General features: G+C 25.1%; 95 protein-coding genes and 13 tRNA genes (2 of these 108 only partly in view). 31 read left to right on the top strand and 77 right to left on the bottom strand.

All coding sequences use genetic code 4. From position 1 onward, the window contains the following. From MCAN360_RS02340 to MCAN360_RS02260, 17 genes are all read right to left on the bottom strand, one after another. Positions 1–973, bottom strand: partial view of an MSC_0619 family F1-like ATPase alpha subunit gene (locus MCAN360_RS02340; RefSeq protein ID WP_045434119.1) — the 5' portion only. The gene continues 569 nt to the left of window position 1, outside the view; only the first 973 of its 1,542 coding nucleotides appear in the window; the start codon lies at positions 971–973; the stop codon falls past the left edge of the window. Continuing rightward, positions 963–1,457, bottom strand: a complete 495-nt coding sequence (locus tag MCAN360_RS02335; protein ID WP_045434116.1) for an MSC_0623 family F1-like ATPase-associated protein — start codon at positions 1,455–1,457, stop codon at positions 963–965. The genes MCAN360_RS02340 and MCAN360_RS02335 overlap by 11 nt, the downstream gene beginning before the upstream one ends. Positions 1,458–1,571: 114 nt before the next feature. After that, entirely contained in the window at positions 1,572–1,832 is a 261-nt protein-coding gene (gene rpmA / locus MCAN360_RS02330) for a 50S ribosomal protein L27 (RefSeq protein ID WP_045434113.1), read from the bottom strand. Between the two features lie 3 nt (positions 1,833–1,835). Continuing rightward, on the bottom strand, positions 1,836–2,138 hold the full coding sequence (rplU, locus tag MCAN360_RS02325; RefSeq protein ID WP_045434111.1) for a 50S ribosomal protein L21: 303 nt from the start codon (positions 2,136–2,138) through the stop codon (positions 1,836–1,838). 172 nt (positions 2,139–2,310) lie between these two features. After that, positions 2,311–6,753, bottom strand: a complete 4,443-nt coding sequence (gene rpoC / locus MCAN360_RS02320) for a DNA-directed RNA polymerase subunit beta' (protein WP_045434109.1) — start codon at positions 6,751–6,753, stop codon at positions 2,311–2,313. A 1-nt stretch (position 6,754) separates the two neighbouring features. Then, entirely contained in the window at positions 6,755–10,348 is a 3,594-nt protein-coding gene (rpoB, locus tag MCAN360_RS02315) for a DNA-directed RNA polymerase subunit beta (RefSeq protein ID WP_045434106.1), read from the bottom strand. A gap of 115 nt (positions 10,349–10,463) precedes the next feature. Next, positions 10,464–10,835 carry a 50S ribosomal protein L7/L12 gene (gene rplL, locus MCAN360_RS02310; RefSeq protein WP_045434103.1) on the bottom strand — a complete coding sequence of 124 codons (372 nt, stop codon included), beginning with the start codon at positions 10,833–10,835 and terminating at the stop codon, positions 10,464–10,466. A 36-nt stretch (positions 10,836–10,871) separates the two neighbouring features. After that, complete coding sequence (gene rplJ / locus MCAN360_RS02305; protein ID WP_045434100.1) at positions 10,872–11,369, bottom strand: 50S ribosomal protein L10; 498 nt, start codon at positions 11,367–11,369, stop codon at positions 10,872–10,874. 494 nt (positions 11,370–11,863) lie between these two features. Further along, positions 11,864–14,662, bottom strand: coding sequence for an Ig-specific serine endopeptidase MIP (gene mip / locus MCAN360_RS02300; RefSeq protein ID WP_045434098.1), 2,799 nt, complete (start codon positions 14,660–14,662; stop codon positions 11,864–11,866). A 33-nt stretch (positions 14,663–14,695) separates the two neighbouring features. Further along, complete coding sequence (locus tag MCAN360_RS05645) at positions 14,696–16,999, bottom strand: putative immunoglobulin-blocking virulence protein (RefSeq protein ID WP_045434095.1); 2,304 nt, start codon at positions 16,997–16,999, stop codon at positions 14,696–14,698. Between the two features lie 224 nt (positions 17,000–17,223). Then, a complete protein-coding gene (gene fusA, locus MCAN360_RS02290; protein ID WP_045434092.1) occupies positions 17,224–19,317 on the bottom strand; it encodes an elongation factor G in 2,094 nt (697 codons plus the stop codon). A gap of 47 nt (positions 19,318–19,364) precedes the next feature. Beyond that, a complete protein-coding gene (gene rpsG / locus MCAN360_RS02285) occupies positions 19,365–19,835 on the bottom strand; it encodes a 30S ribosomal protein S7 (protein ID WP_045434090.1) in 471 nt (156 codons plus the stop codon). A gap of 27 nt (positions 19,836–19,862) precedes the next feature. After that, positions 19,863–20,279, bottom strand: coding sequence for a 30S ribosomal protein S12 (gene rpsL / locus MCAN360_RS02280; protein ID WP_045434087.1), 417 nt, complete (start codon positions 20,277–20,279; stop codon positions 19,863–19,865). A gap of 196 nt (positions 20,280–20,475) precedes the next feature. Further along, entirely contained in the window at positions 20,476–21,060 is a 585-nt protein-coding gene (locus MCAN360_RS05640) for a hypothetical protein (protein WP_045434085.1), read from the bottom strand. A 23-nt stretch (positions 21,061–21,083) separates the two neighbouring features. Then, the gene (locus MCAN360_RS02270; RefSeq protein ID WP_045434082.1) at positions 21,084–22,208 is read right to left on the bottom strand and encodes a hypothetical protein; all 1,125 of its coding nucleotides are present in this window, start codon (positions 22,206–22,208) and stop codon (positions 21,084–21,086) included. A 42-nt stretch (positions 22,209–22,250) separates the two neighbouring features. Continuing rightward, entirely contained in the window at positions 22,251–23,141 is an 891-nt protein-coding gene (locus tag MCAN360_RS05635; RefSeq protein ID WP_045434080.1) for a hypothetical protein, read from the bottom strand. Between the two features lie 96 nt (positions 23,142–23,237). Next, positions 23,238–24,134, bottom strand: a complete 897-nt coding sequence (locus MCAN360_RS02260) for an RluA family pseudouridine synthase (RefSeq protein ID WP_045434078.1) — start codon at positions 24,132–24,134, stop codon at positions 23,238–23,240. A gap of 35 nt (positions 24,135–24,169) precedes the next feature. Here MCAN360_RS02260 and MCAN360_RS02255 point away from each other — a divergent pair, with 35 nt between their 5' ends. Then, on the top strand, positions 24,170–24,511 hold the full coding sequence (locus tag MCAN360_RS02255) for a YigZ family protein (RefSeq protein ID WP_052461474.1): 342 nt from the start codon (positions 24,170–24,172) through the stop codon (positions 24,509–24,511). Between the two features lie 52 nt (positions 24,512–24,563). Here MCAN360_RS02255 and MCAN360_RS05630 read toward each other — a convergent pair whose 3' ends face one another. From MCAN360_RS05630 to MCAN360_RS02160, 19 genes are all read right to left on the bottom strand, one after another. Beyond that, positions 24,564–25,331, bottom strand: a complete 768-nt coding sequence (locus MCAN360_RS05630; RefSeq protein WP_045434074.1) for a SemiSWEET family transporter — start codon at positions 25,329–25,331, stop codon at positions 24,564–24,566. A gap of 92 nt (positions 25,332–25,423) precedes the next feature. Beyond that, a tRNA-Phe gene (locus MCAN360_RS02245) sits at positions 25,424–25,499 on the bottom strand. Position 25,500: 1 nt separating this feature from the next. Then, positions 25,501–25,577 (bottom strand) — tRNA-Asp (locus tag MCAN360_RS02240). Position 25,578: 1 nt separating this feature from the next. Beyond that, positions 25,579–25,654, bottom strand: a tRNA-Met gene (locus tag MCAN360_RS02235). A gap of 6 nt (positions 25,655–25,660) precedes the next feature. Continuing rightward, positions 25,661–25,751, bottom strand: a tRNA-Ser gene (locus tag MCAN360_RS02230). 2 nt (positions 25,752–25,753) lie between these two features. Beyond that, positions 25,754–25,829, bottom strand: a tRNA-Ile gene (locus MCAN360_RS02225). 32 nt (positions 25,830–25,861) lie between these two features. Next, positions 25,862–25,938: transfer RNA gene (locus MCAN360_RS02220), tRNA-Met, on the bottom strand. Positions 25,939–25,942: 4 nt separating this feature from the next. Further along, positions 25,943–26,019 (bottom strand) — tRNA-Ala (locus MCAN360_RS02215). A 5-nt stretch (positions 26,020–26,024) separates the two neighbouring features. Next, positions 26,025–26,101 (bottom strand) — tRNA-Pro (locus tag MCAN360_RS02210). A 73-nt stretch (positions 26,102–26,174) separates the two neighbouring features. After that, positions 26,175–27,446, bottom strand: a complete 1,272-nt coding sequence (gene obgE / locus MCAN360_RS02205) for a GTPase ObgE (RefSeq protein ID WP_045434071.1) — start codon at positions 27,444–27,446, stop codon at positions 26,175–26,177. A gap of 109 nt (positions 27,447–27,555) precedes the next feature. Then, positions 27,556–29,496, bottom strand: a complete 1,941-nt coding sequence (locus tag MCAN360_RS05625; RefSeq protein WP_045434069.1) for an MIP family Ig-specific serine endopeptidase — start codon at positions 29,494–29,496, stop codon at positions 27,556–27,558. Between the two features lie 33 nt (positions 29,497–29,529). Beyond that, positions 29,530–31,095, bottom strand: a complete 1,566-nt coding sequence (gene metG, locus MCAN360_RS02195; protein ID WP_045434066.1) for a methionine--tRNA ligase — start codon at positions 31,093–31,095, stop codon at positions 29,530–29,532. Positions 31,096–31,097: 2 nt separating this feature from the next. Further along, positions 31,098–31,886 (bottom strand): tRNA1(Val) (adenine(37)-N6)-methyltransferase, encoded by a 789-nt coding sequence (locus MCAN360_RS02190; RefSeq protein WP_045434063.1) that lies wholly within the window; start codon positions 31,884–31,886, stop codon positions 31,098–31,100. Between the two features lie 286 nt (positions 31,887–32,172). Next, complete coding sequence (locus MCAN360_RS05620) at positions 32,173–35,361, bottom strand: coiled-coil domain-containing protein (protein ID WP_045434061.1); 3,189 nt, start codon at positions 35,359–35,361, stop codon at positions 32,173–32,175. Between the two features lie 302 nt (positions 35,362–35,663). After that, positions 35,664–36,749, bottom strand: a complete 1,086-nt coding sequence (locus MCAN360_RS02180) for a M42 family metallopeptidase (RefSeq protein ID WP_045434058.1) — start codon at positions 36,747–36,749, stop codon at positions 35,664–35,666. A 171-nt stretch (positions 36,750–36,920) separates the two neighbouring features. Then, on the bottom strand, positions 36,921–38,294 hold the full coding sequence (locus MCAN360_RS02175; RefSeq protein WP_045434056.1) for a dihydrolipoyl dehydrogenase: 1,374 nt from the start codon (positions 38,292–38,294) through the stop codon (positions 36,921–36,923). Positions 38,295–38,429: 135 nt separating this feature from the next. Next, on the bottom strand, positions 38,430–39,623 hold the full coding sequence (tuf, locus tag MCAN360_RS02170; RefSeq protein ID WP_045434054.1) for an elongation factor Tu: 1,194 nt from the start codon (positions 39,621–39,623) through the stop codon (positions 38,430–38,432). A 297-nt stretch (positions 39,624–39,920) separates the two neighbouring features. Beyond that, positions 39,921–40,499 (bottom strand): diadenylate cyclase, encoded by a 579-nt coding sequence (locus MCAN360_RS02165; protein ID WP_045434051.1) that lies wholly within the window; start codon positions 40,497–40,499, stop codon positions 39,921–39,923. 9 nt (positions 40,500–40,508) lie between these two features. Beyond that, positions 40,509–40,919: a hypothetical protein gene (locus MCAN360_RS02160; protein ID WP_045434048.1), complete on the bottom strand. Its 411-nt coding sequence runs from the start codon at positions 40,917–40,919 to the stop codon at positions 40,509–40,511. Positions 40,920–41,037: 118 nt separating this feature from the next. On the opposite strand from MCAN360_RS02160, the gene MCAN360_RS02155 reads away from it, so the two are divergent. The 4 genes from MCAN360_RS02155 (at position 41,038) to MCAN360_RS02140 (ending at position 44,768) form a co-directional block, all read left to right on the top strand. Continuing rightward, positions 41,038–42,234, top strand: coding sequence for a phosphoglycerate kinase (locus MCAN360_RS02155; RefSeq protein WP_045434046.1), 1,197 nt, complete (start codon positions 41,038–41,040; stop codon positions 42,232–42,234). An 82-nt stretch (positions 42,235–42,316) separates the two neighbouring features. After that, positions 42,317–43,297 (top strand): aspartate--ammonia ligase, encoded by a 981-nt coding sequence (asnA, locus tag MCAN360_RS05615; RefSeq protein WP_045434043.1) that lies wholly within the window; start codon positions 42,317–42,319, stop codon positions 43,295–43,297. A gap of 228 nt (positions 43,298–43,525) precedes the next feature. Beyond that, entirely contained in the window at positions 43,526–44,665 is a 1,140-nt protein-coding gene (gene metK, locus MCAN360_RS02145; RefSeq protein WP_045434040.1) for a methionine adenosyltransferase, read from the top strand. 29 nt (positions 44,666–44,694) lie between these two features. Next, a tRNA-Trp gene (locus MCAN360_RS02140) sits at positions 44,695–44,768 on the top strand. 51 nt (positions 44,769–44,819) lie between these two features. Here MCAN360_RS02140 and ychF read toward each other — a convergent pair. The 13 genes from ychF to MCAN360_RS05610 form a co-directional block, all read right to left on the bottom strand. Further along, a complete protein-coding gene (gene ychF, locus MCAN360_RS02135; protein ID WP_045434037.1) occupies positions 44,820–45,923 on the bottom strand; it encodes a redox-regulated ATPase YchF in 1,104 nt (367 codons plus the stop codon). Between the two features lie 116 nt (positions 45,924–46,039). Next, positions 46,040–46,115: transfer RNA gene (locus MCAN360_RS02130), tRNA-His, on the bottom strand. Between the two features lie 116 nt (positions 46,116–46,231). Next, positions 46,232–46,693 (bottom strand): hypothetical protein, encoded by a 462-nt coding sequence (locus MCAN360_RS02125; protein WP_045434034.1) that lies wholly within the window; start codon positions 46,691–46,693, stop codon positions 46,232–46,234. A 105-nt stretch (positions 46,694–46,798) separates the two neighbouring features. Continuing rightward, positions 46,799–47,317 (bottom strand): peptide-methionine (S)-S-oxide reductase MsrA, encoded by a 519-nt coding sequence (gene msrA, locus MCAN360_RS02120; RefSeq protein WP_045434032.1) that lies wholly within the window; start codon positions 47,315–47,317, stop codon positions 46,799–46,801. 65 nt (positions 47,318–47,382) lie between these two features. Further along, on the bottom strand, positions 47,383–47,748 hold the full coding sequence (locus tag MCAN360_RS02115; RefSeq protein ID WP_045434030.1) for an ATP synthase subunit epsilon: 366 nt from the start codon (positions 47,746–47,748) through the stop codon (positions 47,383–47,385). Positions 47,749–47,750: 2 nt separating this feature from the next. Next, entirely contained in the window at positions 47,751–49,184 is a 1,434-nt protein-coding gene (atpD, locus tag MCAN360_RS02110; protein ID WP_045434028.1) for a F0F1 ATP synthase subunit beta, read from the bottom strand. Between the two features lie 11 nt (positions 49,185–49,195). Beyond that, on the bottom strand, positions 49,196–50,077 hold the full coding sequence (gene atpG, locus MCAN360_RS02105) for an ATP synthase F1 subunit gamma (RefSeq protein ID WP_045434025.1): 882 nt from the start codon (positions 50,075–50,077) through the stop codon (positions 49,196–49,198). Then, the gene (gene atpA, locus MCAN360_RS02100; RefSeq protein ID WP_045434022.1) at positions 50,056–51,639 is read right to left on the bottom strand and encodes a F0F1 ATP synthase subunit alpha; all 1,584 of its coding nucleotides are present in this window, start codon (positions 51,637–51,639) and stop codon (positions 50,056–50,058) included. The genes atpG and atpA overlap by 22 nt, the downstream gene beginning before the upstream one ends. 13 nt (positions 51,640–51,652) lie before the next feature. Beyond that, positions 51,653–52,183 carry a F0F1 ATP synthase subunit delta gene (locus MCAN360_RS02095; RefSeq protein ID WP_045434020.1) on the bottom strand — a complete coding sequence of 177 codons (531 nt, stop codon included), beginning with the start codon at positions 52,181–52,183 and terminating at the stop codon, positions 51,653–51,655. 2 nt (positions 52,184–52,185) lie between these two features. After that, entirely contained in the window at positions 52,186–52,737 is a 552-nt protein-coding gene (locus MCAN360_RS02090; RefSeq protein WP_045434017.1) for a F0F1 ATP synthase subunit B, read from the bottom strand. 11 nt (positions 52,738–52,748) lie between these two features. Beyond that, on the bottom strand, positions 52,749–53,057 hold the full coding sequence (gene atpE / locus MCAN360_RS02085; RefSeq protein ID WP_102032222.1) for an ATP synthase F0 subunit C: 309 nt from the start codon (positions 53,055–53,057) through the stop codon (positions 52,749–52,751). A gap of 25 nt (positions 53,058–53,082) precedes the next feature. After that, entirely contained in the window at positions 53,083–53,889 is an 807-nt protein-coding gene (locus MCAN360_RS02080) for a F0F1 ATP synthase subunit A (protein WP_045434015.1), read from the bottom strand. Then, positions 53,882–54,340, bottom strand: coding sequence for a hypothetical protein (locus MCAN360_RS05610; RefSeq protein ID WP_045434013.1), 459 nt, complete (start codon positions 54,338–54,340; stop codon positions 53,882–53,884). The genes MCAN360_RS02080 and MCAN360_RS05610 overlap by 8 nt, the downstream gene beginning before the upstream one ends. A 211-nt stretch (positions 54,341–54,551) precedes the next feature. Between MCAN360_RS05610 and MCAN360_RS02070 the strand changes: the two genes are divergently transcribed. The 3 genes from MCAN360_RS02070 (at position 54,552) to MCAN360_RS05600 (ending at position 59,580) form a co-directional block, all read left to right on the top strand. Continuing rightward, positions 54,552–56,705, top strand: coding sequence for an ATP-dependent Clp protease ATP-binding subunit (locus tag MCAN360_RS02070; RefSeq protein WP_052461473.1), 2,154 nt, complete (start codon positions 54,552–54,554; stop codon positions 56,703–56,705). A gap of 216 nt (positions 56,706–56,921) precedes the next feature. Further along, complete coding sequence (locus MCAN360_RS05605; protein ID WP_045434009.1) at positions 56,922–58,178, top strand: hypothetical protein; 1,257 nt, start codon at positions 56,922–56,924, stop codon at positions 58,176–58,178. A gap of 940 nt (positions 58,179–59,118) precedes the next feature. Then, a complete protein-coding gene (locus tag MCAN360_RS05600) occupies positions 59,119–59,580 on the top strand; it encodes a hypothetical protein (RefSeq protein ID WP_045434007.1) in 462 nt (153 codons plus the stop codon). A gap of 354 nt (positions 59,581–59,934) precedes the next feature. On the opposite strand, the gene MCAN360_RS02055 is transcribed toward MCAN360_RS05600, so the two are convergent. Continuing rightward, positions 59,935–60,010 (bottom strand) — tRNA-Lys (locus MCAN360_RS02055). 92 nt (positions 60,011–60,102) lie between these two features. Here MCAN360_RS02055 and MCAN360_RS02050 point away from each other — a divergent pair. After that, positions 60,103–61,716, top strand: coding sequence for an ABC-F family ATP-binding cassette domain-containing protein (locus MCAN360_RS02050; RefSeq protein WP_045434005.1), 1,614 nt, complete (start codon positions 60,103–60,105; stop codon positions 61,714–61,716). Positions 61,717–62,198: 482 nt separating this feature from the next. On the opposite strand, the gene MCAN360_RS05815 is transcribed toward MCAN360_RS02050, so the two are convergent. Both MCAN360_RS05815 and MCAN360_RS02045 read right to left on the bottom strand, forming a co-directional pair. Then, entirely contained in the window at positions 62,199–62,321 is a 123-nt protein-coding gene (locus MCAN360_RS05815; RefSeq protein WP_280938732.1) for a hypothetical protein, read from the bottom strand. Between the two features lie 205 nt (positions 62,322–62,526). Further along, on the bottom strand, positions 62,527–63,804 hold the full coding sequence (locus MCAN360_RS02045) for a hemolysin family protein (RefSeq protein WP_045434002.1): 1,278 nt from the start codon (positions 63,802–63,804) through the stop codon (positions 62,527–62,529). Positions 63,805–63,908: 104 nt separating this feature from the next. Between MCAN360_RS02045 and def the strand changes: the two genes are divergently transcribed. After that, positions 63,909–64,466: a peptide deformylase gene (gene def / locus MCAN360_RS02040; protein ID WP_045433999.1), complete on the top strand. Its 558-nt coding sequence runs from the start codon at positions 63,909–63,911 to the stop codon at positions 64,464–64,466. Between the two features lie 105 nt (positions 64,467–64,571). Here def and MCAN360_RS05595 read toward each other — a convergent pair whose 3' ends face one another. Genes MCAN360_RS05595 through MCAN360_RS05585 form a run of 3 tightly spaced genes read right to left on the bottom strand, consistent with a single transcriptional unit; the run spans position 64,572 to position 70,163 of the window. Then, positions 64,572–65,687, bottom strand: a complete 1,116-nt coding sequence (locus MCAN360_RS05595) for a hypothetical protein (protein ID WP_045433996.1) — start codon at positions 65,685–65,687, stop codon at positions 64,572–64,574. A 2-nt stretch (positions 65,688–65,689) separates the two neighbouring features. Beyond that, entirely contained in the window at positions 65,690–69,814 is a 4,125-nt protein-coding gene (locus tag MCAN360_RS05590; RefSeq protein ID WP_231852589.1) for a DEAD/DEAH box helicase, read from the bottom strand. Beyond that, the gene (locus MCAN360_RS05585; protein WP_045433994.1) at positions 69,801–70,163 is read right to left on the bottom strand and encodes a PTS sugar transporter subunit IIB; all 363 of its coding nucleotides are present in this window, start codon (positions 70,161–70,163) and stop codon (positions 69,801–69,803) included. Before MCAN360_RS05585 ends, MCAN360_RS05590 begins: the two co-directional genes overlap by 14 nt. Before the next feature lie 297 nt (positions 70,164–70,460). Between MCAN360_RS05585 and trpS the strand changes: the two genes are divergently transcribed. Both trpS and thrS read left to right on the top strand, forming a co-directional pair. After that, positions 70,461–71,453, top strand: coding sequence for a tryptophan--tRNA ligase (trpS, locus tag MCAN360_RS02020; protein WP_102032221.1), 993 nt, complete (start codon positions 70,461–70,463; stop codon positions 71,451–71,453). Next, positions 71,453–73,192 carry a threonine--tRNA ligase gene (gene thrS, locus MCAN360_RS02015; RefSeq protein ID WP_045433989.1) on the top strand — a complete coding sequence of 580 codons (1,740 nt, stop codon included), beginning with the start codon at positions 71,453–71,455 and terminating at the stop codon, positions 73,190–73,192. Before trpS ends, thrS begins: the two co-directional genes overlap by 1 nt. Positions 73,193–73,246: 54 nt before the next feature. Here the strand turns inward: thrS and MCAN360_RS05580 are convergent, their stop codons facing one another. From MCAN360_RS05580 to MCAN360_RS02000, 3 genes are all read right to left on the bottom strand, one after another. Continuing rightward, positions 73,247–73,969, bottom strand: coding sequence for a hypothetical protein (locus MCAN360_RS05580; protein WP_045433986.1), 723 nt, complete (start codon positions 73,967–73,969; stop codon positions 73,247–73,249). A 185-nt stretch (positions 73,970–74,154) separates the two neighbouring features. Further along, on the bottom strand, positions 74,155–74,808 hold the full coding sequence (locus MCAN360_RS05575; RefSeq protein WP_045433984.1) for a hypothetical protein: 654 nt from the start codon (positions 74,806–74,808) through the stop codon (positions 74,155–74,157). A gap of 10 nt (positions 74,809–74,818) precedes the next feature. Further along, complete coding sequence (locus MCAN360_RS02000) at positions 74,819–75,529, bottom strand: M48 family metallopeptidase (RefSeq protein WP_045433981.1); 711 nt, start codon at positions 75,527–75,529, stop codon at positions 74,819–74,821. 147 nt (positions 75,530–75,676) lie between these two features. Between MCAN360_RS02000 and rpsT the strand changes: the two genes are divergently transcribed. Further along, on the top strand, positions 75,677–75,940 hold the full coding sequence (gene rpsT, locus MCAN360_RS01995) for a 30S ribosomal protein S20 (RefSeq protein ID WP_045433979.1): 264 nt from the start codon (positions 75,677–75,679) through the stop codon (positions 75,938–75,940). A gap of 34 nt (positions 75,941–75,974) precedes the next feature. Here rpsT and rsmI read toward each other — a convergent pair whose 3' ends face one another. From rsmI to dnaX, 6 genes are read right to left on the bottom strand one after another with little or no spacing between them, the layout of a single operon-like run. Continuing rightward, positions 75,975–76,691 carry a 16S rRNA (cytidine(1402)-2'-O)-methyltransferase gene (rsmI, locus tag MCAN360_RS01990; RefSeq protein ID WP_045433977.1) on the bottom strand — a complete coding sequence of 239 codons (717 nt, stop codon included), beginning with the start codon at positions 76,689–76,691 and terminating at the stop codon, positions 75,975–75,977. Then, positions 76,681–77,556: a DNA polymerase III subunit gene (locus tag MCAN360_RS01985; protein ID WP_045433975.1), complete on the bottom strand. Its 876-nt coding sequence runs from the start codon at positions 77,554–77,556 to the stop codon at positions 76,681–76,683. The genes rsmI and MCAN360_RS01985 overlap by 11 nt, the downstream gene beginning before the upstream one ends. Then, positions 77,556–78,200, bottom strand: coding sequence for a dTMP kinase (gene tmk / locus MCAN360_RS01980; protein WP_045433972.1), 645 nt, complete (start codon positions 78,198–78,200; stop codon positions 77,556–77,558). Before tmk ends, MCAN360_RS01985 begins: the two co-directional genes overlap by 1 nt. 29 nt (positions 78,201–78,229) lie before the next feature. Then, positions 78,230–78,823 (bottom strand): toprim domain-containing protein, encoded by a 594-nt coding sequence (locus MCAN360_RS01975; protein WP_045433970.1) that lies wholly within the window; start codon positions 78,821–78,823, stop codon positions 78,230–78,232. Further along, entirely contained in the window at positions 78,823–79,116 is a 294-nt protein-coding gene (locus tag MCAN360_RS01970; RefSeq protein ID WP_045433968.1) for a YbaB/EbfC family nucleoid-associated protein, read from the bottom strand. The genes MCAN360_RS01975 and MCAN360_RS01970 overlap by 1 nt, the downstream gene beginning before the upstream one ends. 12 nt (positions 79,117–79,128) lie before the next feature. After that, positions 79,129–81,114: a DNA polymerase III subunit gamma/tau gene (gene dnaX / locus MCAN360_RS05570; protein WP_045433965.1), complete on the bottom strand. Its 1,986-nt coding sequence runs from the start codon at positions 81,112–81,114 to the stop codon at positions 79,129–79,131. A 129-nt stretch (positions 81,115–81,243) separates the two neighbouring features. On the opposite strand from dnaX, the gene MCAN360_RS01960 reads away from it, so the two are divergent. After that, the gene (locus tag MCAN360_RS01960) at positions 81,244–81,753 is read left to right on the top strand and encodes a hypothetical protein (protein WP_045433963.1); all 510 of its coding nucleotides are present in this window, start codon (positions 81,244–81,246) and stop codon (positions 81,751–81,753) included. A gap of 2 nt (positions 81,754–81,755) precedes the next feature. Further along, on the top strand, positions 81,756–82,184 hold the full coding sequence (locus MCAN360_RS05565; protein ID WP_045433961.1) for a bis(5'-nucleosyl)-tetraphosphatase: 429 nt from the start codon (positions 81,756–81,758) through the stop codon (positions 82,182–82,184). Between the two features lie 30 nt (positions 82,185–82,214). On the opposite strand, the gene secA is transcribed toward MCAN360_RS05565, so the two are convergent. The 9 genes from secA to MCAN360_RS01910 form a co-directional block, all read right to left on the bottom strand. Next, the gene (gene secA / locus MCAN360_RS01950; RefSeq protein ID WP_045433958.1) at positions 82,215–84,797 is read right to left on the bottom strand and encodes a preprotein translocase subunit SecA; all 2,583 of its coding nucleotides are present in this window, start codon (positions 84,795–84,797) and stop codon (positions 82,215–82,217) included. Positions 84,798–84,894: 97 nt separating this feature from the next. Further along, positions 84,895–85,086: a hypothetical protein gene (locus MCAN360_RS01945; RefSeq protein ID WP_045433956.1), complete on the bottom strand. Its 192-nt coding sequence runs from the start codon at positions 85,084–85,086 to the stop codon at positions 84,895–84,897. Between the two features lie 4 nt (positions 85,087–85,090). After that, positions 85,091–86,125, bottom strand: a complete 1,035-nt coding sequence (locus MCAN360_RS05560; protein WP_045433953.1) for a carbohydrate ABC transporter permease — start codon at positions 86,123–86,125, stop codon at positions 85,091–85,093. After that, positions 86,067–87,083 carry a carbohydrate ABC transporter permease gene (locus MCAN360_RS05555; protein ID WP_045433951.1) on the bottom strand — a complete coding sequence of 339 codons (1,017 nt, stop codon included), beginning with the start codon at positions 87,081–87,083 and terminating at the stop codon, positions 86,067–86,069. Before MCAN360_RS05555 ends, MCAN360_RS05560 begins: the two co-directional genes overlap by 59 nt. Next, a complete protein-coding gene (locus MCAN360_RS05550; RefSeq protein ID WP_045433948.1) occupies positions 87,083–89,035 on the bottom strand; it encodes an ATP-binding cassette domain-containing protein in 1,953 nt (650 codons plus the stop codon). Before MCAN360_RS05550 ends, MCAN360_RS05555 begins: the two co-directional genes overlap by 1 nt. Before the next feature lie 13 nt (positions 89,036–89,048). Then, positions 89,049–90,014 carry a thermonuclease family protein gene (locus MCAN360_RS05545; RefSeq protein ID WP_045433946.1) on the bottom strand — a complete coding sequence of 322 codons (966 nt, stop codon included), beginning with the start codon at positions 90,012–90,014 and terminating at the stop codon, positions 89,049–89,051. A 63-nt stretch (positions 90,015–90,077) separates the two neighbouring features. After that, the gene (locus MCAN360_RS01920) at positions 90,078–92,189 is read right to left on the bottom strand and encodes a P68 family surface lipoprotein (protein WP_045433943.1); all 2,112 of its coding nucleotides are present in this window, start codon (positions 92,187–92,189) and stop codon (positions 90,078–90,080) included. A 301-nt stretch (positions 92,190–92,490) separates the two neighbouring features. Next, on the bottom strand, positions 92,491–93,321 hold the full coding sequence (locus MCAN360_RS05540) for a hypothetical protein (protein WP_045433940.1): 831 nt from the start codon (positions 93,319–93,321) through the stop codon (positions 92,491–92,493). A 241-nt stretch (positions 93,322–93,562) separates the two neighbouring features. Beyond that, a tRNA-Leu gene (locus tag MCAN360_RS01910) sits at positions 93,563–93,647 on the bottom strand. A 95-nt stretch (positions 93,648–93,742) separates the two neighbouring features. Here MCAN360_RS01910 and MCAN360_RS05535 point away from each other — a divergent pair. Both MCAN360_RS05535 and MCAN360_RS01900 read left to right on the top strand, forming a co-directional pair. Beyond that, a complete protein-coding gene (locus MCAN360_RS05535; protein WP_231852588.1) occupies positions 93,743–94,264 on the top strand; it encodes a dUTP diphosphatase in 522 nt (173 codons plus the stop codon). Positions 94,265–94,484: 220 nt separating this feature from the next. Further along, positions 94,485–95,495 (top strand): IS30 family transposase, encoded by a 1,011-nt coding sequence (locus tag MCAN360_RS01900; protein ID WP_045433372.1) that lies wholly within the window; start codon positions 94,485–94,487, stop codon positions 95,493–95,495. A gap of 265 nt (positions 95,496–95,760) precedes the next feature. Here MCAN360_RS01900 and tsf read toward each other — a convergent pair whose 3' ends face one another. From tsf to arcA, 3 genes are all read right to left on the bottom strand, one after another. Beyond that, positions 95,761–96,639, bottom strand: coding sequence for a translation elongation factor Ts (gene tsf, locus MCAN360_RS01895; RefSeq protein ID WP_045433937.1), 879 nt, complete (start codon positions 96,637–96,639; stop codon positions 95,761–95,763). A gap of 44 nt (positions 96,640–96,683) precedes the next feature. Further along, positions 96,684–97,538, bottom strand: a complete 855-nt coding sequence (gene rpsB / locus MCAN360_RS01890; RefSeq protein WP_045433936.1) for a 30S ribosomal protein S2 — start codon at positions 97,536–97,538, stop codon at positions 96,684–96,686. A gap of 1,084 nt (positions 97,539–98,622) precedes the next feature. Next, complete coding sequence (arcA, locus tag MCAN360_RS01885; RefSeq protein WP_045433934.1) at positions 98,623–99,855, bottom strand: arginine deiminase; 1,233 nt, start codon at positions 99,853–99,855, stop codon at positions 98,623–98,625. Positions 99,856–100,243: 388 nt separating this feature from the next. On the opposite strand from arcA, the gene rpoE reads away from it, so the two are divergent. From rpoE to pip, 8 genes are all read left to right on the top strand, one after another. After that, on the top strand, positions 100,244–100,510 hold the full coding sequence (gene rpoE, locus MCAN360_RS05530) for a DNA-directed RNA polymerase subunit delta (protein WP_045433933.1): 267 nt from the start codon (positions 100,244–100,246) through the stop codon (positions 100,508–100,510). Between the two features lie 31 nt (positions 100,511–100,541). After that, on the top strand, positions 100,542–101,384 hold the full coding sequence (locus MCAN360_RS01875; RefSeq protein ID WP_045433931.1) for a class II fructose-bisphosphate aldolase: 843 nt from the start codon (positions 100,542–100,544) through the stop codon (positions 101,382–101,384). Positions 101,385–101,387: 3 nt separating this feature from the next. Next, the gene (locus MCAN360_RS05525; protein WP_052461472.1) at positions 101,388–102,149 is read left to right on the top strand and encodes a thermonuclease family protein; all 762 of its coding nucleotides are present in this window, start codon (positions 101,388–101,390) and stop codon (positions 102,147–102,149) included. Between the two features lie 75 nt (positions 102,150–102,224). Continuing rightward, positions 102,225–102,318 (top strand) — tRNA-Ser (locus tag MCAN360_RS01865). Positions 102,319–102,715: 397 nt separating this feature from the next. Then, positions 102,716–103,594: a DnaD domain protein gene (locus MCAN360_RS05520; RefSeq protein WP_045433929.1), complete on the top strand. Its 879-nt coding sequence runs from the start codon at positions 102,716–102,718 to the stop codon at positions 103,592–103,594. A gap of 18 nt (positions 103,595–103,612) precedes the next feature. Beyond that, on the top strand, positions 103,613–104,524 hold the full coding sequence (locus MCAN360_RS05515) for a hypothetical protein (RefSeq protein WP_045433927.1): 912 nt from the start codon (positions 103,613–103,615) through the stop codon (positions 104,522–104,524). 102 nt (positions 104,525–104,626) lie between these two features. Next, entirely contained in the window at positions 104,627–105,691 is a 1,065-nt protein-coding gene (locus MCAN360_RS01850) for a S66 family peptidase (RefSeq protein ID WP_045433925.1), read from the top strand. 19 nt (positions 105,692–105,710) lie between these two features. Further along, positions 105,711–106,646 (top strand): prolyl aminopeptidase, encoded by a 936-nt coding sequence (pip, locus tag MCAN360_RS05510; protein WP_045433922.1) that lies wholly within the window; start codon positions 105,711–105,713, stop codon positions 106,644–106,646. A 21-nt stretch (positions 106,647–106,667) separates the two neighbouring features. Here pip and MCAN360_RS01840 read toward each other — a convergent pair whose 3' ends face one another. Further along, positions 106,668–107,567: a nucleotidyltransferase gene (locus MCAN360_RS01840; protein WP_173402251.1), complete on the bottom strand. Its 900-nt coding sequence runs from the start codon at positions 107,565–107,567 to the stop codon at positions 106,668–106,670. A gap of 162 nt (positions 107,568–107,729) precedes the next feature. On the opposite strand from MCAN360_RS01840, the gene MCAN360_RS01835 reads away from it, so the two are divergent. The 6 genes from MCAN360_RS01835 to mnmG form a co-directional block, all read left to right on the top strand. Next, the gene (locus MCAN360_RS01835; protein ID WP_045433920.1) at positions 107,730–109,886 is read left to right on the top strand and encodes a helix-hairpin-helix domain-containing protein; all 2,157 of its coding nucleotides are present in this window, start codon (positions 107,730–107,732) and stop codon (positions 109,884–109,886) included. Between the two features lie 153 nt (positions 109,887–110,039). Further along, complete coding sequence (gene nusA / locus MCAN360_RS01830) at positions 110,040–111,641, top strand: transcription termination factor NusA (protein WP_045433917.1); 1,602 nt, start codon at positions 110,040–110,042, stop codon at positions 111,639–111,641. After that, positions 111,628–111,924, top strand: a complete 297-nt coding sequence (locus MCAN360_RS01825; protein ID WP_045433915.1) for a YlxR family protein — start codon at positions 111,628–111,630, stop codon at positions 111,922–111,924. Before nusA ends, MCAN360_RS01825 begins: the two co-directional genes overlap by 14 nt. Continuing rightward, positions 111,885–113,690: a translation initiation factor IF-2 gene (infB, locus tag MCAN360_RS01820; RefSeq protein ID WP_045433914.1), complete on the top strand. Its 1,806-nt coding sequence runs from the start codon at positions 111,885–111,887 to the stop codon at positions 113,688–113,690. Before MCAN360_RS01825 ends, infB begins: the two co-directional genes overlap by 40 nt. 1 nt (position 113,691) lies before the next feature. Further along, positions 113,692–114,018: a 30S ribosome-binding factor RbfA gene (rbfA, locus tag MCAN360_RS01815; RefSeq protein ID WP_045433912.1), complete on the top strand. Its 327-nt coding sequence runs from the start codon at positions 113,692–113,694 to the stop codon at positions 114,016–114,018. Between the two features lie 6 nt (positions 114,019–114,024). Beyond that, positions 114,025–115,343, top strand: the 5' portion of a protein-coding gene (mnmG, locus tag MCAN360_RS01810; protein WP_173402250.1) for a tRNA uridine-5-carboxymethylaminomethyl(34) synthesis enzyme MnmG. 508 nt of this gene lie beyond the right edge of the window; 1,319 of the gene's 1,827 nt are visible here — the first part of the coding sequence; it begins with the start codon at positions 114,025–114,027; its stop codon lies off the right edge, out of view.

Here is a 115,343-nt window from a genome sequence, read left to right as displayed (position 1 = left end):
CAATTTGACCGTCAGTTATTGAAATAACATTAGATGAAATTAAAGAAGTAATATCACCATCAATTGTTTGTAAAATAGGTAAACATGTTATTGTTTTTCTTCCTACGAATGAACCTGCTCTTTCAAGGAGTTGAGAGTGAGCAAAGAAAATATCACCAGGCATTGCTTCTTTTCCAACTGGTTTATCAGTTAATAATGCTATTTCACGGATAATATTTGCATGCTTAGTTAAATCATCAAAAATAACAATAACATCGTTAGTCAATGAAATATTTTCCGCATGAGCCATACCAACATATGGCGCTAAATATTGTTCATATGCACTAGTTGCTGGAGCATCAACAATAATTGTATTTTTTAATGCGTTGTGTTCTTTTAAAATGTTATATATTTTTGAAATACTTTCTTTTTTTTGTCCGATAGCAACATAAACACATTTTGTATTTGTTTTTGCTTGATTTAAAATAACATTAATTGCAATATGCGTTTTACCTGTTTGTCTATCACCTATTATTAATTCACGTTGTCCTTTACCAATTGGAATTAACAAATCAATTGATGTAAAACCAGTATAAAGTTGTTCATTTAAAGTTTTTACACTCATTAATTTATGAGCTAATTTAAACATTGCGCTTTCTGGATCATGTGCATTCTGCTTAATATTAATTTTTTCAGGTAAAACAACATTTCCAAAAATATCAATAACTTTTCCAAAATGTTCATTTGAAGTAAAAACATTATATTTTTCTACAGCAACAATAGTGTCATTAATTTTTAACTCTTTATTTTCATTATTCGATAGTAAGAAAGCTCTATCTTTTGTTGCACTAATTAAAATTAATTTAATATCATTATTTTGCTCACAGACGAATTGTTGACCTTGTTCATAGGCAAACTCACCCGATACTTCAACAATGTACCCAAAAATCGAAATGATTTTAGGATTATTAATATTTATTTTTTTACTTTCCATTATTTTCTCCTTCTGAAATATTTAAATTTAAAAAGTATTCTGGTTTAATATAAATTTTTAAAGTTTGTGAATTTTGAGAAAAATATAAAATTACATTTGGAATTATTTCAATATAACATTCAGCCTCAATTAATCTTAAAATTTCTTCATTAAATGCATGTTTAAAAAAATTATCAACTTTAAAATCTTGTTTATTTTCTAAAATATATGGAATTTTTTTATCTAAACTAAATTTATAATTAAATTCATAATCTAAAACAAAATTTTTAAAAATTATTGTTTTATTTTCACTTAAAGATATTCGTATTTCATTTAAAAATTCTTTAAATATTACATCATCTTTTTTAAAATTATTTTTAAATAAAACCGTTGAAACTAATTTATTAAATTCAATTAGTTTATTTTGTTTTATCAGTTCTTTAGTATTCATTCAAAACAAAATTTGATCTTTTTTTGATTCGAAACTCATTGTTTTATTTTTCATTCTACTCCTTGTGTTTTATATAAAAATAATCATTAAAAATTATAATATATCATTTTTTTATTTTTTTGAAAATTAAAATATGTAATAAAAAATTAAAAATAATGGAACGATCCATTATTTTTCTTCAATTGCATATACAGATGCAAATTTTCTATTAATTCTGTTTTCGAATTTAACTATCCCATCAATTAAAGCATATAGAGTATCATCTTTTCCTCTGCCTACATTGTTGCCTGGGAAAATTTTTGTTCCTCTTTGTCTATAGATAATGCTTCCTGCAGTTACAAATTGACCATCAGTAGCTTTAACACCTAATCTTCTACCAGCCGAATCTCTACTATTAGAAGTCGTTCCACCAGATTTCGTATGTGCCATGTGCTATTTCTCCTTAATCTCTGTAATTTTTACTCTTGTATAAGGTTGACGGTGACCTAACTTACGTTTATGTGTTGATTTGGCATTATGTCTATAAACTACGATTTTTTTTGCTTTACCTTGTTTTTCAATTAATCCTAAAACAGAAGCTTTTTCTAAATAAGGTTGACCAATTTTACCTTCAACAGCTAAAACTCTATCAAAAGAAACTGTATCACCTTCATTGCCATCGATTTTTTCAATGTAAACAACATCGCCTTTTTTAACGATTAATTGTTTTCCACCGGTTTCGATAATCGCAAACATTTTATAAAGCCTCCTTATATTTTGTCGCATCTTTAAGGTACTTAAAAATAAGTTTAGACCTTTTTAGAATGGTTACTCTATAAGTAACTTACACATTATATCAAATTTTTTTGTTAATTTCAATTTTAATATAATAAAAAGCAAGGAATTAAACCTTACTTTTAAATTTAAATTATTCTAAGTCTTCTTCGTTTTCTTCTTCATTATCATCAAATGTTGAATCATCAAAGAAGTCATCATTTTCTTCATCTTCAAATGATGGCATATTTTTATCATCTTCAACATACTCTTGTGTTAAAGCATCAATATCTACTATATTTTCGCCATCTAATTCATTAGTAGAATACTCTTCTTCGTCAGTATAACTTGTAAAATATTTTATTGATGGTTTAATATCATATTTTGAATGTTCTTCAAATGAATAAAGAGCTGTTCCAGATGGAATTTTTTTACCAACAATAATATTTTCTTTTAAACCAGTTAAATTATCAGTTCTTGATGAAATAGCAGCATTAACTAAAATTTTTGAAGTTTCTTGATATGAAGCAGCCGCTAAGAATGAATCTGACAATAAAGGAACTTGTTTAGCACCTTTAATTACAACATTACCATAAGCTGGCTTTTTATTTTCACTTAATAATAAAGCATTTTCTTCTTGATAGTCAAATATATCAACTATTGCTCCTGCAAAGAATTTAGAATCACCAGGTTCGCTAATAACAACTTTTGACATCATTTGTCTAATAATAATTTCAATATACTTATCACTAATTGCAATACCTTGAATACGATAAATTCTTTGAATTTCTTTTAATAAATAATTTTGAACAGTAATAACATCAGTTAAAGCTAATAATTCTTTTAAAATAATTGGACCTTCAGAAAGTTTTTGACCAACTTTTATTTCATCATTTATTGATACTCTTAATTTTTCATTTGTATTAACTAAAATTTCTTTAAATTCAACTTCTTTATTAGAATTTAGAATTTCAATAGTTACAATGTAATCATTTTCAGTTTTTTCATTCTTTTTAATATCAATAACTCTACCTTGATATGGTGAAATTATTGCTGGTCTACCTCATGGTTGTTCGTGTGCGTCTATTAATTCAATCAAGCGAGTAAAACCACCGGTAATATCCTCAACCCCAGCAACACCACCGGTATGGAATGTACGCATTGTTAATTGTGTTCCAGGTTCACCTATTGATTGAGCAGCTATAATTCCAACAGCTTCTCCAATATTTACAACACGGTTTGTTGCTAAATCCTTACCAAAACACATCTTACATACACCATTACGAGTGTTACATCCTAAAATTGATCTAATTTCAACTTGTTCAATACCAGAATCGATTATTTTTTGAGCTATTTTATTAGTAATTAAAACATTTCTTCCACAAATTAAATCATTATTTTTATCATAAATTGGTTTATTTGAAAAACGACCAACAATTCTTTCTTTTAATGAAACAATAATTTGTTTAGTTTTAGTATCAACAATATTTTTTGCTAAAAAACCATATTCTGAACCACAATTTTCTTGTCTTACAACAATATTTTGAGCCACATCAACTAAACGTCTAGTTAAATAACCAGATTTTGCGGTATTTAAAGCAGTATCGGTTAAACCTTTTCTTGCCCCGTGTGTTGATGAATAAAATTCAAAAGCAGTTAGACCTTCAATAAATGATGATTTAACTGGAACTTCAACAGTTGATCTAACAACTCTATCATTTTTTGCATCCGCCTTAGTAGTTTTGGTGTTATTTGCCATAAGACCACGCATCCCAGCTAATTGAACGTAGTTAGAAATATTTCCACGAGCACCTGAGTTTATCATTGTAATAACTGGGTTTTTAGGATTATTTTTAATAATTGTTTGCAATTCATTTTGAATATTATCTTTAATTTCGGCTCATTTTTTAATTGTTAATGAATATCTATCATCATCTGTTATTAAACCTAAATTATAATATTGTTTTAATTTAGAAATATATTCATCACCTTCAGCAATATATTGTGATTTTTTTTCAGTTTCTAAAATATCTGAGAAAGAAATAGAAATTCCAGAAGTAGTTGAATAATCAAAACCTAATTGTTTAATTTTATCCAAAATTGATGCAACTATGTTTGTATATTTAAACCAAACAATATCAAGCATTTTTGCTTTTTCTTTTGCAGAAATAGGGACATTATTAACACCTTGATATTTTTGCTCAATTTCTCGTAATATTTTTTGTTTTTCAATTAAAACAAATTCCGTTAATAAGTCAGCATGTTCTTTTTCAAGATTTTGACCTTTATATGTTTTTAATTTTAAAAATTCTAAAACAATATCCGATTCGTCTAAATCATTAATTTTATCAATAACACTTGCTACGTTAGAAATACTAATAGTTGATACATAATTATCGAACATGTAACGAATTATTTTTGCAATGTTCTTTTTATTAAAAGCCTCTTGTAAAGGTAATTCTTTAATATAATTAGCAATATTAGTTCCAGATTCAACAACATACAATTTATTAAATTCATTTTTATATTCTTCTAAATTAATAGCCTTAGTTACTTTGTTATCAAAAATAAATGGGAAATCTTTTGGAAAGACATTATTAAAAATGAATTTACCAACTGTTGAAATAACATAAAGTTGAGAATTAATATTAAAACCAGTAAATAATTTTGAATTTTTAACTTCTTCAGCAGGTAAAGCAACTCTTGCATGCAATGAAACTTTTTTAGCTTCTAAGCTTCTTAAAATATGATCTAAATTATCAAAAACTCTTCCTTCTCCTAATGCATCTTTTTCTTCGATTGTTAAATAGTAAAGACCTAAAATCATATCTTGTGAAGGATTTATAATTGGTTCACCATCTTTAGGACCTAAGATATTTTTATTAGCCAACATTAATTCACGGCTTTCTAATAATGCTTGTTCAGAAATAGGAACGTGAACAGCCATTTGATCACCGTCAAAGTCAGCATTAAAAGGAGTACATACTAATGGATGCAATCTAATAGCTTTTCCTCTTACTAATACTGGCTCAAAGGCTTGAATTGATAAACGGTGTAAGGTTGGAGCACGGTTTAATAAAACAAGTCTTCCTTTAATAGCTTCAGCCACGTGTGGTCAAATAATTGGATTTTGATCCTCAATGATTTTTTTTGCGTTTTTAACAGTTGTTGCAACTTGTTTTTCGATTAATCGAGCGATAATTCATGGCTCAAATAATTTTGCAGCCATTTCACGAGGAATACCACATTGATGCATTTTTAAATTAGGACCAACAACAATAACTGAACGGCCTGAATAATCAACACGTTTACCAAGTAAATTTTGTCTAAAACGACCTTTTTTACCAGTTAAGGCATCTGATATTGATTTAAAAGGTCTATTATCTTTTGATAAAACAGGGTTAGGAGTTCTTCTTTGGTTATCTATTAAAGCATCAACAGCTTCTTGAATCATACGCAATTCATTTTGAATAACTAATGTAGGAGCATCTTTTTCTTGTCATTGTTGTAAACGGTTATTTCTGATAATAACTCTACGGTACAATTCATTAATATCAGATGTTGAATGTCTCCCACCATCTAATTGAATTAAAGGTCTTAAATCCGCAGGAATAACTGGCAAATTATATATTAACATATTAGTTGGTGATTGTTTCGATTCTATAAATGCATTAATAACTTGTAGCCTTTTATAAAGTTTTTCTCTTGTTTGTTTTGTTGTTGTTGCAAACTTGCTTTGGTTTTTAGCTTCTTGTAAATTTAATTCATTAATTTGTTTAGTTACATAAGCTTTTTCAGCTGCTAAATCTAACTTTTGCAATAAATATTCAATTGCTTTTGCACCAGTCATAATTTTTGCATCTGAATAGTGTTCAATAACCTCATTTAATTCATAAAAATCTATACCATATTCTTGACCAATTTTCGATGTTGCTTTTTCAACTAATTGTTCAATGGTTTCAGTAATATCCTCATATGCTTCTTGATGATCAGGATTTTTAGGATCAAAACGTGTTAAAAGTTCATCAAGCGCTTCTTTATAAATAACAGCAGCGTCATTGATTTCAATAATTAAATTTTTAGGTAATGATTTAAGCCCGCCATCTTCAACAACAATATGATTTTTGTAATAAATTAGATTTTCTAATTCTTCTCTTCTAACTGTTTCTTGCGAGTTATCACTTGAGATTTTTAAACCTAATAATTTATATAAAATCGAATGATCAACTTTGAAATATCAAAAATGAACAACAGGGCTATTTAATTTAATATGCCCCATATGATTTCTACGTGAAATCTTTGGGAGAATTTGAACATTTTCTTGTTTACATAACTCTGTTCTTGTACAGTATGATCCTTCGTTTATTTTTTTATATTTATAACCACAAACTGGACAACGATAATCAATCATTGGACCAAAAATAATTTCATCAAATAAACCACCTCTTTCAGGTTTATATGATTTATAGTTAATAGTTTCTGGTTTTGTTACTTCTCCATGAGATCAACTTTCTACATCTTCAGGTGTAGCTAAAGACAGAGAAATTTTTGTAATTTTTGATTCATCTAATAAGTCATATTTTGAATTATTTTTCATATTATTCAGTTCCTCCATCTCAATCTTGTTGATATTTAGTATCAACTCTTTCTAATTCGAAGTCATTTTCATCACTGCTATTATCGTGAGCTTCTAGTTTAATTCCTAAACCTCTTAATTCGTATGCTAAAACATTAAATGATTCTGGCATACCTGGTTTTGGTAATTTAGTCTTTCTAGCTAATGAGTTATACAATTGATTACGTCCATTAATATTATCTGATTTATAAGTTAGTAATTCTTGCAATAAATTAGCTGCTCCATATGATTCAATTGCCCATGTTTCCATTTCACCAAATCTTTGGCCACCATTTTGTGATTTACCACCAAGTGGTTGTTGCGTAATCAATGAGTATGGTCCAACTGAACGAGCATGCATCTTATCATCAACCATGTGATAAAGTTTTAAATAATACATAATACCAACAGAGATTGGTTGATCAAATGGCTCGCCTGTACGACCGTCATAAACAACTGATTTACCTGATGAATTAATCTTAGCTTCTTCTAAAATTTCCTTAATTTGATTATGGGTTATACCATCAAAAATAGGAGTAACAAATTTTGTATTTAGTTTTTTAGCAGCTAAACCTAAATGAAGTTCAAGAACTTGGCCAATGTTCATACGCGATGGAACACCTTGTGGATTTAAAACAATATCTAATGGTGTTCCGTCTTCTAAGTATGGCATTTCCTCAACTGGTAAAACAATTGAAACAACCCCTTTATTTCCATGACGTCCAGCCATCTTATCGCCAACTTTAATTTTTCTTTTTTGAGCTATTGAAACTTTAACTATTTTTTCAATTCCATCTTCTAGTGTATCACCTAATTCACGGCTTAAAACATCAACTGCAACAACAGTTCCATTATGCCCGTATTTAACTTTTAAAGAAGTATCTTTTCTTGAAGCAGTTTTTTGACCAAAAATTGCTGCCATTAATTTTTCTTCAGGTGTTGGATTTTCTTCACCTTTTGGAGATGTTCTACCTACTAAAATGTCACCAGTTGAAACTTCTGAACCAACTCTAACGATACCATTTTCGTCTAAGAAACGTTTTGAATGATTTGAAACATTAGGAATATCTGCAGTTAAAATATCTTCACCTGCTTTTGAATGTCTAAATTGAATTGTTTGCTCTTCAATATGAATAGATGTATAAACATCATCTTTTACTAATCTTTCAGATAAAACAACAGCATCTTCATAGTTAAATCCATGTCATGTTGTAAAACCGACTAAAACATTTTTACCTAAAGCCATTTCTCCATTTTTCATTGATGGACCATCAACTAATAAATCACCCGCTTTAATTTCTTGATTTAATTTAACAAGCGGCACTTGATGGATTAATGTCCCTTGGTTTGATCTTTCAAATGTTCTTAAATAATATGAATCTGTTTTTTTGCTTCCTTCTCTTGATATCTTTATCACATTAGCGTCAACATAACTAACAACACCATCGTATTTAGCAATAATATTTGTTGATGAATATTTAGCAATATCAGCCTCAACGCCAGTTGCAACTAATGGAGCTTCAGGGAATAAAACAGGAACTGCTTGACGTTGCATGTTAGACCCCATAAGTGCACGGTTAGCATCATCATTTTCCAAAAATGGAATTGCAGAAGCAGCGATAGATGTCATTTGGCGATTTGAAACACCAACAAAATCTACTTCATTAGCAGGAACTTGTAAATATTCATTATCACGACGCACCATTACTAAATCGTCAATTATTTCATCATTTTCAATTCTAACTGTTGATTGTGCAAATGAATATCCTGCTTCTTCAATAGCTGTTAAATAATAAGGTTTACTAAAATCAACTTTTTTATCTTTAACTCTAAAATACGGTGACTTAATAAATCCATATTTATCAATATCAGCAAATGAAGCTAAATTAAGGATAAGTCCGATATTTGGTCCTTCAGGAGTTTCGATAGGACAAATTCTACCATAATGAGTAGGGTGAACGTCACGAACCTCAAATTGTGCTGTATCACGATTTAGACCTCTTGGTCCTAATGATGTGATACGACGTTTATTTGATATCTCGGCTAGTGGGTTACATTGATCCATAAATTGAGATAATTTTGATGTATTAAAAAATGATTTAAATTGATTAAAAATAGGTTTATTATTTGTAACATTCTTAGGAGTAATTTTTGAAGTTTCTTTTGTCGAAATTCTTTCACGAGTATTTTTTTCTAATTTTATTAAACCTATTCTAAATTGATTTTGTAATAACTCTCCAATTGTAACAATTCTTTTATTTACTAATGAATCAGGATCATCATCAACCCCAATGTTTGATAATAAATTGAAGTAATAAGAAATTGTTGCAATTAGGTCTGGAATTAATAAGAAATTCTCCGTTGAATTTGGATCATTTCCTAAAACTTGAATTTTATTTATATCATTCAATAAATCATTTTCGGTTGGATAAACTCAAACTCGTGGAACCATTAGCCGTTCTGAAAGTTTTTCATTACCCAAAATTTCTAATTGGTTACCATAAACTGAACCATTAATATCTGGTAATCTTCACAGTGGTAAAATACCTAATCTAAATTCTTCAGCAATTTTTCTTGCAATTTCTCAGGTTATTAATAATCCTTTTTGATATTTAACGTCACCGTTTTTTGTAACAATATCTTCAGCTAAATATGTATTTACAAGCCTTTCAGCTATATTTAACTTACGATTTAATGTAAAACGACCAGTTTCAGTTAAACTATATCTTTTTTCGTTAAATAAAGTTGAAGGAATTAAATTACGTGCTGATTCAGCAGTCATTCTATCGCCTTTTCTAATTAAACGATAAATAGTTTCTTGCGCATCTCTTGTAATTTCTTCTTGAGTATCACCAGCAGTTTTATCCCTTCTTAAAGTTTCATTTAATTCAGGGATATCACCGAACATATTTAAAATACCATTTTCACTAAATCCTAATGCTTTTAGGAATGTAGTTAATAAAAATGATTTATTTTTATCAATATGAACTTTTATTGTATCAGGGTTAGATGAAGTTGTCTTGTGATATATTTCAACTCATGAACCAACTTGTGGAATTATTTCTACTTTATTAAACAAGTCATTTGCTTGCTTATTTCTAACATTTACACCAAAATAAGCTCCTGTTGAACGAATAAGTTGAGAAACAATAACTTTCTCTGAACCATTTATTACAAATGATCCTCCATAGGTCATGATTGGAATTTCTGCAAAAACCACTTCAGCAGAAATAACTTCACCAGTTTCTTCGTTTATTTGTTTTAATTTTGCTTTAAGCTTACCATGATATGATGAACCTTTTTGTTTTGCTTCTTTAATGCTTTCAAATTCAGTTTTTTTTGGATATTCAAAAGTAGCCGAATTTTCAATATATTCAATTTTAACTTTTCCTCTAGCTTCAATTGGATAAATATTTCTTAATTCTTCTTCTACTCCAGAAGTTAGAAATTTTTCAACAGAATCTCTTTGCATTTTTAAAAAGTCTGGTGTATCGAATTTATTTTGACTAATTGAATAGTCACGACGTTCGGTAATAGGTCCAAATTTTCTTAAAACATATTGTGGTTTATTACTCATATCTAACCTCATTATTTAAATTTGTTTAAATTTATTTATAATTTTAAAATATTGTATATTAAAATAAAAAACACAAAAACGGCTTATACTAAGCCCGTTTTTAATGTTTAATCAATTAATCTAAAACTACTTCAGCTTTAACTTCAGCTAGTTTAGCTTTTAATTCTTCTGCTTCTTCTTTCTTAACATTTTCTTTTAATAGTGCAGGTGCAGATTCAACTAATTTCTTAGCATCCATTAAACCTAAACCTAATAAGTCTTTAACTGCCTTAATAACAGCTAATTTATTTCCACCATCTGATTTTAGTGTTACATTGAATAATGTTTTTTCTTCAACAGCTTCAGCAGCAGCTGGAGCAGCAGCAGCTACAACAGCAGTAGGATCAATTCCAAATTCTTCTTTTAATCCTTCTACTAATTCCATAACTTCTTTAATGTTCATTTCTTTTAATGCTGAAACAAATTCTTCTTTTGTTAATTTAGCCATAATTTTTCTCCTTAAATTTAATTTATTTCTTTTATATTATTCTGATAAATTTCCTTGTTTTACTAATTCATTTAAACCAATTGCAAGATTTTTAATTGGTGCAAGTAATGAATTTCCAAGAATCATAAGTGATTCTTCGTATGAAGGAAGTTTTGATATTTCGTCTAAGTTTTTTGCATCAACAACTTTATTTTCATAAATTCCAGCAACTAATTCTAAAGCAGGGAATTCTTTTTTAAATTTTACTAAAGCTTTTAAAGTTGTTAAATCGTCTTGCTTAGCAAAAACAAAAAGATTCTGTCCAAGCAATAAATCATTTAACGATTCTTGTTCGGTTGACTTTAAAGCTTGTTTTACTAAACGGTTTTTATAAACTTTTACTAAAACGCCGTATTTAGCTAATTCTCTACGAATAACTTGTAATGAGGCTACATCTAATGTTTTATATGAAGCTACATATAAAGCTTTTGACTCATTTAAGTTTTTAGAGATTTCATCAACAACTAAAACTTTAGCATCTCTTAATGCACTCATTTTTCCTCCTAAATTTATAATTATGTAAAGATTGCAATATTTAAAAACTTTTACATACTCGGTAACTTTATTAAGCATTTGCCGTTACTGTCTTCATATATTGCGTAAGCATTATAACATAAATTTTTTAAAATTTAAAATATATAGAAAAAATAATTACTAATTTTTTATAAAAATTATTTTTGACTGATTTTTCTATTTTGAATAAAAATTTTTAAAAAAATTTAACTTATTTTTAGATTTTTTTTGCAAATTTTTTTATAAAAAAACTACTAAATTTTATCTATTTTATTGATATATTTTAATTTTATTTTATGCATTTACTATATCTATTCAACGAAATAACTTAATTTTAATGTATTGAAATTATTAAAAAATTTTAATTTTATAGTATTTATTTTACATAATTGATTATAAACTAATATAGATTAAACAAGAAATTAACCATTTTTTATTAAAAAACGCAAGTTTTTTTAGACTTGCGTTTGAATAATTTATGAACTAAATTTAAATTCTTCAGGTATTTCATTAAGTCCATTTTTAAATAAATTAGTTTTTATATTTTTTTCTTTGTATATTTTTTGTAATGCTTCACGATATGAATTTTTTTGATTTTCTCCGCCACCATAAATTAAATCATATTGTGGTAAATTATATTTTCCATATAATCCTTCATAATTAAAGCCTTCAGATCTAAAAGCAACTGATAAACCTACTCTAGCATTATCATTAGTTGCATAATAAATTGAAACTAATTCATTATTTTGATTTCTAATTGATGAACCAGAAGCGCCTCCAATTGGAGCTCAACGTCTAGGAATATATCCAAGGCCCATATTTACATATCTTTTTCCATCTACATAGTAAAAATCATCGCCAATTTTAGGAGCTGCTATAAATGTATCAGTAACTCCAGGCTTAAAAGCAAATGAACGATATCCGATTTGATATGATAAAAAATTACCTCGATCTAATTTAGCTTTTGGAATTGAAGAAGGTCCACTTTCATCTTGGGTAATTTTAGCTTTATAATAATCTGAATCATTATTTGTTCATAAACTATGTGAATATCCAAATTTAACTCTATTTTTTTGATCATTATCAATATAATCTTCTAAATAATAATCGTGTGTTGAAGAAGGTCAACCTAGCGCATATAAATGATCAATATTTTTAGGTAATTCTCCTTTTATCGGGTATTCAATTTTATTAAAATCTTTTAAATATGAGTTTTTTATAAATTTAATATGTTTATCTTCATTATTTGCGTAATTATTTGTTATTTCTTTTGCTATTTCAGAAGAAAAATTAGGATCACTAACTTTTGGGTATTTATTTGCAACATCTTTATCATTTGAAACAGCTGTAAATTTATCTATTTTTGAAAAATCGATTTCAATAACTGCAAAATCAACAAATTCTTCCAAATCATCAAATTCTTTTTTTTGCTTCTCAGATAAAAATTCTTTAGGACTAGTTTTTAAATAATCAGTTCCATCAAATACTTTTCTAATAGCACTTGGGGTTTGAAAATTAAATGACGTTATGTTATCATCCATTTCTGAAATTCTTAATTTAGCTCCAACTTTTAAATCATTATCAATTTTTGTAATCGTAAAAGCTTGTAATTTATTAGTAATAGCCTTCGCAACATGTGAGTTTGTACCTAAATATCATTTTGTTGGATAGCCGTTAGTATCTAATTGATAATCTAAAATTCAAGCAGTACCTGTTTCGGATTTTGATTCTCTTTTTTCAGCTGCTTTTTTTCTATATTCTTCAATATCTTTTTTCAATCCTTCAATTTCTTCAGTTGTATTATGATTTTCTAATCTCTTAATTTCTTTGTCATAACCTTCTAAAGCATCATCTTTTTCTTTTTGAAATGCCTCAGTAAGATGAGGATCTTTATTATTGATTATTTTATTATTTAGTTCTTCTTCAACCTTTTCTCTATCTTTTTTTATCTTTTCTAGTTTTTCAGCGTTTAATTTTTTAAATTCATCTTCATTATTTGGATCTTGTCAATGTTTTATTGCATACTCGGCCTTTGCTATTTCATCACTATAATCGTTTAAATTAGTTAATCTTAAAGAAAATGTTTGTTTAGCAATATCCAAATATTTTTCATTAATTATACGGCGTGCTAAACCATTTGTTTTATAAATATCTTTCTTGCCAATTGTGTCAACTCATGAAGGTTGTTTTCCTAATTCATAAGATGTTAAATTAACGCCATCAATAGTGCCATCTTCATTATAAGAAGGTGTAGTAAAACCTTTATATGCTGAATTTTCAAAACTGTCTTGTCCTAATTGTTTAGCTTTTTTATCATGTTCTGCAATTTGTTTTTCAGTTGCTTTTACATTAGGTCATAAATCGCTTCATTTTTTAACACCAGCCTTAAATTCTAAATGACTTTTTAATCCTTCCAAATACTTTTTATTATCTTTTTCAAATCTTTGCATTTGATTTAAACTAACATATTCATTTATTTCTGAAGTGGTTGCATTTGGACCTAATTTATTATTTGGTTGTTTACCATTTGAATCATTATTATCTGGTGAAGTTCTCAAACCACTTAATGAATAAATATTATTTTTTCTTTTTAAAGTTGCCTTGTTTATGAATGAAACATTAATCTTAGCTTCTCCTGTTCGATTAGCATTATCTTCTAAAATAACGCTTTCAACTTTAAATATAATTTTTTTATTTAATTCTTCATCTTTAGACTTAATTTTCAAACTTGAAGCATTTTCTTGAAGTTCACTTGCAAAGATATTTTTTTTATCAGTTGCACCTAAAAAATTATCAAACATTAAAACTAATTTATCATCCAAATTATCAGAAATTAATGATGAAATATCTTTTGAAAAGTCTTCATCAGAATATTTTAAGGATTCATCTGGTTTTAAATTGTTTTCATTGTTTTTAATATTTTCTTTTATTCTTTTATCTTCATTTTTGATATTCGTAATGGCATTGTTAATCTTGTTTGTATACTTTCTAAGTTCAGTAATATTTTTATTTTCTTTTTTTAGAAATTCTTCAACTTCTTTAGCTAGTATGTCACCATCTGTATATTGTTTAGAATTAATGGATGTTTCATTTGAGTTTTTAAAATTTTCTAATTCTTTTTTTAATAAATCTAAATTTGATTTAAGTGTTTTTTCTTCTTTATCTTCTTTTTTTTCACAAGATATTAAGGGGATAGTTGGCACTAATACAAATGGCAAAAATGATAATAATGCATAATTTTTCTTAATATTTTTAAAATTTAATTTTTCTTTCATATTTTTTATATTTCCTAAAACTTAAAATAATTATTAGTTAAATGTTTCGTCTGATTCATATGAGACTTTATAACCATTGCTTTCTAATTGAGATTTTAATTCACTTGATGCGTCTTGTGGAATTTCAATTTGTCTTGAAATTCTAGACAAATTAATTAATAAATTTAAATTAGATAACGCAGAATCTGTTAATTTTTCTTTAGATGTAATTCTTATTCTATCAGTTTCTAATCCGTTACTAAATTCAATCTTTGTAGGTGGCATTCCTGGTTCACCTAAAGCCATAACTGTATCGAATTGTGCGTTATCTAGATCATAACCACTAATCGCGTATCAAGAATTATTATTATAAAATTTAACATTCTTTAATTTTCTTGGTTTCTTTCCAGAATTTGTAATTCAATCATAAAATTTTAGACCTTTTAATGATCTTATTGAAGGAGCTCTTGAAAAATCAAGCCGGGTTGGATAGCTATTATTCCCTTCGTCGTGATCGGGATCATTACCTGGTCCAAAATTACCTTGAAAGGCACCTTCGTTATTTCTAGAATAATAAACTAAACTTAATCCTTCATTTATTCTTTTGTATTTATCAGATTCAGTTTTTAAAATATCACTTTCTTCAAAAGCTAACGTGTTAAAAGTAATTCTTGTTGCAATATCAGCACCTGCTTTATTTTGTTTACTTACGTTATAATCAATTGTATTAATTCACTCAACTTTTCTAAACGATAGAGGATTAATGCTTCAATCATCTAAAAGTGAATTTCCTAATGTATATAATCCAAGTTCTTTGATACTTTTATTTTCAAGAGCAATCAATGAAGCAGTGTTAGTTGCTCGATGATCAAAAAATAATTCTAGTTGAGTTAATCTATCTGGTAGAGCTGATAAAATTTCTTTAAAAGTTTGATTAACATCTTTTTTACCCATATTTTTAATACGATATGAAGTAATTTCAATATTTTTTGCTTTTAAATCTTCAATTAATTTTTTAGTTTTTGCATAACCTTGGAAATTAGATGCGTCAATTTCAACAACAGTAGCTTTTTTCAAATCTCCTTCTTCAGGATTTTTATTCGTTAGCTCAGTAATTCTAATACCGTCAGATCCTCCGACTCCGAATTCTTTAAATTTTGTTTTCGTTACATCTTGTTTATCTCAACCTGGGTAATTTCCGCTACTAATTTGATCAGGAGTTCTTCCATAATATCCTTTTATTGGAATACCACGTCTTTTTTTGTTATCTCTTTCTAATCTAGATGTTACTTTATTATAACCAGGGGCAGGTGAATATGTATATGAATCAAGCTCACCGTTTTCATTAATATAAGCATTATCGGGTGAAGCTGTATAACCTTCTTTTAAATATTTTTCAGCACCTTTGCCTAATTTTGTAAATTTAGAATAATCTAATTTACTAATTAATCAAGCATATTTACGATTTAATGTTTTAAATTGTTTATTTTTATATTCTTCCGCTGCACCGGGAATTAAAAACTCAGTAACTCTTGGACTATCAAGTAATCTTTTAAATTTATCTAAAAACTTTAACCAAACTCCTTCGTTTTGTTTAATGTAATCATCTGGATTAAAATATTTTGATTCGGGAGTATCGACAATATCAGTAATATATGAAGGAAAATAGTTTTTAAGACCTTCTTTATCATTTTTCAAACTATTTACTGTCGCTTTTCTTAACTCATCAGTAACTTCAACATTTGTTATGGTGCCCACAATAACACTTCGATATGGTTTAGGGTTTGCAATATTAGCTTTAACGTACCTTGGATCCTGCACTCTTTCTTTTGGTGGCGTAACAGTAGCTTTAACCCTAACACCGTTTATTTCTAATATTTTCTCTGTTTCATCCTTTTTAATTTCAGGTTTGGGTTGCGGAATTGGTTTAGGAGTTGGTGATGGTTTTATTTCTTCTTTAGGTTGTTCGATAATAACAGGTGGCTTTGGAATAGGGATTGGTTTAGGTTTTAATTCTGGCTTAATTTCAGGTTTTATTTCTTCTTTTTTAGGTTCTGTTGGTGAAACTGGCGGGATTGGAACTAATTCAGGAATAGGTTCTGGAGCTTTTTCAATTAGAATTGGTTTTTCTATTTCTTTTAAACCGTGATCTGTAATTGAAGGTATAGCGTTAGTTGTATCTGGTGTTCCTTTGTGAAATAATTCACTTTTTGCTCCAAAATCATTATTATATTCAATTCCATTTCTATTTTTTTGATTTGCCATAAATATAACAGTTCCAAAACTTGAAGATGCAACAATTGTTGCTATTAAACTGAAAAATACAATTTTATTTTTTTTATTTTTTAGAAATGCCATATATGTCCTTTTTTATTTAAATATTTAAATAAAAACATTTAAATAATAAATCAATTTTTTGTTTTAATTATAATTAGTTTTTTTTTTTTTTATTTTTATTATGAAAAATAAAAATGGTTTTTATATAAAAAATGAAAAATATTACATTTTCTTTTTAATTTAAGCTATTTTAAAAAATATGGACTTTAAAAAAATCCATATTTTTACTTTTTATTTTTATTATTTTAATCTTCTTCAACTGAAGCTTTTCCACCACGTTTTTTGATAATTTCATCAGCTAAATTACGAGGTAGTTTTTCATAATGATCAAATCACATTTGATATGTTCCACGTCCTGTTGTCATTGATCTTAATTGTGTTGCGTAACCAAACATTTCGCTTAATGGGATATATGCTTTAATAACATGGGCACCATCATTTCTTGTTTCGTTATCACGAACTTGACCTCTTCTACGTGAAATATCACCCATAACATCACCAAAGAAATCTTCTGGAACAACAACAGCAACATCCATAATAGGTTCTAATAAAACTGTGCCTAGTTGTTCACGACCTTTAGTTAATGATTTAGAAGCAGCTATTTTATAAGCTAATTCAGAAGAATCGACTTCGTGGTATGAACCATCAAATAATGTTGCTTTAATATCGATCATTGGATAACCAGCAAGAATACCAATTTCCATTTTTTCTTTAAGACCTTTTTCAATAGACTTAATATATTCTTTTGGAATTTTACCACCAACAATTTTATCAATAAATTCAAAGCCACCATCTGGGTTTGGTTCATATTTAATTCATACGTGACCATATTGACCTTTACCACCTGATTGTTTTTTATGAATTCCTTCAACATCAGCTGATTTAGTAATTGTTTCACGGTATGAAACTTGAGGAGCACCAACACTTACTTCAACTTTAAATTCACGTTTTAATCTATCAACAATAATATCAAGATGTAATTCACCCATACCTGCAATAATTGTTTGACCTGTTTCTTCATCGGTGTAATATTTAAATGTTGGATCTTCAGCTCCTAAACGTTGTAAAGCTAAAGATAATTTTTCTGAAGCATCTTTAGTTTTTGGTTCAATAGCTTGAGAAATAACTGGTTCTGGGAAGTTCATATTTTCTAGAACAATATCTTTGTGTTTTTCATCAATTAATGTATCACCGGTTGTTGTATATTTTAAACCAACAGCAGCAGCAATATCACCTGCTCTAACTTCTTCAATATCAGTTCTTGAATTAGCGTGCATTAACAAAATACGGCTAAGTCTTTCTTTTTCACCCTTAGTTGAGTTAGAAACATATGATCCTTTTGTTATAACCCCACTATAAACTCTAAAGAATGTTAAATTTCCAACAAATGGGTCATTCATAACCTTAAATGCTAGTGATGAAAAGAATTCATCATCAGAAGCCGGAATAGTAATTTCTTGTTCACCCTTGTATGCTTTCATAGGTGGAATATCCAATGGACTTGGTAAGTAATCAACAACGGCATCTAGCATGAATTTAACACCTTTGTTTTTAAATGATGTACCACAAACAACTGGGAAGTATGTTGAAGTTAATGTTGCAGTTCTGATTGCTTTTTTCATTAATTCAGGGGAAATTTCTTCTTCCATCAATAGTAATTCCATTATTTCTTCATTAAAATCTGCTAATGATTCAGCTAATGAGCCTCTCATTAATTGTGCTTCATCTTTTAAATGAGCTGGAATTTCAATTTCCTTCATATTTTCATCTACACTACCATCAAATTCATATGCTTTCATGGTTACTAGATCGATAATACCAGTAAATTGAGCTTCTTCACCAATATTTAATTGAATAGCATGGGCATTAGCTCCTAATAGTTTTCTTAAAGATTCTACTGATGCTTTAAAATTAGCACCCATTTTATCCATTTTATTAACATAAACAATTCTTGGAACTCTATAGTTTGTAGCTTGTCTTCAAACTGTTTCTGTTTGTGGTTCAACACCTGATTGTGCATCCAAAACAGCTACAGCTCCATCTAAAACACGCAATGAACGTTCAACCTCAATGGTAAAGTCCACGTGTCCTGGAGTATCAATAATATTTAATCTTTTATTTTTTCAATATGCTGTAGTAGCAGCTGATGTAATAGTAATACCACGTTCTTGTTCTTGAACCATTCAATCCATTTGTGAAGCACCTTCATGTGTTTCACCAATTTTATGAATTTTACCGGTATGAAATAAAACTCTTTCTGTTGTGGTGGTCTTACCAGCATCAATATGAGCCATAATACCAATATTACGATAATCTTCTAATTTATATTCTCTTGACATATATTTCCTTAAAGTTTTAATATAAATAATTTAAATAAATTTTATAATTATCATCTAAAGTGAGCAAATGCTTTATTTGATTCAGCCATTTTATGAGTATCTTCACGTTTTTTAATAGCTCCACCCATTTTATTTGAAGCATCAATAATTTCATGCGCTAACTTTTCTTCCATGGTTTTATCATTTCTTAATCTTGCATATTGAATAATTCATCTTAATGCTAATGTTTGTTTTCTTTTAGCACTAACTTCACAAGGAACTTGGTAGTTAGATCCACCAACTCTTCTTGAACGAACTTCTAATTGAGGACTTACATTTTCTAATGCTATATTAAATACTTCTAATGGTTCTTTACCTGTTTTTTGTTTAATTATTTCAAATGAGTTATATAAAATGCTTTCAGCAACAGATTTTTTACCATCTAACATAATAGTGTTAATTAATTTGGTAATAATTTTTGAGTTAAAAACTGGATCTGCTAAAACATCTCTAACTGGTGCTTTGTGTTTTCTTGACATATTTTTCCTTTCTTTCTAACTTTTTAATTAATTACTTTTTGGTTTTTTTGTTCCATATACTGAACGAGCTTGTTTTCTATTATTAACTCCAGTAGCATCTTGTGTTCCACGAACGATTGTATATCTAACTCCAGGTAAATCATTAACCTTACCACCACGAATTAAAACAACTGAGTGTTCTTGTAAATTATGTCCTTCTCCTGGAATATATGCTGTAACTTCTTGACCATTTGATAATCTAACACGAGCATATTTACGAATAGCTGAGTTAGGTTTTTTAGGTGTCATTGTAGCCACACGAGTACATACACCACGTTTAAATGGCGCAGGAATGATTTTTTCTTTCTTTTGTAAAGAGTTATACATTTTTAATAAAGCAGGTGCTTTTGATTTAGATGTTTTATCTTTACGGCCTTGTTTAACTAATTGAGCAACTGTAGGCATATTTTTCCTTTCATATTTTTTATTATAATTTTTTTAATATCTTTAATATTTTTTATTTACCACTATAAAAATTTTAAAAATTTGATGAGTTTCACTAAAAAATACTAATAAATTATACAACAACTAAACCGGTGTTTTTTATTTTTTTTATTTTTTTTATTTATTGTTATTTTAAAAATTAAAAAAATGGCATCAATTAGCCATTTAATGTTTTATTGAAAGATTTATCAATTTCTTTTCTTTTTTTCTTAATGTCTAAAATAAAATTTTCAAATTTTTGAGTTTCAGATGTTATTTTATCATTTGTTCAATTAGTGTTAAATGTATTTTTGTTTAAATAATCTTTAATTTCAGCAACTAAACTAACATATTGAGGTTGATTTAATGTTTCTAACATTCATTTTGAAAAATCAATAAAAAGTTTTGAATATTTTTCAAATAAAGTTACTTTCTCAGTTTTTAATTCATAAAACTTAGTAAATAATTCCTTAAATCTATCTTTAACTTTTCTTGAAAATTCATCAATATTGTTTTTTTCATCAATTTGTTCATTTTTAACCATTTTTAAAAGATCACTAATATCTTGTTTTAATTTAATTACTTCAGGATCATTACTTTCGATAAAAAAATCATCGACATTTCCTAAAAAATCAACAATAGAATCTTTTCAAACATTTAAAATAGTATTTTTAATTTCGTCAATTTTAACACATGAAACAACAGTTGGCATAGCAATTATTGTTGGGCTTGAAGCAATAATAAGTTTAGTAATATTTTTCATTTTTACACCTTAAAAATTCTATTTTATATTGATTTAGTTAATAAAAATTTTGATATTAAAAATTCTTTATAATCTTTTAAAAATTCAAGAAGTTCTTTTTCATAAACAACTTCTAAATCATCAATTGTATAACTAATTAAAGAACTTGTATTGAAAAATAAGTCCTCAGTTTCTGAATCGCGATAAAACAGTCATGAATTTTTTGATGTAGATTGATAAATTGGATCATTAATCCTTGATTCATAAACATATTCTTCATATTTTTTATTAAATTCTTCTTTTGAAAGTTTACTTAAATCTTTTGTTTCATTTATTATTTTAGCTTTTTTGTCAACTTTATCCATTCATAAAATTTCTTTTTCAATCTTATCTAAATTCATTGATTCATCAATTGAAACGCTATCTGAAATTAATGTTTGAGCAGTTTTGAATTCATTATTTGAAATTTTATTTACAACTTCTTCAAAATAATTAATTTTAAATAATTGATTTAAAAATATATGATATTGTTTTTTAAATTCCTTTTCTTCTAATGAATTATAATTTGATATCCATTTAACCAATAAGTTTGCCAACAAAATATTTGAACCTTTTAAATTGTCATAATTTATGTTTATTTTTTTAGGAAAATTTAAATTTAAGGTTTTATTTTTAGATTCTTTAAGAGAAATTATTTCTGAAAATATTTCACTTTCACTTTTCTTGTTGTATTGTGGATAATTAAATTTAATCTTATAAAGAATTAATGTAAATATTAAAAATGAAAGTGCCAAAATTGATCCTGTTGTAAACCCGAGAGCAAAAAGTGTTTTAAAAGATGTTTCATTATTTTGTCTTACTTTTACAAACACAACTGCTGAAAAAACAATTTGTGTCATAATTAGTAAACTAATGATAATAATGTTAAAAAAGGCATTATTTTTAATATTAAAACCTTGAATATGTTTTTTAACTAAAAATTCACCTAAAATTTTTTTAGTTTTATCAATACTTCTTTTAAATCCAATAAAAAATTTAATTAAAAAATAAATATTTATAATAAATAAAATAGTTAAAATGAATGAATATGCAAAGTATGAAGTATTATTTTGTGTTTTTTGAACTACTTTTGAACTTTTTTCAGCCATTTCTAAAAATAATAAATTCATTTATAACTCCTTTGTTATTTTTTTAATAATAAAAATCAAATGTTAATCATCTGATTTTTTTTCTTCATTATTTTTTTTCGTTTCTTCTTTTTGATTTTTTTCTCGTTCTTCAAAAATAGAAGAAATTTTTTCAATTAATTCATGACGACTTAGTTCTTTTGCTCCAAAAATATTTAATTTTTCAGCCATTAAAATAAGTTTTTTGTCATCTAAAGTTTCTAATTTTGATTTATATAAAGAAGTAAAATCTTCTTTTGAATTACTTTTTTGAATGTCATTTGTATCTTCTGGATTCGAAATTTCTGGACTTTGAATATTTTCTTTAAATAACGAATCAAAAACATTCATTGGAGAACTTGTGATTTGTTTTAATTGAATATGCATCTTTAATGTTTTAAATAATCTTATAATTTTTGAACATGGTAAATAACAAACAAAATAACCAACAATAATAAAAATAGTTATAACAATATTTAAGATACTATAAACATTTCATGATTCTATTTTAAATCTATTAGATGAAAAAATTAAGTTAATAATATTAACTGTTATTACAATGCTATAAATAAGTGATAATCAATTTGAATATCTAGAATAATCTTTTTGTTTCATTGCTGAAATCAATGAAATTGAATGCCAAATTACCATTGCTAAAGAAATTAATAACGATGATATCGAAGTTATGAAATTTCTTGTATAAAATGTGTTTACTGCTCCTTCTGGATCTACAACCTTTTCAACCCCAATTAAAATTAAATATTGATTAATGTAAGAAACTTTGTTAATTGCATATTCAATAAATACAGCACAAAAAAACACAACAATAGAAATTAAAAATGTTGTGAATAAAATTCATCAAATTTTAAATCTTTTTTTATTTTTTTCATATAAATCTTGGGTACTATTATATAAATTTAAATCAATTCCTCTCATTTTTTTTACTCCTTAATAAAAAATTAAATTATGTTTTAATTTAAATAAATTAAATGAAAACATTAATTATATTAAATTATAGCCTATTAAATAAATTTATTTGCTAGCTTCAATTTCTTTTTTCATAATTTCAGGAATTGGCGCTTCAAAATGCATTTTTTTTCCTTTATTATCAATAAAATCTAGTTCAACTGCATGTAATCTTTGATTAAACTCATCTACTTTTTTGTTGTAAATTGGATCGCCATATACTGGATGATTAATATATTTTAAATGAACTCTTATTTGATGTGTTCTTCCTGTTTTTAAATTACATTTAACTAAAGTTTTATCTTTATTATTAATTTTTAAGTATTCTAAAACCTCAATCATTGTATAAGCATTTTTAGAATTTTGTTCAGTAACTGTGTATTTTTGTCGATTCTTAAAATCCCTTCCAATTGGTAGATCAATATGAATTTTTTTATTTGGTATTTTTCCATCAACAATTGCTAAATAAGTTCGATTAATTTTATGTTCTTTTAATAAAGAAGCAAAATAATTATGAGTTTCATTATTTTTAGCAATTATTAAAAGACCACTTGTATCTTTATCAATACGGTGAACAACACCTAAACGAAGTAAACCATTAATATTACTTAAATTATTCTTAAAATGATACATTAAACCATTAACTAATGTATTATCATGATGCCCTGGAGCAGGATGAACTACTAAATTTGAAGGCTTATTAATTATTATATAATCATCATTTTCATAAATAATATCAATTTCTATATTTTGTTCTTCAATATTTTGTTGCTTTTCAATTACCTTTATAATTTCTATTTCATCGTTTTCTTTAACGATAAATTTATTTTTATTAATTTTAATTTTATTTACAAAAACAGCGCCTTCTTGAATAAGTTGCTGTATATCGTTTCTTGTAATGGTTGAATTGTTTGTTACATATTTATCAATTCTATCCGGATAATTAACTACTAGCTTTAACATGATTTTAAAATTATAACAAATGTTATAATATTAAAGTGAAGTTTATTGAAATCAAGAAATCAAAATTTATTCCTTTTTTATTTGATATAGGTTCAAAAGAAGAGGTAAAAAATATTATTGAATCACTTTGGAAAGAACATAAAAAAGCAAGACATATCGTTTATGCTTTTACAATTAAAAATAATGATGTTACTATTAATGGATACAGTGATGATAAAGAACCTAAGGGTGTTGCTGGTATACCTTTATATTCTTTTTTAAAAAATAATAGCTTAGAAAATAAATTAATTGTTATAGTTCGATATTTTGGCGGTATTGAATTAGGAAAAAGCAATTTATTAAGAGCATATTTACAAGCTGCTAAGTTACTAATTTAATATAATAAAAATAACTAAAAGTTAGATAAAAAAATAAATCTAACTTTTAGCTTTATTTAATTTCGAGGGTTGGTTGAGTAGCTTGTTTTTTTATTTTAGTTTCGTAATTAATAATAAATGAAAATTGAATTGTATATACAATTGATGAAATTATTTGTCATACAAGAGCTCCAATTAAACCGTTCAAAGCTCCTTTTGAAGAAGTATTAGCTATACTTAAACTAAAGAAAATAATTCACCATGAATTATTAATTAAAAATATAAATGGCATTCAAGGAGTTAAACCCTTAAAGTTTTTGCTCTTTAATCCTTTAATTAATTGAGGCATAAATGCTAAGGTTGTACATATCGGTGTGATTAATCCGATAATTAATGATGTTGTTGAATCAAATGTTCTTATTTTGTTTGTATTTTCAGGATAAAATTTTCCAGTTTTTATTTTTTGATCAACTAATAATAAAAACACCACTAAAAATGCAATAACTAAAAATTCTGAAATAACAATTGCAATAGTAGCTCACATTTTTTGTTTTTTATTAATATTTTTATTGTAATAATATAGAAAAAACATTGTAAAAGCATAAATAAATGAACAAAATAAGTTAGCTAGAAAAATATATCATCCATCTTCATTAGGAGTAAAAACACCATAAATAATTCAAACAATTATTCCGATATGAAAAATTCAAAATGAAAAATAATTTATGTTTTCAGACTTTTTGGTTTTAATCAATCTTATTAATTGAGGCACACCTAATAAAATAGTTGTGATAGCTCCTAAAGCTCCAAATATTTGAATAAAAATATCTATTGGTTTCATAGGTTAAAATTATAACATTTTAAACTTATTTTAAAGCTATTTTTTAACATAAAAAATAAAAAACACCTTTCGGTGTTAAGTCATTTCTGAAATGGTGGCTCCGGCAGGAATCGAACCAGCGACACACGGAGCTTCAGTCCGTTGCTCTACCAACTGAGCTACAGAGCCATGGCGGTCCAGACGGGAATTGAACCCGCGATCTCTTCCGTGACAGGGAAGCGTATTAAACCACTTTACCACTGGACCGTGGTTGCGGAGATTGGAATCGAACCAATGACCTTTGGGTTATGAGCCCAACGAGCTGCCGCCTGCTCTACTCCGCTATATAATGGCGGGCAATGAGGGATTTGAACCCCCGCGGGCCGTGAAGCCCCTGGCAGTTTTCAAGACTGCTCCCTTCAGCCTCTTGGGTAATTGCCCACTGGTGGACCCAACAGGACTCGAACCTGTAACCGACCGGTTATGAGCCGGTTGCTCTAACCATTGAGCTATGGGTCCTTTGAAAATATCCCAATTGGGTATCTAACATATGGTAGCACCGAAGAGAGTCGAACTCTTGACCTTCCGGGTATGAACCGGACGCTCTAACCAACTGAGCTACAGTGCCATAATGGTGGAGAGGAAGGGACTCGAACCCTCTACCTCCTGCGTGCAAGGCAGGCGCTCTGGCCAGGTGAGCTACCCCCCCATAAATGGTGAAGAAGACAGGATTCGAACCTGCGACCGCTTGAGCCCAAGTCAAGTGCTCTACCAAGCTGAGCTACTTCTCCACGCAATTTTTTACATTCGCATTTGCAATGCTATATTATTATATATTATTTTTTTTAAATGTTAAAAACTTTTTTAAAAATCTTCACTATTTCAAATAAATTCATAATCTTTTATTTTTATAGTATCACCATCAGATACTTTTGAATTCTTAATTAATTCAAAAACTCCTAATGATTTTAATTTAGAATTAAATCTTCATAAATTATCCAATGATACAACAGGAATTTTTTCATATACTTTATAAATATCATCACCAATAATTTCATAAGTGTTATTAGAAAGTTTAATAATTTCAATTGGATTTTTATTTAATTTAATTACAACAACTTCTTCTGAGTTTTTTAAATTATCAATGATATTATTTTTTGAATTTTCTAAAGCTTGTCATAAATTCATCTTAATTTCATCTATATTAGAATCAACAAAAGCTGAATTCGTTACTAAATTAACATTCGGATACTTATTTTTAAATTGAGATAAATGATCTTCAAAAAACTGTAAGTCTGATTTATTAGCTACTACAACTTGAGGCAAATTTTCTAACTTTAGATTATAGCTTTTTAATTCGTTATTAATAACTTCATAATCTTCGATTGGATTTTTATTTTCTGAACCAAAATCAATTACATGACAAATAACTTTACATCTTTCAATATGTTTTAAAAATCTAAATCCTAGCCCTCGACCCTCGGAAGCTTTTTTAATTAATCCCGGTAAATCGGCAACAACAAAATTATTTTGAAAATATTTAACTAATCCTAGTTGGGGAACAAGAGTTGTAAAATCATAATCAGCAATTTTTGGTTTTGCATTTGAAATTAAAGAAAGAATTGTACTTTTTCCTGCACTAGGTTTTCCAACGAATCCAACATCAGCTAAAACTTTTAAAGTCAAATGTAAATTAAATTTTTCACCAAGATTACCATTTTCGCAAATTCGAGGAGCTGTATTTCTTGATGATTTAAATCTTAAATTACCTTTTCCACCTTTTCCACCTTTAGCAATTAAATATTTTTCTTCAGAAATAATATCAGCTATTAATTGACCTTCTTTATACACCATCGTGCCTAATGGGACTTTAACGATTAAATCTTCACCACCTCGACCGAAAGCATTTTTAGGTTTACCATTTTCTCCAGACTCAGCAGTAATTTTATTTTGATAATAAAAAGGTAGTAAAGTATTTTGACCAGAATCACCTTGAAAATAAACTGACCCACCGTCTCCTCCATCCCCGCCGTCTGGACCACCTTTATCAACATTTGCTTCACGACGAAAACTTATTATTCCATCTCCGCCTTTCCCAGCAATTACTAATATATCAACTTCATCAATAAATTTCATGTGTTTATTTTATCAAAAAATAATTAATAAATGTAAACTAATTAAATTTTGTTTTACATGATATAAATTAATAAAATTAAATAATTTAAAAAAGTAATAAAAATTTATGTTAGAATCCGTTCTCAAATAATTTTGTCTTATTATTTCCATCTTCAAAACCATTTGGATAAAGAATTCTTAAATTTTGCCTAAAAGAATTTTTTTGATTTTTAAATTTAGTTTGATCAGTTCCATCAATTAAATTATATGCATATAATGTATCACCGGTTGCACTTTCAATGTCATCTGATTGAATAAATGGGGCAATTCCAGATCATTGTAATAAATCTCCTGGAGTAACTGAACTTGTAACAGCATCATATATTCCAATCATTTGTCCAAATTCATTATAAGCTATTGAGCCAGAAGCACCGTAATATAATGATGAGAAGTTAATATTATAGTGATTTCCATATCATGAAGCCATAACTCTTCTTCAAACATTATCAGCAATTGATAAATTATTTCCAAACTCTAATTTACTTTCATAATTATTTAAAGGATAGGCAAAAGTTTTACTATTAACAGGATTACTATTATACGAGATTAAAGTTTCTGATTCTCTTTCGATTGGATTATTTGTCATTCAGTAAGAAGTTTTAGAACCATCAGAAGGATAACCACCAATAAAAATATTTTTTAGGTTGTATAAATTTTTTTCATTTCTATATTTTTTAAACGCAGATACATAATCAACTGTTAACATATATTTTGATATTTCTTTGTCTTGATTTGGTAATAAAGCAGTATTTTGTAATCGATTTATGTATGAATCAACGCCATTAATTGCATCTTCAACTCATTTTTTGAGCTCTGAATTAGCTTTTGTAAGATCAACATCAACTTCAAAAATAGCCATGTCTATTGAAATTGGAACATACATATCACTTTTTAATCAATGTTCATATGCAGGTTTAAGCACATCTTCTTCTAGCTTGTTTTGATTTTTTAATCAATCGTATCTAGATAATGCTTTTTCTTTTAAATCTTTTTGATATTTTTCTATGGCTTCTTTTCTCATAAAATCAAATGCAGCAAAAACAATTTTAGGAGCAGAAATTGCATCAGAAGTTTCAGTATCTAGTATTGATTCTTTTTTATCATAATTTTCTAATTCTTTTGAATTTGTATAATATTTTGGAATTCAGTTATTTTTAAAAGCTTCTTGTACACCGTTTTTATTAGCAATTGGTTCAAAATTAGTTGGTTTATTTTTGGATTTTCCTAACCCAATAGCAATAACTTTATCATTTACTGGATCATAATAATTTAATTCTTTATTTTTACTATCATCAAGTGAATTACTAAAATTACTTATAACATGTAAATTTGTAGCAATAAATAATTTATATTTGTTAGGAGCATTTGTATATTTATGATAATCAAGTAATCAACCAGTTCCCTTATCATTAGAAATTAAATTACCATTTGCGTGTTTTGTAGCAAATTTAATTGAAAATGTTCGATCATAAATTTCATTATATATTATATTAGCATCAATTTTTTTAAAGTTTTTGACATAGTCAGGATATTCATGCTTTTTATTATTTAAATTTTGTAAAAAGCTAGGAGGTAAAACTGGACTATTGATATTCAAATTATTATTGCCATTATCTTTATCTTTTTGTGTTACAATATCTTTTTTTAATAATGGTTCCGGATTATTTGTTGTTGATGTCATTTTGTTTTTTATTTTAAGCTGTTGAATTCCTTCTAATTTAAAATTTAAATCAGAAATTAATTTATTTAAAAAAATATTATTTTGTTCTTCTAAAGTAATATTTTCAAAACTTTTTAATAAATTATCAACTTCAGTATTAATTTCATTAAATGAAGAATCATTTAACTCTTGTTTAGCAATTAATAAATCGTTTTTCAATTTATTTACTTTTTCAATTAAATTAATTTTATATTTAGATGATTCTGATTCAACATTTTTACAGCTAGTAATAAAAAAAACGGGAACAAAAGACAAAGGAGATAATAATAGTATTTTTCTAATTTTTTTCATATTTATTTTCCTAAAATTACATTACTAAATAAATTATTTTTTTGCAATCCTTACAAATAAAATTTCATTAGCTTCAGGATTTAAATTATCAAACTTATTAAAGTTATTTATCATTGTTTTTGAATTAATTTTTTGTTTTAAAAATAAAAGAATTTTTGAGGTTTTTTTTGGCATAACATTCGATAACATTAAATTAATAACATAAATACCATTTAACAATGTATTTAAAACACAATTTAATCTTGTTAAATTTTCTTTTAATAATCAAGGTTTTGTTAAATCAATATATTCATTTAATTTTGATGATAAATTAATAGCTAATTTAAAGGCTTTATCTGCATGAAATTCATTAAATAAATTAATATATTCATCATAACTTTTTTGTAATGAATTCAAAATATCTCAATCAATTTGCTCTAAATTTTTCTTATCAAAAAATGTCCCATTACTAAAATTCTGATTAATCATTTTTATACTTCGATTAACTAAATTACCAAAATTATTAGATAAATCAGCGTTTAAAACATTAATTAAAAGTTCTTCACTAAATGAAAAATCAGAATCAATATTAACCTGTGAACTAAAAAAATATTTAATTTCCTCAGCACCATATTTCTCAATCAATGGAATCGGATCAATTACATTTCCTTTAGATTTTGACATCTTACCTTCAGGTGTTATTATTCATGAATGAATTACTTCTTTTGTTGGTAATTTAATTCCAAGTGATGAAAGAAAAATAGGTCAATATATCAAATGAAAACGAGATATTTCTTTTGCTAATAAATGAACTCTTTCATCACCATTTTCTCAAAACTTTAAGTAATTTTCATTATTATTTTGATTATATCCTAACGCAGTTATGTAACTAAAAAGTGCATCTAATCAAACGTAAATGACATGTTGTTTTTTATCTTTATATTGATCTTTTGGAATTTTAATACCTCAATCAAATGAAATTCTTGTTACTGATAGATTCTCTAAACCTTTTAGTAAAAAATTATTCTTTAATTCTTTTTCAATGGCTTTATTTGTTAAAAAATCAGGATTATTTTCAAAAAATGAAATTATTCACGGTTCAAATTTTTTCATATTAAAAAAATAACTTTCTTCCTCAATTTCTTGAAGTAAGTGACCTGAAGTTGGATGATAAAATTTTCCATCTTTTAAAATAGCTTGTGTCTTTGTAAAAAATTCTTCATCGCTAACTGAATAAAGTCCAGAATACTTATCTTTGAAAATAAACCCTTTTTCATACATCTTATTAAAAATTTCTAATATTGTTTTTTCATGATTTTTGTTTGTTGTTCTACTATAAAAGTCATAATCTATTTTTAAAAGATTTCATAAATCAGTAAATTTATTTGATTGAATATCAACAAAATCTTGAGGAGCTAAATTATTTTCTTCTGCTTTTTTTTGAATTTTTTGACCATGTTCATCAATACCTGTTGAAAAAAATGTTTCATAGCCTTCACTTCTTTTAAAATTTCTATAAACTCAAGCTAAGGTTGTTGTTAATAAATGCCCAATATGTAAATTTCCACTAGGATAATAAATTGGAGTTGTAATGTAAAATGTTTTATTTTTTTTATTCATAATTATTTTTCTCTTTCTTTTTTAGGATAATAAAGTTTTTGAGTTTCTAAAGAATATGAATGATCATTTTTATTTTCATTATGTAAATAAATATTCTTTTCAAAAAAAGTTCCTCAACCAGAATTAAAACGAGATTCAACTAAGCAAAATTTAGGTAATGAATTTATTCTTGTATAAACAATTTGAACTCTTTTTGGTTCAAAATTGTATTTTCTTAATAAACAAATTAAATCAATATACCTGGCCATTGGTAAAACTATTGTCAAATATCCTTTTTGTTCAATAATTTTAGATGATAAAGATACTAATTGTTCTAAGTTTAAATTAATTTCATGAGTTGCTAGTTTTTGCTCATGAGTTCCAGTTTTTCTTACTTGATTAAAGTTTTCATTATAATATGGTGGATTAGCCACAATTGATGAATATTTTTTAGCTAATTTATTTCCACATTTATAAGCATATTCTTTTGCGTATTCTTTAAAATCAGCTTCAATAATATTAATTTGATTTTGTAGATTATTTAGTTTAACATTTTCCTTTGCTAATTTTACAGCTTTAGGTTGGATTTCAATTGCATCAATATTAATTTTTTTAGACCTTGAAGCAATAAAAATAGATAATGCTGCGTTATTAGTTCCAACTTCTAAAATATTTGAAACATTGCGATTAATTGAAACAAAATTACCTAATAAAATTGTATCAACTGAATAATTAAACATCTCTTTGTCCTGATAAACAAAAAGATCATTTCCATAACCTAAATTATTTTTAAAAATACCTGTTTTTTTCATATTTATTTATCAATTATAAATTATTTATTTTTTAAAAAAATAAATTATCATTGCATTTTTAGTTTTAAAATATTTTTTAATTAAAAAATAGCTTACAAAAATTTATTTAAATATTCGAAATAAAATATTTAAGTATAAAAAGATTTTATCTTTAAACCCAATTTTATATAAAAGTTTTTTAATGTGGAAAAATATAAAAAAATATTAAAACCGCACAATTTTTTTAAATGGTTTTAATATTTAATTTAAATTTTTGATGCTAATATAAGCAAAAACTTAATTAGTTTTAAAAAAGTTTTCTTTTATTCATTTTTCTAAATACTAGATTTTTATCAGTAATATGAAATGATTTATTTTTTTCATTTTTTTGATATTCTTTCTTATTTGTTTTATATGTTTCTTCAGTAGGGACAGTTACTCTAAATCATGTTTTATAGTCTTCAAATTGAACTCTATACTCAATGCCATCACTATCGCCACTACTAAAGATTATAGCATCTTTCTTGTCTTCATTATTTGAAGATGTTTCATTACCTAGTCAAACATATCATTCATTAGGATTTTGAGACTTTTGTTGTGAATCTTTAACATAGAATTTTATTTTTAAATCACTATATGTTGATTTATTATCATCTCCATCTAAGGCGTGTATATCATTATACTTACCATTCGATGTTTTTTTATAAACATATGCATCATTAATTTTAAGATTAATATGATCTCTATCAATATCGTCTTTTATTGATCATTTTCCATTTCCTATTAGTCTAAGTATTTCATTTTTAAACACTATTTTTTTAACTTCATCAAATGTTTGTTGAAGCTTACCGTTAATTAGGCTAAATAAGTATGTATCATTTTTAATTTGTTGGTTAGCTATTTTATCTCTTATTTCAATAGTTTCTGTCTCATATTTTTCCCAAGCAATAGTTTTAATAGAATCATTTTTTGCTTTTTGTTCAATATAAGTTTTTATTTCATTTCAATGACGTACGTATTCATGAAGATTTCTAAATGCTATTTCAAATTCGGTTATTTTATCTGATAATTTTACATTTTTTTCAGCAATATCTTTTGCAATTTTTTCGTATTTTTGAACAATTAAATCATGATTTTTATCTATATTTTTATTCCATTTATCATGGCGATATTCTTTTAATAAATCAATTTCATTATTTAAATTAGTTTTTGAATCCTCATACTGATCATAAATTTGTTTATTATTCTTAATTTCTTTATTTATATCTTCTTCTAATTTAGCAAATTGAGAATTAAGATTTTTTTCATTTCTTCAATGTTTGTTAATTCTACTTAAAAGTTTTTCTTTAATATCTTCATTAATTTTTTTATCAATATGGACTTTATTTGCTAATTCTTTATACTTATTGGCTAATGATATTTTTTCTTCAATTCAATTTTTTATATTTGATATTTCTTGTTTAGTTTGGTCGTATCTAGATACGTCTCTAATTTTGTTTATATGATCTGAGTTTTGTTTAATATTGTCTAATTTATTAGAGTATTTATCTATTTCTAATTTTGTTTCTTCTAATGTTTTTTTATAATTATCATAAATATCAGGTTCAATATCGTATCCTACTTTTATAGCATTATTTTTAACCTTCAAAAAGAAGGATGACATATTTTCGTTAAAACTATTAAATTTTTGTACAATTTCTCTTTCGACAATTTGTTTTTTTGTAATTAATTGGTTTTTATTATTACCCTCAACTAAAGTATTATTATTTATAAACTGTACAAAATCCGCATAAATTTTCTTTAATTCATCATTATTATTATCATATTTAACAAACTCATTCATATCGTTTTTTATGTTATCTAAGATTTTTAGATTTTTTATATGTTCTAAACCATTTTGTCTTCAGCCTTCAATTTCTTGAGTTAATTCATTTAAATATTTTCTGTCATAATCGTTGTAATTTTTAATATTATTATCAATTTTGAAGTCCCTCGATTTTAATTGACTTAGCAACTGGTTTTTAACTCAATCCGGCAATTCTTTTGAAAGGGAATTTATACTTGTTTCTCTTTCTTTTTTTATTTTTTGAGCTTCTTTTAATGTATTATATCTTTTTTGAGCTTCACTAAAATCATTTACTTTTATGAATGTATTACTATTTAATTTCCATTCTGTACTCAATAATTCAAAGTTTGGTGACATTATATCGTTAATTCAACTCTGTTTTTGAGTATTTATTTCAATTGCAGATTTTATAATTTTATCTATTTCATCAAGATTATTTAATGAATTTAGCTGATATTCAATATTATTTTTTTCATCACGAGATAAATAATAATTTTGAATATTATTGATACCTTCAATTACTTTTTCAGCTAATTTTTTAGCATCTTCAATATCTTTTTTAATTTTATTAATTGTTACTTCATCGGCATCTTTTTTTAAATTATCTTTAGCTTTTTTAATAGCTGCATCTAATTTTTCTTTGACTTTTTTAAATTTAGGATCAGTTAATGTAGCTGAATACTTTTTGATTTCTGCAAGTGTTTTTTCATATTCTTTTCTTGCTTCAGATGCTTTTTTATTTTTTTCTTGCTCTTCTTCAGTTTTAACTACTTTTTTAGCATCAACTTCAATTTTTTTAACATCTTCTTTAGCTTTTTCAAAGGCTTTTTGAATTTGTTCTTTAGCTGCGTCTAATTTTTCTTTTACTTTATTTTCATTTGCTTCAACTGATTTTTTAGCTTCATTTAATGCTTTTTGTAATTCAGTTTTAACACTTTCATATTTTTTATCTGCTAAAGTTTGTGAAATATAATTTTCAACTTCAGTTTCCAATTGTTTTAAAGCTTCTTCAGCTTCTTTATTTTGAACATCAACTTCAATTTTTTTAACATCTTCTTCAGCTTTTTTAGCTATAAAAACTAAATTATCAATATATTCTTCAGAATTATTTGATTTTTCTTTTTCAATTTCATTTAATGTATTTTTCAACTTTTCAATAGCATTTTTTAAATCAGGAGATAATTTATTTTTTTCTATTTTTGTTACTTTATTTAATGTTTTAGTTGCATTTTTAATAACTTCAGCAACAAAATTTTTATTTTCAATTAATTTTTTTTCTGAATCTTCTATTTTAAATTTTAGATCTTGAATATTTTTTTTAAATATATATAAAATCTCTAAAATGCTTTTATATTTAAGAAATTCTTTATTATCAAAGTAAGAAAGCATTTTTCTACTTTCTTCTAAATTATTTTTTGCTTTATTAATAGCTTTTTCATATGTCCCAATAGAATTACTATTCAATTCAATAATTTCAACTTCTTTATTAATTTCTTGAATTTTTTTATTAATATCTGAAATTATTTTTTTAATTTCTTTTTGACTTAATTTATTTAAATTAGAAATCAAGCTAGCTGTGGTTAAAACAGTGGTCGCGGTTGCTAAAATAGCTAAAGATTTTATTATTTTTCTTTTAGTTGATTTTTTCATATACTACATTTTTCCTAAACATTTAATTTTTTAATTTTTTAAAAATTTATAACATTTAAAAAGAAATTTTTAAATTACTTATTTTCTATTAAAAATTAATTTAATAATTTTTTATTTTATGATTATTTTCAAAAAAAAAAAAAAAAGACTTTTTTTTACAAAAAAATGCCTTATTTTATATTAAAATTCAAGATTTTTTAATTTATTTTATTTAACCTTTGAGTTTAATTATATATTTAAAAAATTTAAGATAACGACTTTCTAAAGCCGTTATCTTAGGTGCAACAAAAATAAAATAAAATTTAGTTATATTTCATTTCTTCTCATTTTTCTTTATTAAAATTCTGAAGAAAATTAATTAATAAATCGCCTGCTGCCATTAAATCAGAAATTGCACAAACTCCAATTGGACTATGTAAATATCTTTGAGGTAATGAAATTGTTAAAGTTGCCGCGCCACCATGTGCAAATTGTAATTCATGAGCATCAGTACCGCCACCCATTGCTACAAATTTATAAGCAGGTATTTCATATTTTTTTGAAATATTTTGAAATTCCTTAACTAATTTCGGATCCATCATTGTACCACGATCTTTAATTCTTAGCGCAGCTCCTTTAAATAATGAAGTATTTCCAGAAATAGTATTTGGAGTATCATATGAAGCACAGGTATCTAAAGCAATAGCAATATTAGGTTTAATTAAAGAAACACTCGTTCTTGCTCCTCTTGTTCCAACTTCTTCTTGAACAGTTCCAACTAAATATAAATCAACATCTAATTCTTTATTTGAAATTTCTTTTGCAACGTATTCTAAGACAGTTACTCCTGCTCTATTATCCATTGCCTTACCACCAATTAAATTTGGATCATTGAAAAAAATTGTTTCTCCTGACATATAAACTAAATCGCCAACCCCAACACCTTGTTCAATTGCATCATTGTCTGATTTAAAACCAAAATCAGCGTATAAATCATTATTTGTAATTGCTTTACTAATTTCATTATCTTGCATTATATGAATACTTGTATGCCCAAATAATCCTAAAAATACTTTATTATCTTGTGTAACTAGTTTAGCCTTTGTACCTATAACAGTGGTTGGTCAAATTCCGCCAATTGGAGATAAAAATAGTTGACCTTTTTTGTCAATATTTCTAACCATAAATCCAACTTCATCCATATGAGCCGCTATCATTACTTTTGGAGCATTTGAATTTTTTGATTTTTTTCTAAAAATAACTGAACCTAAATTATCTCTTGAAACCTCAAAATTAAGCTCTTTAAATGATTCTTTTAATTCATTAACAACAGGTTCTTCATAACGAGACATTGCCTCAATTTCCATATATTTAATTAATCTTTGCTTAAATAATTCTTTTTTATCCATAAGGTTATTTTCCTTTTTTAAATTTTTTAATTGTTTACAAAATATCATAAAAATTTTACCAAAATTATTAGTTCAAAAATTTTATGTTTAAAATAAAAAAATTTTTAAAACTAATAACTTTATTTTTTTAAAAAAATAGCAGAGAATTTTAATACTCTGCTATTTATAAAGTTATTTTTTAAAACTATATCCTCTTGCTGCGTAATAAATTGCTTCAGCAACTGTTGGATGAGTAAAAGGATGATTTTGTAAATCTTTAAATGATATTTTATTTGCCATAGCCAAAGCTACTTCATTAATAATTAAATGAGCTCCTTCAACAAACATAAAAGATCCTAAAATTTGATCATCTTCTTTTGAAATTAAAAATTTAATAAAACCAAATTCCTTATCTAAATTATCAGCATGAACTCTTGGAAGAACTTTTGTGGGAATTTTAACAACATTGAACTCAATATTCGCTTCTTGAAGTTGTTGTTCATTGTAGCCAATACCTGCAAATTCAGGATTTAAATAAACTGATCAAGGAATTAACTTGGTATCTATAATTTCTTTATTTGAATTTTTTTCTAAAATTTCTTTAGCAATAATATCACCGCTTTTATAAGCAAAAGTTGAAAGCATCATTTTTCCAGTAACATCACCTAATGCATATACATCTTTTATACTAGTTTCCATTTTTTTGTTAACTTTAACACTATTATTTTTATTCAATTCTAAATTTAACGAAGTGAAAGATTCAATATTAGCGGTTCTACCAATTGCAAGCAAAACTTTTGAAGCTTCAATTTTAGTTTTAAGTCCTAGAACATCAATTAATAAATTTGAATCATTAAATTTCAAAATTTTAGCATTTTCAATAATTTTGATACCTTTTGCCTCTATATATTGTTTCACATTATTTTGTAAATCAATATCAAAATTACTCATAAATTTATTTGAATCAATTAGGATTACTTTTGAACCTAGAGTTGAAAAATAATAAGCAAATTCAAGACCAATAGGACCAGTACCAATAATAATTAATGATTCAGGAATTTTATCTAAATACAAGGCATCTTTTGAATTAATAGCAAATTTTTGTTCTTTTGCTTCATTATATCCTTGAACATCTAAATTACGACTTGAAGCACCAGTTGCAATTACCAATTTATTAGTTTTGATGGTTTTGTTATTAACAATTATTGTATTTTTATTTAAAACTTTACCTTCACCAAAAAATATTTCAACGCCTGAAGCATCTAACGATTTTTTAATTGCATTGTTTAAAAATTCTTTATTAATTTGTCTTCTTTTTTGAATTGAATTTATGTCAAAATTAATATCATTAGCACTAACTCCAAACTCATTTGCATTTTTTAAGGTTTCCAAAACCTTTACGCTCTTGATTAATGTTTTAGTAGAAATACATCCTTCATTAACACAAGTTCCACCTAAGTCGCCTTTTTCGATTAATGCAACTTTTTTACCATTTGAGGATAGTATATTAGCTAAACTATATCCACCAGGTCCAGCGCCTAAAATTACAACATCAAATTCTTTCATTTAATTACCTCTATTTATATTTTTTTAATGCTTAATTATACACATAAAAATATTTATTTTATGTAATTTTTATTTTAAAAAAACACAAGCAAAACCGCTCGTGTTTTTTAAAATATATAAAATATCTGTAAAAAATTATTTTGTAATTTTAGTTACAGTACCAGCACCAACGGTTCTACCACCTTCACGGATTGAGAATCTAGTACCTTCTTCAACAGCGATAGGAGCAATTAAAGTAACTTTTAATTCAACTGTATCACCTGGCATAACCATTTCACGTTGTCCAATAAATTGAATTCCACCTGTAACGTCTGTTGTACGGAAGTAGAATTGTGGTTTATAGTTTTGGAAAAATGGTGTGTGACGTCCACCTTCTTCTTTTTTAAGAACATAAACTGTAGCTTCAAATTCTGTGTGAGGAACGATTGTTTTAGGTTTTGCTAAAACTTGACCACGTTCGATTTCTGATCTATCAATACCACGTAATAATAAACCAGCGTTATCTCCAGCTTGGGCTTCTTTTAGATTCTTTCTAAACATTTCAATACCAGTAACAACTGTTTTCTTGGTTGGTTTTAGACCAACAATTTCAACTTCTTCGTTTAATGTTAGAACACCACGTTCAACTCTACCAGTTGCAACTGTTCCACGACCAGTAATTGTGAAAACATCTTCAATAGCCATTAAGAATGGTTTTTCTGTTTCACGTTTTGGTTCTTCAATATATGTATCAACAGCATCCATTAATTCCATAATTTTTTCTTCATAAACTGGATCACCTTGTAAAGCTTTTAAAGCTGAACCAGCAATAACTGGAGTGTTGTCACCATCAAATTTATATTCGTTTAGTAAGTCACGGATATCCATTTCTACTAAACCAATCATTTCTTCTCTTTCATCTTCTTTAAACATATCAATTTTGTTTAAGAAAACAACTATCTTAGGAACACCAACTTGTTTTGCTAAAAGAATGTGTTCACGAGTTTGAGGCATAGGACCATCTGTAGCAGCAACTACTAAGATAGCACCATCCATTTGTGCAGCACCTGTAATCATGTTTTTAACATAGTCAGCGTGTCCTGGACAGTCAACGTGTGCATAGTGACGTAATTCTGTTTGATATTCAATGTGTGATGTATTAATTGTAATACCACGTGCTTTTTCTTCTGGGGCGTTATCAATTGAAGCATAGTCTCTAGCTTCTGATAAACCTTTTTTAGATAAAACTGTAGCGATAGCAGCTGTTAATGTTGTTTTACCATGGTCAACGTGTCCAATTGTACCAACGTTAACGTGAGCTTTTGAACGGTCAAAATCTACTTTTGCCATTTTATATCCTTTCAAAATATTTAAATATTTTTTTATTGTATTGATTTTTAAATAATTAAAAAATCTTGATTAAACGCGTTTAACCTCCTAAGCATAGCCTTTCATCTATGTCCTGTCCAAAAAATCGTTTAATTTAATTTCTATTTTTGATAATTTTACAATTTTCAAATGATAATAAAAATAATTTTAACAAAAATAAATATTTTTATCCAAATAATTTTACCAAATTAAAAACTATTTTGAATTATCAAAAATATATTATTTATTATTTTTAAAAAAAATAAAAAACTCAGAAAATTAATCTGAATCTTTTAAAATTCTTCCTAGGACAATTTGTAAATTTTCAATTGGAACAGGTTGTAAAACACCATTTTCAGCCAGAGTTATTCCGCCATTTTCTTCACTAACAATCAATGTTGACGCATCACAAACTTCAGAAATACCCATTCCAGCACGATGACGAGCCCCATATTTATTATCAATTGATTTTTTAGTTATTTTATAATATGTTGCAACATAATAGATTTTATTATTTCTAATAATAACACCGCCATCATGTAAAGGACTATGTTTATTAAAAATTGAAAGTAGAATTGATGAAGAAATATTTGCGTCGAGAATAATTCCATCAGTTCTTAAAGAATCTAAATTATCCTTATTTTCAATTGTAATTATTGCACCTGTTTTTGTTTTTGATAGTTTTTCTAATGCTTCTTTAATTTGATAAATTATTCTAATTTTTGTTGAATTTCCAAGAGTTTTTTTATTTGATTTATTATTTTGTGTTGCTTTAATAATAACTATTATATAGTTAGTTAAAATAACTAGGGCAATTAAAATTACTATACCTAATATTACATATATAGCCGTTTCCATTTAACCCTCCTACCATCATTTATTTAGACCAATAATAACTAAAAGTAAACTTATAATTATAAGAATAAAAACACTAATAATTAAAATTCTTTTTGCTTTTGATAAAGGTCTAGTTTTATCTGCTAAAGGAGAATCAGACCATTTTTCATACTCAATAAAATTATTGTATTTTAATCTAATTTTATTTTGTCTTTTCTTTGATTCCTCGATTTGTTCAAAACTTTTTTCATCTTCAATTTTCATAAATCTTATTTTTTGAAACAATGAAAAAATTTCCATCTCTGAATAAGATTTATAAAATTTTGCATTTTTTTTATATGTTTGAAATTCAGTAATTATTCTTGAAATATTATCATTTTCAGGATCATATTTCAAAGTTCTAGTATCTTTTTGTTTTTGTGCTTTTAAAAGTTTTGCCATTTTATTTATCCTTTATAAAAATTTTCTAATCATTATTGATTAATATTTTAAATAATATAAATTTCTATATAATTTTAACTATATTGTAAAAATTTTATATTAATTTGGGAGATAAGTAATGAAAAAAACAATAAAGGACATAGATTTAAAAGGTAAAAAAATCGTCTTAAGAGTTGATTTTAATGTTCCGATATCAAATGGAAATGTTGTTGATACAAAAAGAATAGATTCTGCTATACCAACAATTAACTATATTTTAGAAAACGGTGGAGCATTAATTTTATTATCTCATCTTGGGCGTATAAAAACACAAGAAGATAAAAATACTAAATCATTAGAAGTTGTTGCTAAAAAATTTGCTGAAATTATTAAAAAACCAGTTAAATTTATTCCTCAAACTAAAGGAAAAGAAGTTGAAGAAGCAGCTAAGAATTTAAAAGAAGGTGAAATTATTTTCTTAGAAAATACTCGTTTTGAAGATCTAAATAATAAAGCTGAATCAGGCAATGATAATGAATTAGCTAAATATTGAGCAAGTCTAGGAGATGTTTTTGTTAATGACGCCTTTGGAGCTTCACACCGTGCACATGCTTCAACAGCTGGAATTGCAAAATATTCAAAAGAATCTGCATTAGGATTTTTAATGAACGATGAAGTTATGCATCTTCAAAAAATTTTAGAAGGTTTTGAAAGACCTTATGTTGCTATTATTGGTGGAGCAAAAGTTAGTGATAAAATTAAGGTTCTAGAAAAATTATTTAATGTCGCTGATAAGGTTTTAATTGTTGGTGGTATGGCATATACTTTTCAAAAAGCTTTGGGACACAAAATTGGTAATTCAATTTGCGAAGATGATAGAGTTGAAATGGCTAAAAAATATTTAAAACAGTATAAAGATAAAATTGTTTTACCAATCGATAATGCTTATACAGATGATTTTGCCGATAAAACTCCATTATTTACAGATAAAAATAATATCAACATTCCTGATGGATATCAAGGCTTGGACATTGGTCCTGAATCTGTTAAACTATTTAGTAAAATAATTTCAACAGCTAAAACTATTTTTTGAAATGGACCAGCAGGAGTTACTGAATTTAAAAATTTTGAAAATGGTACTAAAGGTATTGCAATAGCTATTGCAAACAATCAAAATGCATATTCAGTTGTTGGTGGTGGAGACTCTGTTACTGCAATAAATAAATTAGGATACCAATCAAAATTTAGCTTTATTTCAACTGGCGGTGGAGCTTCAATAGAATTTATTCAAGGAAACATAATGCCTGGTTTTGATTCGATTCAAGATAAAGAATAATATTTTAGTTAAAAATAGTAATTAGATTGACTTAAAAATTAAAAAGTCAATCTTTTATTTCCTTTTTGTTAAAATTTTACTTATGATAAAATCAAAATTAAATCTAAAAGAAACTCAATTTGCTATTGAAAAATTAAAAGATGTTTTTTCATCTAAATTAAGAAAAAATCTTGGTTTAACAAGAGTATCAGCTCCACTTTTTTTAAAAAAGAAAACTGGTTTAAATGATGGTTTAAATGGTGAACAAGCTGTTACATTTAAGCCTAAAAATATAGTTGAAAATGTTGAAATAGTTCACTCATTAGCAAAATGAAAAAGAGATGCTTTAAATCGTTATAATTTCTTTTTATACGAAGGTATTTACACCGATATGAATGCTATTAGACAAGAAGAAGATATTGATTTAACGCATTCATTTTATGTTGATCAATGAGATTGAGAAATGGTTATTGATAAAAATGATCGTAATATACCTTTTTTAAAAAAAATTGTTAAAAAAATATATAAAACTCTAAGAACCACTGAAAAAGAAATTAATAAAATATATACAAATTTAAATACTAAACTTCCAGAAAACATAACATTCATATCTTCAAAAGAACTTTATAAACTTTATCCTTTATTAACACCAGCAGAAAGAGAGTATGAAATAGTTAAAAAAAATAAAGCAGTTTTTATTTATCAAATAGGAAACAAACTGCCTGATGGAATCCCTCATTCAAAAAGAGCAAAAGATTATGATGATTGAAAATTAAATGGGGATTTAGTTGTCTATGATCAAGTAAATGACATTGCTCTTGAATTAAGTAGCATGGGAATTAGAGTTGATTCAACAGCACTTATAAAGCAATATAAATTAGACAAACAAAAAATTAGTGAAATTTCTCCATATCATAAATCTGTTTTAGAAAATAAATTACCTTTAACAATTGGCGGTGGCATTGGTCAATCAAGAATAGCAATGTTTCTTTTAGAAAAAGAACATATTGGTGAAGTTCAAGTTAGTGTTTGGGATGAAAAAACTATAAATTTTGCCAATGAAAACGATATTATTCTGCTTTAAAGTGTTATACTTTTTTAGTAATCATTAAATTAAATACATTAAGAGTTGTTTAGCTTGACAAGCAATGAAACATGCCAACCTGTTTTTTTTAAAAAATAAGGTGGAATAGTCAGAGATATTTTTTATCTAACATGTATCATTTAAGTTTTTGCATTTTAAAAAACAACTTAAATTAAGTTGTTTTTTTATTGTTTTAATTTAATTATTTAATAATAAAGAAAGGAAAATATGAAAAAATTACTTACTTCAGAAAGTGTAGGAGCAGGACATCCTGATAAAATTTGTGACCAAATTTCAGATTCAATTGTTGATGCTCTTTTGAAACAAGATAAATATTCACGCGTTGCCTGTGATGTTATAGCTAATGACGATCTAATTTATATTGGTGGACAAATTACTACAAAAGGATATATTGATACAATTAAAGAAGCCTGAAAAATATTAAAAAATTTAGGCTACAATGAAAATGATTTTAAAATAATTAACGCTATTACTGGACAAAGTCCGGATATAGCTCAAGGTGTAAATAAAAGCGATAATAAGGAATTAGGAGCTGGAGATCAAGGAATATTATTTGGATATGCAACAAATGAAAATGAATTTTATATGCCTTGAACTATTGTTTTAGCACACGAACTTGTAAAACGAGCTGAAAAATTAAGAAAAGAAAAGAAATTCCCTTTTGCAAAATCTGATATGAAAAGCCAAGTCACTATTGAATATGATGATAAAAAAAATACTTACGAAGTTAAAAAAGTTTTAATGTCTATTCAACATGAAGAAAATTTTAATGATTTAAAATTTAAAAAATTTATTAAGGAAAATATTATAGATTTTATACTTAAAAAATATAATTTTAATTTAAATTACGAACTTTTAATTAATCCTACAGGAAGATTTGTTGTTGGAGGCCCAATTGGTGATACAGGTTTAACCGGACGTAAAATAATAGTTGATACTTATGGCGGTTTTGCTCATCACGGCGGTGGTGCTTTTTCAGGAAAAGATGCTACTAAAATCGATAGAAGTGCTGCTTATATGGCAAGATATATTGCTAAAAATTTAGTAGCAGCTGGAATTGCTGAAAAAATTGAAATTCAACTTTCGTATGCAATCGGTCTACCAAATCCTCAATCAATATATGTTGACACCTTTAATTCAAGCATGTATAAGGAAGAATTAATAATAAAAGCTATTAATTCTATATTTGATTTAAGCGTTGAAGGGATAATTAATACCTTGGATTTATTAAGACCAATTTACTTACAAACTGCAACTTTTGGTCATTTTGGAAGAAATGATTTAGACCTAAGTTGAGAAAAATTAGACAAGATTGAAAAAATAAAAGATTTTTTTAAAAATTATTAAATTTCTTTAATTTATAATTTTATATGTTTAGGGGATTAGTTTAATGGTAGAACTATGGACTCCAAACCCATCTGTGCGGGTTCGATTCCTGCATCCCCTGCCATATCAAAATTAATTTGAATAAATAAAAAACTGGTTTAAAAAGTCCAGTTTTTTATTTCGCAATTTTAAAATAGCAAACATCACCGTCTTGCATTAAATAATTTCGACCTTCTAATGACATTTTGCCAGCTTCTTTTGCTAATTTTTCGCCTTTATATAAAATATAGTCATCATATTTAATAACTTCCGCTTTAACAAATTTTTTTTCAAAATCTGTGTGAATAATACCCGCACATTCAGCAGCATTCATACCATTTTTAAAAACTCATGCACGAGTTTCAGTTTCGCCGGCAGTAAAATAAGTAGATTGATTTAATAAATAAAAACTTTTTGAAATAATAGTATCAAGTCCAGATTGAGAAATATTATACTCATTTAAAAACATATTTTTTTCATCTTTAGAAAATTGTGATACTTCATATTCAATTTTTATACAAATTGGAATAATTATTTCTTTAGCTTTTTCAAGTTCATTTTTTAGTGCTAAGTAATATTTTGCTTCATTAATATTTTTATATGAATTAACATCTAAATTTGCAACATAAATAGTTGGTTTTAATGTTAAAAATTGATAGTTTTTAATAAAAGCTAATTGCTCTTGTGAAAAATCAATATTTTTAAGCATTTTTTCATCCATTAAATGTTTTTTAATTTCCAAAAGAAGATCATATTCTTTTTTTAATTCTTTATCATTTGAATTAAGCGCCCTTTTTCCGATACGATTTAAAATATTTTCAACTGTTTGCAAATCAGATAAAATAAGTTCTAAGTTAATTATTTTTAAGTCTTCAATAGGATTAATTTTATTGTTAACATGAACAATATTATCATTTTCAAAACATCTTACAACATGAACAATCGCATCAACTTCGCGAATATTTGCTAGAAATTTATTTCCTAATCCTTCTCCTTTTGAAGCGCCTTCAACTAAACCAGCAATATCCACAAACTGAAAAGTAGCTGGAGTTATTTTTTTAGCATTTACAATTTTAGCAAGATTATAAAGTCTTTCATCTTCTAAATTAACAATTGCAACATTTGGTTCAATCGTTGTAAAAGCATAATTTGCTGCTTCAACTTCATTTAATGTTAATGCAGAAAAAAGTGTTGACTTTCCAACATTAGGAAGTCCTACAATACCGGCTTTTAATGACATTTTTAACCTCCAACAATATTTATTTTTTATAATAATAATTTTAATAAAATATTAAAAATTACCTTAATTTTATAATGAAAAAATTATGCAATAAAATAAAAAAGAAATAAAAAAAATGGGGCGTTCGAAGGGGATCGAACCCTCGTATGCCGGAGCCACAACCCGGAGCGTTAACCACTTCGCCACGAACGCCATTTTTAAATTGCTTAATAATTTTAACATAAATTAAGCTTCTTTATAAAAAATAAAAATAAATCCAAATTATAATAGCTGGATTTATTTTAATAAACATTAATTAATAAAGATAACTAAGAATTTTTTTTGCTTAATTCTGAAATTTTAGCTTCAATTTCATTTTTTAATGATTCAAATTCAGTTTTAGTATTTGCTTTTTTATTTTTATTTATTTTTTCAATTTCACTTACAATTTCTTTTTTTGTTGATAATTCCTTTATTTTTGCAGAATATCATTCCTCATATTGTAATTTAGCAGTAAGATTTTCAATTTTTTCTTCTAATAATCTTAATTCTTGTTCTGTTGCTTTATCTTTTTCTAAAATATCGATTAGATTTTTATTTTGTTCTTCTAATGATGCCTTTAATTTTTCTAATTCTATTTTATTGCTTTTATATGTTTCTAATAATTCGTTTGTTTCTTTTAAATCTGAAGAAGGTTCATTTTTTTTAATAGAAACAGCTATAAACATAGTTGTTGTCGCAACGGTTGCTAAACAAGTAAGAGAAAGAATAAATTTTTTAACTTTTTTCATTTTTTTACCCGAGACTTTTCATTATTAATCTTATATAACTAATATATTAAATTTTATCATACTCATTTATTAAAATAAATAAATGGCAAATATTATAAGAATTTATTATTTTAATAAATCTAAGATTTCTTTTTCTTTATTAGTTAAATTAAAATCAACTAATAAATTAACATGGCAGTATCCAAGTGGATTTTTTACTAAATAATTTTGATGATATTCTTCTGCTAAACAAAAATTATCCAGTTTTTTAAGCTCGACATAGAACTCTTTATAATCTTTTTTTAAAATTTCAAATAATTTATTTATTTTTAAAAAATCAATTTCATCTAGGTAATAAACCCCAGTTCTATATTGAATCCCAGTGTCAACACCTTGTTTATTTAATGAATCAGGTTCAATAAATCTAAATAAATGTAAAATTATTTCTTCTAATGAAATTTGATCTGAATCATATTTTAGTTGCAAGGTTTCAGCATGTTGTGTAAATTTTATTTGTTGATATGTGGTTTTTTTAGTTAAACCATTAGCGTATCCAACTTTAGAATCTATGATTCCTTTAACATGTGAAAAATATGCTTGTACCCCTCAAAAGCATCCCCCGGCTAAATAAATAGTTTTAATCATTTTTTTCTCCTAACTAATAAAGTTTATTCTTATAAAAAATGCAGAATAATAAATCTGCATTAAAATTATTTTTTTTGTTCAGCCAATTTTTTTTTCAAAAATATTTCTTCAATAACAGTATATTTTGTTTGTTTTTGCTTATAAAATTTAGCATGTAAATCAAATGGTTTAATGTCAATATTATTCACTATTATCGATAATAAATTGTTTTTAAATTCAACAATTCCACGATCAATATAAAAAATTTCTATTATATTATCTTTATTTTTAACATATATTTGTGAAGGGATTAATGCTGCTAAAAAGGGGATGGCTTCCTTCATCAAACCAATTTGACCTTCAGTAGTTGTAAAAGTTACTATCGAAGCTTGAGATTGATAATAAACACCATCATGAGTTGTAATAACAACATCAATTAATTTATTATTCATAATTATTTTTCAAATTTATAACCTAAATTTTTAGCTTTTTCAATAACATCTTCAATTGTACCAACATATAAAAATGCTTCTTCTGGTAAGTCATCATATTTACCTGAAAGAATTTCTTTAAATGATCTAATAGTATCTTGTAATTGAATATATCTACCTTTGATACCACTAAACTTTTCAGCAACGAAAAAAGGTTGAGATAAAAAACTTCTTATTCTTCTTGCTCTTGTAACAACTTTTTTATCTTCTTCGCTTAATTCATGCATTCCAAGAATTGCAATAATATCTTGTAATTCTTTAAATCTTTGAAGAATATTTTGAACTTCCCTAGCAGTATTATAATGATCTAAACCTATAATATTTGGATCCATCATTCTTGAATTTGAACCAAGAGGATCAATCGCAGGATAGATACCTAATGCTGCTATATCACGATCTAAAACTGTTTTAGCATCCAAATGCGTAAATGTTGTTGCTGGAGCAGGATCTGTTAAATCATCAGCCGGAACATAAACAGCTTGAACTGATGTGATAGAACCTTTATTTGTAGAGGTTATTCTTTCTTGTAATTGACCCATTTCAACAGCTAATGTAGGTTGATATCCAACGGCAGATGGCATTCTTCCTAATAAGGCAGAAACTTCTGAACCGGCTTGAGTAAATCTAAAAATATTATCAATAAATAATAAAACATCTTGACCCATTTGATCTCTAAAGTATTCAGCCATTGTCAAGGCTGTAAATGGTGCTCTCATTCTTGCTCCGGGAGGTTCATTCATTTGGCCAAAAACTAAAGCTGTTTTATCTAATACTCCACTAGCTTTCATTTCGTGATATAAATCATTACCTTCACGTGTTCTTTCACCAACACCAGCAAAAACTGATAAACCACCGTGTTGCTTAGCAATATTATTAATTAACTCTTGAATTAAAACTGTTTTACCAACACCAGCACCACCGAATAAACCAATTTTTCCACCTTTGATATAAGGAATAAGTAAGTCAATAACTTTAATTCCGGTTTCAAAAATTTCTAGAGTTGATTTTTGCTCTTCAAAACTAGGTGCACTTCTATGTATTGGCATTTTATTTTTAAATTCTCCGCCAAGTAAATCAATAGGCTCACCTAAGACATTAAACATTCTTGATAAAATTTCTTTTCCGACAGGAGCTGAAATAGGTCTTTTTAAATCTAAAACCCTCATTCCTCTTCTTAGACCTATTGTTAAACTCATAGCTATTGTTCTAACAGTATCATTACCAATATGTTGAGCTACTTCTAAAATTTGTTTATTATCTGGATTTTTTTCATCAATAACTTCTAAGGCATTAAGCATTTTAGGTGCTTGACCTTCTTTAAATCTAACATCAATAACAGCACCTAAAATCTGTGTAATAACACCATAATTTAATTCATCATTTTCTTTATTTTTCATTTTAAACCTTTCTAAGAACCAGATCCATTAACAATTTCTGTTAGTTCTTGTGTTATTTTTGTTTGACGTGAACTGTTATATTCAATTTTTAAATCATCAATTAAGTCTTCTGCGTTATCGGAAGCTTGTTCCATAGCAGTTCTTCTTTGGCTAGTTTCAGCTAATTTTGCATTGATCATAGCATTATAAATTGAAGCTTCAAAAAATATTTTAAATGAATTTAATAAAATAGTTTCAGCATTCGGTTCAAATATAATTTCATTATTTTTATAAGTATTGTTTTCGATATATTCTTTTTCTTTATCTTTAATAGTGTCAAAAGAAATAGGAAAAATTTCTTGCACAACTGGATCAGCTTTTAAGGCGTTTTCATAATTTGTATAAATTAATTTAACTGAACTTAATAAAGAAATTTCTAAAACATCATATATTTTATTTGCAACCACTTGAGTTATTTCGTAAGTTGGATTATCCCCTATTTGCGTTAGCGTTTGAATAATATGAAATTTCTTATTTTTTTCAATTAAACTAAGAAGTTTACTACCAATAACAATTAAAATATCATCACCAGTTACAACTTCATTAATTTTTTTGTACATTTCTGAATTAAATGATCCACAAAGACCTAGATCACTACCAAAAACAATAAATAAATTTCTTTTTGCTGAAAATTTTAAAGCATTTGTATTTAAAAGTTTATCAATATCTTGTTCTGAATGCTTGATTAAATTAATAAAAATATTTTCAACATTTTTAAAATATAATTTAACTTCGTTAAGTTTATTTTTAATTTTTGAAAATTTAGCTGTGGCAACTAATTGCATTGCCTTTGTAATTTTTTTTGTTGAATTAATTGAGTTAATACGTTGCTTTATTTTTTGTAAACTTTCCATGGTAATTCTGGAACAGGAATAAAGTTATCTTTGTTATACAATGGGATTGTTTTTATAAATAAATCATTAAATGCAATAATTTGATTATAAATTTCTTCAATTAACTCATTAGTTCAATCATTAGCTTCATTAATTTTTCTTAAAATCTTTGTCGCTTCTGTATTTGTTTCAAAGAATGTTAAAATTTGTTGACGATAATTAACAATCATATTTTTAGGAATAACATTAATTAAACAGTATTTAGCACAGAATAATAAAATAATTTGTTGTGTTGGTGAATAGGGTGAAAATTGAGCTTGTTTTAATAATTCATAAACTTTTGCACCGTGATCAAGAATAATTCTTGTATTTTGATCTAAGTCAGAACCGAATTGAGCAAAAGCTTGCATTTCGTTGTATTGAGCTAATTCTAATTTTAAACTAGAAACAATTTTTTTAGTCATCTTAGTTTGTGCTGAAGATCCAACACGACTAACTGAATAACCAATATCAATAGCAGGTCTTTGTCCTGAATTAAATAATGATTCTTTAGTAAAAATTTGACCATCTGTGATTGAAATAACATTAGTTGGAATATATGCTGAAATATCTTCAGCTTGTGTTTCGATAATTGGTAGGGCTGTAATTGAACCACCACCATATTCTTCATTTAAACGCGCTGATCTTTCAAGTAATTGTGAATGTAAATAAAATACGTCGCCAGGATATGCTTCACGTCCAGGAGGTCTTCTTAATAGTAATGATAATGTACGATATGCAACAGCGTGTTTTGATAAATCATCATAAACTATTAAAACATTTTTTCCTCTTGACATTCATTCTTCAGCAATTGTAACGGCGGTATAAGGAGCTATATATTGTAAAGGAGCGCTTTCAGAAGCAGAGGCAGCAATAATAGTCGTATATTTTAAGGCATCATTTTTAGAAAGTTGATCAACAATTTGGGTAATTGTTGAATTTTTTTGACCAATTGCAACATATATACAAAAAACATCTTTACCTTTTTGATTTAAAATTGAGTCTATAGCAATCGCTGTTTTTCCAGTTTGTCTATCACCAATTATTAATTCACGTTGCCCTTTACCGATCGGAATTAAAGCATCTATTGCTAAAATTCCAGTGTGAAGTGGTTCTGAAACTTCCTTACGTGTCATAACTCCAGGAGCTATTTTAAAAATTGGTCTTCTTATTTCAGAATTAATTTTTCCTTTGCCATCTATTGGTTTTGCTAAAGCATTTAAAACTCTACCTAATAAGGCATCACCAACTTCAACAGAAATAACATCATGAGTTCTTTTAACGTGCGAATTTTCAACAATATTTCTATCATCCCCCATGACAACAACACCAACTAATTCTTCTTCAAGATTTAATGCCATTCCAACTATACCACAGTCAAAAATAACTAGTTCACCATATTCAACATTAGTAAGTCCACTAACCAAGGCTATTCCATCACCAACAGTTATAACTCTTCCGACTTCATTATAAGCAATAGTTTCATTAAAATCTTTAATTTGATTTTTAATAATAGCTGATAAATCACTTGGTTTTAAAGCCATATTTTTCCTTTCATTATACTAATGATTTAATTTTGTTTAATTTTCCTAAAACTGAATTATCAATTAAAAATTCGTCAATTTTTATTTTTATTCCACCGATTAATGTTGGATCTAATTCATTAAATAACGTTACTTGTGCATTTAATGCTTTTGAAAATTTATTTTCTAAATCTGTAATTTCTTTTTTGCTTAATGACTTAACTGAATAAACATAACCAAACTTAATGTTTAATTCTTCGTTAGATAATTCAATAAAACGGTGAAAAATAATATCCATATATTTCACAACATGTTTTTTTGTTGCTAATTTAATTGTATTAATAATATATGAATGATAAGAAGCAAAAGCTTTATCAATCAAGTTATACTTTTTTTCTTCTGAAATATCAAAAGAATTTAAAATTGTTAAATATTTTTTATTTAATTTTAAAACCTTAATAATGTCTGCAGCTTGATTAGTAATTTCAATTAATTTATTTGAGTTTCTAGCTAAATCAAATAAAGCAAATGATCAATTGTTAATAACTTCATTTAAATCTGTCATAACTATTTTTTAATAACTTCTTGAATCATTTTAATATTGTCGCTATCTTGGATTTCGCGACCAATAATTTTTTGTGCTATTTCAACAGCACTTTCAATAATAATTTTCTTTTGTTCTTTATTAAATTCAGCTCTTTTTTTATTAATTAAAATTTCAGCTTGTTCTAACATCATCTCAGCTTTTTTCTTTGCTATAGCTGAACCACTATTAACAATTCTTTCGCTTTCAGCCTTAGCATTATTTATGATAGTTCTTGCTTGGTTATTTGCTTCAATAATTTTTTTATCATGCTCTTCTTGAATTTTTAAAGCTTCATCTTTAGCTTTTATTGAAGCGTCAATATTTTCCTGAATTAATTCTTGACGTTTTTGTACCATTTTTTTAACTGGTTTATAAACCAAAAAAGTGATAATAACGGTTACAAGCATTAAAACTATTAATGAAAATATAAATAATGGTCAACTAAAACCTAATCCAGAAAATGTTTTTTCTAATTCTTCACTAACACTTCCTGTTCCTTCGGAACTTTTAGTTAATATTTGATCAATTTTCATGTTTCTATTTTTTATACAAAAATTAATAATAAAGCAATAACTAAACAGTAAATAGAAGCAGTTTCAACAATAGCTAAACCTAAAATTAATAGTGTACGAACTTTTGATAAAGCTTCTGGATTTCTACCAACAGCTTCACAAGCTTTAGCAACAGCTACACCTTGTCCTACAGAAACTAGCCCGGCGCCAGCTACTGCAATCCCTGCGCCTAACATTGTTAATCCATAAGCAATTGGATAATTTTGATTTGTTCCTAAATTAGCTTTTTCAGAATTAAAATTTTGAATAGTTTCACTGATTTGACTTAATTTTTCAATCATTTTTTTTCTCCTAAAATAAATATTTTTATGTTAATATTTGCTCAATTTCTTGAGTTTTTTGCTTATTAGCAATTATTTTTTTCTTTCAATCTCTTATTTTCTTTTTATGTTTTTCTTTAATATCAACTTGTGCTGCCTGAGATCAGTAGGACATAGTTAAAACTACAAAAACAAATGCTTGTATTGCACCACCAAATAAATCAAAATATAAATTAAATGCTGGCAATACCAAAATTCCAAATGGGTTAAAAGTAGTTGCTGGAGCTGTAGGGGGAATACCAATAATCTTAGCCCAAATATTATTTAAAAATATTGTAGCTAAAGAAACTAAAACAACTCCTCCAATAATATTTCCATATACCCGGAATGTCATTGAAATAATAGGTGAATAATTTGAAGCAAATTCTAAGGGATTTAATAATTTAATTATATGCTTAATTTTATTATAAGCAATACCAACTCATGCTGTTCCTAATCATGACACAACTGTTGCTGCTAAAACTGCAGATAAACTTGTTCCTATCGGAGCAAAACCGATTAATGAAAGGATATTACCAAAAAACATAAAAGCAAATAAAGAAATTAAGTAAGGGTTTGCTCTATCAAATTTTGATTCATGAGTTTCACTAAAAAAACTATCCCCACCAATAATAGCTGTTTCAACTAAAATAATTGCCGCATTTGGAGCTTTATTTATTTTTTGTCTTTTAATTGCAATATAAATTAAAATTGATAAAACCAATGTTATAAAGACTAATACAATTAATGAAAAAATTTGATTAGAATTTATTTCTTTTGACCCAAATCAATTAAGTTTTAATAGTTTATCCATTATCCTCCTTTCTTTTTGTTTTTATTAACAAATAAATACCTCATATTATTGAAAATATTGATAACAATAAATATGGAGATGTTATTGTTATTACATTAAATGGAAAAAATGCAATATTAGTTTCATTATTATAATTATGATGATAATAGCTATTAACTCATATAAACAAACTTAGTAATCCTAAATTTAAAAATAGTAATAATAAAAAAATTAAAAAAGCCGTATAAAGCTTTATCTTATATTGTTTTTTTTCTTGAGTTTCAATACTATTTTTAACCATTTTTAAAGCTAGTTTTATTAGTAGTAAAAATAATAAAAAACTAATCATTCCTACTAAAAATCCCAATATTAAAGAGTAATCAAAAAATGCCAATGAAGCAAATATAAGCATTAATGATATATTTAAAGTAGTATAGATTATTCAAAAATTTTTTCCAGTTAATTTTGTCATACTCAAGTGGTTATATAAAATAACCTTGTTAAATTATATTACTTTTTATTTTTTAGTTATTTATTAAAAATACATAATCATTATATTTTTTTAAACTCTAATTATTCAGTGTAAAATCTTATTTTATTTTTTAGCACTTTATTATCAAGAGTGCTAAAAAATGATATAATTTTTTTATAAAACCATGTTATAAAGAAGGAGAGTTTTTATTATGCATGCATCATGAACACCATATAACGAAAATAAAAAAAATAAAAATCCTCTTGAAGAGTACGGAAGAGAATTAACAAAACTTGCTTTGGAAGGAAAATTAGAACCGGTTATTAACAGAGATGAAGAAATAAGATCACTTATTAGGATTTTATCAAGAAAAACTAAAAATAACCCTGTTTTAGTTGGCGAACCAGGAGTAGGAAAAACAGCTATTGTTGAAGGGCTAGCTTTAAAAATTATTCAAAATCAAGTTCCAGAAAATTTAAAAAACAAAAAAATTTATGAGCTTAATATTTCGTCAATAATTGCCGGATCTTCATATCGTGGAGAATTTGAAGAAAGAATGCAATCATTATTAAAAGAAATTGAAAAATCAACAGGTGAAATAATTTTATTTATCGATGAAGTTCATATGATTGTTGGAGCTGGACAAAGTTCTGAAAGTAATATGGATTTTAGCAATATTATTAAACCCATGATGGCTAGAGGACAATTACATTTAATAGGAGCCACAACATTAGATGAATACAGAAAATATATAGAAAAAGATTCAGCATTAGAAAGAAGAATGCAAAAAATTTTTATTAATGAACCAACAATAGAAGATACCATAACAATTCTTAGAGGAATTAAAGAAAGATATGAAACATTTCACGAAGTTAAAATAAATGATGAGGCATTAATAGCTGCAGCTAATTTATCTGCTAGATATATTCAAGATAGATTTTTACCAGATAAAGCAATTGATTTAATAGATGAAGCTGCTTCAAATATTAAAACTGAAATGAAATATATTCCTGAACCAATTGAAAAATTAAATTATAAAATTGGAAAATTAGAAATTGAAAAAGCTGCAATTGAAAATTCAACAACAAAAATTGATAAAAAAAGTAAAGAAAGAATAAATCAAATTACTAATTTATTAAACGATTTAAAAAATAATCAGAGCGAATTAACAAAACAATGAAATAATGAAAAAGAAATCATTGCAAAATTATCTGTAGTTAAAGACAATATTGAAAATTTAAAACATCAACTAAGTATTCTTCAATCGGAAGGCAAATATTTAGAAGCTTCAAAAATTATGTATGTTTTAATTCCTGAACTAGAAGAGCAAAAAAATAAAATTGAACAAAAAATTAGTCAATTTAAAAATAAACTAATCAAAGAAACAATTGATGAAGAAGAAATTGCTTTAATAGTAAGTAAATGAACTAAAATTCCAATTACTAAACTACTTGAGACAGAAAAAAATAAAATTCTTAACCTAAGCAATAATTTAGAAAGAAGAGTTAAGGGACAAAAAAATGCGATTAATTTAGTTTCAGAAGCAATTAAAAGATCAAAAACTAATATTAACGATCCTAATCGCCCAATTGGTTCATTTCTTTTTTTAGGACCAACAGGAGTTGGAAAAACAGAATTAGCAAAAGCTTTAGCTTTTAATCTATTTGATAATGAAAACCATATTATTAGATTAGATATGTCTGAATATATGGAAAAACATTCAATTTCTAAATTAATAGGATCACCTCCAGGATACATTGGATATGATGAAAATGGAGGGCAACTAAGTGAAAAAGTAAAACAAAATCCTTATTCAATTGTATTATTTGATGAAATTGAAAAAGCTCATAGTGATGTTTTAAATATATTACTACAAATTCTAGATGAAGGATTTTTAACTAATAGTAAAGGAAGAAAAATTAGCTTTAAAAATACAATTATTATTATGACTTCAAATATAGCATCTGAACAAATAATAAGAAAAATACCAACTAATGAAGAATTAAATAAAATATTACTTAAGAAATTTACTCCAGAATTTTTAAATAGAATTGATGAAATTATTCCATTTAATCCACTTAGTGTAACTGATATTGAAAAAATAGTTTTACTTGAATTAAATAAACTAGCTAAAAGAATTTTGAATAATATAAAAGCAAAATTAATTTTCGATGATAATGTTTTAAATTTCATAGCTAAAAATACTTACAATTCTGCGTTTGGAGCAAGAGTTATTAAAAGATTTATTCAAAAGAATATCGAAAACAAAATTGCTGATGCTATTTTAAATAATGAAATTAATCAAAATACAATAATAAATCTTGAAATAATTGATAACGAATTAAAAATTAGTCTACAAAATTAAAATAAAATAATTGACAAAAAATATAACAAGCTTCAAAAGTTAAACCAAATAAATTAAAAAACTCTTAAGGTTTGTTATATTTTAAAATTAACATTTGTGTTTAAAAAAACACTAATTTGTTAAGTAAAATAATAAATTTAGTGGTTTTAATAAAAAAGTTTTTTTAGTTAGTAGAATATATATATATATATATATATAAGGAATGAAATAATTAATATGAAAAAGAAAAATAGAATGTTGTTAGGAATATTAGGTGGTGTTGCATTCATTAGTAGTTTGATTAGTGGAATTACTGCCTGTGTTATTGCTAAAAACAAAGTTAAACCAGAGCAAGAAAGTAAACCAACTGAAACTCCAGAAGAAAAAAAAGATAAAACAGAACTTGATAAATTAATCGAAGATTCTATTTCAAAAGAACATGAGGATCAAATAAATGTATATTCTGAGTATGATAAAAAGGTTGAAGAATATTGAAAAAATAAATCTCAAACTCCTCCTCCTCCTGCTCCAAAACTAAAATCACTTGATTTTTCAAAATTTAAAGATACTCTGACAAAGGTAAAAAATGCCTTAGGTACTAACGATAAACTCTTTAAAGAAGGAACGTGATTTAAGTTAAAAATTAAATATGATAGAATTAAGAATTTTATGAATACCCAAAAAAGTGGTGATAATATCAATAAAATCAATCAATTTTTAACTACTTGAAAAGACGAATTTGATAAGACAAAAATAAGTGATATAAAAGTGTTAGAGCGCTTAGATACACAGCTATTAGATTATTACAACGAAAATATTGAAATTCTTGTATTCAAACAAGATTACTTAAATCTAGTTAATTACATCAATAACAATGAGCTAACAGTTAAAGATAAAATAGTATCAATCACTAAAAAAGTGGAGGATATAGAAAAAGAAAATAAACAGGTTGTTAAAACTTATCAAGATGGTTACAGAGACCTAAAAGAAACAATGTTAGAAGAAGAACATCTTCTTAATTTTGAAAAAAATGAAGAAGAATTCTTAAAATTCCCCGAACCCTATCATTACATAATGGGTCAAGTTGAAGACATTGAGGATGTTTATGCTCAAATTTTAGCTACATTAATACTTACACATGAACAATTATTCAAAAAATATAGTAATGAAAGTGAAATAAGAAGAACATTGCAATCATATACTGAAACAGTTCTTGATAAAGAAAATCAAGATAAAAGACATAAAGTGTATTTTGCAGGAATTCTTTATGCTGAAAAAGAATTAGTAAGAATTAAAAAAAGAATAGCAATCGGTGTTGAAATGAAAGATGTTTACTTAAAAGCACAAGAAGAATTTAAAAAGTCTAGCGATAATGAAAAACTTGTACAGTTAGAAGAAATTAGAAAACGTATTAATTTTAAATCAACTTCAATTGATGTTCAAAATGCCATTGACGCAATTAATGAACTATTAAAACAAACAAATAATTCATAAAATATTTTAAAAATAAATATTTTTTTAGATTTGTTAAGAAAAATAGGAAATATAAAAAGTTAACATTGCATAGTGTTAACTTTTTTATATTCACATTTATTAATATTTAATTACTAAATTTTTACCAAATTCAAAAAGAAGCTAATTTTAATTTGAAGAACAAAACTAAAAAAACTACAAAAGAAAAAATTGAACCTAACAAAAAACTCAACCTTTAACAAAAAAATAATGAAAGCAAAATTATTAAATCACAGAAAAAAAGCTAATCTCTTTCTAAACCGAACTTAACACCTTTAGTACTAGGAAAAAAAATAATACTTATAAAATTCAGGAATTGCTAAGGATCCAGAACAATTATTATAATAATTAAAACATTGAAACGATGATATTTCAAAACAAATTGATTCATTGAAAGATCTTAAAGAAATAAAATATTGACAAAGTGTAAGAACCTGGCTTAATTTAGAATATTTACATGATGGTTTTCAAGGAAAAAAAATTGAATTTACAACACGGTGCTAAAAGTAAATAATATTTTATCTTGAAGAGTACTTAAAATCATAGAAAAATACAAATAAAATCCAACATGTTTTTAATAAGATATTAAATCAATACAATGAGGTTAAAGAATTTAAGGACATTCTTTTTGCTAAAGAAAAAACTGAGGATAAACTAAGAAAAATTATTAAAAAAGTAGTTGATGAAATCTTTTTTTAACTTCTTTTCAGTTGTACCTGATATATATTATTTACCAACTGATTTACAACTATGACATTCATTAAACAAAAAAAGATATTTATAAAATAATCATATATTGAACCTAATGACCTAGATACACAAAATAAATTTGCACATTGATATCGTGTTTTACCGAGAACATACTTTTTTATTTTTTTGTTAACGCTATTTGAAATGTGGTATATTATTGTAAAGGAGAATTATGCTTGAACAAAAATTACAACGCCATAACGATTTTTTAAAACGTACTAATATTTTTTCATATATTTCAGTCGCAATTAGTCTAATTTTTATAGGACTTATGTATTATTTTTGAAATAAAGTTGATCCTGATTATAAAGATTTATTTTTAACAATAAAAAATGATATAAAAATAGGTTTTTTTCTAGGAGCAATCATATTATTTGCTGGGGCTTTTATATTTTGTGGTATTGTAAACCTAGTAAATAAAATCTGAATGTTATCAATTTTACTTAAAAGTGATTTAGATTTTGATATTAAAAAAGTAAAAATAGCCTTCGGTCTGAATATTCTATTTGCTTTACTAACGAATATTTTATTAGTTATCATCTTAGATTGACATATTTATTGATTAGTTAAAGATATCATTGCTAAACTGGAAAATAAAAAAAATCCATATACCATAGTGAGTGATAAAGTATAGAAATAAAAAGAAGATTCTAAACCTGCTGAATATCAAAATATTGATCCTGAAGTTATTGAGCAAATAAAAACCCGAGCAAAGAAACAACCTAGACCTAAAAAATAACCTTTTAAATGGTTATTTTTTATAATGATAAATTTAACACAAGAAATTTCCCCTAATGACCAAGATACAAGAGATAAATATCATTATTTATTAAAAAAAATATTTCTTTTAAAATAAATAAAAAATATTCTTAGAAGTAAGTTCAAGTGCAACGCTAATGCTTTAAATATGGAACAAAAAGTTAACACCTCGCGGTGTTAACTTTTTGTTCCATATTTAAATGGTATTTTATTTTTCAAAATTTTGATATGGTACATCCTGTGGGGTTCGAACCCACGACCCAGGGATTAAGAGTCCCTTGCTCTACCGACTGAGCTAAGGATGCAAAAAATATAAGTAAATAAATTATAAACTATTTTTTTATTTATTAAATAATATATGTGCTAATATTATTAAATTATAAGTGAGGATTTTAATATGTTAGATGTTTGTGGTATAAGTAAAATTTTTCCAGATAAAAAATTATTTTCAAATATAAATCTTAAATTTTTACCTGGTAATGTATATGGAATTATTGGTGCTAATGGTGTAGGAAAATCAACATTTTTAAAAATATTAAGTGGAGAAATCGAAGCAACAGAAGGTCAAATTATTAAAGATAAAAATGCGAGAATGAGTGTTTTAAGTCAAAACCAAGATGAATATAATGATTTCAATGTTACTGACGTTGTTATTATGGGTAATAAGGAACTATATGAAATTAATATTCAAAAAAATAAAATTTATGAAGATCCAAATGCAACAAATGAAGATTATGAAAAAGCTAGCCATTTAGAACAAATTTATGGTGAAATGGGTGGATGAAGTGCTGAAAATGATGCTCAAACTTTATTATCTAATTTAGGGATTGAACCAGATAAATGAAATTTAAAAATGTCGGAATTAAAAGCAAATGAAAAAGTTAAAGTTTTATTAGCAAAAGCGCTATTTGGAAATCCTGATATTTTAATAATGGATGAACCAACTAATAGATTAGATTTAAAAACAATTAAATGACTTGAAAACTTTTTAATGGATTATCCTAATATTGTTATTGTTGTTAGCCACGATAGTGACTTTTTAGATGCTATTTGTACTCATATAATTGATATTGATTACTCAGAAGCTAAACTATTTGTTGGAAACTATTCATTTTGAAAACAATCAAGTCAATTGTTAATTGAAATGCAACAAAAAACAAATCTAAGAAAAGAAGAGCAAGCTCAAAAATTACGTGATTTTATTGCTCGTTTTTCAGCTAATGCATCTAAATCAAAACAAGCAACAAGTCGTAAAAAATTACTTGAAAAAATCGTTATAGACGAACTTAAACCATCATCAAGAAAATATCCATATATTAAATTTGAGCTAAATAGAATGCCAGGAAAACAAATTTTAAATGTTCAAAATCTTACATATGTAAACGAAGCTGGTGATACATTATTTGAAAATGTTTCATTTTCCTTAAAACCGGGTGATAAAATGGTTATTATTGGAAATGATGATATTGCCAAAACCAGATTACTTGAAATATTAATCGGAAAAAGAAAACCAACATCTGGAAAAGTAGAATGAGGTATTACTATATCACCAAATTATTTTCCTTCAAATAATCAAGAATTTTTTTTAGAATCAGAAACAATCATTGATTGATTAAGTAAATGACCTTTAAATAATTCGACACAAGAAACAAAAGATAATAGTGATGCTAGAATGAGAGCTTTTTTAGGAAGAATGCTTTTTTCTAATGATAGCGTATTTAAAAATGTTCAAGTTACTAGCGGTGGTGAAAAAGTTCGCTTAATGATGTCAAAATTAATGTTAGAAGAAAGTAACTTTTTAATATTCGACCAGCCACTAGATCACTTAGATTCAGAATCAATTGATAGTTTAATTGAAGGAATTAAATCATATAAAAGCTCATGTATTTTTACAACATACAACCGTGCTATGATTAAAGAATGTGCAAACGTTTTACTTGAAATTAAACCTAAATCAAGTTTTCTTTTTTATGGTAATTTAGATGAATATGAAGAAGCTATGGGATACTAAATTATAAAAAAATAAATAAGTTCAAGTGTTACTACACTCGAACTTATTTTTTAATTTATTTTTTGATTTTGATTAAGAAGAAATAGTTTAGTTACATTTTTAAAAGTAAATTTAAGTTATTGATTTTTACTTATTGTAAATTCTTCTTTTGTTCTTATTTAAATATAAGTTTATCTAAAATGAATTCTTTGTCTTTATTTTTTGTTTAGTCAATTTAGAACAAGAAATAATATAAATTCAATTTTTTGGATTCGTCTTTAAATTCAAAGTTTTCTTGCTTTTTTAACGTACTTTTAAACATAGCAAATTATTGATTTTGTTCATTCTTTACTATTTTTAAAATAATTATTATTTCTTAATTATTCTTTTTCCATTGTTATCAACATTTAATTCAAATTTCATTAATTTAAAATAAGAAGATTGAACATTTTAGAGCAGCTGGTTGTTCACTGTTTTTTTGTTTTTCTAGCTAGTTTACTTACCTATTTTGGTTTTTTATCAACAGAATCATCTGGTTTTTGAATGTTTTTTGTAGTTTCTTCTTTTTTATTATCACAAGCTGCTGATATTACTGGTAATGTTGTTAAGGGAGCTAAAAAAAACAAAAGTTAATAAAATTTCTTTAGTTTTTTGCCTTTTAATTTTTTGTGATTATAAATAATTTTCTTTTTTCATTTTTTTTAATTTGGCAAAATTTGGTACTAAAATAGTATAAAAAAGTTAACATTGCAATATAATAAACCCTAAAATTTTTTCTAATTTAATACATCTAACTTTTAGGGTTTATTATATTTAAAAAAATAATTTTATTTATTTGCTTCAATCAATTTCTATATAATCATATTTTTTATCTTTAGATTTCTTTTCTAAAACTTTAAAATATATTTTATTATCTAAATTAAATTTAGAATTTTTTCTTAAACTATGGCCAATCTTATTTTGCAATCAAACTGAAAGTGTCTGATTTTTTTCTTTTTCGTCTAATGAATAATCAAAATAGTCTTCAAGTTCAAGTTGTTTTCACAATGTTTTCATCAATACTGAACCTTTTGCTTCACATCTTTCTAAACTTATTTCATATATTTGTTCATCATTGTCATGTTCGTCATATATTTCACCTACAACTTCTTCTAAAATATCTTCGATAGTTATAATTCCAATTGCCTTATAATCATTATTACTTTCTGTAACAAAAGCCATTTGCGCACGAGATTGACGCATTTTTTCAAGAGCAACCGATAATAAAGAATTAGCTGAAATTCTTGGAACAGTTTTAATATAATTCATAATATTTCCTCTTTGTAAAAAGAAAATATCTTTAAGCAATAAAATACCTATTAATTCACCATCTTTTTCCACAGGTATTCTTGAATAATTTGTTTCTTTAAACATTAATAATGCTTCTTGCATTGTTGCTTTAGAATTTATGTAATCAACATTTTTTAATTTAATGTAATGTTGTGATACTTTAGTTGAATCTAGATCTAAAACATTTTGTGCCATCACTGATTCATTAATTTCTAAAACTCCTTCATCTTGAGCAATATTTATTAAATTCTTAACATCTTCCTCAGTATTTGTAATATAAATTTTCTTACCAATTTTTGATATAGGAAATGTTATTGGAATAAAAATTCAATACAACATTTCAATAAATCAATAAAAACTAATTATTGTTTTTTCTGCTCTAGTTTTAGCAATTATTTTAGGTATTATTTCTGCAAATAAAACTATGATTGGGGTCATAACAATTGTTGAAATAATTGAGGCTAAACCTGCCTTAGGTGCTCCGAAGGCCTGTGTTAAAACATATACTAATAAAGTAGAAGAAGCAATATTAACTAAGTTATTTGCAATTAAAATTGTTCCTAAAGTTCTATTAAAAAAATTATGTTGTTTTTCAATAAGTTTATAACCTTTAACTTTTCTTTCAACCATCGTTTCAATTTTAGCCTTAGTTAAGGAAGTATAAGCTGTTTCGGTAGCTGAAAAAATACCTGAACAAACAAGTAAAAAAATTAAAGAAACTATTAATAAAGCATACTGCCAAGGTAATAAAGTGTGCAGTGAGGGACTAGGGTCTTCCATTTATGTAATCTCCGTTTTTTAAAATATAAATATTTATAATATTAATTTAAATAATAACAAAAAAAATTATTTTAATTAAATAATTATCGATTATAATGTTATTTATGTTTAAATTTGAAGACGTAAAATTAGTACAATTACCAGAAAAAATATTAAGAGAAAAATCACAAGATGTTCCAATTCCATTAACAAGTGAAGATACATTATTGATTGAAAAAATGATTTATCATGTTAATGATAGTCAAAAACCAAATACAAAATTTAGACCGGCCGTTGGTGTCGCCGCTATTCAATACGGTATTCCTAAAAACATTTTTTATATTTTAATAGTCGATGCAAACAATAATGTAATTTTTAATGATGCATTAATAAATCCTAAATTATTAGGACATTCTGAACATAAAATTTCAATTTCTGAAGGCGAAGGATGTTTAAGTGTTAGTGAATCATGACCAAATCAAGAAGGTTATGTGCCAAGATATTCAAGAATTATTATGGAAGCTTATTCATACTTTGATAAAAAAATTAAAAGATATGAAGTTAATGGTTATACAGCTATTGTATTTCAACATGAATATGATCATTTACAAGGAAATTTATTTATTGATCACATTAACAAAAAATCTCCATGACAAAAAAATAAAGATCTTGAACTTATTTAATATAAATAAAAAATAAACTCTTAATTTTAAAAACAAAGTAGTTTATTTTTTATTTGTCAAAAATTGAGGTTTATTAATTCATTTTTGATTAATTATTAATTAATATTATTTTTTAAATTTATCGAAATATAGCGGAACTGAAAAATCTAATTCTTCTTCAGTTGGGTCAATATAAATACCATATTGAATTTTTTTTCCTTTAAATTTTTCAGTATTAGTTGATAATGTAAGAATTTTTCCTTTAAAAGATAAAAATGAATTCTTTTTCCAATCAGCATTATCAAAATTTTTAATTTCAATTGGTGAACTAAAAATTATTGGAGAATAAAAATTATTTGTTTCCGTAACAAAGTTTGAAACAAATCTTATAGATTCAATATCATTAATTTTAAAAATTTCACTAAAATATCATGATAAATCTATTAAACTATAAAAATTATTTTTAGCTTGTTCTATTTTTTTATTGAATAATAATATATATTTTTTTACTTCTTCTTTATATTTATTAATTCTATCTTCTGAAAAATTATCATTAATATCAATAGGTAAAAATAGTTTATAAAGAAGTTTATTTTTTGTTTTATTAATAAATTCTTTAGAAAATTGTTTTTGTTTTTGTTTAATTGAATTTGTATTATATTTTTCTGTTTCATCTGATGTTTTAATTGGAAAATTTCTTATAACAAATTCAATAGATCTTGAATTTTTTAATTTAAAAACTAAATCAGTAAATAAAATATTTTTCGAAATACTATCAATAACAAAATTTTCATATTCAATATTTCAATCGTTAATATTATTTTTTAAAAAATTTAAAGTTGCATATTCTTTAAATAAATAATCAAAATTTTGCTTATTATTGTTGTTTGCAATTTCACCAAGAACAAACTCTGGTGTCCCTTTAATTGTTTGATTTTTATTTATTTTTATATTAATTAAATTATTATCGCTATTATTTAAATCATAAAAAGATATTTTTTTTATTTTACTATATCAATAAATTAATGCTTTTTTAGGTTTGCTTAATTGTATTCCTATAGTTAACCCTGCTATTCCAACAAGTGCTGATAAGGAGATAGATCAAAATAATATTTTTCTTATTTTTTTTGATTTAACTGCTGCAATAGCATGTTTTTTATGTTTTAATTGGTCTTCCGGGCTTACATCCTTATCAATCGAATCTTCTCAATCAATATCCAGTTTTTTCTTATTTTTTTTCAAAATTATTCTCCAATTTCAAACTCTGTTGTCTTTTCTTCTTTATCTACTAAACTAAAATCTTCAATAATTTTTTCAGCTGATTGTTCATTAAATAATGGAAGTTTTTCTATTTCCATTGTTTTTGTTTTATCTTCATTCTTAGTATTATTTATTGAAATTTCTTGAGTTTCAAAGTCAATATCATTTTCAATTACTTGATTATTATCTTCTTTTAATTCTTGATTTAATTCAGAAAAACCAAAATTTTTCTCTTCGGTTTCTTGATTTATATCTTCATTAATTTTTAGATCATCAATTAATCTAAAGTCAAAATTTTCAATTTCAGTTGTTTGTTCAATTGTTTTACTAATTGTTAATTCGTCTTTTGTTTTTTGCAAAACATCATCAATACTAAATTCTAAAGTTTTATATAAGGTTTCTTCTTCTGCTGTAACACTTACTTTATTTTCTTTTTTAGGTTCAATTATATTTAAAGGTATAAAATCGTTTTTATTTTCAGGTTCTGATTCTAATTCAAAAACTTCTCTAGATAAGTTTTTATTAATACTTTCAATATCCTCAGGTTCTTCATTATCTTCACTTTTTATAAAGGTTTCTAAATCTTTATTTTGTTCATCAAATGAAATTTCTTGTGTTTTAAAATCATCAGTCATTGTGTCAATTATTTCTGATTCAATTGATTTATCTTCACTAATATTTAAATCATGCTCAAATTCGTTTATTTCGTTTAAAGTTAATAAATGATTTTCTTCTTCTTCGACATAAAAATCATCTATTTCGTCTTCGCTTATATTTTCTAATATTTTTTTAGATTCATTCATTTCGTTTTCATTTTTAAGATCTATTTGCTTTTCTAGATTTAAATTATTCATATTATTTTCAAATAAAATCTTGTTATTTTTAACTTCTATTTCTTTTGTTTTTAAAAAACTATCATTCTTATTTTCTTCATTAGAATTTAAAATATCAAAAGATTTTATTTCATTTTCTTCATTTTGTATCAATGAATTTACATATGAAAATATTTTTTCTTTCATAATTGGTCATTCAATTTCAGTAATTTTAATAATTGGGTATTCTTTAGATTCTAAAAAATTAATATTATCTTTAAAAATTAAATATTTACGGTAATCATTTTTATAAGCAAAGTTATCTAATATAAAACCTTGTACAAGTTTTTTTGTTACTTTATTAATTAAAACAATATCAATTGATTTAGTACCAACTGGATAATTGGTTTGAAATTCTAAATTATTTGTATCAAGTAATTTTCTTAGTTCATCAAGTACATCTATTTTAAATTTGATATCTTCTGGCATCACAATAACTTTAGTTGCTAATAAATCATCAGGTTTATCTAAATAATTTTTTTGTTTATATAGTGGTAAATCTAAAAATTTTAGTCATTCTTTAAACATAATCATATCAGTTGTTGATCGTTCTGTTATTTCAACATCATCTGCATAAATTGATTTAACAACAAATATTTTTTCTTTTGCTCTTGAAATTGCTACATTCAAAGCATTTTTTCCGCCTTTTCTTGCTACATATGTGTTGTATAAAGATGTATTTTTATCATATACGACTGACATAATAACCAAGTCACCTTCATCACCTTGAATATTTTCAATATTTTTTAAAACAATTTTATCATTTGTCAAGGCTTCTTCTAATATTGGATCATTACCAAAAATTTTATTAACTAAATACTCTTGTTGTTTAACATTGAATACCAAAATTATTATTTTATTGTATTTTGATAAATTTTCTTTTGCAAGCTCAATAACCTTGTTACCTTCAGCAACATTCATACTATTATCCCATTGTCCATCTACTTGAAAAACTTCAATAGCTTTTTCATTCGATAGTGAAAGTTCATAATTATCAATAACATCTAATTTTGATTCATAAAAATGTTTTGAAGAAAAAGTCATTAATGTTGCTTTTTTTGAACGATAGTTTTTATCTAATAATATCGAATAAACACCTCTGGCTCTCGCATAATCAAGAAGCGATTCAATACTTGCAAAATCATCTTCATCATCAAAATTATATGTAGCTGAAAATCATCTGGTTGGTTGCATTTGTTGGCTATCACCAGCTAAAATTTTTCTTTTTGCTAAATATAAAATTGGGATGCCTTTTTCAATAAACATTTGCGAAGATTCATCCAAAATTGCAAAATCGAATTCTTCTTTTTTTCACATAGATAAATCAAGTTCAGGAGTTGTAACAATAATAGGAAATAATAGTTTTATCATTTCTTTATGTTTATGAAAAAACTTATATGGCTTTAAATGTCCTGTTCTAATTGCCATAGCAAAAGATGTGTACAATGATTTTTGTTCATCATTAAAACTACTCATTTTTTCAAATGTTTTTTCAAGCAGCATTCTTACTAAAGTACGGTCATCATTTAAATATTCAGTTTTATTTATTAAAATTTTCTTATATTCTTCTTTAAACCGATCGACTTCCTCAAAAGTAACTTTATTAACATATTTTAAGGCTTCATCAATGTTGATCGTTGATAAATTATCATCAGCAACTAAAATTTCTGCCATTTTTTTTATTATTTTTGGAGTAATTGTAAAAAATGAATGTTTTTTACCATAATTAATTTCATATAATGCTTTAATTATTGATTTTATATTTTTAAAATCGGCGTTGATATTATATTTTAAATTTTGATCCAAAAGTTTTAATTTTTGATATGTATCAATTGTAAAATTTCCATTCATCACCCCGCTGTAAAAGTTAATTATATTATCTAAATTAGGAGTTTGTATAATTAAATTAACATTATCAACATATGCTTCGTCTTCGTCGCTAAAGACGCTAAAACCGTCTTCTTTTTTTGAAGTTTGAAAGTTTTCTAATAAATGAATAAATTCCCTTAATGGTTCATAAAATTTTTCTTGGCGTAAATTTTTATCATTCAAAGCAAAAAGACAAAATATTGATAATTTTTTCATTCTATTTTTTAAAACATCTAAGGCAGCTTTTTTTTGGCTAACAACCAAAGCGGTATATCCTCTTGCAATTATATTAGTCACTAAGTTAGAAATAGTTTGAGATTTTCCAGTTCCCGGCGGACCTCAAATTATTGTATCCTGATATAACGACGAAATTGTTGCAACATCTTGTGAAAAATTTGTTTCTTGGATTTTAAATAGTTTAAATTTATTATCAAAAATAACTCTATTAACTTTTTCACGATATAAATTTTTATTAAAATTAGGATTTAAAATAGAATCAAATTCATTATTTTCAATAATTTTTTTCATTTGATTTCATAAATAACCAGATGACACATTATAAAAACCTAAAACAATTCCTGGATGAAATTCTATTGCTGAATTTTTAATATTTTCCACAGTTAAATTCAAAATGCCTTCTTTTAATGTTTCAGGAATATTAAATAAAGGAGACCATGTTTCTTTAACTTTTTTAAAGACATTTTCAATTGATAAATTACTAAAATCGAATGAATCAACATTTAATGAAAAACCTTCTTGGTTTAAAAAAGTTACTAACTTACTATTTAATCTAATATCAGAATTGGAATGTAAATAAACTAATGAATTTGTGACTTCAATTACGATTTCTTTAAAAAAAAGTGGGGCATATATTGTTTTATTTTCTGTTTTTATTGAAATATAAAAAAACCCAATATGTAATGGTCAAATATTGGTTTCAATATTAATATTTTGAGCTTTATTCAATATTTTTTTTCATTTTACTATTGATTTTTGAAACTCAGTTTCCTGATTAGCAATAATTAAATTTCTAGCTTTCTCAAAATTTGAGGTCAACATTTTAAAGATATTTTCATCGATTTTTTTATTAAAATCTTTAAAAATTTGTATTACTTCGGTTTTATTTTTTGCTTGTGAAACCTGTTGAGCAATATTTCTATTAGCTACTTCAGTTAATACACAATGAATATCAAAATTTTTATATATTTTATCAAATGTTTCTTCACCAAAATTTTTTAAAACATCAAAAAATTTTTCATTATCCACAGAACTAAATAAAGATGAATCTAAATTATCAATATTTAATAAATTAGCCATTAATGTTTGATATTTTATGTTATTATTTACGCTCATTTTATTTTGCTCCATTAATTAATTCTTCAATATGTTTTGCTGTATTTCCAACAACTAAAGAAATGCTTTTACTTTGAATAGTCAAGCCACTTATTCCATTTAATTGTTTTAATTTTAAAATGCTAAGTTTATCTCTATTTAAAAAATTAATCTTTAAAATCTTATGAGTCGATGAAACATTTTCAATATTATCTTTTCCACCTAAATATTTAATTAATGTTTCAAAATCAAAATCTAATTTAGTGTTCTTTGATAAATAATTTTTTATTTTTGATTGTCTATATTTTTTTTGTCAGTAAATTATAATAAAACCTAAAGTAACTATTATTAAAATAATATATAAAGCCTTATTTTTGCTATTCATTTTAAAAACCTTTCTAAAACAATTTTTATACTTTTAAATTATATTTTAATTTAAATATTTAATTTTAAAATATAAAATTAATCTTTTATATAAACATAAACTAAAAAATTACAAATTTAAATTAAATTTTTAATATTTTTTTACGTTCTAAACTGATTTTAAAAAGAAAATTACTGTTTAGAAAATAAAAAATAAATAATGTTGATTAAATAATAAATTATTTAATATAGAATTATTTTTTTAAAAAAGTAATAAAATTTATAAATGAATTTTATTTTAAATTTTTAAGGAGTAATTGTGAATAAAAAAAGAGTATTAAGTGGTATAACTGCAACAGGAAAATTAACCCTAGCTAATTACATTGGAGCTATTAAAAATATGGTTAAACTACAAAATGAATATGACAGCTATATTTTTATTGCTGACTTACACGCTTTAACGCTTCCGATTGATCCAAAAATTTTAAATGAAAATAAAAAAAATATTTTTGCATTATTTATGGCTTGTGGAATTGATGTTAATAAGTCAACTTTGTTCTTTCAATCAGATGTCATGGAACATGGCTTAATGAATTGATTAATATTAACAAACACAACGATTGGTGAGTTATCAAGAATGACACAATTTAAGGATAAATCTTCAAAAGTTAAAACAGCTAATGGAATGGAAACAATTCCTACTGGTTTACTTATGTATCCTACTCTAATGGCTGGTGATATTTTACTTTACGACGCTGATTTAATACCAGTTGGGATAGACCAAAAGCAACACGTTGAATTAACAAGAAATTTAGCTCAAAGAATAAATAATAAGTTTAACATTAATTTTAAGGTGCCTGAACCATATATCCCTGAAGTTGGTGCTAAAATAATGTCTTTAGTTGATCCAACTAAAAAAATGTCAAAATCAGATGCAAACGAAAAAGCTTCAATATATTTACTTGATGATCCTGAAGTTGCATACAAAAAAATAATGAAGGCTGTAACGGATTCTGAAGGAAAAATATATTTATCAGATAATAAACCAGGAATTAAAAATTTACTAACTATTTATTCTTCATTAAAAAATATTAGTCTTGAGCAAACAGTATCATTTTTCCAAAATAAAAACTATGGAGAATTAAAACAAGAAGTTGCTGAAATTGTTAAAGAATTCTTAATAAATATTCAAAAAAAATACAAATTAGCAATTAATGAAGTTGAAAAACAAGCAAAAATCGGAGCAGAAAAAGCAAAAAAAATAGCTTCATTTAACCTTAAAAAACTAATGAAAGGTCTAGGATTATTATAATGAAAGCAAACAATAAACTAAATCACTCAACAAGTCATTTATTAGCAGCAGCAATTTTAAAATTATATCCTAATACAAAATTAGCTATTGGTCCTGCAATAGAAGAAGGTTTCTATTACGATTTCGAATTTGAAAATCCTATTTTAGAATCAGACCTACCCAAAATTGAAAAATTAATGAAAAAACTTGCTGAAAACGGGTATGAAAGTAGACAAGTTGATCAAAGCTTTTTTTCTTTTGAAAATCAACCTTATAAAAAAGAATTGTATGATGAATTTTATAAACAAGGAAAAGAAATTACATTTTTTCAATTTATTCATCCTAAAACAAATGAAATTCTTTTTACTGATTTATGTGCTGGTGGTCATGTTGAAAATACAAAAGAAATAAAACACTTTAAACTACTTTCAACTGCTGGTGCATATTGAAGAGGTGATTCAAATAATAAAATGTTAACTAGAATTTATGGAACAAGTTGAGAAACTAAAGAAAAATTAGATAGATATTTAGAAATTCTAGAAGAAAGAAAAGAAAGAGATCATCGTAAAGTAGGTAAAGACCTAAATATTTTTATGTTTAACAATCTTTGCGGTCAAGGTTTTCCAATATGACTTGAAGACGGAATGAAAATACATAATGCTATTGAGAAATATGTACTAAAATTAGATAAAAAATTTGGATTTACCGAAGTTTTAACACCTCATTTTGGAGAAAAAAAATTATATGAATTAAGTGGCCATTGAGATCATTATCAAGATACAATGTTTAAACCGATTAAAATGGATAATGAGTTGCTTGTAGCACGTCCAATGACTTGCCCACATCATATTATTTTATTTAACTCAACAAGACGTTCATATCGTGATCTCCCAATTCGTTATTCTGAACAATCAAGATTATATCGTTATGAAAAATCAGGAGCTTTATCAGGCCTTGAAAGAGTTAGATCAATGGATTTAACAGAAGGTCATATATTTGTAAGACAAGATCAAATTAAGGATGAATTTAAACATTTATACAAAATGATTTTAACTGCCTTAAAAGATTTTAAAATTGAAATTGATCATGTTTCATTATCCTTAAGAGATCCTAATGACAATGAAAAATTTTTTAACGATGATAAAATGTGAAATAAAGCTGAAAATGATTTAAGAGAAGTTCTAAAAGAATTAAATATTGAATATAAAGAATTTATTGGTGAAGCTGCTTTTTATGGCCCAAAAGTAGATTTTCAGGTTAAAACAGTTCTTAATAGAATTATTACAATGTCAACATTACAGCTTGATTTCTTATTACCTCAAAGATTTGATATGAAATTCGTTAATGACAATGAAGAATTTGAAAGACCGGTTTTGATTCATCGTGGATTAATTGGTACATATGAAAGATTTATTGCAACTCTTTTAGAACAAACAAAAGGTGTACTACCTTATTGACTAAGTCCAAGACAAGTTACAATATTACCAATTTCAAATGATCAAAATGATTTCTGTAAAAAATTATATGATGAATTCATAGATTGAGATATTAATGTAAATATTGATTTAAGAAATGAAAGAGTCAATAAAAAGATTCGTGATGCTCAAATTCAAAAAACAAAATTTATTATTATAATTGGTAAACAAGAAATAGAAAATAATAAACTAGCTGTTAGAGAATATGGATCAGAAAAAACTAACATATATACAAAAGAAGAATTTTTACAAAAGCTTTTATTATTAAAAAGGGGATTAAAATAATTTAAAAAAGACAGATTTAACTTTCTGTCTTTTTTAAATTAAAATAGCTTATAACTAAATTTTTTCTGTTAGACGTAATACAATAAGAACTATGTTTGTAATAATTAACAATGTTAAAATTGTAAAGATTGTTCAAAATGTTCTTCTTTCTTCTCTTGATTTTCCATAAATTGATGATGAACGAGATCTGCAAGCACATGATAATAAAGCAAATCCAGTAATTACATAATCAAAAGATTTTGATGTTTTTTCACCATGTTCTAAATGATATGTTACAACTACTGTATTATCAACTTGTGATATTTTTTCAATTATAGTTGTATATTTTGATTCTGATTTAATGTCCATTGCTGAAATTTGAGAAGCTTTTCTCATTGAAGCATTTTCTACAAAGAATGTTGTTTTTTGAGCTTCAGTATTTAAATCGTTTACTGATACTGATGATTTTTTAGCTGGTGTTGGTTTATCAACTAATTCTTCTTTTTCGATATATGCAATAGCTTCTTCACTTACGACATTTTCAGCCATAACTTTCTCTACTATAATACGAGCTTTATCAATATTAACACTTCCACGATATGCTCCATCACGGTGGAATCATACACGAGTTTCATTTTTGGTTTTTTCGCTAATTCTAATAAATTCTTGAAGAGCATCGACAAATTCTTTAAAATTACCTGAAATCTTTTGGTTAGCTTTTTTAAAATTAAATGTTATATTTCTATTTTCATCAAATTTTTCAGAGATATAAAATTTTTCTAATGAACTTTTTGCCATAATTTCTCCTATTTTTATAATACATTTATATTGAAATTATAAAGTAAATTACTTTAAATCGTTAAAAAAAACATAATATTGAAAAATAAATCGTTTTTTATTGAAAAATATTGTAATTTTACATATTTTGATAAAAAAATTCAATCTCTTGCAATATATTGAACAGAGATTGAATTTAAATTAATTTATTTTAAAATTTTATTTTTTAAAAGTTCTGATATTTTTGATATATTTTCAACTGAAATAATAGGTTTTAAGCTTTTTTTAATTTGGAACATTGTATTACACAAATCACTTACATTTGAATAAAGAATATATTCTGGACAATTATTTATATCAAATTCCTTTATTTTACCAAAAACAAAAAGCCCTATAATAGGAACGTTTTTGGGTAATATAGGAATTATGAATTCTATATTACTTTTTAAATCTCAAAATAAATTCTTTATTTCTGATTTTATATTATTATTACTTATTGTTCACTCTCTATTATTAAAGTCGCCTTCAATTAATTTTCAATCTTCATTAAATTCATTTATCACAAATAAGCCATACTTATTAATAAGTATTTTTCCAGATTTAAAATTTAAATTATTAGGCAATTGATATTGATTATCGTTAATAACTTCAGAATTTGGCATAAATTTCTTTATATTTCTTAATTCAGAATCTATATCGATTATTTCTTTATTTTCTAATTTTTTTTGTTTTTCTAATCTTTTTTTCTTACAACGCTTAACTATTAAAAGAATAATTGTTAACAAAATAGTTGCTAATACTAAAGATAAAACACATATAATGATTATTAATTGTGGTTCTATTTTATTTTCTTCATTCATTTTTTATCCTTTATTCAAAAATATGATTATTTAGTTTTTTTCTTTTTTCTTTATAATCTGGAATAAATTGTTTTAATAAATTTCAAAATTCTTTTGAATGGTTTTGGTGTATTAAATGACAAATTTCATGATATGCTACATATTTAATTATCTCATCAGAAAAAAATATTAAATCAGAACATATAAAAATTTTGTTTTTTAAAACAGATATAGAAGCTCATGAACTTTTTTTATTTCTTATAAAAAATAATAAATTTAAGTTTGTTTTTTTAATCAATAGACAAGCTTCATTAGTGAATTTTTTAAATTTTTCAATCAATTGTTTATATAAAAATTTACGTATATAAAGCTCAATTTTTAAATTTTCAGCCTTAGTAGAAAAATTAATATATTCATTAGTAGACTGATTGATTTTAGAAATAATAATTTTATTATTTTTTACATGATAACTTGCCAACTTTCCAAAATAATAAAATGTTTTTTTATTTTTATCAAATTCTAAATTAGGTTTAATCTTATTATTTTTTTTAATGATTTTAGACATTGATTTAATTAAAAAATCCTGAAATTTTTTACTTGAAATATTAACAACGGAACCTGTAACAATAAATATTCCATCATTGTATGTCAAATAAACATGTTTTGAATTTTTAAAAAATATATGAATCGTATATTTTTTATTATCTATAATCTTTTCTAAGATTGAATCAGGATTTTTCATACTATAAATATTTTATTAAGAAAATAAAAAAGAAAATTAAATATTTTTTATTTTAAAATATAAAAAATCTAACTTAAATATAAAAAAAATGTTTTTTTTATGTAAAATTATGTATGCTAATTAATTTTTAGCAAGAAAGGCAAAAAAATGGCAAATATAAAATCAAAACAAAAAGCAATATTATCTAACGAAAAAGCTAACGCTCGTAATTCAGCTATTAAATCAACTGTTAAAACAGCAATTAAAAAAGCAAAACTAGCTGCACAATCGAAAGATGAAAAAACAGCTGATTTAGTTGCTAAAGCACACCATGAAATTGATAAAGCTGTCTCAAAAGGTGTTTTACACCAAAACAATGGTGCAAGAAAAGCTAGCCGTTTAGATGCATTTGTTGCTAAAACCAACAATTAATTGTTTTTAAAAATTATAAATATTAAAACCGGATTTATAAAACCCGGTTTTTATTTTCATATTTATTAACTTTTATGTGTTTTTGTTTTTTAATTGAAAATACCAAAACAAACTCACCTTTAATATTGTTTTCTAATTGTTCAATTATTTCAAGTGGTTTACCAGAATAATCACTTTCATATAATTTTGTTAATTCCTTACATAAATATAAATCAATTTCATTATCAAAAACATTTGCAAAATCATTTAAAGTACTAATTAATTTATGTGGTGACACATAAGAAACATAAATGCCCTCACTTAGTTTTTTTAATTGATTACAACGCTCACCACTCTTATCTTTTAAAAAACCTAAAAAAGTAAATGTCGAACCAAAATTAGATTTTATGAAAGCGTGAACAAAAGCGGTGGGTCCACCTATTATATCCACAAAAATATTATTCTTTTTGCATTCAGTAATCAAATTAAATCCAGGATCAGAAATACATGGCATTCCAGCATCAGAAATTAAAGAAACGACTTTATTTTTTAATATTAAATTGACTATTTTAGTTGCTAATTGTTTTTCATTAAATTTATGATATGCAATTAATTGTTTATTATTAATCTCATAATGTTTTAAAAGTTTTTGACTAGTTCTAATATCTTCGCAAAGAATAATATCCGAAGTCTTCAATGTTTTAATTGCGCGAAAGCTAATATCTTCTAAGTTGCCTATTGGAGTTCCAATAATAAAAAGTTTAAATTCCATAATATTTCTCCAATTCTAATAATAAATTACTTTTTTGTAAATTAAAATTAGCTGAATTGTTTAAATTTTGTTTTGTTTCTTTTAAAGTATTAATGATGTCAACTACTGAAATTTCGGCAAATGATTTTTTATTTATTTTATATTCATTCAAAATACTCAAATCATTAATGTCATTTATTATCTTATAAATATCTAAAAAAACTAAAATCAAAAAATCTAAAATTATTTTCTTATTGTTGTAATTTAAAACTTCAATTAAGTTTTTTAAGAATTCAAAAGGTTTTTTGCATGAATTAATACAAGAAGTAACCAAAGATGTAAAAGAAGAAATTATTTTTTCATCATATTCAATATTACTAATAATAAAAAAATTTTTAAATGGTTTAAAATTGATTTCATCTTTATCTAATAATTTTTGTATTTCAATAATAAATGCCCTAGATTTAATTGTTTTAATAACATGGGTAATAAAATTGCATGACATAATAATAATCGTGTTAAATGGTGGATTTTCTAAAAATTTTAAAAGACTATTAAGCGATTGTTGTGTACCGTTTTCAATATTATTTATTATTAATATTTTTTTCTTATTTTTTGAAATAATTGAGGTTTCTTGTGTTTCTTTGATTGAATCTAAAATTGATTGTTTATCAATTATTTCATTTTTTCCATCAATAAAAAAATAAAGATCGCCAAATTTTATTTCACTTAAAGAATTAAATTTTTCATCGTTAACAGAATTTATAAAATATAAAAAATATTCATCAAAATTTTTTATATTTTTTGATGAAAATAAATAAACTTGACTTAATTTATTTTGTTTAAGCGAATTATCAATAATATTTTTAAAAATTGAATTAATCATTATAAAACATTCTCACTTTTTAAAATATCCATAACTTTATTAAATAACTCTATAATTGAACAATTAGCATCAATCACGCGGTATCTTTCGGGGTTTTTGGCAATAACTTTTTTATATGATTCTCTTAGAGAAATATAGTAAGAAATATCAGATGTTTCTAAACGGTCCATACCTTCACGCATCTTAGTTATTCTTTCGACCGAAATAGATGGTTCTAAATCAAAAAATATAACAAAATCAGGCTCAGTTTTTTTAGTAGCAATTTGATTTATTATCTCAACATTTTCAAGCCCAGTATCTCCAAGCAAACCCTGATAAACGTAAGATGATGTTGTATAACGGTCAGTGATTACATGTTTATTTTCTTCCAACGCTGGTCAAATACCTTTCTCTAAATTTAAACGCCGACTTGTAGCAAATAGTAGGGCATCAACCATTGAACTAAAAGAGTTTTCGTTATCTAAAATTAATTGTCTAATTTTTTCAGCTTCTTTTGAAAAAGCAGAGCCTGGTTCTCTTGTGAAAACAAAATTTTCAATCAAATTCTTTGTAATTAACTCATTTTTTAACATTTGAATAATCGTAGTTTTTCCTGAGCCGTCCATACCTTCAAATGCTATAAATTTTCCTTTTTTATTAAACATAAAATAACACCACCTATTTTAAACATAAATTAATTAATATTTTTTTTATTTAGAATTGATTGTTTTAAAGAAATAGGATCAATTGATTCAATTGACATCCCAAATGGAATTCCAATTGATAGCTGATAAATATTTTTATTTTTAAATTTATCTTTAATCTTTTTTTCAAGATACTTCGTTGTTACTTGACCATTTAAATCCGTACTTAGAGCAAAAATAATTTCATTAAAATTATTTACAATTTCTAAAAATAAGTCAATCTTTTTTAAAGTAAGGTCATCAATCTTTTTTAAATTAATTAAATTTTGAAAAACAAAATATTTTCCTTTTTCAATATCTAAAGATTCGATTTTTTCAATATCTTGACTATCTTGAACAACAAATAATTTTTTAGCTCTTGTTTTATCCTTGCAAATGCTGCAAATCTCATTGACAGAATAAGATAAACATAGCTGACATTTAGTTGTTTCATTTATTAAAGATAAAATATCATTAAATAATGTCTTACTAAAATCCTTATTGCTTTCTAAAAAGAAAGTAATAATCCTATTTGCTTGTCTTTTTGAAACACTAGGAATTTTATTTAGTGCCTCAATTATTTTTTCTTTTAATTCAATATTCATTAAAATGGCATCCCACTATTTGAATATTTATCACCAATTTTATCATATGCTGTCGCTATTTCTTCTAGAACTTCGTTAACAGCTAACATAACTAAATCTTGAACTAATTCAGGATCTTCGGGGTCAATTAAAGCTTCATTAATAATAATTTCTGTTATTTTTCTTTCACCAGTCATCGTCACCTTAATACCTTGTTTTTCAACAACGAAAACTTGTTTTTCAATAATTTTTTCATCTTTTTCAATTTCTGCTTGAATTCTTTTAGCGTTTTTTAACATTTCATTTATATTCATATCTTTCATCTCCTATTTTTTGGGTTCTTTAACAATATCACCAAATATTTTTTTAGCATATTCATAATTTGGATCAAGTTTGTTTTTATACTTTTCTAAACTAGGTAATTCAATCATTTGAATTTGCTCATTCTTTTTATTTTTTCAATTTGCCTTGCAATATTCTATTGCCTTATCAATTTGCGGTTTTGTAATTGCCACAACATTAACATATCTATCAAATATGCTATTAATCGCCTCAATAAAATCTTCATCATTTCTTTTTAAATTAAATTGATGAATTTTTAAAATATCATCTGATTTAAAAACTATTAAATTCTCCAAACTTAAAAAAATCTTAAATCCGAATAATAAATCTTTTAAATATTCGTATTGTTTATTAATTCTTTGATTAATCATGTGATAATACATCGTATCTAAATCTAAGCTAGATTTTTTACCATAACCATATAAATCGTTCTTTATATATTGATAAATAAATGCTAATGAATTAACATCTTCTTGATCTAATTCAGGTTTAATAATCTGTGCTGTTTTTTCTAAATTTAAATCACTATTAAACTCAGAGGTGATAATTTCATTTAATAAATCATCATTTTCGTATTCTTTTGTTGTTTCAGCTATTAATATTTCAGATGTTTTTTCAAGTATATTATTAATATTAACTTCTTTAACTCCTAAATCATCTAACTCTTTATTGGTTTCATTTAAAACTTGATTATTTCTTATTGGATTTGAATTTGATATATTTGACAAATTAAATATTGAATTGAATTGTTTATGATTACTATTTTTAAATTCCTTTTCAGGAATATTATTAACTATTTGAAAATCTTCTTCAGTTGCTTCAGATTCTAAAATTATATTATCTTCATTAGTTACTAATTTATATTCATTTTTTACAAAAATTTCTGTTTCTTTGTTTTTATATGAAGACATTTTTAATAAATAAAGTTCAAGAATTTCTTTAGGAATATCAGAATTTTGTAAATCTTTTATTGCATTTTGGATTATTTCAATATATTTAAATAATTTATCATCATCAATTTTTAACTCGTCTAATTTTTCTTTTTTAACATATTCTAATAAGTTTGAATCATTTGTCTTTTTTAAAATTGCATAATCTTTTAAAGTTTTAAAAATTTGCAATGAAATTTTTTCAACACTAGCTCCATTATCAATTAAATAATTGAGTTTTTCAATCACTAAATTATGTTGATTTTCAAATATAGCTTTTACTATGTATCATATATTTTCAAAATCAACAATTCCAAATAGTTTTTCAATATCCTCTTTTTCAATTTGTTTATTTGCACAATAAATGGCAATTTGATCAGCAATACTTAAAGTATCACGAAAGCTACCATTTCCTAAAGTAACTAACAATTCGATTGCGTCTTTGCTAGCCTTAATATTTTCTTTTTCAAAAATATATGCAAGTTGTTTAACTAATATATGCTTATCAATCTTTTTAAAATTAAATCTTTGCACTCTACTTAAAATTGTCAATGGAATTTTTTGTGGGTCGGTTGTTGCTAAAATAAAAATTGCATGTTTAGGAGGTTCCTCTAAGGTTTTTAAAAGAGCGTTAAAAGCACTTTTAGAAAGCATATGCACTTCATCAATAATATATATTTTATATTTTCCGACAGTGGGCAAATGCTTTATTTTTTCTTTTAATTCTCTAATATCATCAATTCCAGTATTTGAAGCCGCGTCAATCTCAATTATATCAATATTTTGATCAATGTTTTCAATGCAGCTGTTACATGGACTTTCAGAAGTACGATGAGAACAATTTATTGCATTCGCAAAAATTTTAGCCGTTGAAGTCTTGCCATTTCCATGTGGCCCACAAAATAAATATGCATGAGTTATTTTATTTTCACTAATAATATTTTTAAGTGTATTTATTATATGTTCTTGTCCATAAACATCTTCAAATTTTTTTGGGCGGTATTGACGGTATAATGCTAAATATTTTTTTTCAAGCGACATTATATACCTCCTAAAATATAAATATATTTTACCAAATTAAACATTCTAAAGAATGCAAAAGCATTTTTTATTAGTATTATTTATTTTAATAAAATAAAACGTTATTTTTAAGTATATAATAATAAAAGTATGAACAAAGTAGAAAAGGTAATAAACAATATTAATAAAAAAAATTTTTTTACTTTTTTTATATTAACTATTATTTCATTATTTATAATCATTTTTGAGTTAATAGCTATTTCTTTTTTTAAAAAAAATACCTCAAAAAATATATTTATTTTATTCATAATTTTAAGTATATTATCTGTAATTATTCTTGTGCTTATTCCATTTAGTTTTTTAAAAATATATAAAGAAAGAAGTTATTTTAAGATCCAAAAATTACTCAGAGCAGAATTTATTTTAATAATCGTTTTAACATTATTAGCCGGTTTGTTTATAATATTAATTTTTACTTTTAATTCAGTATTTAACTCATTAAATAAGGAATTAAACAAAATTAATTTAAGTGCTAATAAAAATTTAAATCTATTTAATTCAATTAAAATAACTATGATTGTTTTAAATTCTATAATAATTCTTAATCTTATGTCTTTATTATCAATAAATATTTTTATTAAAAAAAGGAAATTAATTTAATTATGAAATACGAAAAATCTTGTGGTGCTATTGTTCTAAAAAATATTGAATCTAAACTATATGTTTTATTAGTTCAACAAACAGCGGGGCATTGAACATTCCCAAAAGGACATGTTGAAAAAAATGAAACTGAAATTGAAACAGCTTTAAGAGAAGTAAAAGAAGAAACAAATGTTGATATAGAAATTCTTGAAGGTTTTAGAGAAAAAAATGTTTACTCGCCGTTTTTTAATATTTCAAAGGAAGTAATTTTTTTCCTAGGTAAACCTATTAATTTTGATTTAAAAAATAGACCTGGCGAAATTGATGTTGTTGAATGAGTTTTAGTTAATGATGCGTTAATTAATAAAATTACTCATGATGCAAATCGAAAAATTTTACAAAAAGCTGTGGATTTTTATATTAATAATTACTGAAAATATGATAAATAAAAACCAAGATCTTATTTAAAAACTTGGTTTTTATTTATTTTTTTCTTCTAAAACTGTTTCAAGTTTAATTTTAAATTCTTTTAAAATATCTTGTTTTTTAGATTCTAAAATTTTATTTATTTCTTCGTCGGTTTTATTTTGTGCTATTAGGTTACTTTTTTCATTTTCAAGTAAAAAATTAATAAAATCATTTAAATTTTCAAGACTTTTTTCTAAATTATTAGTGTCTAATGAATTATTTAGTCATGGGAATTCAATCTGACTATTAGATGAAGGGAGTGCATCATAATTATTTAATAAATTAACTGAGCATTCAATAGCTATTTTATCTGTTAATTCCTTAAATTTTTTTGAACCTAATTTTGTATAAATTTGGTATGGATTTTTTTGAGCATATTGAACTAAGTGAGTACTACGGCGCAATTTGTCCATAACATTAATATGTTCTTGTCAAGATTCATCAAATACTTTTAAAATAATATTTCTTTCACTGTTTGCTAAAGAAGATAATCCAAATTTATCAACCATATTTTGTCTTAAAATATCGTATTGCTTATTTCAAACTGAAAAAATATGTGAAAAAAGCTCTTCTTTGTCCATTTTTTTAAGCTCATTTAATTCAAACTGATAATCAGTTAATCTCATAAAACCATCATTTAAATAATTAACTAATGTTTCAAAATCCATAGAATCATTTTTCTTAAAGAAATAGGGATTATTTATAATTTGGTTAATTGTGACTTGAAACATCTTACGAATTATCGAGCCTAAATCATCTCTGTTTAAAATAAGATCACGTTGTTCATAAATTAAATCTCTTTGTTGTCTAATAACATCATCAAAATTTAAAACGCTTTTACGACTATCGTAATTAAACCCTTCAATTTTCTTTTGAGCAGCTAAAAATGCTGCTCTAATTTGTTCTCCAGGAATCGGATTTGAACCGTATTCCTTAAATATTTCTTTTCATTTATCTTGTAATGAAAATCTTAAAATAAGTTGATCATCTAAAGATAAAAAGAATTTTGTATATCCGATATCTCCTTGGCGTCCAGAACGCCCCTTCAATTGATTATCAATACGACGTGATTCTGCTTTTTCAGTTCCTAAAACATATAAACCGCCATTTTTTATAGCTTCTTTGGTTGGTTTAATATCCGTTCCACGGCCAGCCATATTTGTAGCAATTGTTACTGCTCCTGCTTCTCCTGCTCTTGAAATAATTTCTGCTTCTGAGGCATCTTGTTTAGCATTTAAAACTGTATGTGGAATACCTTCTTCTAATAAATATTCATGTAATACTTCGGAATCTTCAACCTGTGCAGTTCCAATTAGAATTGGTTGTTTTCTTTGGTATGCTCTTTTTACTTCTTTAACAACAGCTTTTCATTTCGAATGCATATCGACATATATTTCATCCTTATCATCAAGTCTAACAATTGGCTTATTAGTAGGAACAACATTAACACGCATATTATAAATATCGATAAATTCTTTTTCTTCTGTTTTAGCAGTACCGGTCATTCCACTTATTTTTTTAAATAATCTAAAAAAGTTTTGATATGTAATTGTAGCTAAAGTTTTAGTTTCTGATTCAATTTCAACTCTTTCTTTTGCTTGAATTGCTTGTTGTAACCCCTCAGAATAAGCTCTACCTTCCATAATACGACCAGTAAAGGAATCAACTAATTCGATTTTATCATTACGAACAATATACTCAACATCTAATTTCATTACTTTATGAGCTCTTAAAGAGTTTTGAATGCGGTGAACTAATTCAGAATTTTCTAAATCATATAAATTTTTAAAATTAAAATATTTGTTTGCTTTTTCAATACCTTCATCTGTTAAATAAACTGATTTTGTTTCTTCATCAATAAAATAATCATTATGATTTAATGTTCTAACAAATAAATCAGATATTTTATACATTGTGCTTTCTTCTTGATCGCCACCCGAAATAATAAGAGGTGTTTTAGCTTCGTCGATCAATATTGAATCAACCTCGTCTAAAAGAATATAATCAAGTCCTCTTTGAACTTTTTCTTCTTTTGACATAGCCATATTATCACGCAAATAATCAAAACCAAGTTCTGAGTGAACCGAATAAACAACATCACATGAATAAGCTTCTCTTTTTAAATTAGCAGGCATTTGAGCTTTATTAATCCCAACACTTAAACCAAGAAATTTAAATACTTGTCCCATTTCTTCTGCATCACGTTCAGCTAAATATTCGTTAACAGTTGAAACAATAACACTATTCCCTGCTAATGCATTTAAATAAACAGGAGCAATAGAAGTAATAGTCTTTCCTTCTCCTGTTTTCATCTCAGCAACAGATCCTTGATCCAAAATAATACCACCGATCATTTGAACATCATAAGGACGCTTACCTAATATTCTTTTTGTTGCTTCTCTTGAAACTGCAAAAACCTCTGGACGAATATCATCCTGAGTTTCGCCTAGCTTAATTCTTTCTTTAAATTCAATAGTTTTATTTTTTAGCTCTTCATCAGTTAATTTAGCTATTGCTGGTTCTAATTGATTTATTTTACTTAAAACATGCTCTGCAATTTTCATTTCTGTTGATTTAAATTTTAAAAATTTCATAATTTAATATTTTATATTAAATTTATACAAATTTAAGCAAATTAAAAAAGTTGGCTTAATATAAGTCAACTTTTTTTGGCTTATTTTATATGATTTTTTAAGAAAAAAGATTTAAGGTATCTTGAGTAAAGATTTTTGAAACTCCTATTATTAAACCATAAATTATAAAGCCTACTGCTACTAATCCAACAATAACAACAAATAAAATTCCAAGTGCATTTACAACTTTTTTAGCAATTCTTTTAGATTTATTTTTATTTGCTAATTCACTAAAATTTTTATAATTCATATTCTTATCCTTTTGTTGCATTTCCTTGTCTTGAAATAGCAGCCATAATTCTTTTTCTTAGAATGAAGTAAACAACAATCATAGGAATAATTGCTAGCAATGTAGCAGCCATTCTTACTGATAAAATAGTTTGTGTTTGACCCTCAGCAACTTCATATTTACCAGTAGTAAATAATCATAAGTTAATTGGTGCATAGTAACCTGCTGTTTTACCAGGTGCAGAATCTCATAGTAATGCTGGTCATGTATATGAGTTTCATGAAGCTAGAGCGGTTAAAATAATAACTGTTCACGTGGTTGCTTTAACCATTGGAAAGGCAACATTAAAGAAATACTTAATGCCGCTTGCTCCATCTAACATTGATGATTCTTTAACTGAGTTAGGAATGGCTTCAAAAGCATTTCTATACATATAAGCATTAAAGATTGATGTAGCAAAAGGTATTATCATTGCAACAATAATTAATGGATTTTTAGCTCCAATTCATTCAGCTTTAGATACTAGTGTATATTGTAAAGAAATAAGAGTAATTTCTGGAATAACCATTAATGATAATAGAAGACCAAAGAAAATATTTTTTCCTCTTCAATTTTTCATTGACAAAGCATATCCTAGAGTAACAACAAAAAATAATCTAACGAAAACCGATATAGCTGTATATGATGCAGTAAAAACTAATGATTCTAAATACCCTTCTTTAATAGAAGTTAAGAAGTTTGATCAATGTAAACTAGTTCCCAAAAGACCTTTAAACTCTTTACCAGCTGCTAAGTATTTTTGATATTCAAATGGTCATCAAGCAATTTTGAATCCGGGGTCTGTATAAAATCTTGGATCAACTAATGATTGTTCAATCATAAAATAAAATGGAAGAATTACTAAAAAACTAAAAAATGTTAAGATTATAATTTTAAATGATCAAGAAAATAGTTTGCCCCATACATTAGTAGTAGTATATGGCTTACTCATTAACTCTTGCTTAGATTTTAAAGCTGATTTTTCTCTTTTGTGTCTCAACTTTAAGCTTGTTAATAGCATTTCTTTCTCCTAATAATATTTTTAGTTTATAGATTTGTGAAACTGATTTTTTAAGTGTGAATGAAATTGTAACACCTAAAATAAATAATACAACAGATGCTGCCATAGCTCTTCCATAACTACCGTCTGAAAACTTAACTGCTTGGAAAATGTAAATTAACAATGTTCCACCGTTTTCTGAAATAGCAGTTGTTGCATCATTATTATATAAAGCTAATGGGAAAACTTTAATACCATTTATTATCCCTATTGTAAATAAGAATGAAATTGTTCTTTGAATTGATGGTAAAGTTATTTTAAAGAATTGTTTATATCCGGGAGCTCCATCAATAGCTGATGATTTATATAAATCTGGATTTACAGATAGCATTGCAGTTGTTAAAATTAAAACTTGAAATGCTAATCCTCCTCAAATACCTCTAATTAAAATTATGATAAATGGATTCCATCTTCCTCCACCATAAAGCATCGGTAATATAGCTCCTTCTTCACTTTTACCAAATAAAGCAGTAAAGGTTAAAGATACCGCTATAGCTCCAGTCATGTATGGTAAAAAGAATACTGTTTGTCAAAAATTACGAGCATATCTTCTTACAACTAGTGTAATTGCAGAACTTATTAAAATAGATATTGTTAAACCAATTGGTAATGCGATAATTGCATACAATAATGAGTTAACAATAGAAGTTACAAATTTAGGATCGTTAAATATACCTACAGGAATCCCTTTTGGCTTATAATAATTTTTGATTGATCATCCATATTCTGAAAACGATACTTTAAATCTAAATGATCCAATAATAACAAGTATAAATGGAATAATAACCATAAATAATAAAACTAAAATTGAGGGCAGCATTAAAATAAATGGTTTCCAAAATGGTGTTCTAGTATTTAAAATGCTTAATGCTTCACCAGTTTTCTTAATACGATATTTCTTTCAAAAATATGTATTCATTATATTCTTTCCTTAGTGTCAATATCAAATATATGGTATAGTTCATCTCTTTTAATTTTTAATTTAACTTCTTCACCAAGTTCATATTTTGTTTTAGCCCCTAAGAAAACATTAGCGATTTTATCAATTTCCTTGATGTAAATTTGAGCTTGAATTTCTTTTCCTAAATATTCAATTAATCTAATATTGCCAGTAATAATTCCATCTTTATCTTCAATCAATGATTCACCACGAAATCCTAAATCAATTGTTGATTTATTATAGTCATTTGGTGCCTTAATTAATTTTTTATTTGCATAATAGATATAACCATCCTTGACTTGTGTTTCAAAAATCGTCATTTCAGGCATACCTAAAAATTTAGCAACAAATTCGTTTTTAGGTTTTAAATATAAATCCATTGGGGCGCCAATTTGTTGAACCCTAGCCGTTGACATACAAATAATTTTGTCACTAATTGACATAGCTTCTTCCTGATCGTGAGTAACAAAAACTGTTGTTATTCCTAACTCTTGTTGAATTGAACGTATTCATTTTCTTGTTGAAATACGTAATTTAGCATCTAGATTAGATAATGGTTCGTCTAATAATAAAATTTTTGGTTTTTTAACAATAGCTCTTGCTATAGCAACACGTTGTTGTTGTCCACCAGATAATTGTGTAGGTCTTTTACCTAAATTTTTAGTAATTTCGACCCTTTGTGCAACATCCAAAACATCTCGTACAATAGCTTCTTCAATTGTTAAAACATCTTTCCCTAAAATTCTAATTTCATTTTGTATTTTTTCAGGTAATAAAAGAATTAATTCATTTAAAGATTTTTTAAATTTATTTATAGGCAACCCTTTTCCGACTAAAATTGGTTCAAATAATTGAGATACTTTATTTTTATAAGTGGTTTCGGTTTCTTTTTTGACTATTTTAATACGAGCCTTAATTTCTTTAATTTCGTTTCTTAATTTATCTTGTTTTTGTAAAGCAATTTTATTTAATAATTCTTCTTTTGCTAATTTTACTTTTTCTTTATATTCAATTTTTGTTGAATTATAAGTTTTAACATATTCAGATTTTAAGTTTTTCTTAATTTCCTTAAATTCTATTTTTAGTAAAGAAATTTTTTCATTATATTGAAGTTTTAAATTATTAATTTCATTAATAGATTTTAAGTTATCCTCATTACGTATTTGTTGTTTCGAAATTTCTTCTTCAATTAAAGAGATTTGTTTTTCTAAATTAGATTTTAAAGTACTAATATCATCTTTTAATTTTTGTTGAGCTTGTTTAATATCTTTTAAAACTTTTTTTGTCAAATTAGATAATAAAGCTGTTTTCTTAGTAACAATGAAGTTATAATCATTTAACTCTTTATCAATAATATTATTATAATCAGTTGTTAATTCAGTTAGATAATTTCTTGTTTCTTTTGGATTATCAATTGAATGATATAGTTTAGTTCTTAAATCAGAAATTTCTTCATCGTTAACATTAAAGTGTTTTAGAATTAACTCAAATATTTTTTGTTGAGCTAATTTTGATTTTTCAATAGTTTCTTCTTTTCAATGTTTGTCATTCATTAACGGAAATGCAATATTATCATATACTGTCATGTGTGGATACAATGCATAATTTTGGAAGACTAGACCTAATTCTCTTTGTTGCGGAGAAAACTTAGTTACATCAACACCTGAAAAAAATAATTTTCCGCTTGTTGGACGCAATAAACCCGAAATTGCATTAAGTGTTGTTGTTTTACCGGAACCAGAAGGACCTAATAAAGTTACTAGCTCTCCTTTTTCAATGGCAAAAGAAGCATTATCTACAGCTAGAGATTCACCAAAATCTATAACTAAGTCTTTCACTTCAATAGCGGGGACATTTTTTTTTGCTTGATAACGTTCCTTAGAAAAACTATGAATATCATTTTGTGTTAATTCTTTTTTTTGTTTTTCCATGTTTTTCCTTATTTTATTTTTTATTTACAAATCTTAAAAATTCGTAAAAATTATTTTCTTTATTTAAAAAAATTTTTCTTTTATTTCTTTCTATATTAAATGGGTATAGAAAGCGATATGCATCGTTCATTAAATCTTCCCCATGCGATTTATACTCATTAGATAAATCTTGAGGATAATTAAATTTAATATTTTCTTCTTTATTATTAAGAGTAATATTAACTCCTTCTTTTGCATAAAAACCTTTTTTATTTGTATACCCAAAATTAAAAGCATATGCAGCAAAAGGTATTAAATACGATGCAACAGAAGATTTTAAATCTTTTTTAAAATCAAATGTAAAAGTTTTAAATTCGTCTTTTCCAATTCTTGGTAGAGTTCAACCATTCGCTAACATTTCGATGCTAAAATTTTTCTCAAAATTTTGACCAAAAAATACATACGAAACGATTCTATCATAAGAATTGTTAGATAAATTATCAGATATTAATCTAACTTTTGAACCGATTGGTATTATTGATTTTACATAATCTCAATCTAAATGTGACAGTTTTTTTTCTCGTTCTTTAACGTCGCTAGTATTTTGTTCAAGAGTATCAATTAATGGAATTCTAACTTTTACTAATTGACCTTTTTTAGGTATTCCTTTATTGGTAGACAGTTGTTTATCAACTTTAACAGTTAGTGTATCGCCATCAGCAATACTTTCAACCGTTCCTTCTATACCAGAAAAAAATTCTCATAATGTTTCTTCAACAGTTTTTACTTCTTGGGTTTCTCAATTAACAATTTTTTTATATTGGATCTTTTTATCAAAAATCTTTCCTACTTTATTATATTCAGATTTATTAATAACAAAAGTATCATTCAATTCCAAATCATCATAAAATTCTTTAGATTTAATAGAACAAGAAATTGAAACGACTGAAACAGATAACAAAAATGGAGTTAAAAATAATAATGATTTTTTTATTTTCATAAATTTATGTACTCTTTCAAAATAAAAAAATAAAACTTTTATTGTTATATTTTTTTATATTTTTTATTTAAAAGATTCAATAATTATTTTAACTAATTCATCTATAGTTGTTGCTTGTTGACGGCTAACCTTATTTAAAATTTTTCTCGCACCTGAACCAATAGCATCTCTTAATTTGTCTGATAATGATGAAGAAACATCTTCTGCTGGTTGGAATTCGTTAGGTTTGTCAATGATTGATTTAAAATTATCAAATGCAATTTTATTTGCTTTATTTAGTTTTTTAATAGCTTCTTTATTATTAAAATATGATTTTGTTGGTGAAATATAATTACCATATTCGTTAAACGCATCTATTGGTTTAATATTAGAAAAATTCTTTGAATTTTTATTTTTAATAAATGTAATAGATGATAATTTATGATCAAATAATCATTTAACAAATAATTTTGTTGCTTTATCTTCTTTTTCATTGGCATGAATTAATACTAATGAAGGACCTTGAATAAATACTGATTTTTTATCATTATTTAAATTTTTTACCAATGGAGTACTGATTCAATCAGCATCTATCTCATTTAATAATTGGCTTGATGTTAATTGTTCCGTTTTTACTAAATCTTTATCAATTAAAATATAGTTTGCATCATCATTTTCGAAAATTTTACCAAGATTTACAATCTTATTATCTATATCATCCTTTAATTTAAAAGATATATCCTTTGTTAAAGAAACATTTTTTTCTTGTTCATCAAATGTACCTTTAACTAATTTAAAATTAGGATTTAATTTAAAATTAGTTAACAATTTATCTTCTAATTCTTTTGAGGAAAGTTTTTTATTATAACCTGTAACTTCTTTAGAATAACTTGATGAATAAATTTTATTTTTATATTGTCCAAATTTTAGAACCACACCATCTTCTTTTTCTTTTTCAAGAATATTAACTAAATCATTGGTTGACAAATATTCCTTTTTGTCATCAGAAGTCAATAAATAATTATAAGTTTTATTTTCTGTACTTTTTATGAATGTGTGACTATAACCTGCAGTTGAACCAATAGAAATTGCCATATTGTGTTTAGTCAATAGGTTCGATCCGTAAGCTCCACCACCACCAATTCAAACAGCACCCGTTTTAATACCTTCAAATATTACATTTAATAATGATTTAAATAATTTGTTTTGTTCTGTGCCTTCTTCTATGAATGATTCATAATCAAATCCACCATTAATTTTATGACTAGGTGAAGGATTAATATATTGTTTTGATTTATCACCTTTTGTTACAGCCACATTCATAACATTAATAACACTAGCTAATGAATCAATACCTAATATTGGTTTTGCTAAATCAAGTGGATATAATCTTTTTGCTGCAATAGCAAATTTAATTAATGATTCATATTCTTTAAAAATATTATCTGAAATAGTTAAATCAAGTTTTTTAATTGCTTCTTTAGCTTCTTCTAAGTTAGTTGCTTTAGAAGAGCTTCAGTGTTCATCAACATATTTACCATCAGTTTCTGCAACACTTTTATAATAATCAATATATTCTTTAACTTTTTTCATATTTTGTTCATCTTTTTTAATACCATCAATTTCGCTTAGTTCTTTTAAGAATTTCCCTAAAACAACTTTGTTAATTGATTGCATTTCTGATGAACGCGACATTGGAACAACTCATTTTTCTTTCGAAGTATTTCCTCCAATATCATCATTAACATTTTTAAATGCATCAACAATATCTAATTTTTCATATTCATCATTAGATAAGGCTAAATTCATTTTTCTTTGTGCTAAAATAGAAGCGGCAGTTGGATAATTAATTATTATATTTCAAAGCGTATTTTGTTCCTTAGATCCAATTTTAGTTGTTAATGGACCTGTATTATAACCATTAGGCAAGAAATTAACTTCAACTTTTAAATGACCTTCTTGTTGTTTTTGAGCTTTTTCTTCTTCAGTTCCACTTTCTCTCCATTTATTATATTCATCAACTATTGTTTTAAGGGCAATACCTTGTTCATTAGTTTCTGAAAAACCAGTAGCAATTTTTAAAATACCATCATAGTTTTGATCTCATCTTGGGCTACCACACGAAATTGCTAATAATGGTAAACTAAATGCCGATAAACCACTAATTGACAATAAAACCTTATTAATTTTTTTCATTTTATTAAACCTTTCTCGAATTTTTGCGCTATAAATCTAATTAAATTTATTGCTATTTATTTGAATTTTTTTGTTCCAAATTTGTAAATTAATTTTTATTATTTTTTTTAATTCTATTTTTGCAATAAATTTAAACTAAAAAACACAACGGCAATTAGTAAACTAATTGTTGTTGTGTAATTTTAAAATTGAATTTTTTGTTGTGATTCACATTTATAATTTTATTTTATTTTTTTTGAAAAAATAAAAAATAGTAAATAAATTTTTTAAGTGAAAAAGTAATTATAAAATTAAACATTTATTATTTTCGTATAAGAGATGAATTTAAAAATTTAAATTGAAAATTATTAAAAGATAAGAAATAAAAATCATTAAAAGTATTATAGTTTTTTACTGAATTCAAAATATAAAATTCATAAATACTAATTGAAACTGAAAGTGAAAAAATATTAGCTGTAAATATTATTAAAATTCTTACTAAAGCAGATATTGGATAAGTTTTTTCATTTTTTTTATAGTATAAAAATCATATTGAAAAAATTAAAATAGACATAATAAAAATGGGTATTAAAATATCAATAGATATAATTCTTATAATTGCAATTTTTCTTTGTTTTGCAAAATTTGGTCTTAAAAATGCATGAATAGCAAAATCACTTTCAATTTCATTAAGTAAATTTTTATATTGTGGAGAAGCAATTGTGTAATTTAGGATATTAGCAACTAAAGTTATAAATTCAGTTTTTGTTAATTGATTAGAATTCTTATTATATAAATTTTGAGGAATTTTGGAATCTTTAAAAAACGCAAATTTAGATTTATTACGTAATGAATTTAAATATGAGTAATAAGAAAAATAATCTTTAATATTAGCTCTTTTAGATAAATCTAAAAATATAAAAGCTAAAATAATGGATAAAATTCCAGATATCAAACCTGTAAAAATACTTACTATAATATCATTAACAATTTTAAAAGTGCTATCTTTTGAATATTGACTTTCAAAAATCGATACCATATATATAATTAAAAATCAAATAACAAAAATAATACTTATCAAAAGTATTAAAAATCAATTTGAATATAATTCATGTTTTTTTATTTTTTTAAATTCGTTTTTTCTATTGTTCATTTTATTAACCTCATTAATAATAATAAAATAATAATACAATAATTGTAAAATAAAAAATACTTATTATATTTTAAATTAATAAGTATTGCTTGTTTGTAGTGGTACAAGTGCAACAAAAATAAAATAAAAAAGTTAACACTCCGCAATGTTAACTTCTGTTTATAATTTAAAATGCTTATAAAATTTTATAAATAAGCAACAAAATAAGCATTTTTAAATTGGTATTTATTTTAATAATATATGGTGCTCCAGACTGGACTTGAACCAGCACGGCTCTTAACCGGTTGATTTTGAGTCAACTGCGTCTGCCATTCCGCCACTAGAGCTTTTTTATAATACTTTATTATTATATCATTGATTTTATTTTCTTTATTAGATTTAAAAAAATGACTAATTTACTTAAAAAAATAAAAACATAAGTTTGTTTTTATTTGGATTGGCATATAATATTTATTACTATGAATTTAAAAGAAATTTTTGAATCACAAAAAAAATTAGATATAGTTTTTTAGAAAATATTAGTAAAAAAGATTTTAGATACTTTGATACAAAAATAATAATAGCTTTACTAGTTGAATTAGGTGAATTTGCAAATGAAATAAAAGCTTTCAAATATTGAAAAAAAAATAAGGAAATTGATAGACAAAAAGTTTTAGAAGAATTCGCCGATGGAATTCATTTTATAACAAGTATTTCATATCCCTTAGGAATTAATAGCACCTTATTCCCAATTATTAAACATAAAAACTTTAATTTACAACTAGCTTACACATATAAATTATTTACCAATTTATTAAATAAAAAAACAAAAGAAAATGTTCAAAAGGCTTATGAAGCATATTTAGGTTTAGGTAAAATTGTCGGCATTGAAGAACAAGACATCATTAACGCTTATCGACAAAAAAATAAAAAAAATTATCAAAGAATTGAAAATAAATATTAATTTCGATTAACTTTTATTTTCTTAATAATGATATTCTCCAAAATATAAGTAAAAAAAATAACAAAAAAGCTAACACATTGCGGTGTTAACTTTTGCTACATTGTAAGTTCAAGTGCAACACAAATAAAGTAAAATTTAGTTGTGTGCAGCTTGAACTTTTTTAATTATTATTTTTTATTTTTAAAAAAGAAAAAAGCTCCATAACGGTCAGGAACTTCATATGAATTATACTACTAAAAAATATACGCACATAACAAAAAGTGATAGAGAAGCAATTTCAAATTATTTAGAGATAAATTTGTCTTTAAGAAAGATTGCAGAAATATTACAAAAGAGCCCTTCAACAATAAGTAGAGAAATTAAACGAAATTTAGATAAATATGGTAATTATTCGCCATATTATGCAAATATTAAAGCTCAACGGCGTCATTATCATAAATACTATTTTAAATTTTTGAATAGTAAATACAGTAAATTTTGTGAAATATTTCAAAAAAAATTTGATAAAAAATTTTATGGAGTAAAACTAACTCATAAATATATAAAAGATAATTTTAAAATTAAAATTCCTTGTTTAAAAACTATATTCAATTGAATAAAAAGCAATAAATGAAATATTAAAAGATCTAATTTATTACGTTCATACTATAAAAAAGGTGGTAAAAGAACAGGAAGTGTTATAAAAAGACTTGTTAAATCAGCAGATTTTGTTTTCCCTATTTGAACAAGACCCAAGTCAATTGACCGCCGTGAAGAATTCGGACATTGAGAAGCTGATCTAATTATTGGTAAAAGAGCTACGGGTTATAACAATATTTTAACTTTTACTGAAAGAAAAACAAGAGTTGGTTTTGCTATTTTAATACAAAGCAAAAATTCAATGAAAGTAAATGCTACAATAAAAAAACTTATTGAAGATAATGAATTGATTGTAAAATCAATAACTGTTGATAATGGTATTGAGTTTGAAAAAATAGGAATATTGGGAAAATGACTTAATACAAAAATATATAAAGCCGAGCCATATGCATCATTTCAACGAGGGTCTAATGAGCATTGAAATGGTCTTATTAGAAGAGAATATAAAAAAGGATTTGATTTTAATCAAATAACACAAGAAATGTTAGATGAAATTACTAAAAAAATAAATAATATGCCTCGTGAAATTTTAAATTGAAAATCAGCAAACGAATTATTTATAAATGCTAACTATTATGGTCTTGTTTGATAATTAAAGTTACAAAATTCTAACCTCTTTTGCAAAGAGGTATTTTAGTTTTGTTATATGTTAAATTTCTACTCCCGAACCCTCTTATCAAGAGGACTTCTAACCCCAAACCCCTTTCAAAAGGAGCTTTCAAAATAAAATATAAATAATTTTAGAAAAAAATAATAAAATAAAAAAAAGCCAAGCAACTAGTGTTGCACTTGGATTTACTTTTTAGGAAAAAGCTAACACATTGCGGTGTTAACTTTTTTTGTATCGGTATTTAAGATTATTTTGCCATTTGTTCAGCAACTTCAGCAGCGAAATCGACTGTTTTCTTTTCAATTCCTTCGCCAACCTCAAATCTCTTAGCATCAATTAATACTAAATTTGAATCTACTAAATATTGTCCAACTGTTTTTGAATCATCCATAACGAATGGTTGATATAATAAAACGCCTCTTTCATTTAGTTCTTTTTTTAACAATCCTGCTTTGATTGATTGTTGAATTTTTTCAGGTTTGTTAGCTAATGCAGGATTTGCATCTAATTTTTCATGAATTGATTTTAATTCTTCCGATCCTAAGCATTCTTCAAATAAATGAGATGGATTTAAAGCAGTAATATGCATTGATACATTTCTTAAAGCTTCCTGATTTTTACCTTCAGCCACAACAATTGTTGCTACTCTATTATTTGCATGTGTATAGCCACTTACAACTTGATTTTCATTAGCTTTAAATTTTAATGCTCTTCTTAATGAAATCTTTTCACCAATTTTAGCAGTTAATAAACTTGTATGATCTTCAATTGAAACACCATCAATTTTAATAGCTAATAATTCTTCATTTGTTTCAAAGTTATTTAAAAATAATGCTTCACCAATTTTATTTGCAAGTTCAATAAATAATTCATTTTTTGACACAAAATCTGTTTCTGAATTAAGTTCAAAAATTACAGCTTCATTATCTTTAACAATTGCTTTAACAATACCTTCAGCAGCAATTCTTCCGGCTTTTTTAGCAGCTTTTAAAATACCTTTTTCTTGTAATCAATCGATTGATTTTTCAACATCGTTATCATTTGCTTCTAAAGCATTTTTAACATCTAAGAATCCTAGATTTGTTCTTTCTCTTAATTCTTTAATTTTCTTTAAATCAACTGACATTTTTTCCTCTTTTATTTTTTATTATATTATTTGTTTTCTTGTGATTATTCAGATTTTTTTTCATCTGAAGCTGGTTTGTTAAATCTTTTTTCTTTATTTTCTGAAGTTCTTGGGTCTTCTGGAAGAATAATTTCTTCGTTGTTTTTATAAGCAAATAATTGTGCTTCTCCTCTTGCTGAAGCAATAGCGTCTGCTAAGATTGTGATTATTAATGTTAATGATTTAGCTGAATCATCATTTGCTGGGATTACAAAGTCTACTAAATCAGGATTTGAATTTGTATCATGGATAGCAAAAACTTTTAAACCTTTTCTTTTAGCTTCTCTAATTGCTATTTCATCTTCTATTGGTGAAGCAACAATCATAACTTGTGGCATTTGAGCTTTACCAGCTAATTTTCTAATTCCACCAAGGTTTTTTTGTAATTTAGCAATTTTTTTGTCATTTAAAAGTCCTTCTTTTTTGGTATATCCCTTATAACCATTTTTTTGAAGTTCTTCTAATCTTTCTAATTCTCTAACGCTTTTAAAAATTGTTTGTGAGTTTGTTAATGTTCCACCTAATCAACGTTCTGAAACATAAACAGAATTTGTTCTTGCTGCTGCTTGTTCAATAGCGGACTTAGCTTGTTTTTTAGTTCCAACTCAAATAAATGAAATTGGTTTTTGTGCCATTTTATTTAATAATTTGTAAGCATATTCTAATGTTTTTTGAGTTTTTGCAATATCGATAATATGAATACCCGATCTTTTTCCGTAAATGTATTGTTTCATTTTTGGATTTCAACGACTTACTCTATGACCAAAATATGTTCCTGCTTCTAATAGTTTTTCTCTTGAAACAATAACTGGTTCTGGCGAAACTTGTTTTGTTTCTTGTGTTGTTTTTAATTCTGACATTTTTTTCCTTTTAAATTTTATTTGTTTTTTCTTCCTATTGCTTCTAACAATTAACACCATTTTAAAATTGGCACTAGCAATTGAATTCACAATAGTGTTTGATAAATTATTAAAACTAAGATAATTTACCTAAACTTTTAATACATTAAATATATAAAAGTACTTATTTATTGTAACATAAAATAAATATTTTGTAAAATCAATTTAATAATAAAATAGTATCGTGCCATATAAATAAACATTTTATCATAGCAAAATGTTAAACCCTAATTAAGGTTTTTATAGCAATGTAATACAATCTGAAATTTAAAAATAAGATAAAAAAGTAAAATTTTTTATTTTTTTATACTAACACTAAAGATTAAACCAGGTAATTTGATAACTTAATAGTTTATTATAGTCATAAAAATATTTTTTATTTTCTTAATTCATATAAATTTAAAATATTAAGGTTATTGTTTACTAAAAAGCATGAGTACGCGTAAGTATAATTTTACTACCTATTAGAACTACAATATTTATGATTCATAATAACTAAATACCAAGACGTGTTATAACAATTACCAATCCTTTACTGGCAGATTTTTTAGCTTTAGAAATAACAATTAAACCAAAATTATACCTAAAACTTTAATACCTAATAAACTGAAAATTGTAAATATATTTAATTTCAATCCTTAAAAAGGGCAAAATATTACATTGGTTCAAGTTTAATTTAAAGCAATATTAATTGGTTGTTGTTGTTGGTGGTGTTGGTGTTGGTGTTCTAATTGTTTTGTTTTTTATTTACCTTTAATTTTGTCTACAACCTGAACACGCTTCTAGTTTTTTATCTTCATTTTTTTTACTAAATTCACTAAAAAATTTCATTTTTTCTTTAACTTTTCTTTTTTTGTTGTTATCCATCGTTATATAAAAAATAGAAAAAGTATCAAAAAATTGCTAAAAACAACAAATATTTCTTATTTTTAGCTTATTAAATTAACTTTATTTTTAAAATAGTTAAATAAAAAAATCCCCCAATAAAAATATATTAGGGGATTTTTAATATATAAAATTTAATTAATTTTATAAATAGTAATTACTATCACTTAACATCTTTACGTGATAAAGGCATTGACATACAACGTGCATTACCCATACCAAGTGATAATTGGTTTCCGTGGAATGGTAAAACTTTAATTCCTGCAGCTTCTAAAGCAGCATTTGTTTTTTCATTACGTGAATAACCAATAACAACACCTGGTCTAATTGCTAGATAATTTGTTCCATCAAAGTGTGTTTCTCTTTCGATTTCCATTTGTGAAGCACCTTCTCCAGCAATAGGAATTAAAATAGGTTTTTTGTTAATGATTGATTCTAATAAACCTTCTAAAGGTAATCCATTTTCAACAGGTTGTGGTTCGCTACCACCATTTACTAAATCGTAATCTCAGAATTTAAATACGTCATTAGCAATTGGTGAATATAAGAATTTATCTTTATCTAACATTGTTAGTCATGTATCTAAGTGCATTAAATTTGTTCATTTTGGAACATTAATTGCAACAATACGTTTAAATTCACATTCTTTGTTAGCAACAATATTTTTAGCCAATAAAGTAACTGTTTGTAAATCAGTTCTTTCTGAAACACCAACTACTAATGTATCGTTATTGTAAACGAATACGTCTCCACCTTCGATTGATAATTTTAGTGATGGATCGTAGTATCATGGAGTATTAACTAGTTTTGGGTGATTTGAAAATACAAATCTTGAGAATAATGTTTCACGTTGTCTAACTTTGTAACGCATGTAGTGAATTGTAACACCATTACCAACTGAAGCAAATGGGTCACGTGTAAAGTATAAGTTAGGCATTGGGTCAACAATTAATTCATGATCAGCTTCAATACCTAAATCATATTTAGTAATACCTGCCATCATCATTTCAATTAATTTTCTTGTTGGTTGAATACCTTTTAAATATTTTCTAACAATTGCTTTATGTTCTTCAGATAAAACTGGTTCTGAATCTTCTAAGAATTCTTCAATTAGTTTGTCTTTAGCTTCTTGTGATGCTAGGTCGTATGTTTCTGCAACTAAATCTGTTAGTTCAACAACATTAATATCATTTGCTTTTAATTCTGATACGAATTGTTTATGTTCTTTTCTTGCATCATGGCTTTCTAAAATAGCTGAGAATAATAATTCATCCAACCTTGCTGGTGTTATATAGTCAATTTCACGTCCAGGTTCATGAACTAGAACTGATTCTAATTCACCAATTTCCGAATAAACGTGAATTCCTTTGAATTTACTGTCAAATACAGACATTGTTTTCCTTTCTATAAATGATGTTATTTATATGTATAAATTAAAAGCATTAAAATTTTATTTTATTTAAAATAATGCTAGTTTATACAAAAAAATTATACAACATTTTTAATATTTCTATTTTTTGAACCTATTTTCAAATAAAAAAATATTATTTTTTAAATGCATGAATTAATTTCAAATAATAAATTCAAACGTATTTTAAACTAAATATAGATAAAGTAAAATAAAATATTTTTTAGTTTCCAAAATTTAAAACTATAAATTCTTTAATTTTTCACATTTTGATAATTTAATAACCTAAAGAAAATAAAATTATAATATATAATTAATTTATTATTTTTTTCAAATTATATCGCTTTGCTTAAGAACAACAGGAGGAGTTTAAATGAATCAAAACGAATATAAAACCTTATTAGATGTTGCTGAAGAAAATTTAAAAAATAATCAAAATCTAGATTTTTCGGAACTTTTTAATTCAATAAAAGAAATTTTATTTGAAAGATGAAGAAGCGAAACTAGTGAAACAGTTTCGGATGAAGAAATTTTAATAAGAAAACGTGGAGAACTATACCGTTTATTAACAATTGATGGTAAATTTTTCCGTAATGTTGATGGAAGTTGAACAACAATTAGACCAGATTTTAAAAACTAGTTTTTTTAGTTAACTAGTTTTTTATTTAATTATGTTAGTTAACGCTAAAGAAATTATAAAAAAAGCTTATAAAAATAAAGAAGTTCTTATTCATATCAACATAAATAATTTAGAATGAACTAAAAATGTATTATTAGCAGCCAACTTCTTAAAAAAACCGATCATTTTAGGAGTAAGTCCGTCTGCTTCAAATTATTTTGGAGGATATAAGGTTGTTTATAATATTGTAACTTCCTTAATAGATGAATTAAAAATTGAAATACCAGTTGTTTTACATTTAGATCACGGAAATTATGAAGATTGTTTAAAAGCTATTGAAGCTAATTTTACTTCTATTATGTTCGATGGGAGCAAACTACCATTTATCCAAAATTTAAATTTATCAAAAAAAATTCAAAAAATTTGTTCGATAAAAAATATCTCACTTGAATGTGAAATTGGGAGAATCGGCGGATCTGAGGATGGTGTTTTTTCTAATATTATGTATACAAAATTAGAAGAAGCAATAGCATTTAAAAATATTAATGTTGATATGTTAGCTGTTGGCATAGGAAACATACATGGCGAATATCCAAAAAATTGAGATGGAATAAATTTTGATTTACTAAAGGAAATTAATAACAATCTAAAAATTCCGCTTGTTTTACACGGTGGGTCAGGTATTTCTGAAGAAGACATAAAAAAATGCATCAAATTAGGAATTAGTAAAATTAATTTTAATACTGAAATTCAGATAGCTAACGCTAAAGCTTTAAGTGATTTTATAAAGAATAATGATGTAATGAAAAACAAAAATTACAACCCAAGAAAACTTTATTCTTTATCTAATGAAGCAATATTTAATAAAACAATAGAAATATTAAAAAAATATTAGAATATGAAAACAAAAAAAATTATTTTAAGTTTCACATTAACATCATTAATTCCTTTATCAACAATATGTTTAATTCAATGTGAAGAAAAAAACGACTTTCAAATTATTAATAAAAACGAAATTAATAATAAAACTAAAACAAATGATGAAATTTATTTATTAAATGAAGAAAATAAGATTATTATTAATAAAAAAGACTATTATATTTCCAATTTTTTTCAAGAACAAAAAGCAACAGAAGTAAAATTAGTTGTTGTTAATGATGGTGATACGGCTTTTTTAGAAAATATAAAAAACAATAATGAAAAATCAAAATTTAGATTTTTTGGAATTGACACACCTGAAACATCAAAAAAAATTAATAATATTTTTGAGCCCACAAATGGAATTCAATATAAATATGGAAAAATTGCAAAAAATTTTACTTCTGATAAATTAAAAAATGCAAAGAAAATTTGAGTTATTCCTCAAACAACAAAAAGCATTAAAAATAAAGAAAAAAATAAATATTTTTACGATAAATTTAATAGAATTGTAGCCATTATTATAGTGCTTAATAAGGATGGAAAATTTATTTGTTTAAATAAAGAATTAGTTATTAATGGATATAGTAAGGTTGCATATATTTCATTAGACAAAAAAAATCTTTTTTATAGCAATAATGATAATTTTTATCACTATATAAAAAATGCCGAAAAAGAAGCAAGAGAAAAAGAAATAGGAATTTGAAAAGAAGATTTACGCAATATTTATCCTAAAGATTAAAAAATAATATAAGAAATAGTTTTTCTTATTTTTTTATTTTAACAATTTTAGTGTATAATATTCATGCAAAAGTACGGGTAAGTACTCAAGTGGTCGAAGAGGCGGTCCTGCTAAGACTGTAGGGGTGTATAAAGCACCCGCGGAGGTTCAAATCCTCTCTTACCCGCCATTTTTTTTATTTCTTTTTTTAAAAAAACTTTTTTATAAAAAATTTCAATTCTTAATTTTTAATAAAAATTATTAATATAAGTAAAAATAAATATTAAATTTGTTTTCATCTTAAATTTTAAAGATTTTTTTATAAATTATTTTTTTAGTCTATTTATTAGGATTAAATATCAAATTTTATTAACAATTTAATGTAGAAAACTAGTTTTATTTTTAAAAAAAATCTTATTTCTAGAAGATAAACAAAAAAATAATTTGTTTATAAAATATATTAAATTTTACAATTTTTTTGATTATAAAAAAATTTGAGACTTATTGTTGAATTAGTCTCATAAAATTATTTCCAAGACGCAAAAATTCATTTTTACAATTATATATTTTTAAAAAAAGGAGGATAAATGAAATATCTAAATTTTTATATTGATAATCCTTATGATATCAGTTCAAAAGATTTAATAAATTTAAGAAAACTTTATTCTCCAATTATTGGTAGTTTAGGTATTGCTTTTTATCATCATTTATATGATTTACATAATACAAATAAAATTAAAAAACATGATTTATTAGAAACCTCTGAATTTTTAGTATTGGATGAAGAACAAATTAATAAAACAAAAGAAATTTTAGAAGGAATAGGATTATTAAAAACTTTTCAAGATAAAAATGGAAATTTAATTTTTAAATTAATTAAACCTTTAAATGCTAATGAAATTTCAAATAATATTCTTGTTTCTTCTATTTTAAAATCTAAATTAGGTGAAAATAAATTTAATGATTTAATTAATGAAAATGCGATTTATTCTTATGATGAAAACAACATAAATGATGTATCTAAAAACTTTTTTGATGTTTTTGGCAAATCAATAAAAATAGAAACCAAAAATGATGATTTTGATTTTACAATTATTAATGAAGATGAGCTATTAAATAATTTAAGCCCTGAAAAATATATTCATCATTTTACAAAAAGAGAATTAAGCCCTACTCAAATTTTTATGTTAAAAAAAATTAAACAATTAAATTTTGATAATAAAGCTATAAATTTATTTATTCAATATTCTATTTCAATAAATAATTCAATTGTATGTAATTATATTGAAAAAATTGCAAACGATTTTGCAAAAAGAAATTTATTTGAAGCCAATCTAATAGATATTGAACTAAGCCAAGCGATAAATGTTAAAAGAAACTCATGCAATATTAAAAATAACTGAATAGATAAAAAAATAAATAATTTTAATAACAATATTGATGATCCTCTAAATTGAGATGATTAATAAAAAAGTAGGTAAAAAATGGATAAAAAAATTTTGGATTTTGTTTTCACTAATAACCTTGAAATTAATGCTAATAAATTAAAAGAAGAAGTTTTATCAAAAGATTTTATTCAAGATGAAATTAAAAGATTAAACTTAAATGATTATCAAATTCAAAAAGGCATGGGTATTTTACAAAGATACCATGATTTTATTGTTACAAATAACACAAAACCAAATTATGAATTATATGTCGATATTTATGGTTTTTTATCTGAAGATTTTTCTAAAAATCAAGAATTTCAAAAATATAAAGTGCTTGATAATTTTTGATTAACAGCAATTACAGAACTCGATCCTAATATTCAGGAATATTTTGAGACAGAAAAAAATACTTCGGTTTTTTCAAATTTAAAAAAAACAATAAAAAATTACTTAAACCAAATGATTTCAACACCTGAAAATGAAACAAATAAAGAAATTTTAACAAATATTTTTTCAAAAGGTGCCTTCAATTCAAACATATGATTTTGAGGTTCACAAAGTTCAATAATTAATGATATTTTAAAATATATTTGTATTTTAAATGGGATAAAACTAAACAAGACTGTTGCATATTTAAATGCTAATGATTTATATAATTACCTAAATATTAATAAAGATGAAAAATCATCAATTATGACATATTTAAATAAAGTTCAAATTTTAGTAATTTCAAATCTAACTTTAGGTTATAAAGCTGAATGATTTTTCGATTTTTTAATTAACATTATTAGCAATCGAAATCATAAAAAAAATCCAACATTGATTTCTTCAACTCGTGATATCTTATCTTCTAAAACTAGATTATTACATACCTATTCATACAGTAAAGATACAAATGAAAATGATTTAGAAATTCATTTTAAAGATCTAATATCATCTTTATTTAAAAAAATAACAATCAAATAAAAAAATTTAATATTTTTTGTTTTAAGGATTAAATTTATTAGGTTCTTTTCTTTTTTAAAATTAGTATAATTTTTACAAAATCATAAAATGAAGGGAATAAATATGAAAAAAGTTAAAAAATTAAAAGAAGGAGATACTGTAACAATTGTTAGTTTATCATCTGGACTTTTAGGAGAAAAATATTGCAGGCATTCTTTAGAAATTGGATTAAAAAGATTAAATGATATGGGTTTGCGAACTAAATTTTCACCAAATGCTCTAAAAGGAATTGAATTTATTAAAAATAATCCACAAGAAAGAGCTAATGATCTTATTTGAGCTTTCAAGGATGAAGATACTTCAATGATATTAAGTGCAATAGGCGGCTTTGATACTTATAAAACTATTCCTTATATACTTGAAAATAAAGAATATTTATCAATAATTAAAAATACAAACAAAATTTTTTTAGGATATTCAGACAGTACAATAAATCATTTAATGTTTAATATGTTAGGAATTTCTAGTTTTTATGGACAATCTTTTTTACCAGATATTGCAGAACTCGATTCATCAATGCTTGAATACTCAAAAAAGGCATTTTTAAGCCTTTTTAAAGAAGGTAAAATTGTATATAAACCAAGTAAATTTTGATATGAAGAAAGAAACTCTTTTGGAGCTGATCAAATTAATATTCCTAGATTAGCTCATAAAGAAAAATATGGCTATTTATCAATTCAAGGAAAAAATAAATTTTCAGGAATTTTAATTGGCGGTTGTCTAGAAAGTATATCTGAATTATTTATTAATGAAGATGAAATAAAAATTAATCAAAAATATAATTTATTTACTGAAAAAACAGATTTTAAAAACAAAATTTTATTACTTGAAACATCCGAACTTAAAAGTTATGCTAAAGAAATTAAAGAAATGCTACAAAAAATATCAGAAACTGGCTGTTTTAATCAATTAACAGGAGTTATTATTGGTAAGCCTCAAAATGAAACTTTTTTCTTTGAATACAAGAATTTATTTACTAAATTTTTTTCACAATTTCCAAATTTATCTGTTGTTTATAATATCAATATCGGACATGCTTATCCTAAAATGATTTTGCAATTACTAAGCAAAATTGAAATTGATATCGAAAATCAAACAATTACAAATTTCAAAAATCAATTTAATTAATTAATAAGAGGAGTAAACTATGTTTGAACCAATTCAACCTTATAAAATAGGTTATTTAAAAGTAAGTGATATTCATGAAATTTATTATGAAGAAGTTGGTAATCCGAATGGAGAACCAATTTTGTTCATCCACGGAGGTCCAGGGGGAGGAATTTCAGAATCAAGCCGACAATATTTTGATCCCAAATATTACCGTATTATTTTATTTGACCAAAGAGGATGCGGTAAGTCAATCCCGTCAGCAGAAATAAAAGAAAATACAACACTAGATTTAGTTAATGATATAGAAAAATTAAGAAAACATATAGGTATTGAAAAATGAATTCTTTTCGGAGGATCATGAGGTTCAACGTTAAGCTTAATTTATGCTATTAATTTTCCAAAAAGTGTTAAGGGAATGATTTTAAGAGGAATTTTTTTAGGTAGATCTGAAGATGATGAATATTTATATCAAAAAGGTGCTTCATTTTATTTTCCAGAAGCATATGAAGAGTTTTCTTCATTTGTTAAAGAAAACGAAAGAAATGACTTAATTAAGGCATATAACAAATATTTAAATAGTAAAGATTTAAATATCGCTTATAAGGCAGCTTATCATTGAGCTAAATGAGAATTAGGTCTAATAACAATGCACCCTATTGCAGAAATAGAAGAAGTTTTATCAAACAACAAATCAAATTTAGAGCTTGCAAGATTAGAAAATCACTATTTTATTAATCATATTTTTTTAGAAGATAACTATATTCTAAATAACATTGAAAAAATTAAAAATATTCCAACAATTATTATTCATGGGCGTTATGATATGGATTGTCGCCCTGAATGTGCTTATTTATTGCACAAAAAATTAAATAATTCAGAATTAAACTTTGTAATTGCAGGTCATTCATCAAAAGAAGATGAAATTGCAAAAGCATTAATTAATGCTACAGAAAAATTTAAGAATTTAAAATAAGGTAAGCAAAAAATGCAAACCTTATTTTTTATATTTCTTTTTCAATACATATAAATATACTCTTTTTATTCTTGAAGAAGTATATCTTTTTGAAGTACATAACTGTATAAACTCATCGTATGATTTAGCTTCAATATTTTTTTTAAATAAATTTTCCATCCCCTCAGACATCAATGCTATTTTTGAAAGTTTAGTTGTAGACATTTTTTTCACTATTTTTTTAAATTTTAAATATGTGTTTTCTATTTTTTTAAATTTCTTTATTTTAAGAGGAGAAAATAAAGAAATATCCTTATTTTCTTTAATCATTGAACGCAATTTTGTACCCGAAGCATAAACGCCATTAGTTTCAGTGTTACTATGAGCAATTGATCTTTTAATACAATCTAATTTAATGTTTAAATTATTATTAATAATGTATTTTGTATATTCAAAACCTAAAATATCTTGTGGTATATTTTCTTCAGAAATAAAATCCTTCAATGCTTCATAACATGAGTAAATAAATGATCTACCTTGTTTTAAAAAATACTTAACTTTTTGATTATATAAATCAATATTTTTACTGATTGTTTTTGTAGCATTTATATATTTATTAATATCATCTGTGTCAGTTGTACCAAAAAAAAGCAAATCTATTTTTAATTTCTTTAATTTTTCTATTGAACCTTTTGCAAAAATGTGAGCAGCTTGAGTTGAAGTTTCAAAATCTAATTTAATAACCTTATTTACACCGAATTTTTTACATATTTTTTTACGCTTTGTAAATGGGACTAAAGCTATTTCTCCTCTTTGTGTGTAATTTGATGAAAGTGCAACAATTATTTTTGAATTAGGATATTTCTCTTTAATTTTATTAAGTAAAAAAATGTGCCCATTATGAAATGGATTAAATTCAGCTATTAAACCTATTTTTAACATTGACAAAAATCCTTATTTAAAACATATATTATTTATAATTTTATTAATATAAATTATAAAGAGCATTTAATAAAAAAAATGCGAAAAATTAAAGAAAAAATATTTAATTTATAATTTAAAATACTAAATATAAGATTATTGGGTAAATGGAGAAATAGTAAAATGGATTTATCAATTAAAAATGTTGCCAGAAAAATGAATATTAGCGAGCAACAAGTAACAAACACTCTTAATTTATTAAAAGATGGTGCAACAATACCATTTATATCACGTTATAAAAAAGAAGTAACTGGCGGATTAGATGAAGAACAAGTAGCAAAAATAGGTGAATTGTATGAATACGATGCTGAACTTTTAAAAAGAAAAGAATATATTAAAAAAATTCTTGAAGAAAAGAAACTTTTAGACAATGAAATTAACAGAAAAATTGATTTAGCTCAAACAAAAGCTGAAGTTGAAAATATTTATGAACCATTTAAAATTGGTAAAAAAACAAAAGCCACTGAGGCTTTAGCTTTAGGATTGGGCGTTTTAGCAGATTTAATAATGACTAACAAAGACGAAAATTTTAATGTCTACAAAGAAGCTAAAAAATTTATTAACGACGATACTTTAAAAACAACTGATGAAGTTATAAACCAAACTAAATTTATTATCGCCCAAAATATTTCGCAAGATATTTCAGTTCGTGAATTTGTTAAAAATCAATTAATAGCTTTTGGAACGATAGTAACAAAGAAAAAAAGCAATATTGAAGACGAAAAACAAACATTTAAACAATATTATGAATTTAATGATAAGGTTAAAAATATTCCTAATCACCGAATTTTAGCTATATCGCGCGGAGAAGAAAAAAAGATTTTATCTTATACCATAGAGTTTAATAAAAAACCAATATTTTACTATTTAAACAACAAATTTTTTATAAATAAAAGAACTGCAAAAATTACAAATGAAGCAATAATAGATGCTCTAGAACGTTTGATATTTCCTTCAATAATAAGAGAAATTAAAAATGATTTATTTGAAAGAGCCGAAAAAGAAGCTATTGAAGTTTTTGCTCAAAATTTAGAAGATTTATTACTTTCACCTGCTACAAAAAATAAAAATATTTTATCAATTGATCCTGGATACACAAATGGTTGCAAATGTGCAATGTTAGATAAAAATGGAAATTATTTAGAAGGATTTATTATTTATCCACATACAAATTCAAATGAAAAATTCCTTGATTCAGTTAAAAAAATGCATGAAATACTAAATAAATATAATGTTGATTTAATTGTGATTGGTAATGGTACAGCAAGTCGAGAAACTGAAGAATTTATTGATAAATTTTTATCAAAAAGAAGAGAAAAAAATCTAAATTTAGAAACAAAATTTGCTATTGTGAGTGAAGTTGGTGCTTCAGTTTATTCAGCTTCGAAAATAGCTCAAGAAGAATTTCCTGATTTAGAATTAGAATTTAGATCTGCTATTAATATTGGAAGAAAATTTCAAGATCCTTTAAATGAGTTAATAAAAATTGATCCAAAATCATTAGGTGTAGGTCAATATCAACATGATATCAATCAAAAACAACTAGCAAATAAATTAGCTTTTAAGGTTGATAAGGTTGTTAATCAAGTTGGCGTTGATTTAAATACTGCAACTAAATTTATTTTAGAATATGTGTCCGGGTTATCAAAAACTATTGCCCAAAATATTGTTGATTATCGTAATGAAAATGGATTATTTAAATCTAGATTAGAATTAAAAAAAGTAAAAGGTTTAGGTTCTAAAGCATATGAACAATCTGTTGGTTTTTTAAGAATATATGATTCTGAAAATTTTTATGATCAAACAAACATTCATCCCGATTTATATCAAATAGCTAACAAGATAGTCAAGTTTTTAGATATTGATATTTACAATATAGATAAGAAAAAACTTCAAGAAATTAATAAAGAAAAACTAAGTAATGATTTGTCATTAAGTAAATATGATGTTGATTTAATTATTGATTCACTTATTTCACCAGGTAAAGACATTAGAGAAGATAAACCTGGTTTTATTGTAAATAGTAAAATTATTAAACTTGAAGATATAAAAGTTGGTGAAGAAATTATAGGACAAGTTCAAAATATAACGAATTTTGGCTTATTTGCCTATATTGGTTTAAAAGAAAATGTCTTAATTCACATAAAAAATATGAAAAAATCAGAAAATCAATACGTTAATCACCCAAGTGAATTAGTTTCAATAGGCGAAAATATAAATATTAAAATTATCGATATAGATTATGAAAACCGAAAAATTCAAGGAAAAATTATTTGATAATTTTAAAATTTTATAAAAAAAATACAAATTTAGTTTTTTAGGTAATAAAAAAATAAAATGTATTAAAATTTATTTATACTATTTTTAATTAAGATTAAAAAGGGTTGGCTAATGCCGATCCTTTTTCTAATAAATAACAAAAAAGGAGTAAATATGAGCCTCAAAGGTGGAGTTTCTGAATTAAAAGCAAAAGAAATTTTTAATGCTATTTACAATGTATCACAAATAAAAAGATTAGATGAAGATATAGTCATTAAACTTTTTAAGTCAGCTGTTGAACAAGTAATTCTTGGTCAATATGACCCCGATGCAGAATTAGAGTTTATTATTGATAAAGAAAATAAGTTTTTTAAAGTTATTAACCATAGCAAAATTGTAACTTCTGAACCTAAAACAGATGAAGAAAAAGATGATTTTTGTCCATGCATTGAAATAACAGTTGATGATGCTAAAAAAATTAATGAAAATTTCGAAGAGGGTGACTTAATTTCAGACGAAATTGATTTTGAAAAATTTCATAAAAAAGATTATCAAAAAATTCTAAGCATTTTTAATCAACAAATTAGAGAATTAGAAAAGCAAATGACTTTTAATAAGTATATAAACTTAATTGGTACTGTTACTAAAGCAAAAATCACAAACATGACAAAAAGTGGGACACTAATGGAGTTTCATGATGGAACTGTTGCATATATGCCACCATCAACAACTAATCAAAGACTTTTATCAAATTTAAGACCTGGAGATTTAATTGATGTTTATATCGATGAAGTTAAACCTGAATCAAAAAATGCTCAAGTACTTGTATCATCAGTTGTATCAAAACTAATTAATAAATTATTTGAAAAAGAAATACCTGAAGTCGCTGCTGGGTATATTGAAATTGTTAAAGTAGTAAGAATTCCTGGCGAAAGAGCAAAAGTTGCAATTAGAAAAACCGAATTAGCTCCAGAATCATTAGAAGAAATCGGAACAATAGTTGGTAGAAATTCGGAAAGAATCGAAGCTATTTCAAGACAATTAAAAAATGAAAAAATTGATGTTGTTTTATATGATGAAGATAAGAAAAAATTTGTTATGAACGCTGTAAGTCCTTCAAGAGTTATTGATATTTTTGAAAAAGAAGATTCAGTTGAAAGCTTCAAAAGTTTTACAGTTATTGTCCCAAATGCTCAACACACTTTAGCAATTGGAAAAAAAGGCCAAAATGTTCGCTTAGCTTCTGAATTAACAAAAACAAGGCTTGATATAATTAGTCAATCTCAAGCTGATAAACAAGGTATACAATATACATTTGACAATGCAAATATAAGTGAAGAAGATGCAAAACTAAAATATGAAGGTCACAAACTTGAAATTAAATCATTCACTAAAAAACCAACAAAAAGATCATACCAACCAATTATTGAATCTTCATTTAATATTTCAGAATTCGATGAAGATTTAGCTGAATTAAGACAAAAGGCACAACAAACAGAAAGAACTTTTGAAAAACAACTTTATGAAACAAATATTGATGATGATTTAGAAAAAGCGTTATACGAAATTCAAAATGAATTAAATTATGAAGAAGATAACGACGCAGACATTTATTCAGAAGATATTAGAAAACAAGAAATTAAAGACAAAGAAAAAATTGAAGCTGATTATGAAAAGATTACTTCGACCAAAATGAAAGACTTTAAAAAAGATGATGATTTAAGTGCTGGGTTAGAGGATCTTGACTTGAGTGACTTAGATAATGAAGATTGATAAAAAATATTCTCGCAAATCTGTAGTTGATGGAAAAATATATCCAATATCTCAATTAATTAGATTTGCAAAAGTAGATAATAATTTTTATTTTGATCCAAACTTAGAACTTAAAGGTAGAGGTGCTTATTGCTTAAATAATTTGGAACAAATTAATACTTTTTTTAAAAAACATTTGTTAAATAAAGCTTTTAAACAAAATATTAATCAAGAAATACATACAAAATTAAGAAATGAGGTGGAAATATGGCTAAACAAAAGAACAACAAAAGAACTTCCAATGTAGAAAATATTAAAGAAAAAATGAATAATGTTGAAACAAAAGTTCAAGATGGTGTATTTATTTTTAGTGGTCCTTTAACAGTTGGAGATTTTAGTTCTAAAATAAATCAAACTGCAGCCAAGATTCTTACTTACTTTTTTAAAAAAGGAATAATGAAAACTATTAATACTTTTTTAAATGAAGAAGAAATCGCAGAACTTTGCTTAAATTATGATCTTGATTTTAGAAAAGAAGAAAATGTTGATGCTGAAAATTTATTTGAAAAATTAGAAATAATTAATGATCCTAATGATTTATTTAGTCGTCCTCCAATAGTGACTATTATGGGACATGTTGATCACGGTAAAACAACATTAATTGATCAAATTAGAAAAAGTAATATTTTAGCTTCAGAATTTGGAGGAATTACTCAACATACTGGGGCTTATCAGGTTGAATATAATGATAGAAAAATTACATTTTTAGACACGCCTGGACATGAAGCATTTACAGAAATGCGTTCAAGAGGAGCTAAAATTACTGATATTGTTATTATTGTTGTTGCTGCGGATGATGGTGTAAAACCACAAACCATTGAAGCTATAGATCATGCAAAAGCCGCTGGAGTTCCAATTATTATTTTTGTTAATAAAATCGATAAGCCTAATATTGATATTGAAAAAATTAAAAGTCAATTAAGTGAACATGATATTATTTGTGAAGAATGAGGCGGACAAAATCAATTTATTTATGGTTCAGCGATGCAAAACCAAAATATTGATCTTTTATTAGAAGCTATTTTTCTTCAAGCAGACTTGTTAGATTTAAAAGCAAATTTAAACCGTGATCCTTTTGGAACAATTATTGAATCTAAAATCGATAAAGGAAGAGGAATTGTTTCAACTATCATAGTTGAAAACGGAACCTTGCTTCCACGTGATTTTATTGTTGCTGGTGGACAATATGGTAATATAAGAAGTTTAATGTCTGTTGATGGTAAACCATTACAAAAAGTTTTACCAGGCACTCCTTGTGTTATTACTGGACTTAATAAAAATCCTCAATCTGGAGATAGATTTATAGTAATTAGTGATGAAAAATTTGCTAAAAAACTAGCTGAGGAAAAATCATACATTAATAAGCAAAAGGAATTATCCGAAAAAAATTCTTTTTCAATGCAAGATGGTCAAAAAACATTGAATATCATTATTAAAACAGACGTTCAAGGAACTGCTGAAGCAATCAAGCAAACTTTACTAAAATTAAAAACAAATGAAATTTCAGTAAATGTTATAAGAGCTACAGCGGGAGAATTAACAAAAGCAGATTTACTATTAGCTGAAGCATCAAATTCTAGAATTTATTTATTTAATATTAATGCTTCTAGTGAAATTAAAAAACTAGCTGAAGCAAAAAAAATTAAAGTAACTTCACATAATATTATTTATAAAATTGTTGAAGAATTGCAAGCTATTATGAACACATTAAAAGAACCAGTTTATGAAGAAAAACAAATTGGTTTAGCAAATGTCATTCAATTATTCTTTTACTCAAAAGTAGGTACAATAGCCGGATGTAAAATGATCGAAGGTCAAGCAAAAGAATTTTGTAAAGTAGAGGTTTTAAGAAAAGGTAAAAGCATTTTTAAGGGTACAATTAACTCACTAAAACGTGAAAAAAATGATGTTAAAAGTGTAGAAAAAGGCTTTGATTTTGGTACTCATATTAAAGATTTTGATAAAATAGAAGTAGATGATGAATTAAAATTTTATGAGGATGTATTAGTTTAATATGAACACAATTATGCATGAAAGAAAAACTCAACTATTATTAGAATTAATAGGAAATAGTTTTTTTGAATTAAAAGATTTTGATGTTACAAATATTGCAATAAATGAGGTAATTTTATCAAATGATGGTTCACACGCTAAAGTATTCATTACTTTATTTAAAGATAAAGAAAGATATTTTGAAAAATTAACCAGTATGACACCATTTATTCGTTCTGTCGTAGCAAAAAGTTGAAAATATAAAAAACTTCCAGAATTAGTATTTTTAATTGATACTGTAGAACCAGAAGCTGCAAGAATTGAAAAAATATTAAAGGAAATTAAATAATTTACAATGATAAAAAACCAGTATGATGCTATTGTAATTGGTGGTGGTCATGCCGGAATCGAAGCAACATTTGCACTTGCAAAAAGAAATTTAAAAGTAGCCTTAATAACCTTAAACAAAAATAAATTAGCAATGCTACCTTGCAATCCTTCAATAGGTGGTTCAGCAAAAGGTATAATAACCCGTGAAATTGATGCCCTGGGCGGAGTACAGGGCATTTTTGCTGATAAATCGATGATCCAAATTAAAATGTTAAATACATCAAAGGGTCCTGCTGTTTGATCTTTGAGAGCTCAAATTGATAAAGATAAATACTCTGAAATTATTTTTGAAGAAGTTGAAAAAAATAAAAATATAACTCTAATAGAAGATGAAGTTTCTGATTTAATTATTCAAAATCAAACTTGTTTAGGAGTTAAAACACTTTTAAATAATAATATTTATTCAAAAGTAACAATTATGACAACGGGAGTTTATATGAATTCTCGTATTTTAAGAGGAACTGATATTAAAAATGAGGGACCGGATGGATTAAAAAGAAGTTCTACTCTATCTTTGAATTTAGAAAAATATGGGTTTGAAATTCAAAGATTAAAAACTGGGACACCATGTCGTGTTTATACAGATAGTATTGATTTTTCAAAAGTTGAAAAAGAAGTTCTTGATGAAACAGAACTTTGTTTTTCAACAAAAAGTAATATTAAATTAGATAAACAAACATCTTGTTTCTTAACTCATACAACAAAAAAAACAAAAGAAATAGTATTAAAAAATTTAGACAAAAGTTCACTTTATTCTGGAATTATTATTGGGGTTGGGCCAAGATATTGTCCAAGTATTGAAGATAAAATCGTTAGATTTCAAGATAAAGAAACTCATCATGTATTTTTTGAACCTGAGACCTCAAAGGGTGACATTATGTATATTAATGGGCTTTCAACATCAATGCCAATTGACGTACAAGATCAAATGATTAGATCGGTTCCAGGTTTAGAAAATTGCCATATTCAAAAATATGGTTATGCCATTGAATACGACGCAATTAACCCATTAAATTTGTTTAAATCATTAGAATCAAAAATTATTAAAAACTTTTTTTCAGCCGGACAACCTAATGGAACAAGTGGTTATGAAGAAGCTGCTGCACAAGGTTTGATTGCCGGAATAAATGCAGCTAATAAAATTGAAAACATGCCAGTATTAGAAATTAAAAGAAGTGATGCTTATATAGGTGTTTTAATCGATGATATTGTTACAAAAGGAACTACTGAACCATATCGTATGTTAACAAGTAGAGCAGAATATCGTTTGCTTTTAAGGAATGA

This window comes from Metamycoplasma canadense, assembly GCF_000828855.1.
Classification (GTDB): Bacteria; Bacillota_I; Bacilli_A; order Mycoplasmatales; family Metamycoplasmataceae; genus Metamycoplasma; species Metamycoplasma canadense.
The sequence above is the reverse complement of the archived record's forward strand: the minus strand, read 5'-3'. Positions and strand labels throughout refer to the sequence as shown.